The sequence below is a fragment of the Pedobacter sp. PF22-3 genome (assembly GCF_026239555.1).
In the GTDB taxonomy this organism is placed as follows: domain Bacteria; phylum Bacteroidota; class Bacteroidia; order Sphingobacteriales; family Sphingobacteriaceae; genus Pedobacter.
Window position 1 is genome coordinate 346,030 of record NZ_JAPIVP010000001.1, and the last position, 115,343, is coordinate 461,372.

The 115,343-nt window shown below is 39.2% G+C and carries 81 protein-coding genes, 1 pseudogene and 1 riboswitch (2 of these 83 only partly in view); of the genes and pseudogenes, 30 read left to right on the forward strand and 52 right to left on the reverse strand.

All coding sequences use genetic code 11. The features are described from left to right. The 3 genes from OQX63_RS01505 to OQX63_RS01515 form a co-directional block, all read left to right on the forward strand. Window positions 1-535, forward strand: the 3' end of a protein-coding gene (locus OQX63_RS01505; protein ID WP_265849126.1) for a nitrate reductase. 3,014 nt of this gene lie to the left of the window's left edge; the window shows 535 of its 3,549 coding nt (coding positions 3,015-3,549); its start codon lies off the left edge, out of view; its stop codon occupies window positions 533-535. Between the two features lie 196 nt (window positions 536-731). Further along, window positions 732-1,238, forward strand: coding sequence for a nitrate reductase associated protein (locus tag OQX63_RS01510; protein WP_265849127.1), 507 nt, complete (start codon window positions 732-734; stop codon window positions 1,236-1,238). A 3-nt stretch (window positions 1,239-1,241) separates the two neighbouring features. Then, window positions 1,242-2,723 carry a rubredoxin gene (locus OQX63_RS01515; protein ID WP_265849128.1) on the forward strand — a complete coding sequence of 494 codons (1,482 nt, stop codon included), beginning with the start codon at window positions 1,242-1,244 and terminating at the stop codon, window positions 2,721-2,723. Window positions 2,724-2,883: 160 nt separating this feature from the next. On the opposite strand, the gene mobA is transcribed toward OQX63_RS01515, so the two are convergent. Together mobA and OQX63_RS01525 are read right to left on the reverse strand one after the other, a co-directional pair. Next, on the reverse strand, window positions 2,884-3,477 hold the full coding sequence (mobA, locus tag OQX63_RS01520) for a molybdenum cofactor guanylyltransferase (RefSeq protein ID WP_265849129.1): 594 nt from the start codon (window positions 3,475-3,477) through the stop codon (window positions 2,884-2,886). Window positions 3,478-3,604: 127 nt separating this feature from the next. Beyond that, window positions 3,605-4,249 (reverse strand): Crp/Fnr family transcriptional regulator, encoded by a 645-nt coding sequence (locus OQX63_RS01525; protein ID WP_265849130.1) that lies wholly within the window; start codon window positions 4,247-4,249, stop codon window positions 3,605-3,607. Between the two features lie 236 nt (window positions 4,250-4,485). On the opposite strand from OQX63_RS01525, the gene OQX63_RS01530 reads away from it, so the two are divergent. Together OQX63_RS01530 and OQX63_RS01535 are read left to right on the forward strand one after the other, a co-directional pair. Beyond that, window positions 4,486-4,686, forward strand: a complete 201-nt coding sequence (locus OQX63_RS01530; RefSeq protein WP_265849131.1) for a hypothetical protein — start codon at window positions 4,486-4,488, stop codon at window positions 4,684-4,686. 368 nt (window positions 4,687-5,054) lie between these two features. Beyond that, a complete protein-coding gene (locus tag OQX63_RS01535; RefSeq protein ID WP_265849132.1) occupies window positions 5,055-5,636 on the forward strand; it encodes a DUF4142 domain-containing protein in 582 nt (193 codons plus the stop codon). Window positions 5,637-5,865: 229 nt separating this feature from the next. Here OQX63_RS01535 and OQX63_RS01540 read toward each other — a convergent pair whose 3' ends face one another. Next, window positions 5,866-6,543 (reverse strand): competence protein, encoded by a 678-nt coding sequence (locus OQX63_RS01540; RefSeq protein ID WP_265849133.1) that lies wholly within the window; start codon window positions 6,541-6,543, stop codon window positions 5,866-5,868. 239 nt (window positions 6,544-6,782) lie between these two features. Here OQX63_RS01540 and OQX63_RS01545 point away from each other — a divergent pair, with 239 nt between their 5' ends. From OQX63_RS01545 to OQX63_RS01555, 3 genes are all read left to right on the forward strand, one after another. Then, complete coding sequence (locus tag OQX63_RS01545; RefSeq protein WP_265849134.1) at window positions 6,783-7,001, forward strand: DUF6965 family protein; 219 nt, start codon at window positions 6,783-6,785, stop codon at window positions 6,999-7,001. 340 nt (window positions 7,002-7,341) lie between these two features. Next, a complete protein-coding gene (gene pta / locus OQX63_RS01550; RefSeq protein WP_265849135.1) occupies window positions 7,342-9,429 on the forward strand; it encodes a phosphate acetyltransferase in 2,088 nt (695 codons plus the stop codon). A 2-nt stretch (window positions 9,430-9,431) separates the two neighbouring features. Continuing rightward, window positions 9,432-10,628: an acetate/propionate family kinase gene (locus OQX63_RS01555; RefSeq protein WP_265849136.1), complete on the forward strand. Its 1,197-nt coding sequence runs from the start codon at window positions 9,432-9,434 to the stop codon at window positions 10,626-10,628. Window positions 10,629-10,691: 63 nt separating this feature from the next. Here OQX63_RS01555 and OQX63_RS01560 read toward each other — a convergent pair whose 3' ends face one another. After that, window positions 10,692-11,075, reverse strand: coding sequence for a VOC family protein (locus OQX63_RS01560; RefSeq protein WP_265849137.1), 384 nt, complete (start codon window positions 11,073-11,075; stop codon window positions 10,692-10,694). Window positions 11,076-11,182: 107 nt separating this feature from the next. Next, window positions 11,183-11,662: a DinB family protein gene (locus tag OQX63_RS01565; protein WP_265849138.1), complete on the reverse strand. Its 480-nt coding sequence runs from the start codon at window positions 11,660-11,662 to the stop codon at window positions 11,183-11,185. Window positions 11,663-11,771: 109 nt separating this feature from the next. Between OQX63_RS01565 and OQX63_RS01570 the strand changes: the two genes are divergently transcribed. After that, on the forward strand, window positions 11,772-12,845 hold the full coding sequence (locus OQX63_RS01570; protein WP_265849139.1) for an aminotransferase class V-fold PLP-dependent enzyme: 1,074 nt from the start codon (window positions 11,772-11,774) through the stop codon (window positions 12,843-12,845). Here OQX63_RS01570 and OQX63_RS01575 read toward each other — a convergent pair. The 5 genes from OQX63_RS01575 to OQX63_RS01595 are packed head-to-tail and all read right to left on the reverse strand — an operon-like array spanning window position 12,842 to window position 18,882. Beyond that, entirely contained in the window at window positions 12,842-13,816 is a 975-nt protein-coding gene (locus OQX63_RS01575) for an L-histidine N(alpha)-methyltransferase (protein WP_265849140.1), read from the reverse strand. The genes OQX63_RS01570 and OQX63_RS01575 overlap by 4 nt on opposite strands. A gap of 7 nt (window positions 13,817-13,823) precedes the next feature. Further along, complete coding sequence (egtB, locus tag OQX63_RS01580; protein WP_265849141.1) at window positions 13,824-14,975, reverse strand: ergothioneine biosynthesis protein EgtB; 1,152 nt, start codon at window positions 14,973-14,975, stop codon at window positions 13,824-13,826. Continuing rightward, window positions 14,975-16,546 (reverse strand): ABC transporter permease/substrate-binding protein, encoded by a 1,572-nt coding sequence (locus tag OQX63_RS01585; protein WP_265849142.1) that lies wholly within the window; start codon window positions 16,544-16,546, stop codon window positions 14,975-14,977. The genes egtB and OQX63_RS01585 overlap by 1 nt, the downstream gene beginning before the upstream one ends. Beyond that, window positions 16,539-17,498 carry an ABC transporter ATP-binding protein gene (locus OQX63_RS01590; protein WP_265849143.1) on the reverse strand — a complete coding sequence of 320 codons (960 nt, stop codon included), beginning with the start codon at window positions 17,496-17,498 and terminating at the stop codon, window positions 16,539-16,541. The genes OQX63_RS01585 and OQX63_RS01590 overlap by 8 nt, the downstream gene beginning before the upstream one ends. Before the next feature lies 1 nt (window position 17,499). Continuing rightward, on the reverse strand, window positions 17,500-18,882 hold the full coding sequence (locus OQX63_RS01595; RefSeq protein WP_265849144.1) for a mercuric reductase: 1,383 nt from the start codon (window positions 18,880-18,882) through the stop codon (window positions 17,500-17,502). A gap of 179 nt (window positions 18,883-19,061) precedes the next feature. Here OQX63_RS01595 and OQX63_RS01600 point away from each other — a divergent pair, with 179 nt between their 5' ends. Next, window positions 19,062-19,196 (forward strand): hypothetical protein, encoded by a 135-nt coding sequence (locus OQX63_RS01600; RefSeq protein ID WP_265849145.1) that lies wholly within the window; start codon window positions 19,062-19,064, stop codon window positions 19,194-19,196. Window positions 19,197-19,479: 283 nt separating this feature from the next. Here the strand turns inward: OQX63_RS01600 and OQX63_RS01605 are convergent, their stop codons facing one another. The 10 genes and pseudogenes from OQX63_RS01605 to OQX63_RS01650 form a co-directional block, all read right to left on the reverse strand. Then, window positions 19,480-22,038 (reverse strand): M1 family aminopeptidase, encoded by a 2,559-nt coding sequence (locus tag OQX63_RS01605; protein WP_265849146.1) that lies wholly within the window; start codon window positions 22,036-22,038, stop codon window positions 19,480-19,482. A 9-nt stretch (window positions 22,039-22,047) separates the two neighbouring features. Continuing rightward, window positions 22,048-23,232, reverse strand: a complete 1,185-nt coding sequence (locus tag OQX63_RS01610) for an NRAMP family divalent metal transporter (protein WP_265849147.1) — start codon at window positions 23,230-23,232, stop codon at window positions 22,048-22,050. Then, a complete protein-coding gene (locus OQX63_RS01615) occupies window positions 23,229-23,984 on the reverse strand; it encodes a 5-oxoprolinase subunit PxpA (RefSeq protein ID WP_322974201.1) in 756 nt (251 codons plus the stop codon). Before OQX63_RS01615 ends, OQX63_RS01610 begins: the two co-directional genes overlap by 4 nt. Window positions 23,985-23,992: 8 nt before the next feature. Beyond that, window positions 23,993-24,985 (reverse strand): biotin-dependent carboxyltransferase family protein, encoded by a 993-nt coding sequence (locus OQX63_RS01620; protein ID WP_265849149.1) that lies wholly within the window; start codon window positions 24,983-24,985, stop codon window positions 23,993-23,995. Beyond that, window positions 24,982-25,722, reverse strand: coding sequence for a 5-oxoprolinase subunit PxpB (gene pxpB, locus OQX63_RS01625; RefSeq protein WP_265849150.1), 741 nt, complete (start codon window positions 25,720-25,722; stop codon window positions 24,982-24,984). Before pxpB ends, OQX63_RS01620 begins: the two co-directional genes overlap by 4 nt. 176 nt (window positions 25,723-25,898) lie before the next feature. After that, window positions 25,899-27,200 (reverse strand): ATP-binding protein, encoded by a 1,302-nt coding sequence (locus tag OQX63_RS01630; RefSeq protein WP_265849151.1) that lies wholly within the window; start codon window positions 27,198-27,200, stop codon window positions 25,899-25,901. A gap of 71 nt (window positions 27,201-27,271) precedes the next feature. Beyond that, window positions 27,272-28,939: pseudogene (locus OQX63_RS01635) on the reverse strand (Na+/H+ antiporter). Window positions 28,940-29,149: 210 nt separating this feature from the next. Then, window positions 29,150-30,022: a cysteine synthase CysM gene (gene cysM / locus OQX63_RS01640; protein WP_265849152.1), complete on the reverse strand. Its 873-nt coding sequence runs from the start codon at window positions 30,020-30,022 to the stop codon at window positions 29,150-29,152. Between the two features lie 11 nt (window positions 30,023-30,033). Further along, window positions 30,034-30,846 (reverse strand): serine O-acetyltransferase EpsC, encoded by an 813-nt coding sequence (epsC, locus tag OQX63_RS01645; RefSeq protein ID WP_265849153.1) that lies wholly within the window; start codon window positions 30,844-30,846, stop codon window positions 30,034-30,036. A gap of 357 nt (window positions 30,847-31,203) precedes the next feature. Then, complete coding sequence (locus tag OQX63_RS01650) at window positions 31,204-33,810, reverse strand: c-type cytochrome (protein ID WP_265849154.1); 2,607 nt, start codon at window positions 33,808-33,810, stop codon at window positions 31,204-31,206. 355 nt (window positions 33,811-34,165) lie between these two features. Here OQX63_RS01650 and OQX63_RS01655 point away from each other — a divergent pair, with 355 nt between their 5' ends. After that, window positions 34,166-34,336 (forward strand): hypothetical protein, encoded by a 171-nt coding sequence (locus OQX63_RS01655; protein WP_167354656.1) that lies wholly within the window; start codon window positions 34,166-34,168, stop codon window positions 34,334-34,336. Window positions 34,337-34,591: 255 nt separating this feature from the next. Beyond that, on the forward strand, window positions 34,592-35,677 hold the full coding sequence (locus OQX63_RS01660) for a fatty acid desaturase family protein (protein ID WP_265849155.1): 1,086 nt from the start codon (window positions 34,592-34,594) through the stop codon (window positions 35,675-35,677). 33 nt (window positions 35,678-35,710) lie between these two features. On the opposite strand, the gene OQX63_RS01665 is transcribed toward OQX63_RS01660, so the two are convergent. Then, window positions 35,711-35,998 carry a hypothetical protein gene (locus tag OQX63_RS01665; RefSeq protein WP_265849156.1) on the reverse strand — a complete coding sequence of 96 codons (288 nt, stop codon included), beginning with the start codon at window positions 35,996-35,998 and terminating at the stop codon, window positions 35,711-35,713. A 1-nt stretch (window position 35,999) separates the two neighbouring features. On the opposite strand from OQX63_RS01665, the gene OQX63_RS01670 reads away from it, so the two are divergent. From OQX63_RS01670 to OQX63_RS01680, 3 genes are all read left to right on the forward strand, one after another. Next, complete coding sequence (locus OQX63_RS01670; RefSeq protein WP_265849157.1) at window positions 36,000-36,587, forward strand: GDSL-type esterase/lipase family protein; 588 nt, start codon at window positions 36,000-36,002, stop codon at window positions 36,585-36,587. A gap of 65 nt (window positions 36,588-36,652) precedes the next feature. Continuing rightward, window positions 36,653-37,381 carry an esterase family protein gene (locus OQX63_RS01675; protein ID WP_265849158.1) on the forward strand — a complete coding sequence of 243 codons (729 nt, stop codon included), beginning with the start codon at window positions 36,653-36,655 and terminating at the stop codon, window positions 37,379-37,381. A gap of 302 nt (window positions 37,382-37,683) precedes the next feature. Then, on the forward strand, window positions 37,684-38,466 hold the full coding sequence (locus tag OQX63_RS01680; protein WP_265849159.1) for an HAD-IIA family hydrolase: 783 nt from the start codon (window positions 37,684-37,686) through the stop codon (window positions 38,464-38,466). A 229-nt stretch (window positions 38,467-38,695) separates the two neighbouring features. Here OQX63_RS01680 and OQX63_RS01685 read toward each other — a convergent pair whose 3' ends face one another. The 3 genes from OQX63_RS01685 to OQX63_RS01695 all read right to left on the reverse strand — a co-directional run bounded on the left by OQX63_RS01685 (window position 38,696) and on the right by OQX63_RS01695 (window position 44,038). Then, complete coding sequence (locus OQX63_RS01685; RefSeq protein WP_265849160.1) at window positions 38,696-39,052, reverse strand: hypothetical protein; 357 nt, start codon at window positions 39,050-39,052, stop codon at window positions 38,696-38,698. Between the two features lie 679 nt (window positions 39,053-39,731). Next, a complete protein-coding gene (locus tag OQX63_RS01690; protein WP_265849161.1) occupies window positions 39,732-41,942 on the reverse strand; it encodes an alpha-galactosidase in 2,211 nt (736 codons plus the stop codon). Between the two features lie 53 nt (window positions 41,943-41,995). Continuing rightward, on the reverse strand, window positions 41,996-44,038 hold the full coding sequence (locus OQX63_RS01695) for an alpha-galactosidase (protein ID WP_265849162.1): 2,043 nt from the start codon (window positions 44,036-44,038) through the stop codon (window positions 41,996-41,998). Between the two features lie 560 nt (window positions 44,039-44,598). Between OQX63_RS01695 and OQX63_RS01700 the strand changes: the two genes are divergently transcribed. Further along, on the forward strand, window positions 44,599-44,826 hold the full coding sequence (locus OQX63_RS01700) for a YtxH domain-containing protein (RefSeq protein WP_265849163.1): 228 nt from the start codon (window positions 44,599-44,601) through the stop codon (window positions 44,824-44,826). A 182-nt stretch (window positions 44,827-45,008) separates the two neighbouring features. Here the strand turns inward: OQX63_RS01700 and OQX63_RS01705 are convergent, their stop codons facing one another. Then, window positions 45,009-46,439, reverse strand: coding sequence for a SusD/RagB family nutrient-binding outer membrane lipoprotein (locus OQX63_RS01705; RefSeq protein WP_265849164.1), 1,431 nt, complete (start codon window positions 46,437-46,439; stop codon window positions 45,009-45,011). Between the two features lie 11 nt (window positions 46,440-46,450). After that, window positions 46,451-49,618: a SusC/RagA family TonB-linked outer membrane protein gene (locus tag OQX63_RS01710; RefSeq protein ID WP_265849165.1), complete on the reverse strand. Its 3,168-nt coding sequence runs from the start codon at window positions 49,616-49,618 to the stop codon at window positions 46,451-46,453. 319 nt (window positions 49,619-49,937) lie between these two features. After that, window positions 49,938-50,044, reverse strand: a riboswitch (SAM riboswitch). Between the two features lie 137 nt (window positions 50,045-50,181). Between OQX63_RS01710 and OQX63_RS01715 the strand changes: the two genes are divergently transcribed. Next, on the forward strand, window positions 50,182-51,444 hold the full coding sequence (locus OQX63_RS01715) for a TlpA disulfide reductase family protein (RefSeq protein WP_265849166.1): 1,263 nt from the start codon (window positions 50,182-50,184) through the stop codon (window positions 51,442-51,444). Between the two features lie 1,065 nt (window positions 51,445-52,509). Here OQX63_RS01715 and OQX63_RS01720 read toward each other — a convergent pair. From OQX63_RS01720 to OQX63_RS01755, 8 genes are all read right to left on the reverse strand, one after another. Next, a complete protein-coding gene (locus tag OQX63_RS01720; protein WP_265849167.1) occupies window positions 52,510-54,186 on the reverse strand; it encodes a S1C family serine protease in 1,677 nt (558 codons plus the stop codon). A 146-nt stretch (window positions 54,187-54,332) separates the two neighbouring features. Further along, window positions 54,333-55,466, reverse strand: a complete 1,134-nt coding sequence (locus OQX63_RS01725; protein WP_265849168.1) for a TlpA disulfide reductase family protein — start codon at window positions 55,464-55,466, stop codon at window positions 54,333-54,335. Between the two features lie 141 nt (window positions 55,467-55,607). Next, window positions 55,608-57,026 carry a PKD-like family lipoprotein gene (locus tag OQX63_RS01730; protein WP_265849169.1) on the reverse strand — a complete coding sequence of 473 codons (1,419 nt, stop codon included), beginning with the start codon at window positions 57,024-57,026 and terminating at the stop codon, window positions 55,608-55,610. 10 nt (window positions 57,027-57,036) lie between these two features. Further along, entirely contained in the window at window positions 57,037-57,846 is an 810-nt protein-coding gene (locus tag OQX63_RS01735) for a DUF4843 domain-containing protein (protein ID WP_265849170.1), read from the reverse strand. 30 nt (window positions 57,847-57,876) lie between these two features. Next, on the reverse strand, window positions 57,877-59,367 hold the full coding sequence (locus OQX63_RS01740) for a RagB/SusD family nutrient uptake outer membrane protein (RefSeq protein WP_265849171.1): 1,491 nt from the start codon (window positions 59,365-59,367) through the stop codon (window positions 57,877-57,879). A gap of 33 nt (window positions 59,368-59,400) precedes the next feature. After that, the gene (locus tag OQX63_RS01745; RefSeq protein ID WP_265849172.1) at window positions 59,401-62,733 is read right to left on the reverse strand and encodes a SusC/RagA family TonB-linked outer membrane protein; all 3,333 of its coding nucleotides are present in this window, start codon (window positions 62,731-62,733) and stop codon (window positions 59,401-59,403) included. Between the two features lie 274 nt (window positions 62,734-63,007). Further along, a complete protein-coding gene (locus OQX63_RS01750) occupies window positions 63,008-64,126 on the reverse strand; it encodes a FecR family protein (RefSeq protein WP_265849173.1) in 1,119 nt (372 codons plus the stop codon). 144 nt (window positions 64,127-64,270) lie between these two features. Continuing rightward, the gene (locus OQX63_RS01755; protein WP_265849174.1) at window positions 64,271-64,894 is read right to left on the reverse strand and encodes an RNA polymerase sigma factor; all 624 of its coding nucleotides are present in this window, start codon (window positions 64,892-64,894) and stop codon (window positions 64,271-64,273) included. Window positions 64,895-65,232: 338 nt separating this feature from the next. Between OQX63_RS01755 and OQX63_RS01760 the strand changes: the two genes are divergently transcribed. Both OQX63_RS01760 and OQX63_RS01765 read left to right on the forward strand, forming a co-directional pair. Then, window positions 65,233-66,504, forward strand: a complete 1,272-nt coding sequence (locus tag OQX63_RS01760) for a carcinine hydrolase/isopenicillin-N N-acyltransferase family protein (RefSeq protein WP_265849175.1) — start codon at window positions 65,233-65,235, stop codon at window positions 66,502-66,504. Window positions 66,505-67,239: 735 nt separating this feature from the next. Beyond that, the gene (locus OQX63_RS01765; protein ID WP_265849176.1) at window positions 67,240-67,965 is read left to right on the forward strand and encodes a LytR/AlgR family response regulator transcription factor; all 726 of its coding nucleotides are present in this window, start codon (window positions 67,240-67,242) and stop codon (window positions 67,963-67,965) included. Window positions 67,966-68,060: 95 nt separating this feature from the next. Here the strand turns inward: OQX63_RS01765 and OQX63_RS01770 are convergent, their stop codons facing one another. Continuing rightward, window positions 68,061-68,240 carry a histone H1 gene (locus OQX63_RS01770; RefSeq protein ID WP_057933955.1) on the reverse strand — a complete coding sequence of 60 codons (180 nt, stop codon included), beginning with the start codon at window positions 68,238-68,240 and terminating at the stop codon, window positions 68,061-68,063. A gap of 352 nt (window positions 68,241-68,592) precedes the next feature. Here OQX63_RS01770 and OQX63_RS01775 point away from each other — a divergent pair, with 352 nt between their 5' ends. The 3 genes from OQX63_RS01775 (at window position 68,593) to map (ending at window position 71,449) form a co-directional block, all read left to right on the forward strand. Further along, window positions 68,593-69,747: a helix-turn-helix domain-containing protein gene (locus OQX63_RS01775; protein ID WP_265849177.1), complete on the forward strand. Its 1,155-nt coding sequence runs from the start codon at window positions 68,593-68,595 to the stop codon at window positions 69,745-69,747. A gap of 174 nt (window positions 69,748-69,921) precedes the next feature. Further along, window positions 69,922-70,533: a Crp/Fnr family transcriptional regulator gene (locus OQX63_RS01780; protein WP_265849178.1), complete on the forward strand. Its 612-nt coding sequence runs from the start codon at window positions 69,922-69,924 to the stop codon at window positions 70,531-70,533. 115 nt (window positions 70,534-70,648) lie between these two features. Then, complete coding sequence (gene map, locus OQX63_RS01785) at window positions 70,649-71,449, forward strand: type I methionyl aminopeptidase (protein WP_265849179.1); 801 nt, start codon at window positions 70,649-70,651, stop codon at window positions 71,447-71,449. A gap of 84 nt (window positions 71,450-71,533) precedes the next feature. Here the strand turns inward: map and OQX63_RS01790 are convergent, their stop codons facing one another. After that, window positions 71,534-72,658, reverse strand: a complete 1,125-nt coding sequence (locus tag OQX63_RS01790; protein WP_265849180.1) for an AI-2E family transporter — start codon at window positions 72,656-72,658, stop codon at window positions 71,534-71,536. 196 nt (window positions 72,659-72,854) lie between these two features. Between OQX63_RS01790 and mnmE the strand changes: the two genes are divergently transcribed. Continuing rightward, entirely contained in the window at window positions 72,855-74,213 is a 1,359-nt protein-coding gene (gene mnmE, locus OQX63_RS01795; RefSeq protein ID WP_265849181.1) for a tRNA uridine-5-carboxymethylaminomethyl(34) synthesis GTPase MnmE, read from the forward strand. A gap of 384 nt (window positions 74,214-74,597) precedes the next feature. Next, window positions 74,598-74,837 (forward strand): hypothetical protein, encoded by a 240-nt coding sequence (locus OQX63_RS01800; RefSeq protein ID WP_265849182.1) that lies wholly within the window; start codon window positions 74,598-74,600, stop codon window positions 74,835-74,837. Between the two features lie 195 nt (window positions 74,838-75,032). Here the strand turns inward: OQX63_RS01800 and OQX63_RS01805 are convergent, their stop codons facing one another. Genes OQX63_RS01805 through OQX63_RS01820 form a run of 4 tightly spaced genes read right to left on the reverse strand, consistent with a single transcriptional unit; the run spans window position 75,033 to window position 83,018 of the window. Then, window positions 75,033-77,480, reverse strand: a complete 2,448-nt coding sequence (locus tag OQX63_RS01805; protein WP_265849183.1) for a glycoside hydrolase family 3 N-terminal domain-containing protein — start codon at window positions 77,478-77,480, stop codon at window positions 75,033-75,035. Between the two features lie 12 nt (window positions 77,481-77,492). After that, the gene (locus tag OQX63_RS01810) at window positions 77,493-78,380 is read right to left on the reverse strand and encodes an alpha/beta hydrolase (RefSeq protein ID WP_265849184.1); all 888 of its coding nucleotides are present in this window, start codon (window positions 78,378-78,380) and stop codon (window positions 77,493-77,495) included. A 45-nt stretch (window positions 78,381-78,425) separates the two neighbouring features. Further along, window positions 78,426-80,747 carry a glycoside hydrolase family 3 protein gene (locus OQX63_RS01815; RefSeq protein WP_265849185.1) on the reverse strand — a complete coding sequence of 774 codons (2,322 nt, stop codon included), beginning with the start codon at window positions 80,745-80,747 and terminating at the stop codon, window positions 78,426-78,428. Between the two features lie 33 nt (window positions 80,748-80,780). Further along, entirely contained in the window at window positions 80,781-83,018 is a 2,238-nt protein-coding gene (locus OQX63_RS01820) for a hypothetical protein (protein WP_265849186.1), read from the reverse strand. Window positions 83,019-83,210: 192 nt separating this feature from the next. Here OQX63_RS01820 and OQX63_RS01825 point away from each other — a divergent pair, with 192 nt between their 5' ends. Beyond that, window positions 83,211-83,945 (forward strand): NUDIX hydrolase, encoded by a 735-nt coding sequence (locus tag OQX63_RS01825; protein ID WP_265849187.1) that lies wholly within the window; start codon window positions 83,211-83,213, stop codon window positions 83,943-83,945. 177 nt (window positions 83,946-84,122) lie between these two features. On the opposite strand, the gene OQX63_RS01830 is transcribed toward OQX63_RS01825, so the two are convergent. From OQX63_RS01830 to OQX63_RS01845, 4 genes are read right to left on the reverse strand one after another with little or no spacing between them, the layout of a single operon-like run. Then, window positions 84,123-85,346, reverse strand: coding sequence for a DUF4998 domain-containing protein (locus tag OQX63_RS01830; RefSeq protein ID WP_265849188.1), 1,224 nt, complete (start codon window positions 85,344-85,346; stop codon window positions 84,123-84,125). A gap of 31 nt (window positions 85,347-85,377) precedes the next feature. Continuing rightward, window positions 85,378-86,580 carry a DUF4959 domain-containing protein gene (locus OQX63_RS01835; RefSeq protein WP_265849189.1) on the reverse strand — a complete coding sequence of 401 codons (1,203 nt, stop codon included), beginning with the start codon at window positions 86,578-86,580 and terminating at the stop codon, window positions 85,378-85,380. Between the two features lie 23 nt (window positions 86,581-86,603). Continuing rightward, window positions 86,604-88,550: a RagB/SusD family nutrient uptake outer membrane protein gene (locus OQX63_RS01840; protein ID WP_265849190.1), complete on the reverse strand. Its 1,947-nt coding sequence runs from the start codon at window positions 88,548-88,550 to the stop codon at window positions 86,604-86,606. Window positions 88,551-88,567: 17 nt separating this feature from the next. After that, on the reverse strand, window positions 88,568-91,807 hold the full coding sequence (locus OQX63_RS01845; RefSeq protein WP_265849191.1) for a SusC/RagA family TonB-linked outer membrane protein: 3,240 nt from the start codon (window positions 91,805-91,807) through the stop codon (window positions 88,568-88,570). Between the two features lie 965 nt (window positions 91,808-92,772). Here OQX63_RS01845 and OQX63_RS01850 point away from each other — a divergent pair. Beyond that, window positions 92,773-93,990 carry a thioredoxin fold domain-containing protein gene (locus OQX63_RS01850; protein ID WP_265849192.1) on the forward strand — a complete coding sequence of 406 codons (1,218 nt, stop codon included), beginning with the start codon at window positions 92,773-92,775 and terminating at the stop codon, window positions 93,988-93,990. A gap of 613 nt (window positions 93,991-94,603) precedes the next feature. Here OQX63_RS01850 and OQX63_RS01855 read toward each other — a convergent pair. From OQX63_RS01855 to OQX63_RS01890, 8 genes are all read right to left on the reverse strand, one after another. Continuing rightward, entirely contained in the window at window positions 94,604-95,779 is a 1,176-nt protein-coding gene (locus tag OQX63_RS01855; RefSeq protein ID WP_265849193.1) for a TlpA disulfide reductase family protein, read from the reverse strand. A 32-nt stretch (window positions 95,780-95,811) separates the two neighbouring features. Continuing rightward, complete coding sequence (locus OQX63_RS01860; protein WP_265849194.1) at window positions 95,812-97,260, reverse strand: PKD-like family lipoprotein; 1,449 nt, start codon at window positions 97,258-97,260, stop codon at window positions 95,812-95,814. Window positions 97,261-97,271: 11 nt separating this feature from the next. After that, window positions 97,272-98,006, reverse strand: a complete 735-nt coding sequence (locus OQX63_RS01865; RefSeq protein WP_265849195.1) for a DUF4843 domain-containing protein — start codon at window positions 98,004-98,006, stop codon at window positions 97,272-97,274. Window positions 98,007-98,019: 13 nt separating this feature from the next. Further along, entirely contained in the window at window positions 98,020-99,450 is a 1,431-nt protein-coding gene (locus OQX63_RS01870) for a RagB/SusD family nutrient uptake outer membrane protein (RefSeq protein WP_265849196.1), read from the reverse strand. 25 nt (window positions 99,451-99,475) lie between these two features. Then, a complete protein-coding gene (locus OQX63_RS01875; RefSeq protein WP_265849197.1) occupies window positions 99,476-102,697 on the reverse strand; it encodes a SusC/RagA family TonB-linked outer membrane protein in 3,222 nt (1,073 codons plus the stop codon). Between the two features lie 309 nt (window positions 102,698-103,006). Continuing rightward, entirely contained in the window at window positions 103,007-104,200 is a 1,194-nt protein-coding gene (locus OQX63_RS01880; protein WP_265849198.1) for a FecR family protein, read from the reverse strand. A 94-nt stretch (window positions 104,201-104,294) separates the two neighbouring features. Next, entirely contained in the window at window positions 104,295-104,894 is a 600-nt protein-coding gene (locus OQX63_RS01885) for an RNA polymerase sigma factor (protein ID WP_265849199.1), read from the reverse strand. A gap of 300 nt (window positions 104,895-105,194) precedes the next feature. Continuing rightward, on the reverse strand, window positions 105,195-107,993 hold the full coding sequence (locus tag OQX63_RS01890) for a substrate-binding domain-containing protein (protein WP_265849200.1): 2,799 nt from the start codon (window positions 107,991-107,993) through the stop codon (window positions 105,195-105,197). A gap of 253 nt (window positions 107,994-108,246) precedes the next feature. On the opposite strand from OQX63_RS01890, the gene OQX63_RS01895 reads away from it, so the two are divergent. From OQX63_RS01895 to OQX63_RS01910, 4 genes are all read left to right on the forward strand, one after another. Continuing rightward, complete coding sequence (locus OQX63_RS01895) at window positions 108,247-109,581, forward strand: sugar porter family MFS transporter (RefSeq protein WP_265849201.1); 1,335 nt, start codon at window positions 108,247-108,249, stop codon at window positions 109,579-109,581. Between the two features lie 16 nt (window positions 109,582-109,597). After that, a complete protein-coding gene (locus OQX63_RS01900) occupies window positions 109,598-110,548 on the forward strand; it encodes a carbohydrate kinase family protein (RefSeq protein WP_265849202.1) in 951 nt (316 codons plus the stop codon). Window positions 110,549-110,623: 75 nt separating this feature from the next. Then, window positions 110,624-113,695, forward strand: a complete 3,072-nt coding sequence (locus tag OQX63_RS01905) for a SusC/RagA family TonB-linked outer membrane protein (protein WP_265849203.1) — start codon at window positions 110,624-110,626, stop codon at window positions 113,693-113,695. A gap of 18 nt (window positions 113,696-113,713) precedes the next feature. Continuing rightward, a protein-coding gene (locus OQX63_RS01910; protein WP_265849204.1) for a RagB/SusD family nutrient uptake outer membrane protein crosses the window boundary here: on the forward strand, window positions 113,714-115,343 show its 5' portion. The gene runs 68 nt beyond the window's last position; 1,630 of the gene's 1,698 nt are visible here — the first part of the coding sequence; the start codon lies at window positions 113,714-113,716; its stop codon lies beyond the right edge, outside the window.

The window sequence follows — 115,343 nt, forward strand, 5'->3', positions numbered from 1 at the left end:
AGTAGCGCGGTTTCTCTGTGGAGATATTGCGAAATTCTATCAAGGGAGTCTGCTCATGAATATCCTAAAAATGCACAGTTTAGAACTCTGCTCTTTAGGCTTGGCCGAAATCCCGAACAACGACCCTACTTACGAGGAAATTGTTTTTATTGATAAAGCCAAACGTTACTATAAAAAGTGCATTGTACACAATGATAAACTGGTTGGGGCCATATTAATTGGCGATAAAAGTGAGTTTTTGGAATTTAGAAACCTGATTGAAAATAAAATAGAGCTGAGCGAAAAGCGGCTTCAACTGTTGAGGAGCGGTAAAACAACGGAACCTATTATCGGCAAAACCGTATGCAGCTGCAACAATGTTGGGGAAGGCAACCTTATCAACAAAATTAAAGATGGTTGTAAAGATCATTTGCAGCTCTGCCAGTTAACAGGTGCCGGAATGGGTTGTGGGAGTTGCAGGCCAGAAGTAAAAGCGATTTTAGATTCGTTTGTAAATGTGCTTAAGACAGAACCAAAACCTGCTTTAATAGAATAATCATAAACTGTGTTGGTTCTTCATCCTGAGAATAAGTTTTGGAAAAAATCAGGGTCGAGGTGGTCGGGCGCGGGGTATCGTCATTCCCAACTTGATTGGGAATCGTAATGCCACGGCAGGTTTGTAGGTTGCATTAAGATTCCCGCCTGCGCGGGAATGACAATAGATTGTTAAAGAATATTTAAACTAAAATAACATGACGAAAATAAAACTCACTCCTTCAGAATTTAAAAATTTAAAAGGGATTGAATATTTTAAGTTCGAAGAAGATTTTATTGAAGAAAATGTGCGTTGCATCCCCATGATCGTGCGTTTTAAAATGGATAACGCAGGAATAAAATTAAAATTGGCCGAATGGAGTAAATTTCTTCCATCCGAAAGAATCCTACTGGCACTACTTCCAGTTTCAACCAAGAAACAAACAGATAAATATCATCAGTTTCTGATTGGACTGATTACCAAATACACAGGCAACCAGGCTACAACCTTGGCTATAGAACCCTTACCCGACTGGGGAAATCTGCATCAAATCCCTGCAATGCTTAAAGAAAAACTGGCTGAACTGCAGTTCCACCTTTCTATAAACCAATGGATAAAACTCACTAATATTCAAAGATTTGCGCTTTTAAAATTATGCAGGCCAGGGCATGAAAACAAAAATTTCCCAAAAGCAATGGCAGAATTTGGTCTTCTAAACAGTTAAGCTATGTATCAAACCATTGTCATTAACTTTCCGGGTGGAATCATATCACCGGGCAATCTGTACAACATCCTGGTTGCGGCAACTAAAGCGAGGATTCAGTATGTTCGTTTCGGCCTTCGCCAGCAGCTATTGCTTGATACAACGAGCTACAATATTGACATCTTTACGGGTGAAATGGATAAACTTGGAATTGACTATGGAGTAGACAGCAATAATTTCCCGAACATCATCAGCTCATACCCGGCCGAAGAGATTTTTATCCGAAAAACCTGGCTTACCGAAGGTGTGTATAAAGATATTTTGGATGATATTGATTTTAAGCCTTCAATAAAAGTGAACATCTGCGATAGTGATCAGAGTTTTACGCCCATGTTAACGGGAAATATTAACTGGATTGCCTCTTCACAATCAGAACATTATTGGCATTTGATCATCCGCTTTCCTAAAACCAATGTAACCTACGAGTGGAATCAACTCTGCTACACTAACCATATCGCACAGGTAACTAGAGCATTAGAAACCATTATTACAAACAACCCAAGGTGCTTTGTTGATAATGTTTTAGCTAATGGCGAAGATCTTTTTGCACGATTAGATCCGGAAAGGTTCATTCTTAAACCAGCAGAAAATACCGTATCGCTATCTTCATTTAACCTGCCCTACTATGAAGGTTTAAACCGATACAACAATAAATATTGGCTGGGTATTTACAGGCGCGATGAACTCTTCAACATTGCGTTTTTAAAAAAACTCTGTCAGCTTTGTTTAGAAACCAAACTTGGTCAGTTGTGCTGTACCTCCTGGAAAACCATTATTATAAAAGGAATTGATGAAAAAGACAAAAACCTTTGGAACAGTTTGCTCGAAGAATTTGAGATCAATATGCGGCATGCGGCCAACGAACTTAACTTTCAGGTAGAAGACAATTGTAACGAAGGCTTAGCATTAAAAAATTTCCTTGTTAAACATTTAAGCATTGATGATACCCGTACATTCGGGATTTGCTTTGGCATTAAAACGCGTAAAAAAAGTGAGGTTTTCAGTAGTATCCTGATCCAAAAACGTCATCTTATTAATTTACTGGGTATAAAACTATTTCCTGTTTATGATATTTTGTGTGCGAAAGATTTTAGCCCTAACGAGCGTACTGGTGAAATTTTTAGTAGAAGTAATCCTAGTTTTTTATTACCAGAACAAGTAAGGCGTTCGATATTTAAGTTTTACAAATACCGTTTAAATGCCATTAAAACAGGTAAACAAAAACAAAATTTCCAAATAGAAGAAACTGCAATAAAAGATGGCATTTTTTTATATCAATGTAATAACTGTTTAACTGTATACAACGAGCAGATCGGGGAAATTGAAAATGACATTACTCCGGGTACAGCATTTAAAGATTTACCAGATGATTATTGCTGTACGCTTTGCGATGGGGAGAAAGATAATTTCACTAAAATTGATCAATCAGTATTACAGCTTTTGTAAATCTGAAGCAATAATTTATTTTTTTCTAAACGCTCATCAACTCGATCGTCATGCTGAACTTGTTTCAGCATCTTTCTTGAAAATAGACCCGGAAATGAATTACCTGCGGTGAGTTCGCTTAAGGCTCGGTTTACTTTGTAGCTTTCCGCTGCGCTACAGGTCAGGGTGACGATAGCCGTTTTATTTCCTCTTTTGAATTAAAATTACCGAAATAACGATAATCATGGTCCTCAACAGCGATTTCGCTGACCCGTAAATTGCCTAATACATATTTCATACTATGCTTAACCAGCGCATTATGTTGAAGCATAAAGATAATTTTTTTTAACCCTTCTGATTTATAAATCCCACATAAGGGCTCTTGTTGCCCGTCTTTGGTAAAAATATAGACATCGAAAGCATCATCAGCTTTGGCGGAATGGATAAGTTTTTCCAATAACCTGGGTTCCATCAACAAGATGTCGCAAGCCAATAAAAACAAATCTTCTTCAGGATTTGATAAATGAGCAGAAAGTACGCCCAATAAAGGGCCTCTGACATCAAGGGAAGGATCATCCACTATCAATCGCTCATTGCCGAAATAACCTGCATAAGTGGATTGCTGCAATGGGTTAACTGAAAACTTTACGGGGAGGTTTAGCGATATCAGTTTATCAGCTACCACTTGAGCCCAAAGCTTATTCTGATGATTGAGTAAACCTTTATCGGTGCCCATGCGTAAACTTTGTCCACCACATAAAACTATTCCCAACATATAATATCAATAATTTAAAAACTTGGTATTAATTAAGCCTGGCGAAACAAATGTCTTGAAAAGACACTTCGACTACGCTCAGTGTGACAACATCGAATTTTAAAAAATTAAAAAGTATAAACCTTAATTATTTACTACTCAAATCAATTAGTCCTGCCTCGTTTAAAATGCCGATCTGTTTTCCATTAACTACAACTAATTTTTCAGCGAGTAGCTCATTCATTGTTCTAAAAACGGTTTCGTAAGTTGCACCGGTAAAGGCAGCCAGATCCTGACGGCTTAAAGCCAGATTTAAAAAACCTTCTTCATCTAAGCCAAATTGATCTCTTAACCCTAAAATAGCTACTGCAAGTCTTCCTTTTACCGACATTAAAGCCAAATTACGCATTTTCTTTTCCGAAGCATGCAGTTCATCGGCATAAAACATCAGTAAACCATAAGCAAATTCCTGGTTTACTTTTATGGTAGTTTTAAAAAAATCGATATCAACAAAACAAAGTTTAGTGGTTTCTAATGCAGTTGCGGAAATCGGGTAAGTAGAAATGCTACTGCTGATTCCCCGATGTCCAATTATGGCACCATCATTTGCGAAACGCAAAATCAGTTCTTTATCCCCCCATTGCTTATGTACTTTCACGTTACCTGATGTTACAAAATAAACACCGCTAACAGGATCGCCTTCTTTGATAATCACCTCCCCTTTTTTTGCGATAAAATTCCGTTTATGACCTTCAATAGCAGGATGCCACTCTTTTAACGTGAGTTGGCACATAAAACAGGTTTTAAGATCGCAGCTATTGTTTTTCTTCATATTTATCAGGGATGTTGGGTAAAAATAACAAATGATTGCACAATTTTATGCTATGTCACACAAATTCCGCGGTTCTTCACTATTGTTGAAAATTTTATAAGAATAAAACTCGCTGAAATAGAACACTTAGCGTTTTTTATATACACGCTTTCAACAAAGAAGTTTAAAGATATGCCTTCAAATCATAATTTTGTGTTATGGCAAATATTAACGTTAGGAAATCAATCCAGAATAAGATCGAATCATTAGGTAAGGAAATCGAAACCTTACAGGCAGAATTAAAAAGATGGGAAAAAATTGCAGCCGATTATGAAACCAATTCTGAAAGCATTGATTTGATTTTATCGATACAATTACCTGAAAAACCAGAGCCAAAAGCGAAAAGGGTAAAATTGTAAAAATTTAAACAAGAGAGAGCCTGTATCATAAATTGTATTCAATCGAATTTGTCACGTTGAGCCTGTCGAAACGCCTTTTAATGCATTTGAAACAGGTTCTTCAACAAACTCATGATGAAAATTCTATATTTATGATACAGATTCTTTCTTTTATCATCACCCCACTTTTAATGAAATAGCGCGCTAAGAAGTAAACCGAGCTCGCTGAAAGTAATTCATTTCAGGGCTTTTAGCAGAATATCAACTTCTCCCTGTTAACTTATTTAGTTTTTTGAGCAACTGATTGTTATCCAAACTCACAAGTATTCAAAAAGCTTAAAACCCTTTTGCGCTAAAACATGTTATCCATATACAACAAAACAATGTATATGAAAAAGTTAATGTATGTAATGGCCATTTCTGCCCTAGCCTTTCAGGCTTGTAATGGTGGAAATAAAGATGCCAAAGAAAATGCCGATAGTTTAAACAGGACAAAAGACACCACTTCGAACGTTGCAGCCACTGGCGGAATTGCAGTTGAAGAAGCTGATGCCAAATTTACTACACAGGCGGCTGTTGGCGGTATGGCTGAAGTAGAATTGGGAAAAATGGCCCTCGAAAAAAGCAGTAATCCGCAGGTTAAAGAATTTGCAACCATGATGGTTAAAGACCATGGTATGGCAAATACCGAATTAACGGCAATAGCAAAACAAAAAAACATTACGCTTCCCAGTACAGTAGATGATGAGCACAAGAAAAAAATGGACGACCTAAGCAAAAAAACAGGTGCAGATTTTGATAAAGCTTATGTAAATGCCATGGTTGACGGACATAAATCTACCTTAAAATTAATGGAAGATGAATCAAGAGATGGAAAAGACGCAGATCTTAAATCTTTCGCAACTAAAACTGCACCAATTGTTCAAAGCCATTTAGGGATGATCAATAAAATAAACGATAGCATGAAATAACATGTTTGTTAATGTTATCATTGAGAGAGGTGCAAGAACATATGAACCATCTCTCAATGATTTTTTTTAAAATCCATCAATTCGCCTTTAATTTGCCATTTTTAGCCCTTCGAAATACAATTAAAGGATTTGAGGCGGTCATTCAGCAAGTTCATTATGACAATTTACACCTATAATACACCTCTTTTATATTAAGTTGAACGATAATATTTCAGCTGTTTACGGTTCTTTAAAGTTCTGGTGGGGTATGCCAATCAATAAATGTTTTTCTGCTCAGCATTTTAAGATAGGGATAATTCCCATTCAGTTGTTTTCGCTGCTTTAGTTCATATAAAAAATGGCCGCCTAAATCAACAATAATCTTAGCAGTGGCAGCATACCATACGCTATGGGGCTGTTTCCAGCAAAAAGAATATAAATTGGAGGTAAGTTTAACTCCTTTCAGTTCAGGATGATAGAAGTTAAGTATTTTTGGATTGGGTATTCCCTGAATCACCTCCGCTTTCCTGACCATTGAAAGGTGATCAGAATGACAGAACTCATATTCATCTAACTTCGGATCATCTACATCAGGCAGATGTTTCAATATCTTAAAACCCTTAAATTTTTTACCATTTAATACCCATATCAGATTTGGGTAAAAGGCCTCCCTGCTATTTAGTTCTGCAAGTGTAATTGGAGAATTTTGAAATTCGATGGTATAACCAGATGGGGTAAATATATCTGCCCGGTGAAGATCGGAATGGGTAGCATCATAAAAGGCAACTTCTCTAAACGATGGTGGAAAAGCCAACTTCCAATCGCGATGCCACACAGTTTCTTTTCGGTAATATTCCTTTTTTACTGATGAAATACCAGTAAGCATTTCCTCGCCAGGAACATCTCTTCTTAGTTCACCATTATCCATTCTCTGTTCGCACAATAAAAAAACAATCTATTAGGGAAGCACAAAATTAAACTAATTTTTTTAGTACAACAAGGGCTTAGTTTAGACATTTAAATTCGGAACTTTATTAAACCACAGCATACACAAAGTAAGGCACCGGATATACTAAGCTGGTCGGCCATTTCTTTTAATTCTGTCTTCGGACCTCCGATACCGGACTTCTGACTTTTATACTCCAAACTATTCACTAACTTTGCAACATGACCATCCAAGAAATACAGCAGTTAGAAGATTTTTTTGCCCAGGCCGGTAAGCAGCAGGTTCCAATTTATCTAAATGAGGCAACAGTAATTACTGATTATGATCATTTTTTGGAAAGCCATCTGATGCCGCTAAAACTTAACCCTGATGCAAAAGTTAACCTACCGATTACCCACAGGCTTAAAATGCTGAAATTATTAATTGAATCAAATGCGTAAAACATCAGTAGTTACCTTAACTTTAGCGTAGCAACATGGGAAACGGCTAAAGACCCTACTGAAGATTTCTCCTTTGCGGACAAAATAAACAAAAGGTATGGGTCCTTCCCCCCTTTAATTCTTCCTGATTATTTATATTGCTTAATAAATAATGATGAACCTATTGTTGATATATGTCACAAATCATTATAAATCAGCATTTCACCTGGCCGTACGTCACCATACCACTAGGCTTTAGCATATTAAGACGTAAATAACTTAACGCACTTTAGTTTTTAAAATAAATATTTCCAACTATATTGGGCATAATTCGTTATTGATATGCATTTGCACCTTTATTATGACTAAAAATATATTCATTGCTTCAGCCGAGCCTTATACCGGTAAATCAGTAATTGCTTTCGGAATGATTAATATGTTGCTGGCAAAAACTCAGAAAGTGGGATATTTTAAACCCATTATTGCACAAGACGATCAGAATAAAAAGGACGAGCATGTAGAAGCCATGTTGGATTATTTTTCGCTACCTGTTAACTATGAGGATGCTTTTGCTTTTACCAGACAGGAAATGCTTCATCAATCGGAAGACAGTGGAGGGATTATTAATACTATCATCAGTAAATATAAAAAACTCGAAGACAACTACGATTTTACTGTAATTGAGGGAAGCGATTTTTTAGGTGAAGGTACAGCATTTGAGTTCGAATCGAATGCTTTGATGGCCAAAAACTTAGGTGCCCCTGTTTTAATAGTCGTATCGGGAAAAAACAAAACGGCAAGTCAGCTTTTTAAATCAGCCATTAATATCTACCGTAATTTTTTGTTGCGCGATGTACAGGTATTAGGTGTGGTGGCGAATATGGTAAATCCAGAAGAGGCAGACCGTATTAAGCAAGCTTTAAGTAATCAATTACCAGCTGAATTATTGATCGCCGTAATTCCGACTGAAACAGGCCTACAAAGCCCAACCATGAAAGAAATTACTTTGGCACTTGGTGGCGAGGTACTTTTTGGCACAGAACTGCTGGACAATCAGGTTGATAATTTTGTAACCGGTGCCATGATGTTACCCAATTTTTTAAGGCACATTAAAGATAACCTGCTTATTGTTACCCCAGGCGATCGTGGTGATATTATTATTGGCGCACTTCAGGCCAATTTATCAGCCAATTATCCAAAGATTGCAGGCATTGTTTTAACTGCAGGCAGTTTACCCGATGAGCCCATTATTAAATTGATTGAAGGTTTACAGACCATTATCCCTATTATAGCGGTACCAAAAGGAACTTTCGAAACCACTACTACTATTGGCGGGATCCACTCAAAAATCACCATTGAAAACAAGAAAAAAATTGCTTTGGCCATAGAGCTTTTCGAAAAATATGTAGATATAAAAGCGCTTGATGATAAAATCATCACCTTTAGCTATCAGGGCATTACACCACATATGTTTCAATATCAACTGGTTAAATGGGCCAAACGCGATAAAAAACACATTGTTTTACCAGAAGGTAATGATGAGCGTATTTTAAAGGCGGTAGAAAAACTCATTACACAAGATATTGTAGACATTACGCTTTTAGGCGATCCTACTGAAATTACCAATAGTATTAAAAGGCTTGGATTAAATTTAGATATCAACAGTTTAAAAATCCATAATCCTGCCCATTCAGCCCATTATGGCGATTATGTGAATACCTTACACGAATTGCGTAAAAACAAAAATGTGAACATGGAAATGGCCAGAGATATGATGACCGATGTTTCTTATTTTGGAACCATGATGGTTTACAAAGGTGATGCTGATGGGATGGTTTCGGGTGCCGTTCATACTACTCAGCATACCATCAGACCTGCTTTACAATTTGTTAAAACAAAGCCAGGCGTATCAGTAGTTTCTTCCATTTTCTTTATGTGCCTGCCAGAACGGGTGGCCATATTTGGCGATTGTGCGGTTAACCCCAATCCTACTGCCCAGCAATTGGCAGAAATAGCCATTTCCTCGGCAGAAAGCAGTGCAAAATTCGGTATTGAGCCACGTATAGCCATGTTATCTTATTCTTCCGGTACATCAGGCGAAGGTGAAGATGTAGAACGTGTAAGAGAAGCCACGGCCATAGTTAAAGCAAGGCATCCGGAATTAAAAATTGAAGGACCAATACAATATGATGCTGCTGTAGACCCGCTGGTGGGTAAACAAAAACTCCCGGGATCTGAAGTAGCGGGCAGGGCAAGTGTATTGATCTTCCCTGATTTAAATACCGGTAATAATACTTATAAAGCAGTACAACGGGAAACCGGTGCATTGGCCATTGGACCAATGTTACAGGGATTAAACAAACCCATAAACGATTTGAGTCGCGGTTGTACCGTAGATGATATTTTTAATACCGTTGTTATTACAGCAATCCAATGTCAAGACATTTAAATATGAACATTTTAGTCATCAATTCCGGAAGTAGTTCCTTAAAATATCAGCTTTTTAAAATGCCAGAAAAAGCACCTGTATGCAGTGGGTTGGTAGAACGCATCGGCATTGAGGGGTCTTTTATAAAACATACGGTTTATCGCAATGACGAAAAGTTTAGTATTGAAGAATCTGGTTTTATAGCAAACCATGGCGAAGCATTAAAACAGGTTTTGGACTTATTAACCAACGGAGATCATGCAGTAATTGCAAGTCCAGATGATATTGCGGCTGTTGGTCACCGCGTAGTACATGGTGGTGAACATTTTTCAGGGCCGACAATTATTACAGACGATGTAAAACATCAGATCAAAAAGCTGTTTTCGCTTGCGCCGTTACATAATCCTGTCAATTATAATTGCATTGAAGTAGCCGAACAGACTTTTATTAATGCCAAACAAATTGCAGTATTCGACACGGCTTTTCATCAAACTATACCTGAACAGGCTTATCGTTATGCCATTCCAGAATCGTATTATAAAGAAAATGGCATTAGGGTGTATGGATTTCATGGTACCAGCCATAAATATGTAAGTGAACAAGCGGTGAATTGGTTAGACCAAAAAGACAGCAAAATCATCAGCATCCACTTAGGCAACGGTTGCAGCATAACGGCTATCAAAAATGGTCTATCAATAGATACCAGCATGGGCTTTGGACCTTTAAGCGGACTAATGATGGGCACACGTTCCGGAGATATCGATCCATCGGTTATTTTTCATTTAATGGAACATTCCGGATATACTTTAGCACAATTGAGTACTTTGGTTAACAAACAATCTGGCCTTTTGGGTGTGGGCGGCTCGAGTGATATGCGCGATATTAGAAAAATGATAAACGAAGGCGATGCAGCGGCTACCCTGGCTATTAAATTATATGCTTACCGGATCAAGAAATTTATCGGTGCTTATGCAGCAGTTTTAAATGGCATTGATGCCATTATATTTACCGCAGGTGTGGGTGAAAATGACAGCAACATGCGCGAAGCAGTGTGCTCAGAACTTGAATATTTGGGTGTTGAATTGGATCCGGTACTGAACACAGCTTATAAGGGTGAATTAAAAGAAATTAACACAGCAGCTGCAAAAGTTAAAATATTGGTTATTCCAACTAATGAAGAATACGAAATTGCACATCAGTGTTTTGGGCTTATAGGCTAACCGCAAGACTTCCGAAGTTTGCGCTATGGCCCTCGCTTTGACAACTCCGGAGTCTAGTTAAGCCTAGGTGGTTTCCAAAATAGACAAGATATTACCTGCCGGATCTCTAAACCAGGCCATATTCGGCCCACCGTTTCCACGCGAAATACCTTTTTGATCGGTTTTGATGGATTCCTGGTTGTAAATTTCAAACTTCACGCCTTTGGCTATCAATGCATCGGCAGCCTGATCTATATCTTCAACCGGAAAGTTAAGCACAGTAAAAGTTGCGGGAACATGGTTAGGTTTTGGGTAAAGGAGTATATTTGATGATCCTGAAACCACCACTTCAATCACTCCCATTGGGTTATCTTTAACTTCGAGGCCCAATATCTCCTTGTAAAATTCTTTTGCTTTCTGTACATCATCTACAGAAAATGAACTGAATGCTTTTGAGTTTTGTAACATAACTTAGTGTTTTTAATTCTTTTTAGGAAGAACAGATAATTAATTTGGCTGATTGGCCTGGCAATAATTACTATTTTGGCGGCAAAATACCGGCCTCAAGATTAATGTTAACTAGATTTCCATGCACCTAACAAACGCCTGATGACAATAATTTCGGCAATATGATAAGCATTGTGATCTGCAATCTGTAAAGCCTCAGTCAAAATACGTTGTCCATCGCCATGTGGTATTGTATTGTATATATTTGATGATTCCAATAGTGCTATAAACGCTTGCAAATCGTCGTCGATTTGCTTTAATGTGTTATGCCAGGTTTCTTCGTCATTTGGAGCCACTTCTTTTGGCCAATATTCATCGGGCCATTTTGGCGATTGATGGTCTCCCTTTTTGCTAAATTCCAGCATATCCCATTGGGCGATTTTAATATGCGCTACCAATTGCCAGATGCTATAGGGTAAGTTATAAGGCTTTTCGCCCAGGAGATTGAATGGTAAATTGGCAACTGCATCTTTAAACCCTACATGTGCTCCGCCCCCGTTTAAAAGCTTTTTTAATTCAATAACCAATATTTCGGTTTGACTTTCCATAATGCATGTATATTTATAAAACAACAATCCTGATTCTCATAGGTTTGTATAAAAATCAATTTTGGTAGGCAGCATTTATTTTTAATGTACAATTCTTTTAAATTTGGGCATGAACCTATCTTTCCCTATCCTCAAAGAATATACTTACCTCAACACGGCTAATTCGGGCATTTTATCGACTAATCTAGCTGAATGGCGGACCCAACATGATGAAGCATTTATGGCTGGTGGAAGCCTTTTCAAAATGGAAAGTATGCCCCTTATTACTGAACTTAGAAATAACATCGCAAAACATTTTGGATCAAAGCCTGAAAACACTTATCTCGTTCAGAATTTTTCGATAGGCTTCAATATTTTATTGAATGGATTAGATAGAAATCATCGTTTTTTACTGTTAGAAGAAGAATATCCCTCGGTGAGTTACCCCATAATGAGTATGGGTTTTGATTATGATAGCGTGCCGATTGATAAAAAGCTAGAAGAAAACATCATTAACGCCATTGAAGAATTTAAACCTACCATACTTGCATTTAGCATGGTACAGTACATTAGTGGTTTCAGAATGGATGATGATTTTATCCAGAAGCTAAAAACAACCTATCCTAACCTGTTATTGGTTGGTGATGGCACCCAGTTTTTGGGCACCGCTACCTTTAATTTTGAAAAATCGGGCTTAGATGCATTAATTGGCAGTGGATATAAATGGCTTTTAGCCGGATATGGAAATGGTTATGTAATGCTATCCGATCAGATGAAAGATGCGATTTATGCAAAAAACAAATTGGCCAATTTACCTACGGCGCCATTCTTAAAAGAGAAGGATCATTTATCAATGTGTTTCGAACCTGGACACCTGGATACTTTAAACTTTGGCACCTTAAACGAAAGTTTAAAGTATCTGAGTGCAATGGGTTTTGATGAAATTGAAAAAACTACGCAAACGCTCAGTAATCAGGCCAGGTTAGCATTAAATGCGAGAGGATTAGTCCCAGATTGGATGCTTGACAGAAAATATCAATCTACAATTATGAGTATGCCATTGGATCAAAAAACAGTAGATAAACTGGCTGCTGCTAAAATTCTCGCCTCACCCAGGGGTGCCGGCACCAGGATTTCATTTCATTTTTATAATACGGAAGAAGATTTAATTCAGCTGCTCGAAGTGTTAGACGGGAAGAATTAATCTACCCGCCAAATGGCATCCACAAAATATCGGTTTTTGTCAAAAAAGCGCTGAACTGGTGTAAAACCTGCTTTTGCTGCCAATTGATCAATATCTCCCAAAGAATATTTTTGGGAGATTTCCATAAAAATATACTCATTCTCTGCAAAATGAATAACTTGGTGCCTAATATTTACAATCTGTTTTTTTAAACTGATGAGATAACTTTTACACGCACCTGTTGCCGGATCATAACTGGCATAATGTTCAAATTGATCAACATTAAAATCACCATTAAGCTCATTATTAATACGTTGAAGCAAATTGAGATTAAAAGACCTGGTAATTCCACCCTTATCGTTGTAGGCGGCCAGAATCTGTTGCGGGTTTTTCTTAAGGTCGAAACCGATAATGAGCAGATCGTTTGGAGAGAGTAATTTCTTCAGCGAAAAACAGAAACTTTCTGCATCAGCAACTGTCATGTTACCAATGTTTGCACCCATAAATAGCACTACTTTTCTACGGTCAGACAATTCAGTGGCCTTTTTCAGCATGTCGAAATAATCACCATTTAGGCCTGTAATATCCAATGCAGGAAGTTTTTTAGGCAGATTTTCTTCCAGATCGGCAATAACATGTTCAGAAATATCAATTGGAAAATAGCTAAACTCCATTTCAGCATCCAACAAAGATTTTAATAAATGGATAGACTTGGTGGCATCACCCGCACCCAATTCGATCAGATCAAAGGCTGTTCCATCTGCAGATATGGCTTCTGAAAGCTGTGCAGACTGATTTTGGAGAATTTCCATTTCGGCATTGGTTAAATAATATTCTTCCATGTCCATAATCTGCTGAAATATACGGTCTCCGGTAGCATCATAAAAGTACTTGGAAAGCATAAATTTCGGCTCAGATTTTAGCCCTATTAGAGTTTCCTGAAGAAACTGCATTTTGTTGTCGGTTGGTATTTCAATGGTAGTGATGCTCATAATAATTTTATTTTACCAGGCGTATGCCTGTATATTGCCATCTTAAATGCGGATGAAAGAAATTTCGATAAGTAATTCGTGAATGATTTTGCGGTGTAGCGATGGAAGCCCCTCTAAGTACTTTTTGATTGACCATAAACTTGCCATTGTACTCGCCGATGGCTCCTGCTGCTTTACTAAAACCAGGATAAGGCAGATAAGCACTTTCTGTCCACTCCCACCTTTCGCCCCAACTAAAGTTTTTTGCAGCCACTTCCCACTCAAATTCGGTAGGCAAACGCATGCCTTTCCAACTTGCATAGGCATAAGCTTCATAATAACTCACATGGCTTACCGGTGCATTTGGATCTATTGGTAAAAGTCCCCCAAAAGTGTAGTTAAACCATTCTCCATCAACTAAATGCCAGTACATGGGTGATGTAATGTGGTTGCTTTTTACCCAATCCCAGCCTTCAGCGTGCCAATAGTTAAAATTTTCATATCCACCTGCATGGATAAATTCCAAAAATTCGGCATTACTTACCAATGTTTTACTAATGGAGAAATCGTGCAGATAAACCTGATGCCTGTTCAGTTCATTGTCGAAGCTAAAACCCGTTCCTTCGTAACCAATTTCGTAAACACCTTCGGAAATATTAATAAAGCCGGGTTCTGGGTTGTTTATGGCTAAAACTTCTTTTCTATCTTTCGAATAGACGGGAAAAAGCGGATTGTTACCCAAAATGTATTTAATATCAGTAAGTAACAGTTCCTGGTGTTGCTGCTCGTGATTAAAGCCTAAAACCAATAATTCCTTAACTTCATCCTTTAAAGGTGTGTTTAAAAAATTTGTCATGGCTTCATCTATATAAGCCCGGTATTGGTAAATCTCATTCACGCTTGGTCGGCTTAAATTGCCCCGATCAGTACGGATTACCCGATTGCCAACGGTTTCGTAATAACTATTGAATACGAAATTATAATCATGGTTATATACCTGATAGTTAACGGAAAATGGCTTAAGTATAAAGGTTTCGAAGAACCAGGTGGTATGGCCTAAATGCCATTTGGGCGGACTTACATCTACAACAGGCTGTACCACATAATCTTCAGTTTGTAAAGGTTCACAAACCTGTTCGGAATATTTCCTAATCTGCAAGTATTCTTCTACGAGTGTCATTAATTTTTGTCCAGATATTTTTTAAGGTCTGTGATGCTATTAACATTCAGTTCTTTTGATTGTTTTTGTCGCATCATTAAAGCATATGAATTGTTAAAACCAATAGGTTTTAGCCATTTGATTTTGAATTTTCTTTGAAATTCGGCACTTACATAGTCGTAAGTTTTTTCTTTATCGTGTGCCATTTCCTTTGCGATTGTTGGATTTGGCTGCAACAACACCAAGAGGCCTGTTCCGGTATATTCGGGATAAAAGTCGATCTGATCGTTCATTAGCGCATCAAAACAAATTTTGGTTCCGCCCAACCCGGTTTTGGTCGATACAGCATAATCTGTATTGCCTTTAATCAGCATGCTGTATATTTCAGCAAGAATATATTGTTCACCAAAAATCTTTGAACCAATCCGAACGGTACCTTTTTGTCCGTTTTTAGCTGCTTTATACAAGCCCGTGCTGATCAGAAAATCCTTAGCTACCCGTTCCGGTTGCTGATGGAGGTAGTCTGTCCTGTAGTTCAGATCCGTCATGATCGAATCTGTAATTTTACCGGAGAGCAGGTTCAAAGTTTTTTCCAATTCGGGAAATTGCTTTAAAGCTTCATCCCGAACTATCGGTGCAGCGTAATAAGGTGGAAAAATATTCTTGTCATCCTTTAAAATTTTAAGGTCGAAAGCTTTTAAACGTCCGTCTGTAGAGTAACCGCTGATGACATCCAGTTCTTTTGCATAAGCAGCTTTATACATCACCGCATCGCTGATCACAATGGTATGGATCTTTAAGCCATAAGTGGATTTCAATCCCAGGTCTCCATCCTGCCTGCCCATAAATTCAGGTGTAAATCCAGCTGTTAAGGTAGAGCCATAAGCTGAAGGTAAGGCATAAAACCCACCTAAAACCAAAATCACGACAGGAAAAATGTATAAGGCTTTCCTCAACTTTTTGACATCCATTTTTTGAACAAGCGAAAGTAAAGCATCAAGTAGAATCGCCAGTAAGGCTGCTGGAATGGCACCAGCCAAAATCATGTTCGTATTATTAAGCGAAATACCGCCAAAAATAAATTCACCCAAGCCACCTGCAGCAATAAATGAGGCCAGCGTAGCCACTCCAACATTAATTACAGTAGCGGTACGGATGCCAGCCAAAATAACGGGCATGGCAAGAGGCAATTCTACTTTTAGTAAAATCTGGCCTTTACTCATTCCCATCGCCCTTGCCGCTTCTTTAACATGCTGATCAATGCCAATAATGCCCGTATAAGTATTTCGAATAATCGGCAGCAAGGCATAAATGAGCAGTGCTACAATTGCAGGTTTTGCACCAATCCCTAAAACCGGAATCATAAATCCCAATAAGGCAATGCTTGGTATGGTTTGCAACACCCCTGCAATGCCCAAAACTGTTCCTGAAAGTTTTCTCTTTCTCGCAATCAATATACCTAAGGGTAAACCGATGGCGATAGCGAGGATTAAAGAAATAAAGGTTAAACCTACATGCTGTAAAGTCTGACTGAGCAGTTTATCAGACTGCCCTGACATAAATTGCCATAAGGTTTGCTGTTGCTCATTCATGCAGCTGTGCGTTTTGGTATTGGTTAAATCCTTTGGTTAACTGCTCGAAATTGATGGATTTGATGGTTTTGTTAGCTCCTGAAATGAAAAGCTCAAAGCGATCCTTGTTTCGCAATAATTCCATGGCTTCCCATATACTTAACTCAGCAGTTTCACTTTCTCCATGATGAATGATTTCTTCAGGTAAATAACTCCAAATATCCTGTATATTAATTACTTTAAACGCTAATGCCAGCCTTTGTCCCGCGAGAAAATTCCTTGCAAAATCGTTTATTGGCTGATATAATAATTCTTTAGGTGTACCAATCTGAACCACCTCTCCTTTATCCATTAAACAAATCCGGTCTGCCAGCTCAAAAGCTTCCAAAACATCATGTGTTACCATCACAATGGTTTTCCTTTTCAACTCCTCTAAAGCTTTAAATTCCTTTTGAATGCTGGTGCGGGTAACATTATCTAAGGCTCCAAATGGCTCATCCATTAATAATACGGACGGATCGGTAATCAACGCACGGGCCAGACCTACACGTTGCTGCTGTCCGCCACTTAATTCATGCGGATACATGCTCAAGGTATTTTCCGTCAGGTGTAGCTTTTCAATCAGTTCGTGTGTACGGTTTATAATTTTTGCCTTATCCCATTTCAACAGCTTTGGAACGAGTGCAATATTCTCGGCAATGGTATAATGTGGAAAAAGGCCAATATTCTGCATCACGTAACCTATTCCCTTGCGCAAAACATTGGGATCTTCATCGGTGATATTTTTATCATTGATAAAAATCTGTCCTGCATCGGGTTCAATTAAACGGTTGATCATTTTCAAGGTGGTAGTTTTTCCACAGCCACTGGTACCCAACAATACCAATGTTTCCTCCCTCGCAACCCTAAAAAAGACTTGCTTTACCGCTTGGGTATCTCCAAATTTCTTGCTTATCTCTTTTAATTCGATCATATTATTTATCAAGTTTCATAAATAGGTTATTCAGCGATTCTGTATAGGTAGGATGTGCAAAAACGCAATACCTGATTCTATCATAAGTAATATCGCCTTCCATGGCCATTTGCAAAACAGACATGATTTCCCCGCCTTCTGAAGCTAAAATAGCTGCACCTAAAATCTTTTTCGTATCAGGGTCAACAATTGCTTTCATCAAGCCCAAAGTTTCGTTGGTTTCAATTCCTCGTGCCACCTGCGACATTGGAATCATGGCTACTTTATAATTTAATTTCTTTTCTTTTGCTTCTTTTTCCGAAATACCGATCCTACCCAGTTGAGGGTCGGTAAACATACAATATGGCACAGGCCGATCTTGAATGGAATACTTGGTGCCTTCAATCAGATTGCGGTAAACAATGGTATAATCGTTATAGGCAATGTGCGTAAAGGCTGGCCCTCCTTTTACATCACCCAATGCATAAATGCCTTTAATGTTGGTTTCCAGTTTTTCATTCACCATTACATGGCCGTGATCATCCATTTTAACACCACAGTTTTCGAGGCCCAAATCAGCAGTTTGCGGTATGCGCCCGACTGCCAGGAGTACATGACTTGCCGTAATGTTCTTTTTAGTTTTACCGGATTGGAGTGACACACGAAGCTGTTTTTTATCCTGACTGATTTTATCAACCTTTACATCCTTAAGGATTTCGATCTTTTCATCGGTCAAAATTTCGGTCAGGGTTGATGAAATATCCTCGTCTTCTTTTGCCAATATACTTGACGATTTCTCTAAAATGGTGACTTTACTGCCAAAGCGATTAAACATTTGTCCAAACTCCAGACCGATATAATTACCACCGATAACCACCAAATGTTCCGGAACAGTTTCTATATCTAAAATTGTTGTTGAAGTGAGATAGTCAATTTGATCCAATCCCGCTATATCTGGTATAGCAGTTTTTGCTCCGGTATTAATAAAAATCCAATCTGCTGTTACTTTTTCTTCTCCGCCTTCATTAAGCGCAATAGTTAATTCTTTTTCGGCGCTGAATTTTGCCGTTCCGAAGATGAGCCTAAGCCCTGTCGTTTCGTCAATTCCTTTTTCTGATGATGCCCTGAACTGCGCTACAATATCATCTTTGCGCTGTTTTATCTTCTTAAAATTAATTTTAACTGTTCCGATTTCAATACCTAATGCTGAAGCTTTTTTAGCCTGATATATGGCTTTTGCAGAAGCAATCATCGCTTTTGTTGGTGTACAGCCATCATTGATACAGGTGCCACCAACCAATCTTTTTTCAATTATAGCTGTTTTCTTACCAGCTTCAGCGAGTTTTTTAGCCAATGGTGTGCCTGCCTGCCCCGCTCCAATAATTATCGCGTCGTAATGTTTCATTAAAAGGATTTGTTTTGCTCCAATAATAACCTGAATATGTAGGTCAATGTTTTGATACAAATGATTTATTCTTTAACTGGAATATTATTAAAGTTTAAATAAAAAAGTTACAAACTATATTCAAAAATCTGCGTTAAAGATTTGTAGATATTAAATTGACAAACGTAAATCCCTTACTCATGCAAACTCAAACAGCAGAAACTACGAACCTTACCGTTTTTATTCAGGATGATACTTCTATTGAGGATAAAAGAGAAATGGTTTTAACCAGTTTATTGGACGATTTGAACAGTCAAACAGAATCTTTCAATTAATAACCATTATTTCTCGCTTTTTAGACTAAATCCCGACCATTAAGAAATTAAGGTTATTTTTAATTTTGGTTTTTGTAAGGTGATGTAAAATTTGAACCTTATCAACGAATTTTTTAATGCCCTTAAACTCTTAATGGAGGAGAAAGTATTTGGCATTAATTACGAATAACTCATAAGAAAAGGGCAAACAAAAAATGTTTACCCTTTTCAAATTTAAATTAACCCTCTGGCAAGAAACGCATAAATTCCTCTGATAACTTTTTAGCAGTCCAAAGCTTAATCATTATTCCACTATCTGCTGTGCCCTTCGAAGGTTATCGGTAGTCTGCAAAATTTTATCCCTTAATTTTGGATTGTAAGCAGGATGTGATTTTAAGAAATCTTGCACTATGGCATTTGCTTCTTTGTTATTGTAACCCGAGAAGGTAGCCGCTAACCACGATTGCGGAAAAAATATATCTCCTGTTTGCTGTATTTCTGCCAGTAAATCCAAGCTTTCTTTCAGATAACGGATAGATGTTTTTTGCCTGATGGGATGATGCAAATAAGCCAAAGCAGTGGTTACCCAAGCTTCTTTCTGACGGTTTTTACGTTCTTTTAAGGCATTGAAAAAATTATCCCGTTCCTTCACATCCAACGATAGCGCAGGCATTAAATAAACGAGCCGGTTTTTACGGTCATCATTTTTTGTCCGCGATAACTGTTCTTTCAGGATGGTATTAACCGTATCAGTTTTAAGCGCTAAGGTTAAAGCCAGCGAATTGTAATCATCTTCCTGAAGTTTCACGCCCTCTGGTGCTGATTGTTTAAACCAGATATCATATAAACGTTTTCCTGCTTCAGGGCTTTTATAAATGTTCTGGTAAGCATTAAAAAGTATTTTCTTATTATTTGCAAGAGGCTCTTCTGTTAAGGCATTCCAAATGGTTTTCTCCATTAAAACATGAATTGATTCCCGCTTATCTGCATTCAGGAATGTCCAGTAAATACTGGTCATATAACCGGTGAGCAAACGCAGATTCATTTCGTTTTTCTCTACAGTAATTCCTTTAAGTAATATCATCAGGAGTTCATCAGGCTTAAAACCTTTACCCGAAAGCATATTTTCATAAGTATTGATGTAAGCTGAGGCCCGTTCCAATGGATCTGCAATATTATAAACATCAGCCATCATCTGTTTATCCACCGGAAAAAGACCATAACCTGCGCCGTTGGCATTAAACAAGATGTATTGAGGTTTTGGAAGTCCTTTTGCCTCCAACACAATCGTTTTTGCTTCCATCGCATTAACGGTCAAAACCTTGCTATAAGCAGGATAAACCAGCTTAACTGAAAAAGATTGTGGCCATATCCTTTGTCTGCCCACTTCACTGGTTTGGCTGAGGCTTAAATCGCTAATTTTATCTCCGTCGTATTTAATTTCAGAAGTAAAAACCGGTCTGCCAGGCTCATTTACCCAAACCTTATTCCAACTGTATAAATCACTTTTGGTGTATTTGCTTAAAATAGCAATCAGATCGTTCCAGGTAGCATTGCCATAACTGTATTTTTTAAGGTATTCCCTGATTCCTTTTTGAAAGTTCTCTTTGCCCATTAACAATTCCAACTGACGCATCATAATTGGCGCTTTATGGTAAATAATATTTCCATACATTGAGCCAGCTTCCTGCAGGTTATCCAATTGCTGCCGGATGGGATTAGCACCTAACGTCCTGTCTACGCCATAAGCCGCCGGATAATGATCCTGGAGAAACTTAAGATCGAAAGTGCTTTTGCCCATTAATTTTTCGGTAACCTTATCGGCCATAAAATTGGCAAAAACCTCTTTCATCCAAACATCATTGAACCATTTCATGGTTACCAGATCGCCAAACCACATGTGAGCTGTTTCGTGCGAAATGAGATTAGATCGCGAAATAAACTGATCTTTAGTTGCACCTTGATCTAAAAACAATGACGAAGCCTTATACTGTACTTCACCAGGGTGCTCCATTCCGCCAAACTGAAAATCGGGGATACTCACGAAACCAATTTTCTGAAAGGGATATTTAATCGATGTCCAGTCTTCCAAAAAATCGATCGCATCACGGTGTGCTGCAAAAACAGAATCAACGCTAAATTTAATTTTCGCAGAATCGGTTTCACGGTGCAAAAATTCCATGTTGTTATTTTTCATTACCCGGTTGATCAGCGTATATTTCCCCGCGGTAAAAGAGAATAAATAAGTTGGCAATTTATCCGAACGGTTAAAATGATAAGTAATCGAATTATCCATTACTATCGAATCCTTTTTAGCAGCGTTAGCCATTACCTTCCAATGAGTTGGAACGGTTAATGAAAGTAAAAAATTAGCCTTTAAATCAGGTTGATCAAAACAAGGAAATACCGTTCTGGCATGATCAGGAACAAAAAGGGCATACAAAAAATCTTTATTCCTGTTTAATGACTCGTTTCCGGCAATAAATTCCGTTTCGATATGGTTATTACCGATCTTTAAATACTCCTGCTTAATTAAGAGATGTTCTGCTCTAAAATCGATGGGTATGGTTTTTCCATTCACAATTATCCGCTTAAGATGATCTATATTCTGCTTAAAGTCAATCTGCAGATAAATTAACTTATTTAATTTAAAATCAATACTTTCAGTTGATATAATTTGAGCTGTTTGTTCAGCTGGTATATTAAAGTGAAGTTTATATTCAATATTACTTATTGCAGCGCTTCTGGCGTTTGCCAATGCCAGAGAAACCCCAGGTGCCACAGCTACCGTTTTTGGTTGCTGCGCATAAGAGGTTGAAATCAATAATGCTAAAAAGCAAAAACATTTGATCATTGTATTCATTTTATAAATTTATTCTCCGTTTATCATTTGTATAATGGTACCATAACTCATCCAAACCATGGTTATTACCACAGCTAAACCTGTTAAGGTTAACCATAAAGGTTGTTTATAATTTTCAATGATTTTGGTTTTATAAGCTGCAATAAGCATAATACCCAATGCAACAGGCAAAATAAAACCATTTATGGCTCCTACGGTAAGTAGTATTTTAACTGGTTTACCAATAAGAAGAAAAATAACACAAGAAATTGATATAAAAGCAATTATAATCTCTCTGTTAAACTTTAATATCAATGGATGAAAACTCTTTATAAAAGAGATGGAGGTATATGCAGAACCTACTACAGAAGAAATTCCCGCAGCCCAGATCACCACACCGAAAATTTTATATCCTATTTCGCCACTGGCCAATTTAAAAACCGAAGCGGCTGGATTAGCAGGGTCTAAAGTTAAGCCTTTACTTACCACGCCCAAAGCCGCTATAAATAATAATAAACGCATGATAGATGCGAGTCCGATGGCACTTAATGCACCTTTATTTACGGCACCTAAATTTTGTATCCCTGTTTGTCTGGCATCCAGTAAACGATGAGCCCCCGAAAAAGTAATATAACCGCCAACGGTTCCGCCAACTATAGTTAATACTGCGGTAAAACTAAACTGTGTAGGATTTACTGCCCTTAATGCCGCTTCTGCCAATGGTGGTGAACTGGTATAAGCTATAATTAGCGCGAGCACAATTTTAATCAGCCCCATAGTTTTGGCAAAAACATCCATGGCTCTGCCAGCCTCCTTATAAATAAAGATTCCTATAGCCATAATCGCACTAATTACCGCACCTTGCCCAACACTAACACCAAACAACACATTTAATCCCAAGCCAGCCCCAGCTATATTACCAATATTAAAGGCCAAGCCACCTAAAAAAACTAAAAAAGAAATAAAATAGCCCAGCCCTGGAAATACCTTGTTGGCGATATCTTGCGCAGGTTTATCTGCTACGGCAATAATCCGCCAGATGTTTAACTGTGCAATAGCATCTAATATGATGGATAGCAAGATGACGAATGCAAAACTTGCGCCCAGTTGCTGGGTAAAAACAGCTGTTTGTGTTAAAAAACCCGGACCAATGGCTGATGAGGCCATTAAAAAAGCAGCACCTAAAAGTACGCTCCAATTGTATTTTGGCTTCATATTGTTGGAGCTTTAATGATGATTCCTTCTTTTTTTAGCCTGTCGGCTATTAGTTTAGCGAACTCAACAGCATGCTCACCATCGCCATGCAAACAAACCGTTTCTGCCTTAACTGCAATACGATTTCCATTTACACTTTTCACCTCCTGTTTTAAAGCAAATCCCAGCACCTGATAAACAGCATCATCTTCATTCGTAATCAAAGCATGATCTGCTGAGCGCGGGGTAAGTAAACCATCATCCTGATAGCTCCGATCGGCAAAAACTTCTGACGCGGTTGCAATGCCATATTTTTCAGCCTCAGCGATCATTTTGCTTCCTGCTAAGGCATATAAAATTAAGCCCGGATCGAAATCGAAAACGGCCTGTACGATCGCTTTTGCCAAAGTAGTATCCTTTGCAGCCATATTATATAATGCACCGTGCGCCTTAACATGATGCAATTTACTACCGGCAGCTTTTACAAAACCACTTAGTGCACCAATTTGATATAAAGTAAGCTGATAGGCTTCATTTGGGCTTATCTTTATTTCTCTTCGACCAAAACCTTGTAAATCAGGCAAACCAGGATGCGCACCTATGGATACCCCCTTTTTTATTGCTAAGGTTACGGTTTGCTGCATGATGGCAGGATCGCCTGCATGAAAACCGCAGGCAATATTTGCCGATGAAATATAATCCATCAGTTTTTCATCATTTGGCATGGTATAACTTCCAAATGCTTCTCCCATATCACAATTAAGATCGATCATTTTCATGTTTAAATATATTTTAGGCTTATTGCCATGGTAATCAATGATAAATCATGTTCACGCTCAAGATAAAGCTCTTCTGCCTCATCTCTTGAGATTTCAGAAAACTGAATCATATCGCCAGGTTTAAGCTGCGCACATAAGGGCAAATCAACTGCTGCCACGTGGGCCACACGGGGGTAACCACCTGTTGTCTGGCAGTCGGCCATGAGCATAACCAAATCGCCACTCCCCGTTACCTGTATAGTCCCCGGTGTTACCGCCGTACTGAGCAATTCTTTTTTAACTTTCTTTACCAATGGCTTCCCAGCCAGATGATAGCCCATACGGTTACTCCTTAAATCAATGATATAATTACTGGTTAAAAACGAAAGAATGGATGTTGCATCAAACCAACAGATTTCATTGGCCAGAACAACCCTAATCTTTTGCCTTTTCTCCGGCAGTAAACACTCGCGCGAAATGCGCCAATTTGGATAGGTTAACGATCGTTCGATCAATTGATTCAAAATTTTATCGGATACTTCATTAAGGATGGTGCGGCTCACCAGTACGTCTGCTTTTTGCAATTTCCTCCCTTTAAAGCCCCCAAAGCCAGCTGTTAGGTAAGTACTTTTGCTTTCCATTACATCAGGCACATCCCATCCACCGGCTACAGCCAGATAGGTATGCACCCCAACTGGGTTATTGATCAACCTGATCACAGAACCTGCCGCAAAAAACAATGGCTTTTCTGCAGGCATTAATTCGTCATCATAAACTAAAAAAGCACCGTCGCCAGAATAGGATATCAGAATTGGTGTTTCAGCTTTAAATGAAGCGTTAGCATAGGCAAACTCAATGGTTGCGTCATTATCGTTGTTGCCAACAGCCTTATTGGCTATACGATGAGCCAATTCATCCATCGCACCCGAAACAGGCACAGCTTGCGATAGATACCGGTACCTTCCCATATCTTGAACGGTACTTAATAAGCCAGGCTTAATGATGCTGATTTTCATACTCCCATATAAGTATTAAACTCATCCTGAGCAATGGCTTTAAAGCTAACCCTGTCTCCTCCCTTTAAAAGGGATGCTTGCGCACGGTTAACATCAAACATCTCTAATGGTGTTCTGCCGATAATCTGCCATCCGCCAGGTGTTTCGAGGGGATAAATACCAGTTTGATTACCTGCAATACCCACAGATCCGGCAGGAATTTTAGCAGCAGGAACCTCTTTTCTAGGTGTGGATAATCTGTTGTCCATACCACCCATATAAGCAAAGCCTGGTACAAATCCGATCATGAAAACCGTATAATACCCGGCCGTATGCATATCGATTACCTCGCTTTCGCAAAGGTTATTGTGACGGGCTACCGTTAAAAGATCATGACCAAAATCGCCTCCATAACACACCGGAATAACCAAATGATCATCCATAACCTCTGATTCTTTTCTGTTTATCTCTGCAATTTTATTTAAGTGGGCAGATACCTTTTCTAAACAGACCTCACCAGGAAGATCTGATAATATCACATTTAGTGGATTATAAAAAACAGTTAAGGTAGTATAAGCCGGGACTGTAGTAATCAAACCAGGAAAGGGATTTTGCAGCAGCAACTGATTAAAATCTGTAATCAGGTCCAACAAATCATTATCGATTTCCGTTCCAAATGTTATGGTAACCGATTTTTCGCTCAACCCGTAAATTTTTAATGGAATGTTTGTCCCTAAATATCTCTTCTGCTTATTCATACAAAACAGCAAGATTTATCTTTAAATACCTTCATATATGGACATAATAAGTAAACTGCCGCTATAAAAATGGCTATATATTATTAAAATCACAAAAATTTTGGGAATAGGATCGCTAAAATTGACTTATTGGCTAAAAATTGATCATCACGGCTTAATATTTAACTATTTTTCAGTCACTTCAGGTCGTTTATCAATTGGAATAGTTCATGCTCCTCTTCAGCATCTAATTCGATCATGCCTTTAAACATTTCAAAAATTTTATCATGGAGATTGGCGCACATTAAGAGATCGATCAGGCGTACGAAGGCTTTCTTCTGATCGGTATTTAAGCTGCCAAATAATTTTGGTTCTATCTCATACAATGCCTTAATTAAATTAACCAATGGAGGCTTCCTTAATTCTTTTTCTCTTTCACTGGCATAAACCGGAAATATCCCGTCCTGCTCGTAACTTTGAATCAAGTTGTTGGCATATTCTTTTAAAAATGGTTTGCGTTTACTTTTAAGGTATTCGGCTAGTGCTTTAATCAAAAACCTGTATTCGGCCGAAGATTTAGCCGCACCAAAAATGGCCACCTGCCCTTCATTTTCGAAACTTTTAAAATCGAAGTCACGAAAAAAATCACTGTCGATATAAACACTATGGAAATAATCGTCGCTTTTTTTATTTAAGGTGGTGTAATCTTTATAAATTTCTTCGCCACTGGCCAAAAAATAGTATTTGGACAATTCTTTGTGCAGGTTTTCTTTCCAGTGCACATATTTGATTTTAAAAGTAACAGCAGTATCAGGATAAACAAGCTTAAATTCTTCTATACTTTTAATATTGCTGCTAAAATCCAATGCTTCGCCATTTACAATAATGGCGTAATTCTTATGTTTATTCAATTCTATAAACCAACAGAATTCGTTGATCAAAAACGGAAGCACTATTGTTTCTATATCTTGCTGGCTGATCTTCAAATTGGTAAACGAAACAGTTGTACCTGTTGTACCGGTATGGCTCGGAACAGTGGAAAAATCGGAGCTATAATTATTTAAACCACCCGTATTAATTCGGATTTCGCCGTTATGAAAACCTTGTTCTGATTGATAAGTGGTATGCCAAACGGCATCGTGTGCGAAGGTAAAAAAGGTAAGCCTACCCACCCCATTACGGCCATGCATTTTGGAGGTATGTTTTGGCGCTACAATCTGAATGGATTTTTCAGATTCGAAAAATGGCTCAAATTTTTGTGTTAAGCGGTCGAAATTGATTCCGTAACCATTATCAGCAATCTTTAATTCGGTTAAAAGCCCCAATGGATTGGATACGTAATCTACATGAATGGTATTTGCATTGGCATCAAAACCATTCCAAATGTATTCGGCAATCGCCTGTCTTTCATTATAGTTTTTAAGTACTTTTTGTATTCCTTTTGAAGTGATATTAACCTTTACCGACATATTTACTAAAATAATTAGCAAATATACCATAAAATTTGATCTTTTAAGCTTTAAAATAACGAATTCCTTACACTACCCAATTATTTCTAAAACAGGGCCCGTTATATTTCCCGCTGACTAAAATGCCTACGAAGTTTTTCTTCTTCTATATCGAGCAGCTCTAATTGCTCTCTGATCAGCTCATCGTTAATCTGCTCTTTTTTATTTAACCCTTTCAGTAAAGTGCGCTGCTGCGCCATAATATCTTCCAATACAATACGGTAATCGTGATAAAAGTCTTCAGATCTGGAAATGTTCTCTTCTTTTTCCCAATCCCTCAGTAATTCCATCTCTGCTTCAATCCGAATTTTGATTGATCTGATCATATCATTATTTGAGAAGGCTTCATGGTATTTTTCATCCAAAATTTTAAGCGATAACATGGATAATTTTTTTCTTACCATTTGTTTTTGCTGTTCAAAAGGAATCGTATAATCGGGATCTGGCATATTTAGCCATTTTATCAATAATGGCAATGTTAAGCCTTGTAAAATCAAAGTAACCAATATTACATTGAATGTGATAAACAAGATTAAGTTACGTTGCGGAAAAACTGCACCAGATTTTAAAGCCACCGGGATAGAGAGCGCAGCGGCAAGCGATACCACTCCCCTCATGCCTGCCCAGCCGAAAAGCAAAGATGCTTTCCAGCTTGGATTTGGATCTGCCGTTGTAATAAAACGACTAATAAAACGCGTAAAATACAAGGCACCATAAGTGCTTGCTAATCTTGTAACAATTAAAACCAGACAAATAATTGTACTGTAACGGATAGCGGGCCAAAGACCATCGCTCCCTAAACCATTGATAATTACAGGAAATTCTAAGCCGATTAATAAAAAAACAAATCCATTCAGTACAAAAGCTACGGCCTCCCAAACGTTTATGCTCTGCAACCGGCTTCTATGGGTAAGGATTTCATCCCGCCGGGCTGAAAGAAACAAACCACCACTTACTACAGCCAATACCCCTGAAAATTCAAATTTCTCTGCAGTAATGTACATCACATAGGGGGTTAAAAATGTAAGGATAATATCAATATTGGTGGTGGTGGGCAGCCATCTGTGCAAAGCATAAAAAATCAGGGCTACTGCAATCCCTATTAAAACGCCCATTACAATAACCAGTACAAAATTACCCGCAGCCTTACTCAGCATAAAACTACCCGTCATTACCGCAGCTAATGCAAAGCGAAATACCACTAAACTGGATGCATCATTTAGTAAGCTTTCGCCTTCTAAAATAGTGGTAAGCCTTTTGGGCACCTTAACATTTTTAAGTATGGCCGATGCTGATACCGCATCTGGTGGAGAAATAATACCACCTAATAAAAAACCCAATGCCCAGGTAAAACCCGGAATCAGACTTTTAGAAATTAGCGCAACAATACTGGAAGTAAAAATAACAATTGGAAAAGCAAAACTGCTGATCACCCTGCGCCATTTTCAAAAATCTTTCCATGAGGTGTTCCACGCAGCTTCGTATAATAATGGGGGTAAAAAGATTACAAAAATGAGTTCCGGCTCTATTTCAATATGACGAAGTGTAGGTAAAAAGCTTAAGATTAAGCCGGCAATGACCAATACAATTGGATATGCAACCCTTATTTTTTGTGCCAGCATCACCGCAAACAGAATAACTGCTAGCAAAAAAGCATATTGTATGATGAGTTCGTGCATATAATTTGAGGCTTGGTCTAAAATACAAATTTGAACCGAATGCCTAAGCATTAAGGTTATATTTTGATGGGAATAACAAATTGGAGGATCGAAAATTATTGGAACATGATGCTCATCTCAATGCGTAAATGTTTTTTTGATAATCGCGCTTATTAAAAACGAATGAAGATGATCAAATAAAAAAACCCTTTGAGATAGAAAATATTACTCAAAGGGTTTAAATGTGTTATTAAAAAGCCAAATAAGATTAATGATCTATGCTCAGCCAAAAAGATCGCTACTCAGGTAACGATCTCCCCGATCGCAGGCAATAAACACAATTGTTCCCTGCTCCAGTTCACCGGCAAGCTTTAAAGCGGCTGCGCAGGCACCACCAGAACTCATACCCGCAAATAAACCTTCTTCTTTAGCCATTCTCCTCGCCATTAAGGTTGCTTCGTCCTGTGCAATGTCCATCACCCGATCTACCCTTTGTGGATCAAATATTTTGGGCAAATATTCTTCAGGCCAGCGCCTGATCCCTGGAATGGAAGAACCCTCCGTAGGTTGACAGCCTACAATCTGAATAGCAGCATTTTTTTCCTTAAAAAATCTCGAACAACCCATAATCGTTCCAGTTGTTCCCATAGAACTCACAAAATGTGTAATCTGCCCTTCAGTATCTCTCCATATTTCTGGTCCCGTAGTTTTATAATGCGCCATATAATTATCTTGATTGGCAAATTGATTCAACAGGTAATATCCTTTTGAAATCCCTTTTTCTTCTGCATAATCCCTGCAGGCTTCTATACTTTCCAATAAGGTTACTTTTGCGCCAAAGGCTTCCATGGTTACCTTTCGTTCGCGCGTAGAATTGGCCGGCATCACCAATTCAATATCTAAATGATATAAACTTGCAATCATGGCCAATGCAATTCCGGTATTGCCACTTGTGGCTTCTACCAATTTAGTTTCAGGTGTTACCTCACCACGTTCAATTGCACTTCTGATCATATTGAGCGACGCGCGGTCTTTAACACTCCCACCTGGATTATTTCCTTCCAATTTAGCAAATACGCGCACACCTGGATTAACATTCAATTTTTGAAGTTCGGCCATTGGCGTGTTTCCGATCAGATCGATTATTCCTGCCATATTTTAATATGTTAATGGGTTTCTTTGTGATTTCTAATGGTAATAATTGGCGAATGATAAGCGGTAGAAAATGCCGGGATACTTTCGGTAAGCCATACGTTCCCTCCTATGATACTATCATGACCGATGATGGTTTCACCACCCAGTATGGTTGCCCCAGAATAGATCACTACCCTATCTTCTACAGTTGGATGGCGCTTACTGCCTGCCAATGTTTTTTTAACACTCAAGGCACCAAGTGTTACCCCTTGATATAATTTAACGTATCGGCCAATGGTACTGGTTTCTCCGATGACAATTCCTGTTCCGTGGTCAATATAGAAATGTTCGCCAATACTGGCTGCCGGATGGATATCGATCCCTGTTTTAGAATGCGCATATTCGGTGAGTATTCTCGGAACAAGCGGGATCCCAAAATTGTAAAGCATGTGGGCAATTCTGTAGAAACAGATGGCATAAAAACCCGGATAGCTACGAATGACCTCAAACCTACTCTGTGCCGCCGGATCGCCCTCGTAAATAGCCACAATATCGGTGTTTAAGATCCGATAGAGTTCCGGTAAGTTTTCGAAAAACTGACCTGCTGCATTTTTGCATTCGCTATTTTTAAGCTTGCAACTCACCGATATAATATCATAAAGCTCAAGTTCCAAATTGGCAACATATTCCTTTATTTCTGTAACGGTCGAAAATATCTTGGTAGAATTTTCTGGAAAAAGTACCTGAATAAGCTTTTCTGCCCAAAGGGATATTACTTTATTGGGTGGAATATTTTGTTGTTCAAGAGGGTACTTGAGAATTTGTTCAAAAAAATGGTCTTCCATAACTGCTGGCCGATCTGCTCATCGACTAAATATATAGATTTAATCGCTAAATGTAAGTTTTGTTTTTTTAAACCGGAACTATTGCCCAATTTTTTTGGATAAAAATGGCAAGGAAATAACAGATTAGTCTTGAGTCCGAAGTCTGTAGTCTGTAGTCTTTAATCGGAAGATTGAAGTTTGGCTGATCAGTCTTTTGGCTGGATAGAAAGATATTACCGGAGAAATTTAATAAAAGACCCTGAAACAAGTTCAGGGTGACGACCCCTTTAAATACATGTTATTTTAAAGAAAAATAGCGGAGTTTTCCATTAAACTAGAAAACTCCGCTATGGCCTAAATGACAGTAATTTGGGATTGTTATTGCTTCTGTTGAGCTAAGAAAGAAACTAAAGAAGCCAGTTCTTCATATGATAGTGAATTGGCCAAACCTTCTGGCATCATCGAAGTTTCCATTTCTTTTCTCGACAGGATATCACCTGCTTTAATCGTGAAAACTTCCCCAGCAATATTACGTATAACTACTTTAGCAGCAGTTTCTTCTGTAATAAAACCCATATAGGTACGGTCGCCTTTAGCCGTAATCATTACCGAAGCAAATCCCTGAGAGATTGATGCATTGGGTTTTAATATCGATTCTGCAATCTGCTCGCGGTTCATGATAGAACCGATCTGCCCCATGAAAGGACCTTTCATTTTTTCGCTTTTGCTTAAGCTATGGCAGGCCACACACCCCTGGCTATTGAAAATATTTTTTCCTTTTAGCGGATCGCCCTGTAATTTATTGATCGCCAACAATACATCCTCAATAGATGATTTACCCACCTGACCTTTTTTGTTTTTGATTTTATCCAGATCAATTTTTGGTTCTTCCACTGCGGCTACTTTTTCTTCTATCGTAAATTCAGGGATATCCATCCTTTGGCGTTCATTTAAATCAACATAAAATTGCCTGCCCTTCGCTCCTGCTTTTGCAGCCTCCTCTTTTAAAAATTTCTCGATAATTGGAGAACCTTCCCATGAAACCGCTTTAAAGTACGGACCGTGTGAATCGGGACGTGTACCCCACCACCAGGTAGCATCATAGGCAATTTCTTTTTTATACAAACGGCCTAAAGTAACCAGAATCTGCTGTTTTAACTTTTCATCTGTTGCTTGTTTATAGTTTTCAATTAACCCATTAACCACTTTTTCGGTGTGTATATAACGTAAAGCCCAAAGTGCAAGGGTAGAATTTTCAGTTTTAACTGCAGCAAGCAAAGCATCTACCGCCTGAAGATCAACCAAAGCCCTAACCGCCAGATGTGGTAAAATAATGGCTGAGTTTGGGGTTGCATGAGGACCTTCGGTACCTTTTGCAGGTGCTGTAAATGAGGTGGGTACTTTCGTTTGTAAAAGCACATCAGCCACTTCAGCCCTACCTAAACGGTTTAAGCCAATGATTGAAGCCGCCTGAACGCGAAGATCAGCGTCTGTTAAGCCTTCTAAAAATGGCTCAACCGGTACTTTCTCTATATAAGTTTTACGATCAGCAAGTGCTTTTAAGGCAAATTCCTTCATTGCTTTATCTTTCGTAAATTCAACCAAAGTTGCAATGCCGTTTTCTTTGGTCAGCTGTGCATAGGTATACATACCCGCTAAACGCACATCAAGCGCCAAGCCCTGATCGGAGGCAACTTTTAAAGCTGTTGAAATAGCTTGTTTAGTATTACGCGAAATCAATTCTTGTGAAGCTGCCAACCGGCCTACAGCACTATTCGATTTAAGTAGATCGGTGAGTTTTTTAATGGAAGCTTTTTTAACGTCTGGAAAAGCTTTGTATGTCCAGTTATTGGGCACTACGCGAACAACGTAGCCTTTATTCGGACTGCCAGAATAACCTGCGCCATCCCAGGCCGAAAGGTATAACCTTCCAGAGCCATCTACGTCAAGATCGGTAATTTGCGGTAGTTTAATAAATTCTTCGTCTCTCTGCGTAAAGGTTGGTCCATCGGCAGTAACTCTATGAATATAAAGCATACTTCTGCCCCAATCAGCCATCATCGGAACATGATTGTATTGTTCAGGCCAGTTGGGTTCATCCATAAATAATGCCCCGGTACCCGATCCTCCACCTAAATCGGCAAGTGCCGGAATAATTTCGTCGGTAAAGTTCTGAAATAAAACCGGGTAACCATATTCGCCAGATTGTATGTGGTGCGAGAAACGTACATTCCATCCTCCGCCATCATTGGTATTTTCTCTGGTAAAAACATTCATGTAAGGATCAATAGCTACATCATAAACATTACGTGTGCCGTGTGTATATACTTCCATTTCTGTTCCGTCCGGACGAACGCGCATAATACCACCACCTAACATGGTCAACTTTTTACCTGAACGGTCTACCGCATCATGGAATCCAAAGTCTCCAACAGAGATGTAAATCCATCCATCAATGCCCATCCTGATGCCATTTGTGGCATGATCGGTACCGCGCTCACGAATATATTTGGCGTTACTGATATGTTCAATAAGCGGTTTTTCTGGCCCATCAGCCTTTCCATCGCCATCTTTATCTTCAAAAACAACCAAATTCATGCCTGTAGCCTGTTTTGTTTCTTTTGAGAAAGTAGTGTGCAATACATATACCTGGCTGCCTTGTACAATAATTCCGCGGGGATTATCTACTTCGGCAAAGTCTACATGTTTGTCCATTTTGCCGTCATTATCCTTATCAATCAATTTAAGAATATGGCCTTTACCAGGATCTTTACCTAAAGATCCGATCATATCAACACCCACATATACTTCGCCTGTTGGTGCTACGGCTAAACAGGCCGGGCTTGGTGTAACATCGGGTCCGGCGAAATTTGTAATTGTTAATTCGGGGGGCGATACGTGCTGGATTTGTGGTTCGCTAAAAAAGTTTTTTAATCCAAAAAAAACTAATGTAAAAGAAATTAAGCTTAAGGAAAATTTAATCATTTGTGTGTTATTGTTCTTGGTTAGTTTGTGCGAGGTAAATTTACATAAAATATAAATTCCTTATTGCCACAATTTTGTGTTGTTTCACAGGCTTTATTTATCAATCTGGTTAAAATCCATGCAGTTTATGATATAGAAAATTGAATCAGCTGTTTTAACTAAGAAAATTTCACAAAAGCACTTAAACCGCGACATAAAATCGGTAAAAAACCGCTATTCAAGCAAACAAAAGCAAATCTTAAAGGAAATAAGTTATCCTTCATCATAATCAGGTAAATTATTTCTAAACAAACTTGAATTAAAACATAAATTTTATTATATTTACTCAATTCAACATTCATAAAATCAGTACGTTATGAAAAATATCTTTTATTTCTTCCTGACTGCCCTGATCTCCTCCATTGCATTGTTAACCACAAGGGATTCGTTTGAACCCGAATTGGTTTACAGTACAGTGGTTTTAATATGGATTCTGTACATCTGGTACCATATTTACGCTGCTGATAAGAGGAATTACAGTGAGTAGTCTGTATTTTTATTGATTTTTATCTCCAAACAATTATTGTGAGGCTAAATCTGCATGCCTTTTTTAATTTAAACCTCGATTTTTTTTAATTTGACCTCATCGGGTGTATCTACAGTTAATTTATTACCTTCGTCTAAAACTAAATACAATATTTTACGTTTTTAACTAAGCGTGGCCAATTGGCCAGGTTATACATTAAGCTTAATGAACTTGGAGCATCGACCTCGTACATGGGGTAGATAAGGGTGCAAGATCATGAAATCAAAAGCAAAATTTCTCTGTTTAGCAGGGAATACATTTTATACGGAGGTTCGCCGTAGAGTAAATAACGACTTTAAAGAAAACAATAGAAGTATAAATGCCAATTTTTTGATGTGGTTTAAAGCCAGCCTTTTCCTCATCTTATTTTTGGCTCTTTATTTAATCCTATTACTTTCTTCTTTTCCTATCGCCATTTTATTCGGTTTAACTATTGTGCTTGGTGCGGTATGTGCTTTTATCGGTTTCAATATCTGTCATGATGCCATTCATGGTTCGTTTTCAAGTTCTAAACGCATTAACTCATTTTTTAGTTTTCTTTTTAATATGGTTGGGGCTAATCCGTATGTATGGAACATTACGCACAATGTGGTCCATCATACTTATACCAATATCCCAGGTCATGATGAAGATATTGAAGTGGCACCGGGCTTAATAAGAATTTGTACAGAAGATGAATTAAGACCCTATCAGCGTTTTCAGCAATGGTATGCCTTTCCTTTATATAGTTTGGCCTCGCTTTCCTGGGTGTTTCGTAAAGATTATAAAAAGTTCTTTCAAAAAAGTGTGGGTGCCTGCCAGAACAAACATCCGAAAATCGAATACTTTAACCTCTTTTTCTATAAATTTCTTTACTATTTTATTTTTATTGGTTTACCGATACTGATTATGCCGCTTGCCTGGTGGCAGATTGCAATTGGCTTCGTGGTGTTACACATGGCTCAGGGCTTAACCATGGGACTTGTTTTTCAACTGGCTCATGTGGTGGAAGGAACAACTTTTCCAATAACCAATGCAGCAGGCAATATGGAAGAGGCCTGGGCAGAACATCAAATGCGTACTACAGCTAATTTTGCAACCCAATCGCCAATCTCAGCATTTTTTCTTGGCGGGTTAAACCGACAGATAGAACACCACCTTTTCCCTAAAATATGCCATGTACATTATGGAAGAATATCGGGCATTGTAAGACAAACGGCACATGAATTCGGGCTACCCTATCATGAAAATGCGACTTTTTTATCGGCACTTCGCTCCCACTACCGCATCTTAAAAAAAATGGGGCAAGCCGAAACAATTTAGTGACTATTAATTTAAGGGAGACAGCTTAAGTTCTTATTCCTTTAATGGTAAAAAACCTTTAAACCTTTTTATTTGACCATTGAAGAAGTTTAGGGCATTAAGCTCATGCAAATTTAACTTTAACATTATTACGCCCTTAATGGTAAAAATCTTTAAGCTATTATTTTCTTGATCATTAAGAACTTTGCGCTTAATATTTGTTTTTTTAAATGCTGTATCACTAATGACAAATGAACCATTGACAATAAAAGAAATAGCTAATAACACAAACTTAACATATCCTACATTCTTATAAAAGGCAGATCTTTCTATCTTTAGCAATATGTATTGGTACGAAGACGAAGTGAAACAATTGGAAAGAGCGCATCGATTAGACCGGGAGCACGCGGGGGTTATTTTTTATGGCAGCTCATCTATACGGTTGTGGAATAGTCTTGAAGATGATTTTGATTACCTGAAAGTAACTAATCTCGGCTTTGGTGGCTCTACCTTAGCTGCATGCGTTTGGTTTTTTGAGCGGATTATGACAGATTATAATCCGAAGGCACTTGTTATATATGCAGGTGATAATGATCTTGGCGATGGCAGGAACCCTGAAGAAATTTTTATCTTTTTCCAACAGTTGATGGTTAAAGTGAACCAACGGTTTGGCATGTTGCCCTGTTATTTTATTTCTTTAAAACCCAGTATTACCCGCTGGCAAATGGCCGATCAGTTCAGATATACCAATAACCTTATTGAAAGCGAAATTATTAAACTCAACAGCCATTGGAAATTTATTGATGTTTTTAAGAAAATGCTCAATAAAGATGGCCAGCCAAATCCTGCACTTTACGATCATGACGGGCTTCACCTGAGTGAAGAAGGTTATCGATTATGGGCCAGTACAGTTAAAGAGAAATTAGGTTAATTATTACGCTTAATTAATACGCTGATAACATTGATGCCTTAATTTTCCGGAAAAGAATTAACGCTATGAACAGGGAATATCATAAATGGTTCAGCCAGAATCTTCAGCGAGACATGGAGCTTCTTGTTTTCGGCCATGCAGGCAGAGCAGTTATCTTCTTCCCTACCCGGATGGCCAGATTTTACGATTACGAAAACTGGGGAATTATAGCTTCATTAAGTGCGCAGATTGAAAACGGCGAACTTCAGATTTTCTGTGTGGACAGCATAGATGGAGAGAGTTTTTATAATGGTGAAGTATTTCCATCGGTACGCATAGAAAGGCATTTACAATATGAAAGATACCTCCTTGAAGAAGTATTATCCCTTATTTATCAGAAAAACAATGGCGATTATATTGAAACTGCCGGCTGCAGCATGGGTGCTTATCATGCCATAAACCTGGCCCTGAAATACCCCTGGTTATTTAAAAAAGCTGTTGGCATTAGTGGCCGATATGACCTAACCTATAACATTGGCGATTTTAGAGACCTGATGGATGGATTTCATAACGACAGAGTTTATTTTAATATGCCCGCTCAGTATATAGCAAACTTAAACGATGATCAATTATTATCGGCAGTTAGAAATATGGAAATTATCCTTGCGGTTGGCGAAACGGATCCTTTTTTAAGCGAAAACCAACACCTGAGCAATTTACTATGGGAAAAAGGTATTCCCAACCAATTTTATACCTGGGAAAGTAACGCACACAGGCCCCATTATTGGCGAAAAATGGCGCCTATGTACATTTAATTATTTTATTAAGTAACCCGTTTTATTTAACTGCTAAGTTTAGATATTGATAAAAGCCCTTCTAAAACGCCTGTTATTATCAAAATCCATTGGTATGATCATCATTCCCGCACATGCGGAAACCACGAAGTATTCAGCGAAGTTAATCTTAATGAACCCGCATTACGAGATTCTGATCAGTAATTGACATTGCATAGCAAGCCCGATTTAGATTAAAACTGACTCTTCAAAAACTTTACCTTTATACTGATTGAATAAGAAAATATTAAGTTTGCAGATAACCAGAATAAAATTTTAAAAACATGAAGCAAGGATTATTAATTGATATGGATGGGGTGATTTATAGTGGAGAGGCACTCATCACCGGAGCCGATAAGTTCATTAAAAAATTGATCGACGAAGACATTCCTTTCGCCTTTATGACGAACAACAGCCAGAGAACGCCATTGGAAGTGGTACGTAAATTAAAGGGATTGGGAATAAAGGTTGAAGAAAGCCACGTATACACCAGTGCGATGGCTACGGGAAAATTCCTTTCAGATCAAAGTCCGAATGGTACTGCCTATGTATTGGGAGAAGGAGGCTTGTTAAGCAGTTTACACGATCATGGTATTACTTTAGTCAATACCGATCCAGAATTTGTGGTATTGGGCGAAGGCAGAAACTTTACACTCGAAATGGTTCAACGTGCGGTTGATATGATTCTGGCGGGCGCTAAATTTATTACCACCAACAGAGATCCATCACCCAAAAAACCTGGATGGAATAACCTGGGGATTGCGGCCACTACAGCCATGATTGAAGAAGCAACTGGCAGAAAAGCCTTTGTTACGGGCAAACCAAGTCCGGTGATGATGCGTTCAGCACGTAAATTCTTAGGATTGGAAACCAGTGAAACCACGGTTATTGGCGATACGATGGAAACTGATATACAAGGAGGTGTACAGATGGGTTATAAAACCATTTTGGTGCTCTCGGGCATATCAAGCAAGGATACTTTAGGGCATTATGCCTTTAAACCTGATATGATCGCAAGCTCTGTTGATGAAATAAAGTTTCCGCTAACCTGGTGGGAGAATAAATAGTTTGGAGTTTTTAGTCTAAAGTCGTTAGTCTGCAGTCTTAAGCTAGGGTAGCTATATCATGAACAGATTGGGTAGATTTATTGATTTTGGTTCACTCTTAATGAAACTTTGCTGTAATAAACAATTATTGAGATAGCTCCTCAAGTTATATTAATTTATTGCCATTAGAACAACAAGCAACGTATCAGATAGAAATATCTGATACCACAGAAATTTTCAAACCTGATGTTTATTTATTAATGGTGAAAAATGGGCTGGAATCAGGATTTAAAGGCTTAAAATAACTTAAGCGATAATCAGTTGTAGATATAGTAGGTGCATGCTCATAATGAATAAACCCACCAGCCTGATTAAACCAGGTAAATGTAGTGGAATCATTTGTAACCCGCTCATGTACTGGCATATCAGGATTTTTTTTATCAGTAAATTTATCCGCCCTGGTTAAAAGGCCTATTGCTGGTATCACCAACAGTAGCGCCACGCAAGAAATCAGTCTCATATCATTGTGCTTAAATCGTCTTATTATTTGGTTCGCCTCTCTAAACAAATATGAAACGATGTTATTAGCAAGATGATTAGCTATCATTATGAAATTGTTAAAGTTGCGGTGCAGTTTTAAATCAATATTAAGTGTAGCGACTTGAAGATCAAACTATTTAGGTAGATATTACTCCAGATTGCTTTGGTTGAGATAATGCAATTGGTAAGGAAACATAAACCATGGAGAAAATTATGTGAGCGCTGTGGTTTAATAAAACCCTTCCTAGCGCAAGTCTTAGCGCCAATGGGCCAAAGTAAAGGCCTGACTTGTGCTCTCCGTTGAAGTTTGAAAAAATAAAATTCACAAAACCAAAATGCCCCCTCTTACAAGTGGTTCGTGAAAACACGAACCACGGCGCCAGAATTTATCAATACCGCCCGCCAACTCCTTTTGCTCAGTGACTTTTTCTGTGAACTTGGTGGTAATAACACGTTTTTACGCGATGATTGGCCAACAAAACAATCGTTTAAAATCGTAAGTGGTTCGTGGCGACACGAACCAAGGCGAAAGATATCCACTCCCCATGCTTTGGTTGAGATAATGCAATTGTATGGGCAAACGAACCACGGATAAAATTATTGATTGCCCCTTCTTAGCGCCAATGGGCCAAAGTAAAGGCCTGACTTGTGCTCTCCGTTGAAGTTCGAAAAAATAAAATTCACAAAACCAAAATGACCCTCTCACAAGTGGTTCGTGAAAACACGAACCACGGCAAGGGACTTTATTATTTTACCTCCTCAAACTTCAGCACTACACTCGTTCTATCAGTAGTTAAAACCGGGTTAAACCCAATATTCATCAAAAAATCTCCTGTATAGGTTTTAACTCCATCAATCGGAGATTTTGTCTCAGGGAACAAGTTGATTTCCTTGATCTGATATTTCTTAGCTGCATCTAATCCATTTAATTTAACCGGATATTTGCTACCTTCGCCATAACGGTTATTGACCAGATAATTAAAAATTACGCCTTCCGTTTTCTGCTCGTTTACGTATAACATTGAAGCTACACTACCATTACGCGGATCGGCTAAACGATATTGTTCACCCTGCCAGATAATCCCTTTCAGTTCATTATAGTTTTTAATTGCATCCTGACAGAACTGAAGTTCTTTCCCGGGCAGTTTGCTGACCACAATATCAAAACCCAGTTTCCCCATCATGGCTACATCAGTACGGAATTTTATCGGTTGTTTGCCCCAATCTGTTACGTGGTTGGATGTGCTGATGGCTGGGTAAAAATAAGAGTATTCCCATTGCATAAATATCCTTTCCAGTGGGTCGGTATTGTCACTGGGCCAAAACTCTGTAAAATACTGGAGCGCGGCATAATCTACCCTGCCACCACCGCCAGAACATAACATCATCGGTACAGTTGGATATTTGGCACGGATGCGCTGTAATACATTATATAATCCCTTAACATAATCGATGTAAAAATGTGATTGATTTTTCTGGTGTGCTGAGTAAGCATTATAAATTACCGCGTTGCAATCCCATTTAATGTAGGCCAGTTTTGGATTTTTGGTAAATAACCCATCAACCACCCCGAACACAAAATCCTGTACCTTTGGGTTCGAAAGATCAAGTTCCAGCTGGTTCCTGAAATAATATTCAGGACGGTTTGGCTGTTTCACCACCCAATCAGGATGTTTTTCATACAGTTCACTTTTGGGACTCACCATTTCTGGCTCAATCCAGATCCCGAACCGGGTACCAACATTATCCGCTTCTTTTACCAATGAGGCAATACCGTTAGGGAGTTTCTTTTTGTTTTCCTGCCAGTCGCCAAGCGCAGCATTATCGCTGTTACGCGGATATTTATTGCCAAACCAACCATCATCCAGTAAAAAGAAATCGACACCCAGTTTTTTGGTATCTTTTAACAATTCGGCCAGTTTTTGTTCGTTAAAGTCAAAATAAGTGGCTTCCCAATTATTCAAAAGCGTTAAACGACTGCCTTTACCATCCAATATTTTATAGTTGCGTGCCCAGCTCTGCAATTTTCTGCTCGCATCGCCCTTACCTTTGTCAGAAAAAGTATATAAAAATGCTGGTGTTGAAAAAACTTCGCCAGGTTTTAAGCCGTAAGGTGAAGCATAATTATTCATTCCTGCAATAATGCGCAGGTTATTCTGATAATCGAGTTCCAGATCGATCTTAAAATTACCACTCCATTCCAAAGCACCGTATAAAACATTACCTGCATTCTCCTCCGCTGGTTTATCCATCGAAATCATGAAAACCGACGGCTGAAAAAGATTAGCCCTTGTGCCTAGTTTGCTATCCAGAGTTTTAATGCCATGGGTAATTTCACTCTGCTCGGGCTGCATTTCCTTTGCCCAATCGCCATGGTATTGGTTAAGCCAGAAATGTGGCGATTTTAAGTGCAGGTTTGCCGAAGCATATTTATTTAATATCACCGTTCCTTTTTCGTTATGCTTAATTTCGGTCCATTGCTCTATTACATCCTGTTTATAAAATGATTTATAAAATAGTGTTACTTCGAAATTGTAAACCGGATCTTTTAACCTGATTTTTAACAGGCTTACATTATCATCCACTTTGACGACCTTATGATCAACATATTTCAGATCTAGCGAATTATTGCCATCGGCATGGGTAACGCTAATGGCCGGTTCAACCAGGTTCCTTGAACCTGATGGCGTATATGCGGAATTTAATTGTCCGGTATAATCTTCTGTTTGTTTGTATTGGCTACTAACTTGCGTATATTCCTGTTTATCAGTAAGCTTTTTTCCAAAAAATATGGTGTTTACATCTTTTTTAGCATTGGCTTCTAACACTAGTGCATTGTGTGCGGTTTCGATGGGTATTATTGTTTGGGCATTAAGCTTGGTAAGGGCAAAAATGGAAAAGGCAATAGCCAACGCGCCATGCCTAATGTAACCTGTAAATTGATTTGGTTTGTTCATTTGTGTCTTCAATAGTAATTGCTAATTTTTATAGATAAAGGGTTGATTATTGGTTATGGTTTGAGCGTAATTTTAAAGATCGCAGCATCCTTACCTGCTAAACTGAGCATTTGGTTATTTTTAAGATCTGCTGTTTTTTGGTTAATCAGGTTTTCGGCTTTATAAATATCGTTTGTTTTCAAACCCATTCTCGAAAAGTCGATATTAAAAGCTTTTATCTGATCGCTATAATTAAAAATAGCCAGGTATTTTATGTTGCCAGTTTGTTTTATGAATAATGGTGATGCCGATTTGCCCCTGTTGCCTTCAACCGGAACAAATGCTTTTCCATCTTCCAAAACCTTTAACACTTCGGTATTGTTCAATAACCGTTTTGCGGTACCGGTCCATTTGCCCTGAAGGGAAAAATCATCGCCAATGATGCAGGTCCCCGTAACGATGGCAGATAAAAACCTTGCGGTATTTTCACCGTCTGACTGATCAGAAAAAACCACATGGTCTGCATCGATATAATCATATAGGTAAGTTTGCCACCAGCCATTACTTACACTATTTAAAGTATACTCGGTATCTTTTATGGATTTAAAAGCATCGCATGCAATACGGCGCACATGTACATACCGACCAGAAGCCAGATTCGGAGAGATGGCCGCATAAACCATCATTTTATCATCGAGCTGCTTTAATAAAAATTCCATTCCGGCTTTATAGGCCTGCATCCCAGTGGTGATTTTGGGATCGTAAAAATGATCAGACTCGATGGCCGCATGACCTAAAAAATCGATCTTAATCATTTCGAAACCACATTCTTTAAATTTCTTAATCACGGCTGCAATACGCTGCCGCGTACCCGGATGTGTGGGATCTAACGCTCTTGCGCCATCTATATCATGGTAACCATTAGCAACTTTTGTCCACATTTCGCCAAAGCTGTAGCCGGTTCCTTCGGCTTTGCGGTTGCCACCGCCTGCAAAACCCCAATCAACAAAAGGTGCCCAGTAGATGCCCGGTTTTAAGCCTTTAGATTTGACGTAATCGGCAAAGGCTTTCAATTTGGAGTAATCGCCCATTAAACCACCTTTTAACAGTTTATCCCAATACGAATCGAGGTCGATGTAAGCTGTGCCACCACTCCTGAAACTTTTTAAACTATCTGCAAAAAAACCGACTACCTGATTGGCTTTTTCGGGTGTAATTTTCTCCTGCATTGCCCCCCAGCTATTCCAGCCTACCGGTGTAGCGTTCTTCCACTTCAAGAGAATGGGAGGTTCCGAAATCCTGTTCAATTTGGCATAAGTTTCCATGCCCAAACGCCAATCATCAAAAGCACCAAAAAATACTTTTGCCGAACCCACCGAATTACCCTTTAAATAACCATGTGGAATTTTATCGCGGGTAATACTTTCTTCGGTAAAACCGCAGATGGCCTGCACGCTGATTTTTTTAGTATTATCCATTGCGGTAATAACACCTGTTTTCCAGTTGCCATGCTCAATAGAACCGATTACAAAACCTTTCCGCGACCGATTATGATATAATGATGTAACCTCTGCACTCGAATTGGCGATATTAGCGGTTAAAGGGATACTATTATAAGAAATGAAAGTATCATTATCAAAAGGTACAAATAGACTGGTAGGCACATCGGCGTATTCCTGATCGATCAGGTTGCCGTTTAAAGGAATAATTCGGTTAATGGATAAATCAGCTCCACTTAATACCAAGCTGATCATAAAATAATTTTTACCATTATAAGTATAAAACACTTGTTGCATGGTTGGTAAACCAGCCTGTTTTAGCAGAAAAACGTGTTTAAAGCCCCTGCCAAATCCGTCATGAATAGTTTTTTTACTATAGGTAATTACTTTATAATCCTTTGAGCTGAACAGCTTTTTCTGGTATTCGGCTTGCGAAAAACCTTTTAACAATAGCTGTTTCGCACTTTCTGACACATTGAAGGTGCCAGTTTTAAGATTATAATCAATTTTACCACTTTTACCATAAGGTATAATAATTGTTGAAGCCCGTGTGGTAAAAAGGAATAACATACTGAAAATGGGGAGCACCAGATACCTGAATAAAAATCTACAAATCATGTCTTTCTAAAGTTTAACCGAAGTGATGGTGCTCAATTTTCCATTTATTTTAACTTTTACCTTTTGTGGCATTGTTGAAGCTATTTTGTAATGAGTAATTTTAATTTAGGATGCTCAATTCTTTTATATTGAATAGCTTTTTCTTATTCATGTAGGATATCTGGTTAATCGATTTATTGGCAGTTAATTCTCCGAAATATATAAATTTAATAGGGATAATTGGCAAAAATCTAAGAATGATGGCCTTTCACTCACGAGTTTATCGGTTGGTGCCACACAAATACAGCTATTAATCGAACACCAGAATTAGGCGATCTTTCGGAATAGTAATAGCTGACAGCACAAACACATAATTTGCCACAGAAACACGGATTAGCACGGAAAATCCATGGAGTGATTTTTTACTCGTTTTGTCATCCTCAGCGGAGTCGACGAATCTCCCCGACTAAAATTATTAATCCAACACTAGAATCACCGATCTGCCAGATGGTAACATCCGGCAGCACATCATTTGTAACAAAGGTTATTTAGCATTGTCTAAAACTTTTAACGACCTCAAAATGTTAATTTTAAAAACAGAAAAGAACATGGGAATTTTAAGAACAGCCATTATTGGCGCAGCAGTATATGCAGGTGTAAAATATATCACGAAGAAAGATCCAATTACAGGACAATCAATCGTTGATGAATTATTGGATCGTGCACCAGAATGGGCCGATAAAGCAAAAGGTTATACAGAAGACCTGAAAAGCAGGGTGAGCAACGCAGCTGAAGATTTGGCGAGATGAATACCTGGAGGAAATAAAGAACCTGAAGAGGCCAAATATTTATTTCTTTAAACAACAAAAAGCGTCCCGATTTAAAATCGGGACGTTTTTGCTTTAGTGTCAGATGGTAACATCCGACACCACAGATAAGATAGGCCCTGAAATAAATCTAATAACTATCGGATCAGGGTGACTGTTCGACATTAAAAAGCATCAAACCAGAGTTTGGTGGTTAATAAATCTGCGCCCTGACCGCTTACTGCATTTTTATAATTCTGCCCGTTTAATGATTGCTCGGTTCCGGGATAAATAAATCGTACAGGAATTTTACCGTTCAATACCGTATTTACCGAAGCCGTTAACTGCGGATAATCTAACCTTCTCTGCTCTGCCCAGGCTTCTAAGCCCTGCCCAAATAAGGCGATCCATTTTTGCTCACCAATTGATTTTTTATAATTGGCGGCATTATAAATTACTCCAGATTGTTTGATATAATCTTCAACAACAGTCCCACTAATATTATATTGTAAAAAAGATGCCCTGATGGCCTGCTTATACAAATCTTCAGCATCTTCGGCAGTAAAACCTCTCGCTGCTGCCTCTGCCCTATCAAAAAGTAACTCTGCATAGCTAAAAATTACAGCCGGTGCCTTGGCATCTAAAAAGTAAGCGCCTGGTTTAGAAGAATTTGCCAAACCTATCGCGCTGGCTTCAGAGTTTGTTGAACCATTGGGTATACCTACATAACCTTGTGGCTGGTTTTCGGTTTTACTGGCATACACAGGCAACCGCGGATCACTTAAAGATGTAAGTTTATCAACAATGGTTTTACTGATCCGATAATCATTTCTGGTTTCAAATGATGCCGCTACCGGGTTTTGCTGAGGGGATACATCATATTTTAGAACAGCATTTTCTGAATTACTGCTGATATAAGCACCACCTTCTGCCTGTATTTCATCAATTATCTGTTTAGCCTTGGCCGGATCTTTATCTGCAATGCGTAGGGCAATCCGAAGACGTAGCGCATTGGCGAACTTTTTCCATGAGGCAATATTATTGCTATAAATTACGTCGCCAGCAATAGCTTTTCCTGCAGGATCTAAAGCGGCCTGTGCTACTCTCAAATCGCTTAAAATACCGTAGTAAACATCCTTTTGCTTATCGTAAACCGGGGTAACAAACTGTTTTATCTTCCCTGCCTGCGAATACGGAATATCGCCATAAGCATCTGTAAGCAGTAAAAATGTCCATGATCTTAGTACGAGTGCAACACCTTTATAGTTTGCATTGCCCTGTGCATCGCCCAGTTCGATGATTTTATTAAAACCAGCAATACTCTGTGCATAGCCTGTTGACCATAATGCCGTAAAACTGCTGTTCGAATAAATAAACCGGTCTTCTTCTGTGTATTGCACTTTTGCCCATTGCTGCACAAATAGCAAGCTTGAGTTCATGTTATTGGTTACGCCCCAATAAGTATCTGCTGTAGCCTTGGTTGTTCCGGTAAGTAAATAATCGGCCTGTGCAATTTCTGGTGCGTTGGGGTTGATATTCACCTCATCCAACTCTTTTTTGCATGATGAAAATGCAATTGCTAAAATAGCCAGTATATATAGTTTTTTATTTTTCATGATGGAAATATTTAAAATTTAACATTCAGGTTGATACCATAACTGCGGGTGCTGGGATTAGATAAACTTTCTAAACCTTGACCATTACCGGTATTAAAAGCCACTTCTGGATCGATATCAACCGTGTTGCGGTGAATAATCCACAGGTTACGGCCAACAAGTGATACCGAAACACCTTGTAAACTTAACGGACGAAGCCATTTGGCAGGTAAATTATAGCTTAATTTCACCTCACGGAGTTTCACATAAGAAGCATCGAAGATATTTGCTTCATCAATATTTCTAAAGGTTTTGTAATACTGCTGAGCAGGCAATATCTTCTCGTTACGTTTTCCATCAGCCGTTACGCCATCAAAAATAATCCCATCATCATACACGGTAACGCCCGTAGGAGCAGTTCCATTTACACGAACTGTTCCATTGGCTTTATCATTACCCGGATAATAATAAGAAATACCCCCATATTCAGCTGCCCTTCCCGGAAGTGTGGAAGCTAAAACGCCGGTATAAGTTCCTGTGGCGTAAGTTCCATTGTAAATAGAACCACCAAAACTGGCATCAACCAATACACCTAAACTGATGCCTTTATAGCTAAAAGTATTGTAAACTCCGCCAATCCAATCTGGTGTATATTTTCCCAACACCTGTTTGGTAGGATTTGTAGCCGGGGCGTCTGTAGCGTTAACAATGATGTTGCCGTTACCGTCCCTTAAAAAAGCTGTCCCAAACAATGATCCGTAAGGCTGACCTACCGTTGCAATCACCTGTGCCGAGTTGGTGGCCACCACGTAATTGGTCAGCAATTTTTCAGCATCCAGTTCAATTACACGACTCCTGTTTGCTGCAAAATTGAAGTCTACGTCCCAGGTGAAGGCTTTTTTAACCGGAGTGATGCCCAATTGTGCTTCAATCCCTTTGTTGTTTATTTTTCCGGCATTCAGTAATTTCGAACTAAAACCTGTACTCTGACTCACATCGGCTGCTAAAATCTGGTTGTAACTGTTGGTATTATAAGCGCTTAAATCGAACCGTAATCTTTTATTAAAGAAAACCGCTTCAAGCCCAAGTTCTGTAGAAGTAGTTGTTTCCGGCTTTAAATTCGGATTCAGATCGATAGAACCTGTTGTAAGCTGAGGGTTACCATAAAACGGCGCGCTAAACACATAAGTATTGATTAAGCGGTAAGGATCTGCATCTTTACCCACTTTAGACCAACCACCACGTATTTTTAAATAGTTAAGGGCTTCGCTTTTAATATCAAAAGCTTCTGTGGCTACAAAACTTCCGTTAAATGACGGATAAAAGTAAGACCTGTTCTGCGCTGGCAAAGTAGACGACCAATCGTTACGTGCCGTAATGTTGGCAAAAAGGTAATTTCTGAAACCGATCTGACCAGATGCATAAAGACTATATGATTTTAAACGCGATAAATTATTGGATGAAACCAGGGGATCGCGAGAGTTTTTAAGGTTGTAAAGTCCTGCTATGGCCAGTTTAGGTGCGCTTTGGTCGTTTTGTTCGATATATTGCCTGCGGATATTACCGCCACCCAATAACTCTAAAGTAAAATCTTCATTTAACTGTTTGTTAAAGTTTAAGGTTGCATCGGTATTATTTTCATTTACGGTGAAGGCACTTTCGGTGTATGAACCAAAAGGCGTTCCGTTGGTACCGTAAGCGATTCTGACTTTACGCCTATCGTTGTAATAATCCGTTCCTGATCTGAAATTGAAATCAAGTCCGTCAATAATTTTATAATTAAGCGCTAAACTTCCAATAATCCGGCTACGGTTTTGCGACACGGTATTTTCGTAAGCTACCCAATATGGATTGCTATAATAGCTATTGTTCCAGTTAAACGTTTTTCCATTTTCATCCAAATAGTTTTTCAGTTGGTTAATATCCACCTGACGGCCAAACCAGGTAAATTGTAACATCGTACTGGTTGATCTTGAACCACCTGTACCAGGCAAATTATCAGAACTGAGTTTGCTATAATTCGCATTAGCCGTTAAAGTCAGTTTTGGTGTTATTTTTAGAGAAGTATTTAATACAAAGGAGTTTTTTCCCTGTCCGGAGTTAGGCACAATGCCTACTTGTTTTAAGTTATTGTAAGAGATGCGGTAATCGTATTTTTCGCCTGCATCGGCTACAGAAATACCATTATTTAATGAATATCCTGTTTGAAAGAAATCGCGTACATTATCCGGATGGGCTACAAATGGAACTGCAATTCCTTTAGAAAAAAACTGAGGAATTAATCTGCCGTCCAGTTTTGGTCCCCAGCTTTCATCTACCCCATCATTAAGGCCTTTACCTGCACCGTCTACATAACTGAATTTACCTTCTGATCCCTGACCAAACGCATTTTGATAAACTGGCAGGGTAAGCAAAGTTTCCAAGACTGCATTGGAGTTAACCTCAATGCCCAATCCTTTTTTCGATTTACCTGTTTTAGTTTTAATGAGGATGACTCCTGCTGCAGCCCTCGAGCCGTATAAAGCCGCTGCGTTTGGTCCTTTTAATACACTAATTGATTCTATATCCTCTGGATTGATATCTGAAATAGCATTTGCATAATCTCTCGCCCCTGCAGAATTTAACTGCGAGTTATCTACCGGAATCCCATCAACTACAAATAAAGGCTGGTTATTTCCGGCGATAGACGTTTCTCCTCTAATCACCACACGGGATGAACCCATGCTACCCTGACTATTGGTTACCCTAACTCCAGCTATTTTTCCAGCCAGCGCATTTACGAGGTTAGATTCTTTCGCTTCAGCCAAATCCTGCCCCTTTATTTCCTGAACCGCATAACCAAGCGATTTTTTCTGCCTCGAAATTCCCAGGGCCGTTACCACTACCTCATCCAGCGCATTATCGCTCGATTGAAGAATGACCGAAATCGGGCCAGCGTTTTTATTTATCGGTATTTCCTGACTTTTGAAGCCAATGTATGAAAACACTAATGTGCTTTTTTCGGGGGTATTTATTGAAAAAGCACCCTTAGCGTCAGAAATGGTGGTTTGTTTGGTTTCTTTTATAAATATAGAAACACCTGGTAATGTTTCTCCATCTGCTGATTTTACCGTTCCGGTAATGGTTACATTTTGAGCAAATCCCTCCTGCACAATAAAGAGCAGTATGATGAGTGCTATTGATTTAAAAAGTTTGATCATGTGTATGTTTTAATAATGAGTTAAAAGATAAAATTTGGGCAAAACGATTCCTAACGGTTAAAAACCGTGTTTTATTAAAAAACAAAATGGAATGGTTAGATCAAAAACGCCTGTTAAAATAAAACAATCCTAACAGGACTGGCGCATTCGGAAGGATGTGCAAAGGTTTAGATAAAGTGATTTTAGCTCGTCTGTTTTCTTCATTTGAATGATTTTTTTTAATGCATAATTTAATTTCAAGAAAGCAGCCAGGGCAAAAAAAAACACCCCTTAAAATCAGAAGTGCTCCATATATTTTAGATAAGGATAACAAACAACTGACTTAACTACCCCAGATTCATCTGGGATGGAATTAGCACCATTTCTAAAAATTAGTTGGTTGCTAAGGCTTCACAGGGCCATTCCCTCCGCCTTTCTTGATAAGTATTTTAAAATAACTGGGGCAAAGGTATAACTAATTCCATTTATCCTATAGTTTTTATAGATTTTTATTGAAATATTTTTTCTTTGGTCATTCTGTCCGTATATTTGTCGACTAAATTAGTAGATTAAAACACACCCCAATGAAATTAAATTCCCTTTTAACTGCCTTATTGGCCATATCAACATCTTTAAGTTATGCACAAAACAGCACCATAGCTAATCAATTGGTAGCACATAAGCCTCTAAAAGCAAAGGCTTTTGTTGCGTTGGGCAACTGGCGTGGTGTGGCTAAAGTAAGAGAGGGACTCGAAATTCCTTTCAATTTCGAAATCAATGAAAAAAGCGGTCAACAGAAATTGTATTTCCGTAATGCCGAAGAAAGTTTCGAAGGCGGTATAGTCAAACAAACGGCTGATTCACTTTTTGTTAAACTGGATCAGTTTGATAATGAATTTGCATTTGCTATAAACGGCGATCAATTAACAGGAACTTTAAGAAAGCAGGACAAAACCGGCAAACCTTTTATAATTGTTGCCGCGCATGAAAACTATCGTTTTAAAACAAACAAACCTGCCTCCGCAGACTATTCTGGAAGTTATGATGTGATTTTTACATCGCCGAACGGCAAACAAGAAAAAACAGTAGGTTTATTTAAACAAACCGGAAACAAACTTACAGGAACTTTTCTGCGTGTAACCGGCGATTCTCGCTATCTGGAAGGTGTTGTAGAGGGGAATGAATTTCAGCTTTCGAGTTTTATCGGCTCCTCTCCTGCTTATTATAAAGGAACTTTCCAATCAGATGGCACTTTAAAAGGTGAAGTTTTAAGCGCGAGAGGAAGTCAGCCTTTTACCGGAAACAAAAATAAAGATGCGGCCCTGCCTGATCCTTATCAACTCACCTACTTGAAAAAAGGATATAAAACACTTGATTTCAGTTTCCCTGATATAAATGGCAAAAAGCTTTCCTTAAAAGATGAAAAGTATAAGAATAAGGTAGTGATTTTAACTATTACCGGAAGCTGGTGCCCTAATTGTGTTGACGAAGCTACTTTTATAGCGCCATGGTATAAAAAGAACAAAAACCGCGGTGTAGAAATTATTGCTTTACATTACGAACGTTCAACTGAGCCCGAATATGCGAAAAAAGTAATGACCCGTTTCCGTGATCGTTTTGGTATAACATACGATCAGGTGTTGGCAGGTACAGCAGACAAACAGGCGGTATCTGAATCATTGCCTGCACTTGATTCTTTTTTATCATTTCCTACCACGATAATAATCGATAAACAGGGAAATGTTGCCCAGATTCATACCGGTTTTAACGGCCCTGCCACTGGTAAATTTTACGATGAATTTGTAAAAGAATTTAATACAGAGATTGATTCGCTATTGAAGAAATAAGCATGGTAAACCATCCCTTAGCTGTCATTCTGAACGCAGTAAAGAATCTTTTTATACAAAACGTAAACATTGGTTGGTGAGCTACCGACCAATAGAAAAAATAGTGGTTTTCATTTTGTACTTAGCACTAACCTTATGTTTAGCCCCGGGCGAAGCGGCATCCCTGAAGCGCAGCGTAAAGATATAGCGGAGAACGGAACCTCCTTTAATCATTGCTGATGACACTGCGCTCCAAAAAAAGTAAAATTTTTCTTTTTTGGAAAGGTGGTGCAATGCGCTTCGGTTCCGGAAGCCCTTCTTTCCGCTATTATCTTTTTGCGAGTTTTGGCAGGCACATTTTGGTTTGTGCGCCAAAAAGGATAGCCGCTGCAATAAGGTTTATTTGATGAAGGTCTGTACAAGCAACAAAATAACGTTTTGCACTTTGCTCTTGGCAGTAACAGTGCATTTAGCCCCGGGCGAAGCAGCATCCCTGAAGCGCAGCGTAAGGATATAGCGGAGAACGGGAACCTCCTTTAATCATTGCTGATGACACTGCGCTCCAAAAAAGTAAAATTTTTCTTTTTTGGAAAGGTAGTGCAGTACGCTTCGGTTCCGGCAGCCCTTCTTTCCGCTATTATCTTTTTGTGAAGGCTCAGTGGGAACATTTTGTTTCTGCGGCAAAAAGGATAGCCGCTGCAATAAGGTTTATTTGAGGAAGGCCTGTTCAAGGAAAAAATAGCGTTTTGCACTTTGCTCTTGGCAGTAACAGTGCATTTAGCCCCGGGCGAAGCGGCATCCCTGAAGCGCAGCGTAAGGATATAGCGGAGAACGGTAACCTCCTTTAATCATTGCTGATGACACTGCGCTCCAAAAAAAAGTATCATTATTTCATTTCATTTAAACATTGGTTGGTGAGAGGCCAACCAATAGATATCCATCCCCTAACTGTCATTCTGAACGCAGTGAAGAATCTTTAACGTAAAACAATAAATATTGATCGGTGAGGCACCGACCAATAAAAAAATTTAAATAAAGATCCTTCGACAGGCTCAGGATGACAGCTTTCGGTTAACTCAATATTGGCTATTTCACATGCTTTGAAACAAAATCAATAATCGTTTTCTTTGGAACCACAACGGTAGTAGTCCGGCTGAATCTAGCGATATTAATCCCGTAAAAACGACCTTCCCAATCAAAAACAGGCGATCCGCAATCGTTAGCTTTAATGGCGGCATCATGTGTAAAAACAGCATTTAAACCATCCCTTCGCTCAGATTTTCCACCCTGAAATTTATCAGCCGGATGATTAGAGACCGATTGTCCCCTACTATCCAACTTCAAAGTTTTGTTCATCTTACCAGATGCATTTATCCATTCAAAAGTAACCTCGTCATCTGCCCAATATTTCAATATTTCGGGCGCAAATTCACTTGCTTTTTTGATGGCTTTCCCATTGATGCTGATCAACTCATCGCCAACTTTTATCCCTGCTTTTTCTGCCGGGCTGCCTTCTTTAATTAACGAAAATTGAACTGGATTAGAATTGTATACCACCATGGCTCCTAAAAAAGGTTGACTATTTATTTTTGGTAAATTAAATAGTGAGCTGCCTAAAACACTGCTTATCACTTTGCCAGCAGGGTTTATGCTATGCAGCAGTTTACCCACCTCTATTTTAACGGTGTCGGTTTCAGCAGAATTTAAATCAATCCCGCCGGTTATATACTTTTCAAGCGAAAATAAAACCAGGTCGTTCTCCTGATCGCTTCTAATGAACTTGATCGGTACTGTAACTCCATTAATATCACATTGTACCCTTTCGCCAACCATGGTATTTTTGCTTAGTAAAAACTGTCTTTTAACACCACTAGATGTTTTAACGTTTAATAAACAGGCACCAATTTTTTGCTGTTGTCCTTTTATTATACTTTTAATAGTGAAAGAACTATTTTTGACTATTGGAACGCCAAAATCAGGATGTAAGGCCTTTTGTCTGCTTTCTTTCTGCAAGAGCAACGACAAGGGATCGGCTTTCACACTATCTGTTTTTTCGGGGAAAGCCGTGTAAAGTCTTTCACTGTTCAAGGCTGTCCAATAGCGGCGATAAAGATCAACAGGAATTTCAAAATTCATCTCATCTGAAACATCAATAGCGCTGTGTAATCCAATCACACGGCCCCGATAGTCAAATAAAGGTCCACCAGAGTCACCAGGTTCCATTTTACAGGTTGAACGGATAAATCCGTATTCATTTTTCACTTCAGCAATACTGCCTAACCTTAAAGTTGGGAGGGTTTGGTTCAGGCTTTCGGGATAAGAAATACTGATGCAAGGTTCATCTTTTAGCAAACTGGCAGAATAGCCCATCTCTGCAAATGGATAGCTGCCCTTATCGGTAATTTTCATCATACCAACATCGGGAATACCCGGGGTTTCTTTATTTTCTATTTTCCCTAGCGCCACAGCAATACATTCGCGTCCGTCTGGAAAAAAAACCTTATAATTTTTTCCAGGTAAAATGGTATGTGCAGCCGTTAAAATATAACCATCAGCACTTACTACCACACCGCTAAACTGCGCACTTGTTCTCTGTTTCTGCTGTACATCGAAACCCCACATCCGTACACTGGCAGGGTAAGCTTTTATAACCGCCTGGCTAATGGTATATTGAAATTTTGCAATCTGCCTTTTCTGCGCAGTAGCATTTAGGCCAAACAGCAACACAAGGGTTGCTGTTATAGCCTTTATATAGTTATTCATTATTTTTATGATTTTTTGGGCGGAAGCATAACTGGCGTCGCCCTCCAGAGTTTCATCAAGCTTTTCTATAACATTTTACTTGAGCGAAATCGACACCAGACAAGCAATTAGCATCTTTTTATCATCCCAATCAATTTAGCCAATAATTAGTTAAAAATTTCAGCAAGCTTTTTGTTTAATGGTTCGCCGCGAAGGCCATTTCCAACAATTTTGCCCTGCGCATCTACCAGAAAACTGGCAGGCACGGCACGAACGCCGTATAAACGGCCCACTTCGTTGTTCCATCCTTTTAAATCAGATACGTGAATCCAATCTAAACCGTCTTTTTCTATCGCTTCTAACCAACGTTCTTTCACATGATCCAATGAGACTGAAATAATTTCGAAACCTTTATCTTTATAAGTTTGATATTGTTTTACGAGATTCGGGTTCTCTGCCCTGCACGGGCTGCACCAGCTTGCCCAAAACTCAACCAGTACAACTTTTCCTTTAAAACTGGCTAATGAAACCGGCTTGCCTACCACATTGTTCTGGGTAAAAAGGGGCGCTGCATTTCCAACAGCGGTAATGCCGCTTGCAGCAATACGTTGTGCCAGTTCTTTGCCCATATCGGTCTCCCGGTATTCTTTATTTAATGCACTAAAAATCGGCTGAACTTTAGCCACATCAACCTTGCTGCCCGCCGCCTCTGAGAGTGCTACCAAAGCGAAATAGGAATTTGGGTGTTCTTTAGCAAATTGAAACTGTTTGTCTGTTCTGTTCTGGATGTTTTTTCTGAAGCGCAGATCTACGGCTTTCATATAAGTGGTATCTTTCTGTTGCTCGGGTGTTCCTTTGTTAAAATCTATATTTACCGCTTTGGTAAGGGCCATAATGGTACCACCGATGGCTTTGTTATAGGCATCGTAATCCTGATATACCTTTGAGCCCGTGAAAACAGCATTATCCAAAGAATCTTTTGAACTAATGGTCACCTGCTCTTTACCAAAATAAAAGTAAATGACATCACCTGTATAAACAGCCTTGTTTTTACCTGCACCTGTATGATCGAGCGCCATACGGGCATAGGCATTACCGGAAATATGACCGGTAAATTTGAAACTTCCGTTAACCAATGCCACGGAATCTTCGTGACTTACACCATTATCCATGTAATCGATATAAGCTTTTGCCGGAGCACCCAGCGTGCCTATTTTACCCGATAAACTAAAGTTTGGCGTTTGTGCCCAGCTTAAAGCTGGGACTAAAAGGGCTAATAAAACTAATTTTATATTTTTCATTTGTATTTTTTTATGGTTAAGTTATATGGTTTTGTTATACTGATCTTATTGAAGAACCTCGTTAACACTTTCGTAATGTTTCAACAGGCTCAACATGACAAAATCAGCGAGAAATTTTCTTAATAATAAAGTCTCATCAGTTTATTTTCTAATTGCGATATCTACAATTGCACCTGGAATACCCTCAATCTTTTTAATAAATGCGCCATTTATTCCTGTTGCTATATTCAAAAAAGTAACGGTTTCTTCTGTTCCTACCATTAGGGTTTCCTCATCTTCGCTAAGTTTCAACATGGAAATTGTTTTTCCGGTAAAACTCGTCGCCAGTTCCCTCAGCTCTTCATTTACTGGGTTGTAACGGTAAAGCTTACTGCCATTGGCCATGTAGATTACCCCATTTTTAGCACCGCTCCATTTCGTATTTTCATTAATCAATTCCTGGCGTACAAATAAGCGTTTGTGTTGTGGGGTAAATGTGAATGGTCCGTTAAACTGAACGTTAAACTTGAGCTCATAAATTTTACCGTCGGTCCCTTTGCAATAAGCAAAACAATCTGCGTTGTTAAGTTGCTCCATGTGAACAAGATCCATCCCAACATTTAGCGGATCGAAAACATTGGCCGTAACCGAATATTGGGTACCAAAATAAACAGGGGCGCCATACAGGTTAATGCGTACAAATTGTTTCCTGTTCCGGTCAAATCCGATAAAATAGGTAGCCGATTGCGTAAAACTCATTACAAAAGACGGGGCCAGTTCATAATCACCATCAGCCGGTAAACCAAACATGCCGTAAGTAGCTGCCTGATCCCAGGTACTGGTTGTGCCACCATAAAATTTACCATTAACAACCCCCATCATTACCCCTTGTGGATGCGAAATCAGTGAACTCACTTCCAGATTATCTGGCGATGTAAAAAAATTATCTTTCAGCGTATTTGGATATTTAGGATCTTCCTGCATGGTATTCGGTTCCAACCTGATTCCACCATTTTTGGTAATGATCCAATAGCCCAACAAGGTGCCCCCGGTAAATGTATTACTTAACAGGAACAAGTTGGTAGGGTTTGCGGGTAAATCTTTCCCTTGCATGGCGCGGTACAAACGGGCCTGCACACTGCCATCTGGCTTTATAAACGAAAACTGAGTGATTCCATTTTCAATGCTTAATACTGTTGTGCCTTTTGCAAATTCGGTCGCCCCCTCAATGTAAAACTTATGGAAATACTTCATTCCATTCGCCTTATTAAATACAGTAAGGCGTGCAGAATATCTTTTGGCCTGCAAACCAAATATAATCCTTAAAGCTGGTCCGGTATACAGAACATCATTCCCTTCCATTACACTAATTTTCCATTGAAGTTCGATATTAGCAGCATCTGCTCCTTCTATTTTTGGTTTGATGATCAAACTATCTCCTACACTGGCAGTGTAAACAGAATCAAGGTTAGCCACTTTTGGCTCCAGAGGCATATCGATATCGTAATTACCCAGGTCTTTATGACATGCGGCTAAAGAAATCACGCCAATTATTAATATGATTAATTTTTTAATATTCATGTTCTTCGGATTAAATAACCTCATTGCCATTTTCATCTATAAAATAATATTTACCATTCTGCATGTTCTTTCTCAAAAGCGTTTTTTTGGCTGGGTTGCTCTTGTTATAGAAATAATAGCTATTGGTATTGCCTGCAGTTACTTCTTCGATGACATAACCTTTTGCTACATTTTTGGCTACCCAATTAAATGGATTATTTAACATCGTGGTTAATAAGCCTATATAGTACAGGTTTTTCGGTGCATCAAGTCCGTCGGTAGTGAGGGAGGTTTGCCCGGTTACCAGAATAAACAACTCATGTTTGGTTCTCGAATAAGGAGGAAGCGGCCAGCTATCCCACCAGTTTGGCTTTTCCAATTTGGAGGAGAATACAACTTTTGCCCTGATCAGGTAAGGATTTTCGATGCCCAGGTCTGAAGTGCCCGTTAATTTAATCAATATCGAAACCGATCTGTTTTCAAGTTCCTGATCCTTGTTATAAATCACCACCGGGATATAACCTATTCCCCTATTCGGAAGAATGGAATATTGCGGTTTCAAAGCTTCATAATGTAGACCGGGCGTAGCTGTAGAAGAATCAGCATCAACACGAGCACTGAATTTCCGGTCTGCATCGGTTCTGATTCCGGATAAACGTACCGGCAGCCATACCGTATCCTGAGCCAGTGTGGGATTATAAGCAAAGGTTTTTACAATACTATCTTTATCTCCATTATAAATGTCGAAATAAACATTTGCGCTGTGATCAAAACGCATCTCCTCTGCTTTCTTGCAAGAAACAAGGCAAACGATTGCGAATATTAATATGTATATTTTCATAATTTGCGATTAATTTAATTTCAAATTGATTTATCTCCCGCCATAAACAATCTCATCGTTAGGAAGGGGGAGCACGAAAATGTTATCGGATGCTGGGATGATTGCTCCGGTTTGCCCCACAATTCCCCTGTTTAACCTTTTATACATGTAGAACAGCTGGCCTTCTGCCAACCATTCCTTTCGTGCGTCTTTAAGCAGTTCTTTCAACAGGTCTTCTTCACTATTGATGGATAAAGGATCGCCTATTTGTCTCGCCTCGCGAACTTGTGTAAGGTAATTTACAGCTGTTGTGGGATTACTTGCATATGAACATTCTGCAGCGATATAATATAGCTCACTAAGTCTGATGGCAGGAGCCATTAAATAATGTAAGTTGGCACTTGCTTCAGCGCTTAAAGGGTTCCGGCGGTATTTAACAATATCGTAAGATCTTGATGATTGGCTAGAAGTAGCAGACAACCAATATTTATAACGCGAATCACTTGCACCGGCCGTAGCTTTTTCATAAATATAATCTGCAGCATCCTCGATTAAATAAAAGCCCCTTGTGCCACTTTGAAACCAATTGTCTTTGATCTCTTTTGCCGCGCCTGGTATATACCATCCAAAAACAAGCTCCTTATAAAGAATCCGATCTTTTTTTGAATCTTCAAAAGCTTCAAAATCGCTTTTTGCGGTCCATGGGAATTTTTTAGAGTCGATTACTTCTTTTGCATTCTGTAAAGCTTTAGCCTTATCATTTTTATACAGATACACGCGGGCAAGCGTACCACATACGGCATAATAATTTAAACGATGCCTTCTGTTTTGTAAAAACAGACTTGGGTTTCGCTCTTCTGTATTTTTGAGTGTATCGGTAACCAAGGGATAGTTTATGATATAACCGGTGCTGCGAATGGGATCAACCATTAACAATTGTTTCGATTGCTCCAGATCTTTAATAATGAGATCAATCGTTTCTGATACGCTGGAAACCGGCGTAATGTCTTTGGTGTATTTATTTGCATACGGAATTCCTTTTGCAGTGGCATTTCTCAGATAAGAAGGTGCAAAAAGACGCAATAAATCGAAATGCAAATATGCTCTTAAGGCAAGCGCCTCTCCCTTCACAATAGCGTAATTGCTTCCGCTAAAGATGTTCTTTTTTGCATCTACATTTTCCAGGATCAGGTTACAGTTTACAATTGCATTGTATAAACCAGCCCAAATTTTATCCTTCCGTTTAATAAATTCGCCATGTTTATAATTGTACAAAGAGGTTTCCCTATAATTCTGACCGTCATCACGCATCGAAAAATTTTGCGCCAATACTTCTGTTGTACCAAAAGTAAGCTCTTTACCATACAAATCTGATTCGCTACTGCGGTTATACACGCCGTTTATAGCTTCCATAAAACCATTTTCGGTACTAAATAAAATTGGTGCCGCAATTTCTGATTCCGGCTCCACTTCCAGCCATTTTTTGCAGGAACTAAATACTCCTGTTATTACGATGAGGCAGATTAACAATCTAATCTTCATATTTTTATATTTTAAATCTGTTATTAATATAGCTTAGAAAGCTGCTCTGATGGAGAATGTTAAACTTCTGGTAAACGGATAATTTATTCCCCTTTCTTCTTTTACTGATGACCAACGCACCACATCATTTGCCGTAACCTGAAACATAAGACTCGACATCGATAATTTTGACGCGATTTTTTTGTTCATATCATAAGAAAAGTTAACTGATTGCAGGTTGATCAGGTTATCAGGCTGTATAAATCGCGAGCTAACATCTGTCTCACCGTTATCTGCTATGTTTTTATAAAAAGACAGGTCGCCAGGTTGCTTCCATTTTTCCTCAAACACACGTTTATCAACGTTGTATCTTGGGTCGGCATTTTCAACACGTTCTACCAGGGTGAGATTATATTTATCGCCACCAAAATAGGTTTGGAACTGCACATACAGGCTAAACCTTTTGTAGTTCACGGTTCCACCAAAATAGCCACTTACTTTAGGGTTAGGATCGCCAATTACCACATAATCTCTCTTATCGTAATCGTACGTTAGTGTACCATCTTTTTTAAGGTATAACTCCCGTCCATTTTCCGGATCTATACCTAAAGAGCGTACACCATAAATGGCATTAAATGGTTGCCCTTCACTAAACCTAAGTAATGGAATACCCCTGTAACCTCCATCGCCGGGCTTTAAAGATTGTAGTTCATCTGCCCGATCGTTGTATTTCTTTAAAGCGTTTGAGATTCTTACCACTTTGTTTTTATTGGTAACCAAATTGGCATTCAGATTTACCGACCAGTCTTTGTTTCTTACGGCCTCAACGTTTATTCCTAACTCCGCACCCTTGTTTTCCATATCTCCTAGATTTTCTTTATAAGATAAAAACCCTGTTGATGGAGGTAAGGTGATATCGGCCAAAATATCTTTGGTAAACTTTTTATATATTCTTGGCGTAATCATTACACGATCTTTAAAAAGTCCAATGTCTACACCGATATCGGTCATCCTTGTTTTTTGCCAGCCTAAATTTTCATTGCCGTAACTGTTAACACCTGCACCTATGCCCGATGAATACCAGTTTCCGGTATTATACTTATAAATGGTTTTTGATAAGTAAGGATCAAACTCTACCGAGCCGGTAAGACCTGTGGAAGCTTTTATTCTCAGCTGGCTAATGACAGGGTTACCCTTTAAAAATTCCTCCTGGTGTACATTCCAACCTAGTCCGAACGACCAAAACGGGGCCAGTTTATTGTTTACACCAAATTTTGAAGAACCATCAACACGAACAGTTCCATCCATCAGATACCGGTTTTTGTACGAATAGTTTACCGAAAAAAACGAACCGAATAAACGGGCCTTTTCGAGCCTGCTTTGCGGTTTTCCATCTTCTGCATAACCTTTGGCAAAGCCAATGCTGGTAAAACGATCATTAGCAAAGCCAATGGCCGTAAACTCTTTCTGATCGCGCAATTCTGTACGGGCATTTACCCCTACCAAAGCGTTAAAATAATTACCACCGATCTGCTTTAACCAGGTTAACCTGATGTTACTGTCCCAGTAGGTTTCTTTCATTTCCCTGTTGGTATATTCACCTTTTTCATCTATTTTATCGGTGGTATACAGGTAATATTTATTTGCCAGTGGCGAGGTAAAAACATCATCAGAATTAGATCGTGTGGTTACACTCATCTGGGCCCTTAATCTGAGGTCTTTTGCCACTTCTAAATCGGCAGAAAGGTTATCGATAATTTCGGTGTACTTAGATTTATTGAAACTGCTTAAATTTGCATCAAATAATGGATTAAATACATATTCTTTTGATCGATCTTGCTTTTCATATACATCCGAAATCCGCATCGCCATGCCATTGGCATCTTTTAAGGGATAGTAAGGGTTCATCCTTACATAATTAGAAAAATCGCCGTATGGAGATTCGGTAGCGCCTACCTGCGTGATGGACAATTCATTTCTGAACTGAAGTTTCTTCACATTATACTGAAAACTCATTCCACCTGAATATTGATCCCTTTCAGAGCCTTTCATTGCTCCCGGCCTGGTTTGGTAACGAAGATTTACATTGTAGCGGAATGCCTGCGAACCACCATCAAGATTTACAGCATGTTTATGCCCTATGGTATTACGCAAGGGTTGCGATAGCCAATAACTGTTCACACCACCAACTACATTGGCTTTTTTATGGTAATAGATCTCATCGAGCTGATCCTGAGACACCTGCTGTTTCGAGGAATTGTATAAGCCTGCCAACACTTCATAATCTAGTTTTTCAGCTGCATTTAAAACCTGATAATCAGTAAGATCTGCAGCGGTAAGATTTAATTCGTAATTGTATTCTATCCTTAATTTCCCCTCTACAGGAGTTTTAGTGGTAATCACAATTACACCATTGGCCGCGCGCGAACCATAAATTGCCGTTGCAGCCGCATCTTTTAATGAGGTAACCGATGCAATGCGGTTTACGTCCAAATCAAATACTTTCTGCACGCTTACTTCATACCCGTCTAGCATAAAAACAGGCATGTTCACGCTACCTTGAATATCATCTCTTCTCAATACCTGCCCATCGCCACTTGGCAGCGCAGAAGCTCCCCTAACATTGATAGAAGGAATCCTGTTAGGATTGGAGCCTGCCAGGTTATTATCGATCAGTTTAAATGAAGGATCGAACGTTCCGATACTTTGCAGCAAATTCTGTGGATTTACCCTTCTCAGCTGATCTCCGGATATCGTAACCGCGTTACCGGTATAGTTATCTTTTTTAATCGTTTGATAACCCGTTACCACCACATCGTTCATTTGGGTCATCTTAGCCGTAAGCTTTACGTTTAACGTTTTAGTACCTGTAACCTTGGTTTCAAACAACTCGTAGCCCACATAACTGAAAACCAAAATGCTTCCATCATCAACATTGACCTTGAATTCGCCTTTTTCATTAGTAATGCCTACGCTTGCACCATTTTTAACGGAAACGTTAACCCCCGGAAGGGTTTCACCTGTAGCTTTATCAGCAACAACACCTTTTACTTCAATTTTTACCGCTAAATTTGCTGCAACAACAGGTAAATTCTCCTTGCGGCTGATCACGATGGTTTTGTTAACAATGTTATAGCTCAGGTTTTGATCTTTTAAAGAAGTAGTCAAAGCATCTACCAAGGATGCATTATTGAACTCGACCACTACGTCTGGTTTATCCTGTAACAATTGACCTTTGTAAAAGAAAAAATAGCCGGTCTGCTTTTTAATCTCCTTAAAAACCTGTTTAAGCGAGGTTTTTCTTCGAGAGAGCGTTACGGTTTGTGAGAAGGTGGCTGCCGAAACATGTAAGGCGCCAACCAGTAGTAAAATCGTAGTCAATTTCATGACCAATAAAAATTTAATCTTTACCCTCCGCCTATCGCACACGGGGTTGTAAAGGGTAGTTAATTTCATACCTTTGTTATGAATGAGGTTAAAAAATAGCAGCTGGGTTTCGAAGCAAGCTGCTTGTCCAAATTTCTACCGGAAGCGTTGTCGCGCTTTCGGTTTTTTTTAAAGGTAGGATGCTAAATTTCTGGTAGTTTTTTCATCATAAAGTTTAGTTAGTTTGTAAATTGGTTGGTTGATTTTTCCGGCTGTTTAAAGAAGCCATTCTTGTTTAATTTCTTGTTACGGTAAGCACTTTGCCTTTTATATCAATATGAACGTGGTTAAGTTCTAATATTTCAAATACCTCTGCCAGGTTGCTACTTCTTGGAATTTCGCCTATATATTTTTCTGTTGAAATTTTGCCCTGATAAACTACATCTACATCATACCAACGCGAAATCTGCCGCATAATACTTTGCAGATCATCATCATCAAAAGAGAAAATATTATTCTTCCAGGCCATTTCTTTATCAATATCAACCTGCTGATTGAGCGTTAATTTAGCTGTGTTTATATTTAGCTTGGATTGTTCGCCCGGGAGCAGGTTTATAGTACCAGAGGCATTGCTCACTTTTACTGCACCTTCTAAAAGCGTGGTTTTAACGAAAGCTTCATCCCTGTAGGCATTAATATTGAAGTGTGTACCTAAAACTTCAACCGTTTGCGCATGGGTTTTTACCCTAAAAGGACGGGTACGATCTTTAGAAACTTCAAAATAGGCTTCTCCATTTAATTCTACCATTCTTTCATTTTTTGCAAAAGCATAAGGATATTTTAAGGTGGTAGCTGCATTAAGCCAAACCTTTGTTCCATCTGGCAGGCTTACCTGGTATTGTCCGCCACGGGGCGTGCTTATGGTGTTAGAGCCTGTAACCGGGGCATTCGGAATTTCTTTGATGATGTATTCGAGTTGCCCGTTTTTAGCCTTCTGGATAATAATACCATTCTGGCTCGCAATCTGACCGTTTTTAGCATCATCCAGATTTACCACCGTTCCATCGGCTAGTGTTAACATCGCTTTATTTCCGCCAGGAAGAATATTTTTTAATTCGGTTTTGGCAGTTAAAGGAGTAGCGTAATGCTGCATTACAAAATAGAGCCCAACGCTAAGGCATAAAATCAGACTTGCTGCAACGGCAAACCGTTTAACAGTAACCATTTTTACAGATTTACCGCGAGGACTTAACTGGCTCCAAACTTCTTGTTTGCTGGATTCTATTCGGGAATGATGAGGCGCTTCGTTTTCAAAAGGTAATTGCAGATACCAATCTTCTACAACAGCCATCTCTTCGGGCGAACACTTACCAGCAATGTACTTGTCTAAAAGCTTTTTCGCATTTTTCTCCATTAAAAAGAAGTTTGTTTGGGTTGATTAATGTATATACGGCTAAGGTATATGCCTGGGGGTATCAGAATATTATTTTTTTTGAAAAATAATTCAGATACAGCCCATTTGAAGACAAAATGCTTTATTTACACGATCAAAAGCACCCTATTGATAGGTTTTAAAGAGGAAAGCTATATAAATAGCTACACCCAACCTTGATTTAAGAATTCGTAGTGCTTTTTTAACCTGGGTTTTAACAGTTAGTTCCGAAAGACCTAATTCTAATGCAATTTCTTTATGTGTTTTATTCGCTTTGCGACTTAAAATAAATATTTCGCGCATTTTGGGTGGCAAAGCATCAATTTCTTGCTCAATCAATAATGCCATTTGTTTTTCACGCACCAAATAATCGGTAAGCACATGATCTTGATCCATATAATCCTGCAAAGAATCGACGTATTTGCTTTCTACTTTTTGATGTGCAAAAACATCCAGCACACGGTTGCGTACAGCTGTATATAAATAGGCGGATAAGTTACCGTCAGGCGCAACCTGTAAACGTTTTACCCAAAGTGATTCGAACAAGTGATGTAGTACATCTTTCGCTTCCTCTTCATCATTTAAACGTTTACTGGCGTGGATGAAAAGTAGGCCATAAAAACGATTGTAAATTTCGGTAAAAGCCTGCTCGTCACCTTGAGTTAACAAGTACGCCAATTCGCTATCAGAATATGAACCGTAAATACGCATAGAGATCACACAAAGATAATACAATACAACCGGTTTCATTGCAACACATAGGCTGTTATCTTACTAGTACCCTTATGTTTTCATTTTTTTTACAAAACATCGGCACATTTTAGATAAATGCAGATTTGTTCTGTATTCATCCCTTTTTATCGCTGTCCAATTATTCTACTTGAGACTAATACCATTAAATAAATCCGATACTATCTAAACTAGGTAACAACAACAAGAATTATTATATTTACATTGTCAGGTAACGATCGCATATTGTACGGTAATGAACATATTCTGATCTCAATTTCTGTAAAAGGATGCACTGTGGCGCTAACACATGTTTAAGCTTATTGGCACAAACTTGGCACCATTGAAAAAATTTAAACATGAAAAAAATAACGACACTTGCGGTTATCGCTATATTTATTTTCTTTAAACCCAGCCAAGCTTGTACTGTAATTTCCTGTGCACTAAAAGGTGAAGTATTTGCTGCAGCCAACGAAGATGATTACATGGGTTTTGCAAGGATGTGGTTTAACCCTAAAACTGCAGAAAGATATGGTTCGGTTTGTTTCGGACTGCCTGATCTACAAGCACAAGCTGCCATGAATGAACATGGCCTGTTTTACGATTTTACCGCACAAAACATCGATCCTGCTAAATATCACCCTAAAAATGTATACCAGGGAGATCTTTTATTTGAAATTCTTGGCAAATGTAAAACTGTAAAGGAAGCTTTGGTTTATCTTGAAAAATACGATTACGCGATCAGTTCGCAGGTACTAATTGCAGATGCACTTGGAAATTCAATAGTTATTAATGCCGGAACTAAATTACCCAAATCAGGACATTATCAGATCAATACAAATTTTGATATCAGCAAAGTACAAAACAAAACCTATTCTTGCCGAAGATATGATATCTCAGAAGAGATGTTAAAAGAAGTAAAAGCGATAAACGTTCCTTTTTTTCGCGATATATTAAATCGTACCCGACAAGAGGGGAAGTTATCTACTATTTACAGTAATATATATGATCTTAAACGTGGAATAATAACCATATATCATTTTCACGACTTTGAGCATCCTTATGTAATTGACGTAAAGAAAGCGTTAACGAAAGGTTACCGGTTAGAAAAAATAAGTGATCATTTTCCTACAAGCTTTGCTTACGAACAGTTTTTAATGAGCGATAAGCCTATGTACCGGAAAGAGATGATATTGAATGAGATCAATCAAAAAGGATTACAGCCAACTATAGACCGCTATTTCGAATTGGGTAAAAGTACGGATAAAATAGACAGTACAATCAATAACATTTTATTAGAAGTAGGTATTCAACTGGTTAAAGACGCATATAATAAGCATGCCAATGGTGGGATTTGGGAGTACTGGTTTGCAATGCCTGGCGGTTTTAAAATAGAAAGCTTTAATGATAAACGTTTAAATGCAGCTGCAGAAATATTCGATTATTTAGTCGCTGAAAAAGAAACAGACACCAAATTAAAGAATTTTATTTATGAGTTAAACGCTTATGTCAGGCTTATTCAGGGTAACCAGGATAAGGCAAAAGCATATTATACTATAGCTGCAGCGAGCAGTACCAATACCTGGCCGATATCGTTTAACAGATCAAAAAAAATGCTAGCTATTTTATAAATGGCCTTTTGCTGTCACATGATCGGAGTAAAAGGGCTGTCTTAATGCTTTGAAATGGCCTTATACTACGCTCAGGCTGACTTAGGAAAGAATTTATTTAATTTTTAAATACTCTTCATACATAATCATGCAGCCGGGTATTTTGACGAAATACGGAATATCCAGAATTAATTAAAGCATGACCTGATTAAAAATCCTATCTAAAAAAGGGCGCTAATTTAGATAGGAAAGAGAGATAATTTAGATACTATGCTTTTATAGGTAGATGTTAATTTATTTATCAATGTAACATGATCTGCTTTAATATGCCATGCACTTTTTAGATTATGTACTAATATCGCATTCTATTCTCATTTTCAGCGTTTCCTTACATAGATCGGCTTGTTTCCGTTACAGATCGGTGGATATGTTAACCAGATTCTTAAATCAATCAATAAAACATTAGTAACCTTTTCCTAATCATCCATGCTATGAAGTAAATATTGGGCTCTTACGCATAAAATTACCAACAATTCTTTTCATGTTGGACACAAATCATCACCTTTCTACTTTCCAGATTAATGAATCACAAAATTTTATTGAATTACATACATTAATTGCCCTTACATAAACAATAAAGCTGTTTTTATCATTTGAAATAAACCTATGGAGAGGAAAATTAAGGCAAAACATGATAATTATTCTATTTTCACTGCGAAAAGGTGTAAATTCGTTATATAAAAAGAAGATCAACAAATGATTAGGTGTATAGCCATTGACGACCAGCAAAACTCGATCTCGGGTCTTGAAAAATACATAGCGGATACCCCGAATATGGAACTCTTAGCTAGTTACACCGATCCGATGGCAGCTTTAAACGAATTGAAGGATATTGATCTGGTAGATGTGATATTTATGGATATTCAAATGCCACAACTTTCGGGCATTGAACTTTCTAAAGCAATCCGCTCTAAAACCCGGAAGCTGATATTTACCACTTCACATGAGGAATATGCTTTTGAAGCTTTCGAAGCAGATGCAGATGCTTATTTACTTAAACCTTACGGTTATGCTAAATTTGCCTTCACGCTAAACCGGGTTTTTGGACAAGAAACAGAAGATACCGCACAGGAGGATTACTTCTTTGTGAAAAATAAATCTGAAGCACACAAAGCTGTTTTAGTACGATACGCAGACATCATAGCTTTTGAAAGCTTTCACAACTACATCAAAATCCATACTAAAGAGAAAGTAATTATTGCCTATTTAAGCCTGAAAGATGTTAAAGAACAGCTGAACATAGAAAAAGGATTTATCCAACTGCACAGAGGTTATATTATTTCCATTGATCATATTTTACATGTTGAAGGTACAAGGGTAACACTTTCTAACCACACCAGCTTTACAGTGGGCGATCTTTATTATAATGATTTTCGTGACTTTTTTACCGATAAATTGGTTACCAGTAAACGCAGCAAGTAAAGGTAAAGATAGCTTAGCGCACAACACTAGAATATGCATATAAACAGAAAGCCCATCTAGGTGTAGATGGGCTTTCTGTTTAAAGCGAAAACAAATTATTTTGCACTATTTTTTTTATCAGTTACTTCAGCTCTAATTTCCTGGGCTAAAACTTTTAAGTCTTGCATAGCTTTACGTACACGTGTACCTGCTGCAGCATTACCACCATCATAAAATTTAGTTACGTCTGCTTCAACAGAAGAGATTAGATCTTGCACTTTTTTAAATTTGTCCATAATTTTTCTTTTATAGGGATGGTAAACATCCGTTAATTAAATAATATTACTTTTCCGCTAACAATAAACGGGCCGCAAAACTATTGCTTTTTATAAATTAAACAAACGTTTATGCCAAATCATTATTGCAAATAATATAAAAAACCGATAAAAAGATAGGAGCCGATTGGTAATCAGTCCATATTTCGCTCAAACCTCCTCATTTTTAGCATGTAAAGCTTGGGGCATTTCATTATAAAAAAATTTTAAATCAAGGAAATTAATATTGCAATTATGTCTTACCTTGGTTGGAAATATGCAGTCGTTAAATCTTCTCATTAGTACTACTTGTTTATTTTTACTTTTATTCTCCATGCATCTTTTTTTCGCGAAAAGAGGGAATAAACTGTTAAACATATTACTTTCTGTTATATTTTTTGCACGATTTGGACAGGTCCTGACTTCCCTGCTCTTTAAAGCAGGCCAGCCTCATGCTTTAGCATTTTTTCATCAAACTTTTACGCCGTTTTATTTTGCGGCTCCAGCCTGCTTTTACCTATACATTACAGGTTTTCTTCAGGATCGTAAACATTTACAAAAAATAGAATGGCTCCACTTTATTCCTGCTTTGCTGGCCATTATTCATGTAATCCCCTTGCATTTTTCTGTTACCACCGATTGGAATTTAGTGGGTACTCAATTAGCCCAAAACGGTTACTTCTCTTTAAAAGCAAAAACTGGTCTTTTTCCGCCATATTTCCATTACATATTTAGGCCTATGCTGGTAATAGGCTATTTATGCGCCACCTGGATTGAGGTACTACGCCTTAAGAAAAAACCACAACAACCACTCGAAAGCGAAGGCAGAACATGGATTATCTTTTTTCTTCGTGCTGCAACTTTTTTTCAGTTGCTTGGTCTGTTACCTATTATTTTAAGAAGCTTACATATCCCTTACATCAATACTTATTTTATCATACTGAACTGCCTGGCCCTGCTGATTATTTTATTATATACGCTTCACAAGCCCTATATTTTTTATGGCTATTTGCTGGTAGCAGTAAACTGGACTAAAAAACCAGCAACCCAGCAAATAGATATGGATGACCTATTGGTCCCCGCAATTGCAGAAGACACCATGCAACATCCTGTAACCGTAAAAAAGATTAATCTTTTAGCTACACAGCTGGCCGATTATGCCTTTGCTATGAAAGAAATAATGGAAGGGGAACAGCTTTATCTTGTTCACGATTTTCAGATTATCGATCTTGCTGCAAAACTTAACCTCCCCATCCACCACTGTTCTTTCGTGATCAACAAACACATCGGCAAAAATTTCCGCGATTGGATAAATGGCTACCGGGTTAATTATTTTTTGAAACAGTATCCCTTAAAATCAGATAAAATAACCATTGAAGCCATTGCTTCAGAGGCTGGCTTTAAGAGCCAGGCCACATTTTATAATGCATTTAAAAAAGAAACAGGTTTAATGCCAACAGCCTATTTCGCGCAGGACTCAGGCCTTTAGACTGCCGTAAAACCATTTTTTAGTCTAACTATCGTATCGTTAGAGATAACAAATACCTTATTCTTCATTGCCAAACAAAAAGCCAGATACCTTTGGTTTCAGATCATCATTTATATGGCGTCTCAAATGAGTATGCCACGGATCTTTTTACAGAAATCACATCAGGTCTCAGTTATGCACTACAAAACATCATTTTTACGCCCGCTTTTCGATTATCTTGAGCAGTTCTATCCATTATCTGCAGCCTTTAAGGTTGAACTTGAAAAATCCTGTAAGCTTATTCATATCAAAAAAAGCAAATACATTCTTTCTCCAATAGATACGAATGTTTATCTATATTTTTTGGTAAGCGGACTGGTACGTGGTTTTATACGTGATGGTAAAAATGATATCAGCACCTGGTTTAGCACAGGCAAAGAAATTATTGGCGCTATACGTCACCCCCATCAGCAACCCAGCCACTCTTTTGAGTATCTTCAGGCCCTCGAAGAATGCCAGCTGATCTGCATTCCATACACCTTAATCGATTTATTGTACACTAACTATCCGGAGTCTAACCTAATCGTTAGAAAACTGTTGGCACTTCAGCATTATGCGGCATCAGAACGTGCTATTCTTGCACGTATACCAAAAGCCATGGGCAGATACCGTAAACTTTTGGAAAGCGGTTTGGATATCAGCAGAATACCGCTGCGCTATCTGGCCAGTTACCTTGGTATGCGCTTAGAAACCCTGAGCAGAATAAGAAATAAGGTTTTAACCCATGATTATCGGTTATGTTGTTAATGGAAAGCAAATTGAGTATCCAACTACTATCCTATTTTGATTAGGTAAATCAATTATTTTATCACATTTCTTTCCTCTTTTCTCGGTTTGCGCTTCTTTTGTTAAATTTGCAGCAATGATTTTATATAAAACCAACGAAGAAGTAGAACTGATGCAGATTAGTGCGCTACTGGTGAGCGATACCCTTGCAGAAGTAGCTAAAATACTAAAGCCAGGCATCACCACACTGGAGATTGATAAATTAGCAAACGAATTTATACTGGATAATGGTGCTGTACCTTCCTTTTACAATTATAATGGCTTTCCTTTTCATATTATTACCTCGGTAAACGATGTGGTTGTACATGGTTTTCCAACCAAAGATGAATTGAAAGACGGAGATATTATCTCAGTGGATGTAGGTACGATTAAAAATGGTTTCCATGGCGACCATGCTTATACCTTTATCATAGGTGAAGTGTCTCCGGCGATATTAAACCTGGTCAAAACAACTAAAGAATCACTTTTTCTTGGAATTAAAGAAGCTGTTGTGGGCAAACGCATTGGCGATATTGGTGCAGCCATCCAAAATCATAACGAAAAGCAGGGTTACGGAGTAGTAAGAGACCTTGTAGGCCATGGTTTGGGTAAAGAGATGCACGAAGATCCGCAAGTACCTAATTACGGAAGAAAAGGCACTGGTTTACTTTTAAGAGAAAATCTGGTCATGGCCATTGAACCAATGATTAATATGGGTAAAAAAGATGTTTTTCTGGATGAAGACGGCTGGACCATTAGAACGGCTGATGGCAGTCCATCTGTGCATTTTGAGCACGATGTATGTGTTAAAAAAGGTGAAGCACTTATTCTTTCTAACTATGCTCCTATTGAGGCTGCAGAGAAGCAGAACAGTAACCTCAATACTTCATATTATTAATATAACACAAAACGCAAGGAGATCTTGTAAAAATTAGATTCCTTGCGCTTTAAGTTTCTGTATAAATCGGATGATTAGAAACAACTACCCTTTTTCAATTCCCGATTTGGTAGCCACCGGTTTTTTCTTCCTAAAAATAGGGAAAGTCATGGGACTTTTGGCCGGGCGTTCATCGCCAAGTAATACCCCCCATTGTTTAAACGATTCTGTACGATCAAAAATAACTTTGAGAACCGCTACGATGGGCAACGCCAGGAACATCCCCGAAATCCCAGCAATGCTACCTCCGATAAATACACCGAGGATAGCAAATAAAGCATTTATTTTCACTTTAGAGCCCACAATACGCGGCATCAAAATGTTATTATCTAAAAACTGAACAAAAGCAATTACCCCTAAAACGGTCAGCACTGGCCATAACTCCTGTGAAGAGGTAAGTGTTAGCAACACCCCTATCACGTTACCGATTAATGCGCCCACATAAGGGATCAGATTTAATATGGCAAAGATTACCCCTATTAATAAGGCATGTTTGATACCAATCAACATCAATATTCCACCCAGTAAAATGGTCATGTAGGTGATCTGAATCAACAATCCGATCAAATAGCTTTTAATAATCGATTCGGTTTCATAAATGGCTTCCTTTACTTTAGGATGGTCGTCTGCTTTAAACCACATAAAGATAAAACGCAGGATGATGTCTTTATAGAAAAGCATCAGGTAAATATAAATAGGTAACAAACCGATAAACACAAAAATTCCGCTTAAAGTAAGAGCAGCGCCACCAGCCATTGATGTACCCATATTCATTAAATCATCACTTTTGGCCTGGATAAAGGCTTTTTGCTGTTTATCGTTATAGTGGGTGATGCGACTGATCCAATCGCTTAACGAATTGATATGTTGCGTTACGTTAGCCTTGATCTGCGGAAAATCTTTAACTAAAATCCCAATCTGGTTCGAAAAAAACCAGATTATCAAAGCCACAAAAAGGGCCACCAATAAAATGGGTAAAATAATGGCCAGTGATTCGGGTACTTTCTTTCTTTTTAAAAAGCGATACACGGGCAGCAGCATAATGCTGATGAAAAATGCCATCAATATCGGCATGATAATATCTCGTCCGATAACCATCACTGCTGCGATGGCCATCAGCCCCAATAATTCTATCGATCGTTTTACAGTTAGGGGTAAATTGTTCGTCATAAAAAGCTTATTCTGATTTGAGATTTAAACACCATCGGTATTAAAATGTTTTAAATAAGTTTGGAGTTGAGCGCATGGCGTTTAGCGGCGATTAACCGCATCTAACAACTAACCGATTAACCCTGATCAAAAAAATTACTTCTCTTACACCATATACCCATAGATTAGCCTTATTTTTGCAGCTTTAATACCACACATGAATAATCAAGACACCATTATTGCTTTATCTACACCCTCAGGTTCTGGCGCCATTGGCGTAATCCGTTTATCTGGTCCAGAGGCTATTTCACTTACCAATGCCGTATTTGCAGGAAAAGATTTAGAAAAGCAGGCCACACACACTTTACATTTTGGATTGGTTAAAGATGGCGATCATATTGTGGATGAAGTGGTAGCAGGTTTATTTGTTGCCCCAAAATCGTATACCAAAGAGCATGTGGTCGAAATTTCCTGCCATGGTTCCAATTATATTATTCAACAGATTATTAACCTGTTAATTAGCAAAGGTGCCCGGGCGGCCAAACCCGGTGAATTTACATTACGTGCCTTTTTAAACGGTGCTTTCGATCTAAGTCAGGCAGAAGCCGTTGCCGATTTAATTGCCTCCAATTCCAAAGCATCGCATGATGTAGCCATGCAACAGATGCGTGGTGGCTTTGCCAACGAATTAAAGGGGTTACGCGAACAGTTGATCCATTTTGCTTCGATGATTGAACTTGAGCTTGATTTTGCCGAAGAAGATGTAGAGTTTGCCAACCGCGAACAGCTAAAAAACCTGGTTAACAAAATCAATTACGTTTTACAACGCCTCATCTCCTCTTTCGAAATGGGAAATGTGATTAAAAATGGCGTGCCCATTGTAATTGCAGGTAAACCAAATGTGGGTAAATCTACCTTATTAAATGCCCTGCTAAATGAAGAGCGAGCCATCGTTTCGGATATTGCCGGCACCACACGCGATACCATTGAGGACGAACTGACCATTGGCGGTATCGTTTTCCGTTTTATCGATACGGCCGGAATCCGCGATACCGCCGATATTATTGAAGCTTTGGGTGTAGAACGTACCTTAGAGAAAATGAAACAGGCCAAACTGATCATTTACATGGCCGATGCCGCTCAAAGCACGGCAGAAATTGAAGAGCAAATCCGCGGTTTGGCGCAATTGGCTATCCCCTATTTAATTTTGGTTAATAAAGCCGAACTTCTTAATGATGTACAACGCAAAGCTTTCGAAGCTTTAAACGTAGTTTTTATTTCAGCTAAAGAAAAGCAAGGCATCGAAGAATTAAAAACTACCTTACTGGAACAGGTTAACCTGCATCATATCAATACCAGCGAAACTTTGGTCACTAATATTCGCCATGTAGAGGCTTTAAAACAAACCGAACATGCATTGCAAAGGGTTTTAGCTAATGTAGATAACCCGGTAACTTCCGATTTCTTGGCTATGGACATTAAACAGGCCCTGCATTATCTTGGTGAAATTACCGGTACCGTAACTACCGATGATTTGTTGGAAAATATTTTTACGAAATTTTGTATTGGCAAATAACCCCTAAAAACAACCACGAGACATGATAACTTACTACAAACAATTTACTGATTGTTAACGACTTAAATCAAAAACTATTTTTCAAAAAAAATAATTTTAAAACTTTTGCTATAATCCACAAAGGAATACGCAGGATTGAAACCAGAAAGAGGCTGCTGTGGAAAGTATCCGGCTCACGGCATCGCACTTATTAAAGACCTTCAGCGTTCTGGTGATATGCATCACTACACCGGGGCATTCGCTAACCAAGCGATGTAAAACGGCTTGCTTTGATAGAAAATGTAATCCAAAAGATTAAGTAATTTTGAATCTACTCCAAACCAATCAGCAGAAAATTTGTCTTATGATAGCATCTGCACCGAATGCAGACCTACAATTACTAATATGGAAAACTTAACATTATCCGAAAATGCCAAAAGGTTTATGGACTACGCCATAGACACGATTAATGCCATGAACGGTGCTCCCGAGCATAGTTCAGCCCAAAAAGATGAAGTGATCATTCGCATTAGTACGCTTAAAACCTTACTAGGCGAACTTGAACAGTCTTATCTTGATAATGCGCCGAGTGATATGACATCACCTGTGGATCCTGAATATATTGCCGCTGCCGGACACAGTTAAACAATAAAATCATATCTTAAGCTGTAAACAAAGCTAGAAATATTGGAGATTAATCTCTGTTTTGTTAATATCAGCGTATAATACCACCTTGTTGACTAGAGGGAAAAAATCTAATATTACTTAATAATGAAAAGCGGTTTGATTTAAATACAATATTAAAAACACAAGCTGCCCTTAATTCAGGCAGCCTGTAGATTATTTACTTTTCAGTTCGCTAATTGGAGCAGTTAATGTAAATGCTTTATGCACTTTTTCCACTTCCAGTTCCTGCGGCAATGAGCATTCAGCAGTTTGTTTTATATTTAAAGATGATGAGCCAATAGCCACTTTATAGACTCCGGTTTCAGCAATCCAGGCACTTTTACTTTCCATAAACGAGGCTAAATCTTTCGGAGACAGGGTTAACTGTAAAGTTTCTGACTGGCCAGGTTTAAGTAGCGTGGTTTTAGCAAAAGCTTTAAGTTCTTCAACGGGTTTATCAATATTTTGATGTGGTGCTGAAAGATACAATTGTACAATTTCTTTACCGGCAACCTTACCAGTATTTTTTACCGTAATGAATGCGGTTAACTTTCCATTAAAAGTTTTGCTACTCAATTTAAGGTCGGCATATTCAAAATTTGTATAAGACAGACCATAACCAAATTCAAACGATGGTTTTACCTTAAATGTATTGAAATAGCGATAACCTACATAAATCCCCTCTTCATAAGTTACATTTTCCGGATTCGGGATAGGTGTGCCCGGCCAGTTTTTAGCCGATGGCGTATCTTCATATTTTATAGGGAAAGTCATCGTTAATTTACCCGATGGATTTACTTTTCCCGAGAGAATATCCGCAACAGAATTTCCTCCCTCCTGTCCTGGCTGCCACGATAATAAAATCGCATCAACTTTATCTTTCCAGCTAGCAGTTTCAATTACCCCACCAATATTTAAAATTACCACCACTTTTTTCCCTTTTGCATGGAAAGCCCCGGTTACATTATTAATTAGGGTTACTTCATCAGCAGCAAGGTTAAAATCGTTATCAACCGTTCTATCTCCTCCTTCACCCGAGTTTCTGCCAATCGTAATAATGGCCAGTTCTGTAGTTTCTGCTTTTTTAGCAATGAGTTCTTTGCTTAATTCAAGTTCAGGCAATCTTTGTGGCAAAGCCAAAATACCACGTTCTTTACGGCTCTCCAGTTCTGCAGCTTTTTCTTTTGCGACAAATGGAGTGTACAATGTTTTCAGTTCGGCATCTAATTGATAACCGCCTTTTTCTAAACCTTCTATCAATGAAACAGTGTATGCCTCGTTTACATCGCCACTTCCGGTACCACCGGCAATAAAATCATAAGAAGTTACACCAAAGGCCGAAATTGCTTTTGCCTTGGCGGTGTAGGGCAATAAGTTATTGTTGTTTTTAAGCAAAACCATTCCTTCAGCAGCAGCATTTCTGGCTATTTCTGCATTGGCTTTAAGGTTTGGCTTGTTGCTATATTTGTATTTGGCTGTGGTTGGCGATTTAAAAACCAATTCTAAAATCCTCCTGAGATTGGCATCAACTACAGACTTAGCAAGTTTTCCGTTTTTCATGTTTTCTAAAATGGCTGCTTTTTGCGCAGGAAGCCCTGGCATAAGCAGGTCGTTACCAGCCTCTTGTTGTGCTACCACATTGCTTGTTCCTGCTTTTAAAGCACTGAAACCAGCATAACCACCAAACCAGTCGGTCATTACAATACCTTTAAATCCCCATTCATCGCGGAGGATATCGGTTAAAAGATCTTTTCTTGCAGAGGTGTAGGTTCCATTGATCAGATTATAAGATGACATCACCGTCCAGGGATTTGATTCTTTAACGGTAATCTCAAAACCTTTCAGATAAAGCTCCCGCATGGTCCTTTCGGTGATGTGCTCATTGATGGATAGGCGATTGGTTTCCTGGTTGTTTGCCGCAAAGTGTTTGATCGAAGTACCAACCCCGTTTGATTGGATGCCGTTAACCATCGCTGCTGCGATTTTACCTGCAATTAAGGGATCTTCGGAATAATACTCAAAGTTACGTCCATTTAACGGATTGCGGTGGATGTTTAAAGCAGGTGCCAAAAGCACATCAACACCATATTCTTTCACTTCATTACCCATGGCTTTACCAACACGCTGAATCAATTCTGGGTTCCAGGTCGAGGCCAATGCAGTACCCACGGGAAAAGCGGTACAGTAATAGGTATTTTTATCGTTATCACGGATGGGTTTAATACGCAGTCCGGCTGGGCCATCGGCCACAATAATTTCGGGGATGCCCAACCGCTTAATTTTGTAAGTACCACCCGCAGCACCCGGCACCCGGCCTTCAACGGCGCCAACAACTGGTGTAAGTCCGTTGAAACCAGGCATTCCCGTACCCATCAGCATCGATGCTTTTTCTTCATCGGTCATTTTGCTGATCAGATCATCAATCCGTTCGCTTATCGGAAGCCTGTAATCTTCATACTTATCCAGTTTACCGTTCCTGTTCATATCTTCAAAGGTAAAACCGTTTATGGTTAAGGTTGGGTTTTTTCCATTTGTGGAAGCATTTTTCCAAGAGATATTGGCAAATACCAATACCCCCATCAGCGAAAGCTTAAGCACCCCGTTAACATGGTTCTTTTTCATAATCTATATTTATTAATTCATTAACTTTTGATATTTCAACCAATCTTCAAACCGATCGGCCCAGCTATCTACAGGTAGGTTTTGTTTGCCCATACCAAAGCCATGGCCACCTTTTTCGTACATATGGAGTTCTACAGGATAGCCACCATCAAGCCATTTATTGTATAACTGGATGCTTCTTGGTGCAAGCTTTAACTGATCATCGCTGGCTGCACAAACAAACATTGGGGTAACCTTTTTTGGCATTGGTTTTTGCAGCAAATCAGCCGCCGGACCACCATAAATAGAGGCTACAAAATTTGGAATGTAAACTGTATTATTGTTTAACACCGTTTGCATGGCAACCGTACTGCCAGCAGAAAAACCAATAATCCCGATCTGGCTGCCTTTTACACCAAATTTCGATGCATTTTCATAAACATATTCGAGTGCCTTTTTACCATCCTCTGCGGCCAATTCAATTACGGGTGCAGTCTGTTTCTCAAAAGTGGCGCGATCTTTCAACTTATCCATCATTTCTTTTGCAGGGTCGTTAGTGATGGTTTCTACCAAACGGTATTTGAGCACAAAAGCAGTAATTCCTTTTTCGCTTAACCTTTTGGCAAGGTCTATTCCCTCTCTGTTGATGGATAAACTCTGAAAACCTCCTCCAGGCGCAATTACAATGGCTGTACCCGTATTCTGCACACCTTGCGGTACTTTGTAAACCAATAAAGCTGGCGAGGTAACGTTGTAAACCACTTCTGTTTTAAACAGTTCGGAATAGGTTTGGGCCTCCTTTTGTTTCCAGTTTTCTGATCCCGGGGCAACGCCATTGTATAATTTAACAGTTTCTTGTGCTTTTACCGACATGGAGAAACTTAAAGCGACTAGCAGTATTAAGATAATTTTATTTTTCATGATGTTATATTTTAGTGAATTGAATTAAAACGAACTTTAAATTTTTCATGGTTTCACAGCTTTATACTGCGCTGTTCTGGCATCTTTAATTACACCTTTCCAGTTTAAGCCGTAGCCAAAATCGTAACGGTTGCCTTCGGTATCCTGATGCGGAACCAGATCGAACGGCACATCTTCTTTTTGCTCTTCAACGGTTTTCATATCCGCTGGCATCTGTACCGGAAGCAGGCCTGATGGTTCTATGTTACCAGAAATAATATCCAGAACGGCTTGTGTTGATACACCAAAATTTAGTACAATACCATTTACCGACTTTTCGAATTCATTAAAGATCATTGGTTTTGACGCCGTAACCGAAACAATTACCGGTTTACCTTTCATCATTTCTTTAGTATCCAAAATGGTCCTTAAATCCATCGTATTGGCAGCGGTAACCGTTTTGCCTTTGTAATTGCGATCTTTAATGGTAGGGTCGATTACCTGATCGCCAGCGGCAATACTTTTTGCCCTCGTATATGCTGCAGTGTAAGTGCCATATTGTAATGAAATTGGCACATAACCATTGCTGCCGTTATTCCTGTCGTTAATGTCGTAACCGCCTTCGGCACTCTGCGGACTGGTTACAAAAACCAAGGCAAAATCAGCCTGATCGGGATTATCGGTTACGTTATAATATTTTTTAACCAACTCTAAATTTACAGGATAATCTAACCTGGCAGGTGTATAAACTCCCCACCAATCTTTTGTGGGAGCCGAATAAATTTTAGGGATATAAACAGTTTTCTTTTCTTTGAGCGGCAAAATGTTGGCCTTGTTTTTTAAGAGTATTACTGATTTAAGCTGCGCATCATATCCAGCTTTCATAAACCCGGCATTACCCACAGTAGCTTTAGTTTCGGCTACATTTAAATAAGGATTTTCGAAAAGCCCTACACGGAAAATGTTTTTCAGTAAACGTACTGCCGATCGCTCAAAACGTGCCCTCATAAATTTCTCACCATATTCTTTAATGCCCATTTGATAGGCTTCCAGAACCGGTTTTTTATCGTTGTTACCACCAAACTGGTCAACACCTGCCATTAACACCTTGTAATGTCTTTCTGCAATACTTAATGCCTCAGCTCCCCAGGGCTTTCCTGCAAATAGGTTTGGCGTTTTACCCTCATCTCCGGTAACCAGCCAATCGGTGCACACCACACCATCATAACCATATTTATCGCGCAGCAGATCGGTTATGATATATTTGCTGTAACCATTGGCTACGTTTTCGTTGTACTTTTTATCCTGATCGAAAGTGATGGTATAATAGGGCATTACGGCAGAAGCCTTACCTGTTTTTCCATTTAATTTAAATCCACCATTTACAAAAGGATCAATATGCTGCTGCAGGTTATTACCTGGATAAACGGCGAATTTCCCATAAGCCCAATGTCCGTCTCTACCACCTTCTTCTGCCCCACCACTCGGCCAATGTTTAACCATCGCATTTACACTTTTGTAGCCCCAGCCATCTTTAATTTCATGCTTACCATAAGAAGTTTGAAAACCATCAATGTAAGCCCTGGCCATATCGGTAGTTAATAAAGGGCTTTCGCCAAAGGTCATGGCAATGCGGTACCAACGGGGTTCACTGCCTAAATCTATCTGAGGAGATAATGCCGTAGCAATGCCCAGGGCGCGGTATTCTTTTGCAGCAATCTGGCCAAACTGTTGCACAATTTTTGGATCGAAGGTAGCTGCCATGCCCAAACCATCGGGCCATAAAGAAATTTTCCCTCCGGCACCTGCATTAAATTCGCTGGTAACTAAAGCAGTATTTCGTGGATCGGTACTGTTGTTCGCGGGGATACCCAGGCCGATTCCTTCTACAAAGGCCTGTGCATTGTTGTTCCAAATGGCGGCCACTTCCGGCGTTTGCACACTGGTGATTAAAACATGACGAAGGTTATCGTCCTTGAAAAACTGTTTCTGTTGATCGGTTAGATCAGAGGCGCTGGCCTTACTTTCCGGAAAAATCTTGCCATCATAAGTGCCTGCATTATAACCCGAAATCCCTGCCGGCATGGCCTGATGACGGCTGTATAACATTAGACCTGCAATCTGCTCAACCGACATTTTTGAGGCCAGGTCCTTAGCCCGCTCATCGGCAGATAAACGCCAGTCTTCATACCTGTCCAGCTTACCGTTTTTATTTAAATCCTTAAATTTTTTACCCCCAATAGTTAAAATTTTAAGGCCTGAGGCTGATGAATAACCGAGTGTTGCACCATTGTTATTTTCTACCAGCGTAAAACCATCATTTTGCTGTGCATTTACCGCAAAACAGGCTAAAACACCTAGGGTTAATGTTGTTGTAATTTTTTTCATCTGTTTATTATTTACATGTGGCGCTTTCTGATGTTAAAACCTAAAATTAAGTGAGGCCTCAAGCGTAAATGGACGGATATACGAGCCTACTAAAAGTTGGTTATAATAAGCTGAGTCATCGGTAATCAGCTCTGCTCCATTGATTGTGCCCTTAGCACCGGTCTGGTTTAAGAAGTTTACCGCAGTTACGCCAAAATCAAAGTGTTTGTTAATTTTATAGTTTACACCTCCAAAGGTTTCCCACCTTGCGGCGAAATAAAGCGCATTGGTGAGGTTGGCAAACTGCTTACTGAAATAGCGGAAACTTGCCCAGACCTTTACGTTTTTATAGGTGTAACTCGGATCGATCTCCATTAAGATTTTAGAAATCTCCAGTACGTTTTTATTATCGTAAGAGTAACTTTTGCCAAATGCATTAAAATTATAGTTTTTATAAATTGGGTTCTGGAAAGTTACCAGATAGTGCAGGTTAAACCCTTTAAATGGATTGGTTACAATGTCGGTAGTCCAGCCTACCGTCTGGATATCGTAATTTACGGTAGCCACCTGAGAATCGCTTCCATTGCTAGGATTAACCAGATTTAGCCGTGCCTGATAATTGTTTCTGGTAAGATAGGTAGCCTGGGAAACTACACTAAATTTATCATGGTTAAAATAAAGCCCGAATGCACCTAACGGACTTTTTGTTTTATCCACATTGGGTACAACAGCTCCAGAATAACTTTCTAACCTACCATTGTTTTCTGCATAGGTAAAATCAGCCAAGAGCCCTAGCTTATCGGTAATTTTATAAACTGCATTAACAGATCCGCCAAGGTGGAACCAATTATTATCGATGTAGGTTTTCTGACGCTGATCAAACACAAAACCACTGGTTCTTGGGGTTAAGTAGTAATCGCCCTTAACTTTTTGGTAGCGTAAATTCAGGCCATAGTTAAGGGATAGTTTATTTGAAATTTGCCATTTATCAGAAAAATAGGCCGATAATTTATTTTCGTATCCATTATGGTATTCTCCGCCAACATTATAGTTGTAAAAACCATCCGAATCGGTATTTGAACTACCGCCAGCAGTATTTCTAACCAATTTCCGGGGATTGGCCTCTACGGTTTGGTAGTAGAAAGAACGGCTCGAGGTAAATTTATCTACATCATAAAAATATTCGGTTAAACCGATCCTTAAATCATGGTTATTTACTTTTTTTGTAATTTCAAACCTGGACATTGCCGTTTTCGTAGGCACCTTTGGCGAGCTCAAAGCCAACATCGAATTTACATTTCCGGCATAGTCCTCCCCTGTTGATTGATAAGAAAATCCACCACCTGATGCAGTTTGAAAAATACTTAGCGGAATAGTTGTAAGTGTTGTTGCTTCTGCATACCTGAAACGGGTAGAAAAATTAAACTTCCATCCGTTACCCAGTTTATAATTTCCCAGCACATCAAAAGACTGGGAAGTTGAGGCAGCATCGTTATTACCTAAATTTTTATAACTGAATTCTCCGGTTAAAATATCTTTCACTTTTACCGTTCCATCATTGATAATATAAGAATCCCTACCGATTCTGAAATTATCCAATTCCTGCACCTGCCCGTTTTCCTTATACTGGAAAACTGCATAATTGGTTAAAGAGATAGATTTGGCATATTTATAAAGGAAACTGATCTCACCTTTATCCTTTTTAAAGCGTTTGGTTAAACCGGCACGATAAATCTGGGTTTTATCAGAATAGTTAGAAAACCGAACATCAAACGAATTTGGATCATAGTTCTGATAAATACCGGCTACATAAGACCAGCCATTGGATAATGGACCGGAAACATTTACATCGCCTTTAAGCCAACCATAATGACTGGCCGACAAATTACCTACCATTTCGAACTTTGGCGTTCCCAGTTTGGTATAAGAGTTTACCGCGAAACCCAGATCGCCAGTGGTAATAACCGATTCCCCTATTTTTAGCAGACCCGTTTTGGCCAGGCTTACACTCTGGCGCCATGTTCTGTTAGGCAGTTCGGGCCAGAAAAAATACACCACAGGCAAATCGTTTTCCTGGATGGTAATACCTCCAACAGTTGAAGGAAGACCAATATTTACATCTCTTGGCCCGGTATTGTTTGCTGCATTGAGCATTACATTTCGGTTATCTTCTTCTTTTTTCTCTACAATTTTCTTTTGTGGGATGGAGTCTCTCTTTACAGGATCTTGGGCAAATATAGGAATGGAAAATGCCGACATTAAAAACAGTAAAATGCTTTTAGGGGTGCTCATAACTAACGAATAATTAAACTATCTGATATTTTATTGATTGTTTTTTGAAGCATAAAAATTTTTGAGGCGAGATAAATTGGTTAGAAAAAATCAAGCGACTTTTCATTGCTTCATTATGAAGCAATATTAAGATGTTTAATTAAGAAAAACAAATTATTAATTTCGACGTCTAAAAAACATTACTTTACAGCAATGATTATTCAAGAAATACAAGATGCGAGTGCCGAAATGTGGCGTAAATCCCTACCCCATATTTCAATTGACAGTGTAGTGTTTGGCTTTCGCGATAACAGCTTAAAAGTGCTGTTGCTAAAACTGAAAAACGAAGACAACTGGATCCTGCCGGGAGGTTATGTAAACAAAGATGAATCTATTGATGATGCAGCAAAGCGGATCTTATTTGAGCGCAGCGGAGTGGATAAAATTTTTCTGAATAATTTTGGTGTTTTTGGCGATCTTAACCGCTCGGAAGGCTATTTTGAAAGCTATCCGGATGATTTATGGCACAAGCAACGTTTTATCACCATCGGCTATTACGCCCTGGTTGATTATACACAGGTAATTCCTGTTGCAGATAATTTTTCTGACAAATGTGAGTGGATCCCGGTTGATAAGCTACCTAATATGGTGATGGATCATGCAGTAATCTTACAAAAAGCATTAAGTACGTTAAGGGAACACATCAGCTACAAACCTATCGGCTATAACCTGCTTCCCAACACCTTTACCATGCCAGAGCTACAATCATTATATGAAACCATACTGGGACAAAAGCTGAACCGGGGAAACTTCTACAGAAAAATGATGCGTTACAATATTTTGATCAAACTTGACGAACCCAGAAAAGGTGGAGCACATAAGGCTCCGAACCTCTATAGGTTTGATGAGCAAAATTATGAGAAAGCAATAAACGAATTTAGGTTTTAGTCTGACAATCAAGTTGAATTAAAGCAACCACTAATTAGTTATTTTTTGCAACGATTTTGAAATTTACAGCTGATGGGTCCAGACAGCGTTAACAAAAAGCTTTTTCCGGAATCGGCAACTCAGAACAATGAGGTTATAAAAAAAGCGCCAGAATGTTCTGGCGCTCAGGAAACCTTTCTAATTAGTTTTGGGCAAATATTTCAGGCGAACCTGACTAATTCTCCAGAAAGTGCCATCTCCGGCTCCTTTATTTTGAACATTGCCAACGAAACCAAGCGACACTTTCTTTTCGGTAGTTAATGTAAAAGTAATCTTACGTGTACCTGGTGCATTAGTCTTGGCGTAGGCCAATGAAGATGCAATGTTGCCTGTATTGGGTATGCCGTCTCCTTCGGCCGCTACAGTATAGAAGTCTCCCCCTGCGGTACAATCGGGGATATCCATTTCGAAGGTGTACAATCCAGCTGGTAAAACAGGGCTTTGATAAATTTTACCATCAGTAATGGTAACCATATTATCTGCTGACCATCCTGCTTCCATGGCCAGTTGAGGGCCGCCAAACCAGGCATCTACCCCACCGTAAAATACACCTGCTGCCTGCCTGAAATTTCGCACGGCATCATTGGTTGTCCAGCCAGTTGGTATTCCCCATCTGTCTCCCTTCACACTGGTAGTAAAGGGGATCCTGGTGTTTGATAGATACTGAGCAGTAACATCCTTTAAAACACCAACCTGAACAAATTCCGTATAAAAAGTATCTATACTTGTTTTAGTGGGCAGGTACAAGGTCCTGGTGCTAATGGTAGATGCCGTACTGGCAAGGTCATTCAATACGGTACGTTCGCTTGCTATAGGTACCCTGACAGTTTTTAATCCGGTTGTAGAATTGTACCTGATTTCAGTAGCGAAAGGTCCTGCCGAAGGATCAATGGTTAGCCAATCAATTGCAGTTTCGCCATTGGCCTGGGTTGCGCTGCCAATTACACGATTGGTTAATGAAGCAGCATAACGTGGGCCATAAACCCGCCCTACGGCATTAACAGCAATAGAACGGTTCCCTGCAGCATCAAAAGTGTACACTAAAAAGCTGCGTACCCCTTCTTCAACATTAAAAATCTGACTGAATTTTCGGGAATCTGTATTCATATTTACCGAATACTCGATCGAATCTTTCCGATCATTCCAAAAGATTTTAATCTTGTTGATTTTCGGATCGGCTTTTAATAGACCGGTCAGCTGTACGCGATTGTTACCTGGGTTAATTTTAACTGAATCCAGTTTACCCGAGTAAAGGATATCTCCTTCATCCAGGTATTTTTTATAATCATCCGGCTTAGAGCAACCAAACAGCGCTACTGCTGCAAGGGAAACAAGGACGGTTTTCTTTATTTTGTATTTCATCTCCTTAGTTCTAAATAATGAATCAAATTGTTTACTGTGCCGAGCCATAAACCTCTATTTCATTGATACTTTGCGCGGTTCCACCTGCCCAATTTTCGAGGCATCTGATCCTCAGATAGCGCACTTTAGGTGCAGCGAGATCAATGTCCCAACTAAAACCAGCTGCCGCAGTGGCCTGATCTTCTGCATTATCATTCCCATAAGGCAATCCAGAAGGTTTTTTAACCTCGTAACTACCCAGCAGAATCCAGCTTGAGTCTAAAGCTCCATTTAGATTTGGGCTACTGGAACCATAGATTTCGAACCTTTTCATCGTAGAGAGATAATAATATCTTATTCCTTCTGGGAAAGGGCGAATCCAAACCCGGCTTAATTTCGCCGAAACGCCAGTATCAAAACTGACCATATGCGGCCCATTACCACCATTGATCTGATGCGTAAAACTTGTATAGGGCCAGCCGAGCCTGCCATCCCAGGCATAATTCAGCGCAGCGCCGTTGGTAACCTGAGGAGCGTCGCCAGGTAATACCAAAGCCCTGAAAAGTGATGGATTGAGCTTGGCTTCAAATATTGGATTTATTGTTTTGTAAAGCGTGTCGGAACTGTTTCCCCATTTGTCTTTAACAAAAATTGCCAATTCCTGCTTTGAGGTATCCAGTCCCCTGATTTTCGATAGAATTGCATCAGTACGGGTAAATATGCTCCTGAAATTATCCACTTCAAATTGCTTAAAAACATTCCTCTTCATTACCATTATGGAAATATTATCTCTTGTTGGATTTGTAGCCGCAAGATTATATCCACCAAAGGCATCGATAACCTGGATGCTTTTAAATACTTTACGGAATGGGGCTTCCAGGGGTTTTACTTTTACCATAGTTGGTTGTGAAAGTACTTCGCTCCTGCTTACAGAATACAGTGATACCTGATGCTCCAGCGTATCGGCAAATCCTTCAACTACAACAGTATCTTTATAAAAGGAGGATTTGGCTTCAAAATTAGTACCATTAGCCAGTTTAAATACTGCTTTGACATACAATAAATTCTTATCGTTTGGTAGCTTATAGGTAATTCTGGCTTTACCGTTCAAATTCTCAACACGGATATTACTTACCATTTGCGGCACAGTTCCGTCATGCTCTTTTGGACCACCAAGTTCTTCCTCTTTACAGGAAAACAAGGCTGATACCAATGTAAACAGTAGTAAGTAATTTATTATTTTCTTTGATTTCATGATTTTTATCTTTAAAATAAATGCTACCATCCAGGGTTCTCTACAAGTTTTGGGTTCTTTCTGATTTCATTGTCTCCAACCGGCCAAAAATAATCCCTGGGTGCTATAAATGTTTGGCTGAAAATAGTTCGTTCGATATTATAACTCTCAGTTGTTTTACCCAAAATACTTAGTCCCGTGATATCCTTGTTGAGCTCCTCGCCAGATAGTTTCCATCTGCGGAGATCCCAGAATCGTTGACCTTCGAATGCCAGTTCGATCAGGCGTTCTCTACGGATAATTTCCCGAAGGCCAGCCTGGCTGGTATACTTAGATGGACTCTTGGAATAATTTGTCCATGATTCTACGACACCTTTTAATCCTGCCCTGGTTCTTACGCGGTCTACATAGCCGATTGCAGTAACAGAACCGGGTTCCACTTCGTTTAAAGCTTCAGCGTACATCAGATAGAGATCAGCCAGTCTTATTTCCGGCCAGGGATAGCTCTTCCAGCTTGGGGCATTGTTGGTATTCGTGGTTGACTCCCAATGAACAAGTTTTTTAATAAAATAACCCGTCTCATTCCAATTGGTAAAATGACCAAATCCAGATCGCTCTGCATTTTTTGACTGGACATATACTGAGTTTACGTCACTACCTGTGCTGGTCGCATCTTTCATATACCATTTACTTCCATCGAAGCCCAGATCAGCATAAAACCTTGGCTCACGGTCATAATTAAGTCTTGCTGTTGCAAATCCAGGTTCAATTGTAAAACGTTCTGAGGCAGTTGCTACCCTGGTTTGCATATAATTACCAAAATCCAGTGTTTTATCTTCATCAATGGGTACACCGTTTTTGCTGTAGAACATTTTCGCAATTTTCAACGGAGCTCCCCAAACACCTTGTAACTGGAACCTATCCACGTTTGCGATGCCTGCCATTGGTGGCATACAAAGGGCCTCATTCACAAAATAACTGTTTGAAAGTGCCCAAACGTGTTCATTACTCCATCTGGTGGTTACCGAATTGCGGATGTTCAATTGAGTTTTTGTTTCTGCACTTAAGCCATATGAATCATTGGTATAAGTGTAAAGGGCACTGCCATTTATCTCCGCAGATTCGATTGCTGCTTTGGCTGCATCCCTTGCCTTTTCCCATTTTTTAAGATCGAACACCGGATTGAAAAATGTTGTATTTTCTTTATCCCTAAAGCCTGCATAGTCAGAATTCCCATTAAATAGCGGACTTGCCGCCATCAAAAGGAGTTTTGCCTTAACAGCAAGCGCAATTGGTTTGGTTATTCTACCCAGCTCTTTATTCTCGTCAGAAATCCGTTGTGGTAGCTTTTCAGTCGCTGCATCCAACAGTGACGAGAGATAATTTACAGTCTCATCTATTGGGGCGCGTTTATAATAAAGCCCTTCCGGATCTGAGGATTCGGGTGCATTTACATCAATGAGCGGTATAGGGCCATACATCCTCATCAGGTAATAGTGGTAATAGGCTTTCAAAAACTCTACTTCTCCGATCCATCTTTCCCGTTCAGCTATTCCCAGATCTGGCGCTTTTGTTGGGTCTTTGATATTTTGAAGAAAGATGTTGCAATGGCGTATGGCCCTGAACATCATGAGGTAGTTAAATCTTCCGTCGCCTCCTTTTAAGTCACCACCCCATTCATTAAATAAGGGCCTGCTTCTATTCTGTTCCCCCTGGGCAATCTGAAAGGCTGGATGCCAATGCGCCTTATCTGTTTGGGGCAACCAGATTTCATCACCCGACATCATTCCGGCATTGTACCAGCCATCCCCATTTTTGGGTAAGTAAGAATAACAGGTAAAGAGGTATTTTTCGGCTTCAATACGAAGTTTGAATGCATTTTCGATCACGGCAACGTTGTCAGGAACTATGTCCAGATACTTTTTGCAGGATGTTATGCTACAAAAGACTGTGAAAACGACAGCTAATGCAATTAATTTTTTCTTATTCATTTCCGTTAGATATTATATTATAAACTCACCTGTAAGCCTAGGTTGTAAAGCGATTGGAGTGGATAGTTCATTCCATTGCCACGCATTTCTGCATCCCACAATTTGAACTTACTCAACATGAAAAGATTGGTTGCCGATAAATAAAAGCGGATATTTCTCACATTCAGTTTTTTAATCTCTGAGGTGTATCCAAATTCCACATTCTTTAACCTAAGGAAATTGCCATTCCTCATCCACCAGGTTGATGTTACATTATTGCTCGGCACCCTCCAGGTGCTTAATCTTGGCCAAAAGGCATAAAGATTAGGATTTGTCTCTGTCCAATAATTGTCGGCAACTGCCTTCAGCAAACCTGTCTGATAACCACCACTTTGATAAAATGGCTGAACTTGTTCCGAGTTTATGAAAAAAGAAAAGCGGGCAGATCCCTGGAAATAAAAACTAAAATCAAATTTCTTATACCTAAAGCTTGATCCGAAACCATAAGTAATTTCTGGTTCTGTAGGATAACCAAGCGCAACCTGATCATCTGTGTTGATAACCCCATCGTTATTTATATCCCTATATTTAATATCACCTGCCCTGAGACCACGATCGCCAAACTGAACGGGTGAATTGGCAACTTCTTCATCATCTACAAACAACCGTTCAGCAATATACCCATAGGCTTGATTAAATGCTGCTCCTTTTCTAGATAGATATGATAGTGATGCGGGGTAAGGAAGTTCATCAATCTTACCTATCTTAGTTGTAGCATAAGTAAAAGTACCCCTGGCATTGATCGAAAAATCACGCGAAATATTTGCCCGATAGCTTCCAGACATATCTACACCTTTGGATGTACCTTCTCCGAAATTAGAAAAAGTTGTTGCCATTAGGCCTGCTGCATTATCGATATTTGCTGCAGGTTGCAAAATGTTAGTTCTTTTTTGTTTGTAAACATCCACAACTACATCAACTCCTTTTCCTACTGTCAGATCCATCCCGATATTTAACTGTGTTGACCTCTCCCATGAAATATCAGCATTTGCATATCTGGATATGGAAACCCCAGGACGGCTATATAATGAAGCTCCGTCATTTCTGCCAAAAGAGGCGCCATAACTATTGTCGTTTAAACTTACCCGCGACATGTAAAAGAAACGGTCATTTACGTTTCCAATGGCATCATTGCCTGCAACACCATAGGTAGCCCTGAATTTAAGACTGGAGATTACACCTCTCAGTGGTTCGAAAAACTTTTCATTCGAAATTCTGTAGCCAACACCTACAGAGGGAAAGAAGCCCCATCGGTTACGCGTATCAAAACGCTCAGAGCCATTGTAACCGAAGTTAAATTCTGCAAGATATCTATCATCATACCCATAAGAGAACCTTCCTGAAATACCTGCATTTCTCGAAGGTAAAGACTGGATCAGCTCATCAACATTGGCGTTTTCATAATTTGAAAGATAAGAAACAAGCATCCCTCCAACCGCATGTTTATTCTTGAAAGTCCTGTTATAATTAACCGAACCTTCCAGCCACATCCTGGAGTCAATATCTTTTGCATCCCTGCTAAAATTTAGTACTTCTGTTCCAACGGTACCTATCGAATTTTGTCCACCATCGTTTAATGCGGTTAAATTATAGGATTGATCCTGGGCATTAATCACTGCAGAATAAAAAAATGGATTGTAATTTCTATTTATCCTGTAAAAGGCGGTCCTCCGCAAATATCCCATTGCCCGTGCACTTAAGCCCGTTGTTAAAGCAGCCAGGTCCTGTTTTAATTCCAGCTGGGGCTGTAGGTTCGAGGTCTTATAAACCTGATACCCTTTTACCATCTCTGCATAAGGATTGGTGTACAAGGTAGAACTTAAACTCAAGTCGGTATTGCGTGTCTGGGCAGAACCAAAAAGCGGATGCTCAATGAAGGGCAATTTACCTGATGGATACACAGCAGGGAACATAACCGGATTTGCGTTTAACGCATTTCTAAAAGTTTGCTCACCGCCAGAGATACGCCTTGAACCATCAAATCCGCCGATCGGCCCCTGATAGTCATCAAACTGGCCATACATACGGATAACTAATACGGTTGATTTGGTGAGGTCAAAATCTATATTAGTCCTGATTGAATAGTTGTTCAGGCGAATATTATTATTAAAATTATTAATCGGGTTCACTCTTAAATTACCGTTATCCTGGTTTAAGGTACCTGCAATGTAGTACCTGGCACGGTTAGATCCCCCTCCTATATTCAGGTTGTAACCCTGGTTAACGGTTTGCTTTTTGATGAGCTGTTCTAACCAATTATTATTAGGGTACAGGTATGGATCTTCACCAGCTGCAGTACTGTTGATTTTATTTTGGGAATAGGGTTCAATTCCATTTGGAGTGCGTGTTATGGAAGCTTCATTCGCCATTCTCATGTAGGTGATATTGTCTGCAAACTCATAATCCCTGGTATTCCTTGATGTTCTATTCTCTACCCTGAAATTAAACTGGGGCTTTCCGTTCATTCCCATTTTGGTATTAATCAGGACCACCCCATTTGCGCCCCTTGCACCGTAAACTGAAGAGGCCGCAGCGTCTTTCAGTACAGAAAAATCAGAGATATCATCTGGTTGCAGGCGCGCCATATCGGTTGCCGAAGATTCCACTCCATCAATTAAGATGAGCGGATCTCTTTTACCTGAGCCAAACGTAGATAAACCCCTGATATAGAAGGTAGAGTTATCGGTGCCCATTCCTGGCTCGCCACTATTTTGGAAAGCAATCACTCCCGCAATACGCCCGGCAAGAGCATTAGTCAGGTTTGATGAAGGGGTTTTTAAATCCTTCACGTTTACCGTTGTGATCGAACTAACCATACTCGCTTTTTTCTGGGTATTACCAAATCCCGTTACTGCAACTTCCTGTAACTCTGTGGTAGCACTTTCAAGTTTAATATCCAAAGTGATCACATTGCCTGCATCGACCGACTTTGAAGCAAGTGAAATTTGCCTTGGCTTGTATCCTACACACGTTATGGAGAGCAGTGCCGACTTTGAAGCCCTGATTTCGAATCGGCCAAAATTGTCTGTAGCGACTCCTTGACTGGTAGCCCCTACAATTTTGATCACGGCGCCGGGGAGTCCGCTTGTCGTGTCCCTAACAATACCCTTTACCGTGATTGAATTCTGGGCCATGGCATTAACACTCAAAAAGGTGAGAAAAAGCATGACATATTTTGCCAATCTCACACTGTTAACACCGGATTTAATTTTCTTCATTTTTTGCTGTCTGTTCATCACGGGTGATATCATTATTTTGAAAGACCCGGTCAATAAATCAGGCAGATTACGAATTTTTGGGCTTAACCCTTGTTTGTTACTCATAAATTATTTGGTTATTAGTTTTTAAATGGTTTTAAATAGGCATAACATACCCCATTCCTTTTCAAGATTAATTTTAAACGTCAAAACAACGTTTATTATAATAAGCAAAGAAATATGGCATAAGACGAAGTCTTAACCCATTTCTGTTTAAACATATCCCTTATCTGAAAATGATAGTGCTGACTTTTAAATAGGTGCTTGCCTATAGAGGATTCGACTTTTGTTCATTTAGTTATATTTGGTTATTGGTTATTTATACTTTTTATCACTTAAAAAGATAATACGCATTTAATAAACGTCTAAAAAACGTTTATTAAATGTAAACACTATCGCGATACAATATTGCCCGTATTTTAACACAAAATTACCATATTTTAACACATACCTACTATCTTTTAGCTAATTTATTTGATAATCACTTTAGGATGCTTAGGACTTCTACAGGTTATGGCATTTTAAATCTGTGACGGCATTGGGCAAAGAGGAGCGCTGACCGTATATAACCAGAAGCTGGCTGCTAATACAGTATGATGGATCGACAGATCAAATGGAAAGATAGATTGAAAAAATGAAGAGAAGAAATCTGGGTTCAGTCTTTACGATTCCATCAAAACGGTTTAACTTACCCTTTGTCATTTCCAATCATATTCTCCCGGCTCATTTTCCAGGATTTTTTTAGTGACTGATACCTGGGATTGAAATATTTAAAGAAGCTATTCATGATGATCCATTTGAACGGTACTAGACCGATATTATGAGATTCGGATAAACTAACCAATTCCTGTAAAAATTTGTTTTTTATAACACATCACTTTTAGTTAAAATCACGATCTTTATTAACTCAAATAAAACAAACAGATATGAAAAAATTATTTTTAATATTCCTGCTACTGCCTTTTATTGGTAGCGCACAGGTTAAAGGTACCCATTTTGAACATGGACTTTCCTGGCGACAGGTGAAAGAAAAAGCAAAAAAAGAGAACAAATTCCTTTTGGTCGACTGCTTTACCACCTGGTGCGGTCCTTGCAAATATATGGCCAGTACCATTTTCCCGCAGGAGAAGGTGGGTGAATTCTTTAACAAAAACTTTGTAAATGTTAAGGTACAGTTCGACCAAACCAAAAATGACAGTGAAGAAGTTAAAAGCTGGTATGCCGATGCCAAGGCTATGAGCAAAGAGTTTAAGATAAATGCCTATCCTACCTTTCTGATCTTCTCTCCACAGGGAGCGCTTGTACACCGTATTGTGGGCGGCGGTGAGGCAGATGAATTTATCGCCAGAGCGCAGATGGCCCTCAACCCGGAAACCCAGTATTATACGCTGCTGAAAAAAAGCGAGTCAGGAAATCCTACTCCTCAAACCCTGAAACAATTGGCCGTTAGTGCCGAAGCCGCATATGATGAGGAAAACTCCGAAAAATTTGCCAACGCTTATCTTGATACACAAAAAGATCTCTATACCAAAGAAAACCTGGAGTTTATCAGCAGATACACCAGAAGCACTAAAAGCAAGGGATTTGAACTGATGCTAAAAGATCCTGAAAAAATAGATGCGATATTAGGAAAGGGAAAATCGAATAAAATCTTAAGCAATATTATTCTGGAGGAAAACATCTATCCCGCGCTTAGAAAACCCAATGTAAATATAGATTCACTGGTTGCTGCCGTACAGGCGAAATACCCGAAAGTGGACATTAACGAACCCACAGACCTGATCAAGATCCAGGTTTTTCAGAGCGAAAAAAAATGGGACAAATTTCAGCCTGCAGTATTAAGCTATATGAAAAAATATGGCACCGAAGTACGTGCTGATATGCTGAATTCTTTTGCATGGACTGTTTTTGAAAATTGCAAAGACACCAACTGCATCACCGAGGCGCTAAGCTGGAGTAAACGCAGTGTGGATGAGACCCAAAGCAAGGAACCCTCCTATTTGGACACTTATGCCAATCTATTGTATAAACTGGGTAAGAAGGACCAGGCGATCGCCATGCAGCAAAAAGCAGTGGATCTGGTTGCAGCTGAAAATAAAGCGCAGTACCAGGTTACGCTTGATAAAATGAAAAAAGGGGAATAACCTTTAAGATTAAGAAAAAGGGGATGCAGCTTTTGGAGCCGCATCCCCTTTTTTTGAGAATGCCCTGATATAAAACATCATCAGAGAGGTTGTCCTGTAAGCTAATCGCCTATGTCAATCGCAAAAAGATATCACGTTGAGGGATAATTTATTGTATAAAAATCAATATATGTTTGAAAGATGTTCTGCCGATATTTTTAACTCAAAGTCGTCACCCTGAATTTATTTCAGGGTCTTAATAGCAGGAAAGATGCTGACCACGAAGTAGCTATTAGGCCTTTAAAACAATAAAAACTGCTAATAAAATAAATTCAGCATGACGATCGCGGTTAGAAAAAGGAGGTTAAAACTAATCAAAATGCATAAATACTAATCGAATTTAGGTTATTAGAAATCTATCAATGCTCACGTGCGTAGTAAAGGGCATTTATTTACGATTTATTAATCTTAGGAAAGGCCCAAAAATCAAATAAGCGCCATGTTTTCAACTCAACTATTTTCATAGCCTACTATTATGGCTCCCGGTGACTTTTCAAAGCAAACCCTCATATGCATTTCGGCATATAAGGGTTTACTTTAATAATTATTTATCCATTCCTGGGATAATTACATTTTATCTGGACATCTCTATCATGGTTGAAAGTTGCCTCACAGCCACCTCATTTGGCCAAAGCAAGCCCAGTTCCTTAAAGCGTATTTTACCATTGCCATCAATAATAAACTTTGCAGGAATTCCGGAAACACCAAATGAGGTTACTGCAGGATTCTTTTTTGTAACGGGATCTTTAGTATCCATATACAAAGGCAAATCCAGGTTATGGGTTAACAAATAGTTTACAGCATCAGTTTTGGGGTCCGGAACGGTTTCCCAGGTGTGTATAAACAAAAACTTTACTGTCGGGTCATTTTTATATTTATTAACCATCATTTGCATCGCCGGAAGCGACTTCTTACAAGGTCCGCACCAGGTTGCCCAAAAATCAAGAATAATGGTCTTTCCTTTAAAGTCTGACAAGGATACTTCCTTGCCATTTATATCTTTTACCTTAAACTCTGGTGCCTGCTCCGACATCATTTTGGCTGCTATTTCCGCTTTATATTTGTCATCAAACTGCTTGGTTAAGGCATGGAGGTAAGCATTTGCATCTTTCCCTGGATGCACCCTTACATAAGCATTTTTTAGTTCTGTCTTGACATCATCATTGGCCAGGCCTGATAAAACTGCTTTCTCCAATTCAGGAAGCGCTTCCTGATACCTGCCGCTTTTGCTCATCAAATAATAATACTGTGCAGTTAATCCTGCACTTTTTTTGCTAGCCTGCTCATAGCATTCTTTTATAGCAGCGAAAGCCTTTTCATGTTCGCCCAGCTTATCTGCTACCTGACTATATAATTGCAATAAATACAACCGCTCTTCCTTTGCGTTGGTTGAGTTGTTTAATTCTTGCTTAACCAAGGTTTCAGCGGCTTTCAAATCATAAGCCATTAAACCGGTAGTAACATTTTCAACATACATAATTCTTGCAGTTTCCTGGATCTGGTTGAAATAATATAAAGCCTTCGTAGAATTTTTTGCTATTACAAAATTATCTACCAATATAGCTCTGTATTTGTCAAAACTCTCATTTGGATGCGCTTTAACCAAACGGTTCAGAATGGCTTCTTTTTTTGAAAGATCAATGAAAATCTTCAAGGAATCAAGACTAGCTTTATAAGCGGGTTCCGCCTGCTGACTATATACCGATAAACCGGTAAACAGGAGCGCAATAAACATTGTTATTTTTCTCATTTTTGATTAGATATTACAAATCTTTTTCCAAGTTACATCGACAGATTTTGTCTGGCAGCGGCAATTTGCATAATTTCCCCAAAGCCGGTAAATTTCTTAGTGTACGTACCGTTGTTAAATTCTCCCTGGGCATTGATGTCGAAATAATAAACCTCGCCCGCTGAACCATTATTCACACCAATCACCAGTTGTTTGCTGGTACTTCGTTTCATTTCGATATCTTTAATTACATACCCAGTCGGGAAAGTGTAGATAAGCCTTGCCGATTTAGCAAGTATGTCGTATAAATACACGTTATTGCCGGCGGTATAATAAAGTTGTTTTAAGATGGAAGAGGTTGCAAAGTTAGTGGCACTACCAATTTCCGGACTACTATCCATTTTTTGATTAATCCCAGGATGGGTACTGTTCCCATCCCCTGTTAAAGATAGTAAGTAGCGTCCATCGTTACCTTCCATAATATAATACCATTCAATTCCCTCTTGTGATAAGGTTGTTACGCCCCGGTCATAAGCGATCATTTTTTTACCTACGTTTGCCATATCAAACGAGTTTGTTGTTAAAGGTGTTGCAGGTGCACGATCCAGAATCCTAGATAAATACGGCATCTGCATAAAACTCATTGTGTTGTTGTCGTAGAAATAAGTCATACTATAATCGGCGGGGAATATGCCGGGGAATAAATTATAGTTACCGGGAATGCGCTGAGTAAAGGGTTTTACATTGTCTGAATTTGCTCCGGAAAGCCCAACATATAAATTGCCGTCTGCCACTATATACTGTTCAAATTGTAAATTATTTATCATGAATACTGGGGCAGTTTTGAACGGAAGTGGTGTAGCCAAACCCGGGAGTATTGAACTTTTGTCACCAAGATCCAGCCAGTCGTTCATGTTAAAACGATAAACATTTTGATCACTGAAGTAATAGAAGAAACCACCCTTCCCAAAATTATATAAGGCCAGTGCTTTACCTGGATAGGTTTTATTGTTTGCCACTTCCATAGGATTGTCAAAAATGACATCATCTGTCCGGATCAATGAAACTTTGCCTTTTCCATCTTTGTTATTGACAATATACCAACCATCAGGATAGATCCCAGTAACGACAACGGTATAACGCTTTAGCGTATAAATGCCATTTTTCTTGCTCGTCACTTTGTATACTACCTGATAAGTGCTGGGGCTTAATGTTACTTTGATACGTAGATTTTTTGTTTTAGCAATTGTTGTTGTATCTGTTGGTGTATCAAGTTTCCAGCTATAGGTAAATGAATCACTTTCGGGCATTGTTTGAGTCAATGTTGGTGTGATGATCAGCGAATCACGTTGAGCTACCGTAAAACTGGTTGTTGCATCTGTAATCTTAATGTCGTTGATTTGATCATATTTAAACGATTGGTTGTCTTTTTTGCAGGCCGAAAATGCCAGCATGATTAGAATAAAAACCGGGCTGAGCTTTAAAAAGTATTTTAAATGCATAATATTTTAAATTAAGGGAACGATATCTCTTGACCGTTCTCATCTAACAATGGACCATTTGCAGCCTCGTAAGCGGCCAGTGCATTCCTCAGGGTAACCGGATAGTTCAATAAACCGTCAGAACCAATATTCTCGTAAGAGAAATCTGTTATACCCAATATCTTCACCATGAACTTGTACTTTTCGGCGCTAAATTCCCCGAAATCTGCATCTAAAAGATCCCAATAAGCAGGCCTGATATACATACCGGATACATCGATCTTCAGATATCTAAAGTTTTCCTCTGTCTGAACAGTATTCGTCGCGGGCGTTTGGCCGAGCGTACCTAAAGTAAAATCCTTGGTTTCTGCCGGCTCTAAAACGATTCTATAAACATGGCTTGCCATTCCAACAGAGTTGATCAGTACAAGTGGATAGTTAAATATGTAGACACCAGGCGGAATGGTCACTTCTTTTAGCTCAAAATCAACGCCCGCAGTTGCAGTTGTTCCCTCAGCTGTTTTTAGCAATACGGTACGTGGCTGATCAGACAGCTTTCCGGTAAGCCTCAAAGGTATATACATGGTATCCCTTGTTTTTACGGTGCTTTGAAAGGCAAAAGAGTAACTTCTCGTTGCTGTTGTATGTAATTGTTGATAAGTGTAAGCAAAGAAGCTTACGCCATCTTTTCCCTGATAGGTTTCTACAGCTTCTTTTTTACAAGAAAAAAGCGTAAAGACCATCGTCACATATAATATATATTTCATAATACAAGTGTGATTAATTAGCATAGTTTGGATTAAATTGAAGTTCAGAAGGCGGAATTGGGAGTACGTACTGCTGAGGTGCCATGGCAGGACCAAATTGCATTCTAGAGGCTTTAATGCGCTTATAGTAAAAGAACAATTGTCCTTCTGCATAAAATTCCTTCTGATATTCTTTCGTAATCTCCGATTTAAGCGTCACTGCGGTGAGCGTATTAGGCAAAACTTTAATTCCCCTGTTCAGGCGCACCGTGTTTAAATATCCGACACCAATCTCAGGCGTAGATGCCGTTTCCGCCAGGATATAATACATTTCAGAAAGGCGTATACCTGGTACATACTGGTCGAGTAAATTATCGGTAATTGGGGTGGTAGAACTGGATGCCTGCCAGAATTTAGATGGGAACGGGACTCCTCCCTCCTGCTCAAGGCGAAACGCAAATCTGAAATCTGAACCGCCCCCATTGCTGGTTTCGTAAAGTGTATTAAAATTAGCGGCGCTACGTGTAAGCGTTTGGCTTGCAGCACCCCTAAACCGAAAATATTTTTGTACCGTGGGCAATATATCCCTAACCCTGATCATAAATACCTGCTCATTAAAATACAAGCGGTCACGTACTGTCAATCCCTGTGAAACAACGCCAGCTTGTGCCTGAGTTACAAAAGTATATTTTGCTGAGTTGACCACCACAGTTGCAGCAGCAGCAGCACCTGCATTATCGCCGCTATATAACATGATCCTTGCTTCCAGTGCTTTTACACTATAATAATTCAGCTTATTCCGCCTGGTCCGTAAATCGCTGGTCACAATTGGATCAACAGGTAACAGTAGACTTTCCGCTTCTTTGAGGTCGGCCAGGGCAAATTTTACCACATCTGCAGTTGTTGCTGGGGGATTTGCATTTTGGTTAACGTCTTTTTTATATGGGATGGCTTTTAGATTGGCACCCGCAGTATATTCAGGCCCAAACATCCGCAATAAATCAAAATGCAAAAATGCTCTTAAGGCTAACGACTCACCACGCAACAATGCATACGAATTATTAGATAGCACAGATCGGTTTGCTTCTGTATTTGCAATTATTTTATTAGCTGCGGCAATTGCACTATAACTGGCAGACCAGATGGAATCGGTATAGCTTACGACTTCCGTTGAAGCGTAGTTCAGGAGTTGTGTCTGTTGCAACTGAACTGACGATGCAGGATCAATTGTCGCATAATTTTGAGCAAGCGCGGAAACGAAGCCCATGGAAAGGTTATCCCCATAGAGTTTGCTATCGGCAAGCTGGCCATATACGCCTGATAAAGCCTGTTGAAAACCAACTTCTGAAGTAAACAGCTGTTCTTCAGATAGACTCGTTTTGGGTGTTACATCCAAAAATTTCTTACAACCGGAAAACATCGCAACTATTGCCAGGATTCCTATAATTAATGTTGTTCTTTTCATTGGGATATGAATATGTTTTTTGAATTTAAAATCTTGCACTTAAACCAAATGTATACTCTCTGGCAAAAGGATTATCTGTACCGCGTTCTATTTCAATGGAGCTAAAGGTAGCCAGGTTGTTCGTTGTGGCACTAACACTTAGGTTCTGCAAGCCTAACTTTTTTACAAATTCGGCTTTGAACTGATAACTCAAATTAATTGAGCTGAGCTGAATGTTATTATCGCGCTGAACAAAACGTGAAGTAAGCTTTGTGGGTGTCGGCGAGCCGGTAATTCTTCTGTACGGACTCACACTGCCAGGCCCGGTCCAACCCAGGTCATACGCTCTTCGGTCTACGTTGTTACGCGCATCAACGGACTCCACACGGTTTAATAACGTACTATTATACAAATCAGCACCATAATTATAATTGAAACTGAAATTTAAGGCAAAACCTGCGTACAGGAAGTTTGAATTAATGGCACCTGTCCACCTGGGGCGTGTATCGCCGACATAGGTTTTATCATTAACATCCCACACAAAGGTTGGGGTACCATCTGCTTTAAGGTAAACTTCCTGGCCGGTAACCGGATCAATGCCCAATGACCTTACTGCATAAATGGCCGTGGTCGACTGACCTTCAATAAACTGCACATTTTCGGTTGTCTGAGCAGAATTATTCGCATTCAATGCGGCGTTGAAGGCTTTAAGTTTATCAGAAACTTCTTTTAACACCGATTTATTAGTGGCTGCGTTCACAGAAACATTCCATTTTAAGCCTTTACGAGGGTTAGATAGGATGGTATAACCGAGGTCGAGTTGCAATCCCCTGTTCTGAATTTTACCCAAATTTTCTGTATACGAAGGGAAACCGGTACTAGATGCAAGCGAAACCGTAGTCAGCGCATTTTGAGTGACCTCATTATAAAATTCTGCATTAAAAGTCAAGCGGTTATCCAGAAATGCTGAAGCAATACCAATGTTTGACTTCAGTACCTGCTGCCAGCTTAAATTCGGGTTTCCAAGTGCACCAGGAAAAGCACCTACCTCACCAAAATAGCCAGTAGATGTACCCAGGTTGTACCTGAATTGTGCGGCGTAAGGATCTTGTACAGATGTACCGGTAGAACCGTAACTACCGCGAATCCTCAATAGATTAACTGTTCTGCTGTCCTTGAGGAATTGTTCATTATTGATGTTCCATCCTAAACCTGCAGACCAAAAATTACCAAATTTATTATTTTCACCATAAGCAGAAGAGCCATCTCTGGTATAGGTAAAATCGGTAAAATACCGGTTATCATAAGAGTAATTCGCACTTCCTGTATAAGAAAGATTGTTAATGGTACTTTCCGTTCCGGTAGGCCTGCTGTTTAAATACTGTGCAGCAAACAGGATATTGTCCAGACGATCGAAAGGGAAACCCTGCGTAGATACATTATATGAATTTAAGCTTGTACTGGCAAGCCTGAATCCCGCATATACGGTAACGCCATGCTTTCCAAAATTCTTGTTGTAGTTCACAGCACCTGTTCCGTCCATGGTAAAGGCATCACTATTGTCTTTCGAATAGGAACCTCGTGCACTTAAATCGGCAATACCATTGAAACGGCTATCTAAAGCGGAATAGAAATTATCTATCGTTCCATTCACTTTGGTGATGCCCAGTGCACCGGTGAACCACAGAGACTTACTATAGTCGTAACGAATAGTGGTGTTGTTTCTTAAATTAAAGTTCTTATTTCTGTTGTTGATAGTATTGTACTTAATATCCATTAATGGGTTTAAGACAACTGAACCTGCTACACCGAAGCCCAAATTGATGTTCTCCAGGTACTGGTTTATATTACCATTTTCATCGTAAGGTTTCCAGTATGGATTCAAAGCCAGGTACTGACTAAATTCTCCATAGGGCGAGTCATTAGAAATAACCTGAGTTGCAATCGTGTTGTTTTGGAAGGTTAAATTATTTGTTTTATAACTCAGCTGAAAACTTCCTGAATAATTTTTCCTATCCTGTTCTTTCATTACACCCTGTAGCAGATTTCCGCTGAAAGTAAGGTTGAAAGTCAAAGACTGGTCGCCCCCACGTAACGATAAGTTGGTTCTGTTATTGATTCCTGTTTGAACGGGAATAGATTTCCAATCTGTATTCACACCGCTCACCATTGCTTTATACCGTTCGGCATTAATGGCTTGCCCTCTATAACTGTTTAGAAAACCTACACGACGTTCGAAATCTAATTTTTCTTCCGAATTCAGCATATGATAAACAGAAAGATCAGGGGATGATAAAGTTAAGTTATTGGTTATGGAAACTTCTACTTTTCCTCTTGGCGGAAGGATTGTTGTAACAACCATTACGCCATTACCACCACGGGAACCATACATTGCAGTAGCAGAGGCATCTTTTAACAACGTTATAGATGCAATTTGATTCATATCCAAATCTACGATTGCCTGTAATGAAACCTGGAATCCATCAAGAATAAATAATGGTGTATTGGGATTACCAACAAGTTCTGATCCCAGGGTTGGGTAAGAAGTTTGTCCACGCATGGTAATTTCAGGTAACGCATTGATGTTACCTCCAATCTTGTTATTTGGAATAACTCTGAAAGATGGATCGAGGGCGGCAATGCCGGCAAATACATTTACCGGACTCACGGCCTTAAGTTCAGCTCCGGTTATGGTTTTGGCTGCTCCGGTATAGGTATTAACCTTCCGGTCGACCATTCCAGTAATCACCGTTTCATTTAGCGTCAACTGATCTTCCTGCATATAGATGTTATAATTCGAATTGGGCGAGATGGGTACATTAACGGTCTTGTAACCAATAAATCTGAACTCCAGAGATGTTGCACCTGCCGGGATGCTGATGGTAAATTTTCCATTTTTATCTGTCTGCACTGCAGACTTTGTTCCCTTGATGGACACTGTAACCCCCGGAATTGGCTTATGTTCTCTGGCATCGCCAACAAAACCAGTAATGACTTCCTGGCTAGCCTTTACACCTGCTTTAATAACCACTGTCTGGTTGCGTATGGTAAAATCCAGATTTTGCGCTGCAAAAATCTGGTTAAGCACAGCGGGCAATTCAGCATCTTTTACATTGATGGTTACGGGTACTGAATTTTCCAATATGTTGTCTGCATAGAAAAAGTTATAACCAGTCTGTTGGTTAAGTTCTTTGAAAATGGATCGAAGTGAAGCGTTTGACTTGGTTAAAGTCACTTTTTGAGCGAGGCTTGATGCACTTACCTGCATAAGGCATGCTATTATTATTACAATAGTTAGGCGCATGGTTAACAATAATTTGAGGTACAGCCGATTAGGTATACCAAATTTCCTTGATTTTTGATACATTAGTAGTTGGTTTGGTTAAACAGTCTCTGATGCGTTGGTCCGTAGCGAGACTGTGGTTGTAAATTGATTTTCAATCGAATATTCCAGACTATGATCAGGTCCCGGCAGTTAAACGGGGCCTGTTTTTTTTGGGATACCTTTTAGTTATCGTATTTCTTTTATCATGTAGTTTGTTTAAAGGTTAAAATTCAGTTTATTGTTAGTTATTTATTATTTTGATACATATACGGTTCTTCCTTTTAAATCGAAACGAGCTTCCCCTGTTGATTCCACGATTTCAAGCACCTTTGACAATTTATCAAACCTCGACACTTTACCACTGAAACGCTGGTTGGTTTTTTCACCAATGTAAACAACATCCAAATTATACCAGCGACTGATCATTTTCATGATTGTTTCGATGTTTTCACTTTCGATTACAAATTCATTATTTTTCCAGGCAACAGCCAGATCGGTATCCGTTTCACTAATTGTTATCTTGCCAGCGGATAGCTTTGCCTGTTGCCCTGGTCTTAGCAATTTGTAGTTACCGGATGCTGAGAGCTTCACGCTTCCTTCCAGCAAGGTGGTTTTTTCCACTTCATCATCGGCATAACTGCTGATGTTAAAATGAGTTCCTAATACTTCTACCTCCTGCCGGCCTGTCTTTACAATAAATGGATGCTGCTTATCCTTCGCTACTTCAAAATATCCTTCACCACTAAGGGTAACTACCCGCTTTCCGTTTTGAATGAGTGAGGTGGTATAGGTGAGGCTGGAAGCGGCATTTAAATATACAAGCGATCCGTCAGGCAACCGTACCTGATAGGTTTCGCCACGGGAGGTAGACAGGGTGTTGGAAGCATTTGGATCAGAGATCTTTTCACTAACCTGGTACACCAGTTTGCCATCGCCTGATTTGGTGATGACTATTCCGGATTCTCTTCCTATTTCACCTTTAGATGCATTTGCTAAGCTAACCTTCCTGCCATTTGCCAGGGTAAGTGTAGCACCATAGCCCCCTGACTTGATATCATATAAAGTAACTTTGGGAACAGTGGCAACCTTTTCTGGTTGGTTATTGAAAAAATAAACACCTATGTACGCTAAAGCTAAAACTGCAGCAACGGCAGCGATTTGTAACCAAAGTCTAAATCTTTTCTTTTTGCCTTCAGGTACGGCTTGTGCTGATTCGTGAATCTGGACAAACAAATCCTGGTCAACCTGTCCCACTACCTTCATAATCGCCAAATCATTTTTGTAGTGCTCGTCCTCTATCTCTAAGGTACCGATGATGAGATCTTTCAATACTTCCCGGTCTTCATCAAGTTGAAAATAATTCATCAGCTGCTGAGTTTCTTCGTGACTACAGCTATTATCCAGGTGTTTTTTGAAGAGTATGCGAATTTGTTCAGGTGTTTTCAAGGTCAATTTTTACAGCTAATACGGAGCTATGCAAAAATATCCTTAGTCTATTAACAAAAAATTAACAATTAATTTCCAAAAATAACGATCAGGATCAAAAACCTTTAAATAAAACACCCAAAACTATCGAAATGGTAATTGTGGGAGAATCTCTAAAATACGTTTTGAGAAATCTATTGGCCTGCAACATGTGGCTACTAATGGTTTTGGCATTAATTCCCATAATCTGCTCTACTTCCTTATAAGATTTACCCTCTAATTTGCACAAGGTAAATACCATTTTACGCTGAGGGGGCATCATGTTTATAGCCTCCTGTAATTTTTGAGCATCTTCTTTACTCAGCAAATCTTCTTCAACGTGAAGATACAGCTCTGAACTTGAAGCAACTATTTTAGATAGTAAACGTTTGTCTTTGGCTATTTTCCGAAAATAATCATACACCAGGTTCTCTGCTATGCGAAAGAGATAAGATTTAAAAGATTTTTCGGGATCAATCTGTGTCCGCACCTCCCATATTTTAAAAAATAGCTCTTGCAGCACTTCTTTTACCAGGTCGTCAGATTTGAGCAGTTTAAATAAATTTCCAGCGATCCGAAATTTATAATTATTGTACAGGATTTCAAAAGCCCGCTCGTCACCATTTTTTAATTGAAGCAATAAAGACTTTTCATCGGTGTGATTAGGTTTGGTCATGCTCATTACAATGTGCCTTAACTTTGGGGAATAGTACAAAAATATCGGTCAATCTAATATAAGGCATTTCCCATAAATCAGATAAAATCAAAAATTGAAGGTCAATATATAGATATCATTATTTCAATATTATGCTACTGCGGAAAGTAGCTAAGTAAAATTATTCCAATTATAGTAAAAATGAACCATTATCAACGGGACAATGCTAACAAATTGTTAAAGTAAACTAAAAAAGAGGCAACGCCGCGCTATAATATGTTCACTTACGCTGTAATGAGCACGTGCCAAAGTTTTAAAACGTCACCAATTATTCTGTTTTTTCTTAAACTCACTCGGGCTCATCCCATATTTCCCTTTAAATAAGGTCGAAAAATAGGTTGGTGAGGAAATACCAATTTTGAAAGCGATTTCGGAAATAGAATAATCTTCATTCATCAGTAAGTAACTTGCCTTTTTCAGTCTACGATTTAAAATGTAGTCTGTAATGCTACAGTCAAGTAATGCCTTTACTTTTCTGTAAAGCTGAATACGGGAAATACCGATCATCTTTGCCAGGTCCTCCACATTCAGTGTTTCATCACCCAGGCGGTGTTCTACAATGCCTGCAAAATCATTCAAGAATTTCTTGTCAAGAACACTTAACGTTGATTTTTTTTCTCCACCAGAACTGATATCGCTGATGTAATGCTCCTTCAACAACATACGATTGGCAAGTAGGTTTCGTACATTGGCCTGAAGGAAGTCGAAATGAAAAGGTTTGGTCATATAAAGATCAGCCATACTGTTTATGCCCTCTATTTGCTGTTCAGGACTGGCTTGTGCAGTAAGCAGGATAAGCGGAATATGAGAGGTTCTAAGATCTGTTTTAATTTTCCTGGCAATTTCTTTGCCCGACATTCCTGGGATAACCACGTCGGAAATGATGATGTCTGGAATTTTTTCAAATGCTTCATGAAGCCCCAAACTACCGGTGGTGGCGGTGAACACCTCATAATTGACTGAAAATTTCTCCTGAAGATAGCTTAACAGATCAAGATTATCCTCGATAATCAGTACAGAATATTCTTTGATGTATTCACCAATCGGATCCAACTGTCTATCCTCCGCAGGTAATTCTTCGGTGATGTAAACTTTTACTTCTTCTGTTAATGAAACGGTTCTGTCATCTGCGCTTACCGGGGAAAGCTTTGAATCTATCAACTCACCATAGGGTATTGTAACAGTGAAAGTACTTCCTTGCCATTTTCTGCTCTGCACCTCAATAGTGCCACCATGCAAATGCACCAGTTCACGAGTGAGGGAAAGGCCAAGACCAGATCCCCGTGATTCGTTTGTGTTGGACTGATAAAATTGATCCCAAACCTGCTGCAATTCTTCTTCATTCATCCCGCTACCATTGTCAGCAACGGAAACAATAAAGTTATTATCGTCAGTGGTTAATTCTACGTGTATTCTGCCATGTGTTGGGGTAAATTTTAGCGCATTGCTCAACAGGTTAAGAATTACTTTTTCAAGAATATTCACGTCAAAACCGGCTATGATATCTGGTTGTGGAAAGGAGAACTTCAAGGCGATATCTTTTTTCAGGGCACCGTATCTAAGGCTTTCTATGATTTCATTCAGAAAAGACCGCACATTGTTCCTGGTTGGCTGCACCTTAAATTTCTGATGTTCTATCTTTCTGTAATCAATAAGTTCATTGATCAGCTTCAGTAACCGGTAGGCATTCTTTTGAATCATCGTTAGTTCCCGCTTTTCTCCGCTTTGAATTTTATCGCTGTTGAGGAGATCCTCTAACGGAGATAAAATCAAGGTTAGCGGGGTTCTGAATTCATGGGATATATTGGTAAAAAAATTGAGCTTGGCTTCAGTTGCTTCCTCAATTTTGGCTGAGGCATCAATTAACTTATTTCGCTGATCCAGTATCTGGACATTTTTCTGCTCAAGACTTTTATTAATTTTCCGGTTCTCCAGTAAGGAAAAAAATGCCAGCCCTCCAAAAATTACGGCCAATACGAGTGTGATCACAATAAAATTAAGCACCAGCTTTTGATTATCATAGATCCGAAGCTGATCAGACAACATGGTTTGCTGGCGTTCGATATCTCTTTGCTGACCTGATACCTTTGCCCATTGAAGTTTCATGAGTTGAACAGATGAACTGTCTATTACCAGGCTCTGCAGGATATTTTCTTTTGAAAAAGGTTCTTTATTCAGAACTTTGAAAGCAATGCTAATGGCTTCTTTGCCGCCCGTGGGATATAACACACTTGCCGATATTTTACCTTCACTGATGAGCTGTAGCCCACCGCCCGAACCAGGAAGTGCATCTACACCGATTACCCTGATGTGTTCTGAAGCTTTGTTCCGGCGAAGAAAATCTTTTGCACTTGCCGCCATAACATCATTGTGTGCAAAAATAGCATCAGCGTGTAGTATCGTTTCTCTGTTCTTTCCCAACTCCGTAAACGTACTTTCGGCAAGCCAATTACCATAAACCTGAGCAGCCAATTTTATTCCGGGCGACATTCTTAATTCATCAGAAAACCCTTTATCGCGTTCCATAGCAGGAGAAGATCCAGGCAGTCCCAGTATTTCCACTACTTTGCCATTTCCTTTCAAAAGCTTAGTAATGTACAGGCCAGCCATTTTGCCAACCTGATAGTTCTCAGCACCTACATATGCGGTATATTGGGAGGAGGAAGTTTTCCGGTCAAGAACAATTACCGGAATTCCCTTATTATAAACTTTTTCTACGATATCTGTCAACGGAGATGCTTCATTCGGAGATATAATGAGCAGATCAATGTGATCATCAACCAATTCCTCCACCTGCTCAATCTGTTTATTGCTGCTGTTGTTGGCATCCTTATAAATGAAGTTGGTTCCAGAACGAAGCGATAGTTCCATTTTCATTTCTTCAAGCATCGTTTTCCTCCACAAATCAGAACCCACACATTGCGAAAAACCAATAGTAAATTTCTTCTCTTCTTTCTTTTCAGAACAGGAACTCAGGAAAAGCAGCAACGCAAACAGCCTCAAAAGCCAAACTTTGAAATCCCGAATAGCACCTATTTTTAAGAATATTTGATTATTCATTTACTAAAGCTATAGATTACTTTTCAATATCGGAAATAGGTAACAAATCATGATCTAAGGTGATGTAACCAGATTTAACATATCATGTTACAATATTGAAGATTAACCTGAACAGACAGAAAATAAAAAACATAAGCAGCTCATATAAAACACTTTATATAAAAAAAAATTTTTAATGTTTTTGAAAGAATTTTAATAGTGCTGCGAAATCATTTGACCTAATTTGCGATCATTAACCAATAATAAACTTTTTATGAAAAAACACTCTGTCCTGGCGTGGTCCATGGTTGTGGCCCTAGGCGGCTTTTTGTTTGGCTTTGATACTGCCGTTATATCGGGAGCTGAAAAATCCATTCAACAATTCTGGAACCTTTCTGCATTTTCGCATGGGCTTACCATATCCATTGCACTTATCGGCACGGTGATCGGATCACTTGTAGGTTCCCGTCCATCAGATTATTTCGGAAGAAAAAACACACTTTATTTTGTAGCTGCTGCATACTTACTTTCCTCATTGGGTACTGCTCTGGCAGATAATTGGTATATCTTTCTGGCATTCCGCTTTCTGGGCGGTCTGGGCGTTGGGATATCATCTGTAACTGCACCGATTTATATTTCAGAGGTATCGCCGGCACATAGAAGGGGTCGTCTTGTAGGGCTTTTCCAGTTCAATGTTGTACTGGGTATACTAATATCTTATCTTTCAAACTATTTGCTAAGCCAGGGAGGCGAGGCATCCTGGAGATGGATGCTCGGAGTTCAGGCATTTCCTTCCATCATATTCCTGGTATTAATATACTTTATCCCAGAAAGCCCTAGATGGCTTATACTTAAACGTGGTGCCTACGATAAGGCATTGGAAATACTGCGCATCATCAATCCGCTAAACTGCAATGAAGAGCTTGCCGCTATTCAGAAGTCAGGTCAGGATATGCTGCAAAACAAATCCTCGGACGGGCTTTTTTCAGGAAAATACAAAACACCAGTAATCCTGGCCGTTTTGTTTGCTTTCTTCAACCAGGTATCCGGAATAAATGCCATCATTTATTACGCACCGAGAATTTTTGAAATGGCAGGGCTTGGTGCACATTCTTCACTTTTATCTACTGTAGGCATTGGAATGGTTAATTTTATATTTACACTACTGGCTATCAATATCATCGATAAAGTTGGTCGGAAAACCTTGATGTTTATCGGTTCCATAGGCCTTATTGTATCCCTTGGACTTGTTGCATTTGCTTTTCTGGGCGGCTCATCCCACGGTTTTGAAATTCCGATTTATGTGATGCTGTTCATCGCTTTCTTTGCTTTTTCTCAGGGCGCGGTGATCTGGGTATTCATTTCCGAGATCTTCCCGAATCAGGTTCGGGCAAAGGGACAAACACTTGGCAGTTCTACCCATTGGGTAATGGCAGCACTGATTGCATTCTGCTTTCCCTATCTGGCAGAATCATTTGGAGGTGCAAATATATTTTTCTTTTTCTCTGCGATGATGGTCCTGCAGTTGGTATTCGTTTGGAAAATGATGCCTGAAACAAAGGGTAAGTCTCTGGAGCAGATAGGTGAAAATGTTGTTTTGATGCATTAAATGATATATTAATAATATGATAAATAACCCAAACTATAGTTCTACTCCAGCCACATGTTATGGAGAAATTCTGTGGGATGTACTGCCAGACGGACCACAGCCCGGAGGAGCACCATTAAATGTTGCTTATCACCTCAATAAGCTGGGCATGGGCTCAAGCCTGATCACCCGGATTGGGAACGATGAAAATGGCCAGAAACTCGTTGAATTGATGGAAAACTGGGGAATAAATACAGGGCTACTACAAGTTGATGAGCAATATGAAACCAGCCAGGTTCTGGCCAAAATGAACAATGGCAATGAAGTAAGTTATGAAATCGTGTTTCCAGTGGCCTGGGATTTTATTGATCAGGGTCAACAACTCCTCCAGCACATAAAACCATCAACTTACTTTATTTTCGGAAGTTTAGCGTCCAGAAATGAAACCTCAAGGAATACCCTTTATAATCTTTTGGATAATGATGCGATTAAAGTGTTCGATATCAATCTTCGTGCGCCCTTTATCAATCAGGCTCAATTAGGTCATTTATTATCAAAGGCAGATATTGTCAAGTTTAATGAGGCGGAGCTGGGTATTGTACAAATCATGTTCGGTGGTTCTTTAAAAGGAGAAGCTGATCAAGTACGGTTCATACAAGACCGGTTTAAAATCCCCGAGGTTATTGTGACCAAAGGTGAGTTTGGCGCCTCATACTATAATTTAGATAAAACCTATAATGTTTGGGGAAATGAGGTAAAGGTAAAAGATACGATTGGCAGTGGTGATTCCTTTTTGGCTGCCTTTATTGCGGCCCATAATCGCCGGGATCAACCCTTGCAGATCCTTAAAAAAGCGATTGCGATGGGTGCATTTATCGCTACCAAGAAGGGCGGATGCCCTGAATACAAATTTGATGAATACCAGGCTTTCTATAACGAATTATTTACGACAAAACCTGAAAGTAACAGTGCACATACTGCTGCTTAGGGGATAAACAAATAAACTACATAACCGGCAAATGCTGATTATATAGAAAAAACTAACCATTATAAACCATATTTTATGAGAAAAGTAATACTTTGCTGTGTTCTCGTGTTTTGCTTTATGGCAAGTACATATGCACAAATCCGAAACATTACCGGAACGGTTACCGATAAATCCTCAAAACCTGTTCCGGGAGCTTCCGTCTATAATGTAGAGACGGGTAAATCCACACAAACAGACGACAAGGGGAAGTTTTCAATCCAGGCTGCCACAGGGCAAACTCTTCGGTTTATTTACATGGGTGCGCAGACGGTTAGTTCCAAGGTTGGCAGTACCGCCGTGGTAGACGCACAACTCGAAGTTTCTGCCACTAACCTGAACGATGTAGTGGTAACAGGATACCAAACGGAAAGGAAAAAAGATCTGACCGGCGATGTGGCCATCGTGGATGTAGATGAACTTAAAAAGCAATCTGTAGCCAACCCGATGAAAGCATTGCAGGGCCAGGTAGCGGGCGTATACATCACCGGGAACGGCGCGCCAAGTGCTCCTGCTACCATCCGAATCAGGGGTATCGGAACTTTAAATAACAACGACCCTTTGTACATTATAGATGGCGTACCTACCAAGTCGGGTATGCATGAACTCAATCAGGCTGATATTGAATCCATGCAGATTCTTAAAGATGCATCGTCTGCCAGTATTTATGGTGCCAGGGCAGGAAACGGCGTAATCGTTATCACCACTAAAAAGGGTAAAACAGGCAAGACACAGTTGAGCGGAAATGCGTATTCATCGCTTTCAACTTATGTAAATAAATTAGAGATGCTGGATGCAGAAGGTTATGGTAAAATTTTGTGGCAGGCCTATGTTAACAAAAACCTCGATCCCAATTCGAATGGATTGCGTTATCAATTCGACTGGAAAGTTGATGCCAACACCAATCAGCCTGTATTAAATAAGGTGCTTTTACCAGAGTTTTTAAACGCTACGCAAACCCTTCGCACCTCAAATACAGATTGGTTTAAAGAAATATCCCAGCTTGGTATTATTCAGAATTATGATGCACAGGTTTCGAGCGGTACTGAAAACGGACACTATTTACTTTCACTTGGCTATTTTGATAACAAAGGCATTGTAAGAACCACCGGATTTAACCGTATTTCTGCCAGGATTAATTCTGATTACAAATTATTTAACGGGGGCGTTACAATCGGTCAAAACCTGAGTTTGACCAAGACAAAAGAGGTTGCGGCAGACATCATCAATTCCGCGCTGCAGGCATTACCAATTATACCGGTTCATACGGTCGATGGCATAGGCTGGGGCGGTCCCGTTGACGGGATGAATGATCGCCAGAACCCTGTTCGGGTGCTGGAAGATAATCAACAAAATGGTTACGATTACATGAGGTTATTTGGTAATTTCTTTGCCGATGTTAAAATCGCTAAGGGTTTGGTATTCAAATCCAATTTCGGCATTGATTACGGTGACTATACAAGCCGGAACTGGCAAAAAAAATACCAGAGCGGTTACCTGGTTAATGATGTGAACAAAGTAATCAACACCCAGACACACAATGTAAAAACTACCTGGACCAATACCCTGAATTACAGCCTGGAGTCAGGCAATCATCGCCTTAACGCCTTTGCAGGAACAGAACACTTTGTTGAAAATAACAATACTTTTATGGCATCACGGGAAGGATTTGTTTTAGAAGATCCTGACTACCTTTATTTAGATGCCGGTACGGGAATAAAAGACAACAGCGGCAGTGGTGCAAAAAACGTACTTATGTCATATATAGGCAGGGCAAATTATTCTTATATGGATCGTTACCTCCTATCTGCAACCATCAGAAGAGACGGTTCTTCCAGGTTTGGAGCAAATAACAAATACGGCTGGTTCCCTGCCTTTTCAGGTGCCTGGAGAATTAGCGAAGAATCTTTCGTAAAGAATAATACCTCAATTGTTGACGATTTGAAACTTCATGCAGGATGGGGAAAAACCGGTAATCAGGAGATTAATAATAACGCGATTTATAATATTTACCTGTCCAATTACAATATCACTTCTTATGATATAAATGGAAACAAAAGCGGTGTGCTTCCTTCCGGGTTTTATCTGTCCCAGAATGCCAATCCAAACCTGCGTTGGGAAGCAACAGAAATGAGCAATGTCGCACTCGACTTTTCGCTCTGGAAACAAAAACTTTATGGTAGCGTTGGTTATTACATTAAGAAAACTACTGGAATCTTATTGCTTCCTCCATACATCGGCGTACTTGGCGAAGGCGGTAATACCTATGTAAATGGGGCATCTATGGAAAACCGTGGATTTGAACTATCCCTGGGGCACAAAAGCCGCTTAACTGATGATTTAAGTATTGATGTGAACGGGAATTTCGATATGGTTAGAAATAAGGTTACCTATTTGCCTCCGGCAGTAGTAAATGCCTACGGCGGTGATGGCAAGGGACAGAATATTCTGGGGAGAACCATTGGATCTTTCTACGGTTATGTTGCCGATGGTCTTTTCAGAACTCAGGCTGAAGTAGATAATCATGCTGCACAACCCAACAAGGGACTTGGAAGAATCCGTTACGTGGATTTAAACCATGACGGTGTTATCGATGTAAATGACCGTACCTGGATTGGAAATCCTTTGCCAAAATATACTTATGGGTTTAATGCAAATATCAACTACAAAAATTTTGATTTCTCTTTTCTTCTGCAAGGGATAGGTGATGTAGCCGTACAAAATGAGGCCAAATCATATACAGATTTCTGGAGTGCCGTTGAATCTTCCTCAAATAAAGGAGCGAGGTTATTAAACGCATGGTCACCTTCCAATCCGAACTCCGATATTCCGGCAGTTGCGCTTACAGATGATAATAACGAAGCCCGTCTTTCGACCTATTTTATAGAAAATGGATCTTATCTAAAACTTAGAAATGCTCAGATCGGCTACACATTTAACAAACAGCTGATCAGCAAGTTAAAAATGCAGAATCTTCGTGTTTACATCGGAGGAGACAATTTAGCCATTTTAATGAAGTCAAAATCCTTCACTGGTCTGGATCCGGAGACCCCAGGATTTGGCTATCCTAATCCATTGGTTGTTACAGCCGGAATTAACGTAAGATTTTAAATAATTGAAGATTTTATTATGAAAAAATATATAATCACCCTTGCTGTCTCGCTGATATTAGCCACAGGCTGCAAAAAAGCACTTGAAGTTGGACCTAAAGGTTCGCTTAACGAAAGCCAGGTTGCAACTCCGGCACAGGCCGAGGGTTTTGTAACCGCTGCTTATTCACAATTGGGAAATGATGAAATTAACAGGGCATTTAGCATGTACCAGTATGGAAATATCCGCGCTGATGATGCCTATAAAGGCGGTGGCGGTATCAATGATGGAGATGTTTTCCATAATATGGAGACTTTTATAGCCTCCAGACCTGACCAATGGAACTACGATGGCATCTGGTTTAATATCTATGTAGGCATCAGGCGGGCAAATGAGGGCATCAGGGTACTGAGCAAGTTTAGCGAAGCGGAATATCCTTTGGTTAAAACCCGTTTAGCCGAGCTTCGTTTCTTACGCGGATACTGGTACCTGATGGTAGAAAACCTGTTTAAGAACATCCCTTATATTGATGATACAGTACCTTCTGATGACTACAAAAATATAAAGAACAACGCACTAACGAGAGATCAGATCCTGGAGAAGATTGCTGGTGACTTCCAGGCTGCTGCCGAGGCATTACCGGCAACCCAACCACAGATAGGAAGAGCCAACAAATTTGCTGCTTATGCTTTTTTAGCGAAAACACGTTTGTTTCAGGCTTATACGCAGAATGCAACACATGCTGTGACAGGAATAGACCAGAACCGTTTACAACAGGTTATTGATGCATCCGATCAGGTGTTGGCCTCATCTTATAAGTTACAGGCAGATTTCGCAAATAATTTCACTTCAGGCAGCTTCGAGAATGGTGTTGAAGCGATTATGTCTGTTCAGTTTTCCAGTAATGATGGCGCAGGAAGAGGCAGGGTAAACTTTGGTGATATGCTTACGGTACCACAGGGTATCGGATGTTGCGATTTTCAAAAACCGTCGCAAACCCTGATGAACGCTTTCAGAACAACAACTACCGGGATACCGTTATTTGATACTTTTAACCAACAAAATGTCGATTTTGCTACAAACACAGTCGATCCAAGGGTAGATCACACCATATCCAGACCTGGAGCTCCATGGAAATATGATCCTTCAAGAGTGGTTACAGCAAGCTGGAGCAGGAATATTCCGCTATACGGAACTTATAATTCCATGAAAGAAAACGTATCACCTGATTGTGACTGTTTTATAAATGTTGCTCCTTTTTTCGGCAATACAAAAGCCAGAATTATGATCAGGTTGGCTGATGTGATGTTATTTAAAGCAGAGGCGCTGATTGAACTGGGCAGGCAGACTGAGGCTTTACCTATTATAAATGCAATAAGAGACCGGGCATCTAAAAGTACTGCAAAACTGGTGATGGCCAACGGACAGCCTACCTCTAAATACAACGTACAGCAATATGTTCCGGGAACAAATATTGTCTGGGACCAGGCAAACGCCAGAAAAGCTTTGCGATTTGAACGCCGTTTAGAAATGGCACTGGAAGGAGAAAGGTTTTTTGATCTAATCCGATGGGGCGTAGCCGATCAGGTAATCAACTCCTTTTTTGATTCGGAAAAAAGCACCAGAAGTATTTTTATCAGTGCGAGATTCACAAAAGGAAGGGATGAAT

What these genes read in the sequence shown, in the direction of transcription:
- OQX63_RS01900 (WP_265849202.1), top strand. Translation starts at nt 109,598, where the DNA reads ATGATAAATAACCCAAACTATAGTTCTACTCCAGCCACATGTTATGGA.
- OQX63_RS01610 (WP_265849147.1), bottom strand. Translation starts at nt 23,232, where the DNA reads ATGAAGCCAAAATACAATTGGAGCGTACTTTTAGGTGCTGCTTTTTTA.
- OQX63_RS01825 (WP_265849187.1), top strand. Translation starts at nt 83,211, where the DNA reads ATGATTATTCAAGAAATACAAGATGCGAGTGCCGAAATGTGGCGTAAA.
- OQX63_RS01860 (WP_265849194.1), bottom strand. Translation starts at nt 97,260, where the DNA reads ATGCATTTAAAATACTTTTTAAAGCTCAGCCCGGTTTTTATTCTAATC.
- OQX63_RS01800 (WP_265849182.1), top strand. Translation starts at nt 74,598, where the DNA reads ATGGAAAACTTAACATTATCCGAAAATGCCAAAAGGTTTATGGACTAC.
- OQX63_RS01905 (WP_265849203.1), top strand. Translation starts at nt 110,624, where the DNA reads ATGAGAAAAGTAATACTTTGCTGTGTTCTCGTGTTTTGCTTTATGGCA.
- OQX63_RS01865 (WP_265849195.1), bottom strand. Translation starts at nt 98,006, where the DNA reads ATGAAATATATATTATATGTGACGATGGTCTTTACGCTTTTTTCTTGT.
- OQX63_RS01835 (WP_265849189.1), bottom strand. Translation starts at nt 86,580, where the DNA reads ATGAAATCAAAGAAAATAATAAATTACTTACTACTGTTTACATTGGTA.
- mnmE (WP_265849181.1), top strand. Translation starts at nt 72,855, where the DNA reads ATGAATAATCAAGACACCATTATTGCTTTATCTACACCCTCAGGTTCT.
- mobA (WP_265849129.1), bottom strand. Translation starts at nt 3,477, where the DNA reads ATGTTGGGAATAGTTTTATGTGGTGGACAAAGTTTACGCATGGGCACC.
- OQX63_RS01655 (WP_167354656.1), top strand. Translation starts at nt 34,166, where the DNA reads ATGAAAAATATCTTTTATTTCTTCCTGACTGCCCTGATCTCCTCCATT.
- OQX63_RS01540 (WP_265849133.1), bottom strand. Translation starts at nt 6,543, where the DNA reads ATGGATAATGGTGAACTAAGAAGAGATGTTCCTGGCGAGGAAATGCTT.
- OQX63_RS01560 (WP_265849137.1), bottom strand. Translation starts at nt 11,075, where the DNA reads ATGTTACAAAACTCAAAAGCATTCAGTTCATTTTCTGTAGATGATGTA.
- OQX63_RS01755 (WP_265849174.1), bottom strand. Translation starts at nt 64,894, where the DNA reads ATGAAACCGGTTGTATTGTATTATCTTTGTGTGATCTCTATGCGTATT.
- OQX63_RS01545 (WP_265849134.1), top strand. Translation starts at nt 6,783, where the DNA reads ATGACCATCCAAGAAATACAGCAGTTAGAAGATTTTTTTGCCCAGGCC.
- OQX63_RS01575 (WP_265849140.1), bottom strand. Translation starts at nt 13,816, where the DNA reads ATGAGCATCACTACCATTGAAATACCAACCGACAACAAAATGCAGTTT.
- epsC (WP_265849153.1), bottom strand. Translation starts at nt 30,846, where the DNA reads ATGGAAGACCATTTTTTTGAACAAATTCTCAAGTACCCTCTTGAACAA.
- OQX63_RS01710 (WP_265849165.1), bottom strand. Translation starts at nt 49,618, where the DNA reads ATGATCAAACTTTTTAAATCAATAGCACTCATCATACTGCTCTTTATT.
- OQX63_RS01815 (WP_265849185.1), bottom strand. Translation starts at nt 80,747, where the DNA reads ATGAAAAAAATTACAACAACATTAACCCTAGGTGTTTTAGCCTGTTTT.
- OQX63_RS01525 (WP_265849130.1), bottom strand. Translation starts at nt 4,249, where the DNA reads ATGTGCCAACTCACGTTAAAAGAGTGGCATCCTGCTATTGAAGGTCAT.
- OQX63_RS01515 (WP_265849128.1), top strand. Translation starts at nt 1,242, where the DNA reads ATGTATCAAACCATTGTCATTAACTTTCCGGGTGGAATCATATCACCG.
- OQX63_RS01615 (WP_322974201.1), bottom strand. Translation starts at nt 23,984, where the DNA reads ATGATCGATCTTAATTGTGATATGGGAGAAGCATTTGGAAGTTATACC.
- OQX63_RS01685 (WP_265849160.1), bottom strand. Translation starts at nt 39,052, where the DNA reads ATGATAGCTAATCATCTTGCTAATAACATCGTTTCATATTTGTTTAGA.
- OQX63_RS01600 (WP_265849145.1), top strand. Translation starts at nt 19,062, where the DNA reads ATGCAAACTCAAACAGCAGAAACTACGAACCTTACCGTTTTTATTCAG.
- OQX63_RS01720 (WP_265849167.1), bottom strand. Translation starts at nt 54,186, where the DNA reads ATGAATAACTATATAAAGGCTATAACAGCAACCCTTGTGTTGCTGTTT.
- OQX63_RS01725 (WP_265849168.1), bottom strand. Translation starts at nt 55,466, where the DNA reads ATGAAAAATATAAAATTAGTTTTATTAGCCCTTTTAGTCCCAGCTTTA.
- OQX63_RS01690 (WP_265849161.1), bottom strand. Translation starts at nt 41,942, where the DNA reads ATGAACAAACCAAATCAATTTACAGGTTACATTAGGCATGGCGCGTTG.
- OQX63_RS01805 (WP_265849183.1), bottom strand. Translation starts at nt 77,480, where the DNA reads ATGAAAAAGAACCATGTTAACGGGGTGCTTAAGCTTTCGCTGATGGGG.
- OQX63_RS01890 (WP_265849200.1), bottom strand. Translation starts at nt 107,993, where the DNA reads ATGAATAATCAAATATTCTTAAAAATAGGTGCTATTCGGGATTTCAAA.
- OQX63_RS01775 (WP_265849177.1), top strand. Translation starts at nt 68,593, where the DNA reads ATGCATCTTTTTTTCGCGAAAAGAGGGAATAAACTGTTAAACATATTA.
- OQX63_RS01595 (WP_265849144.1), bottom strand. Translation starts at nt 18,882, where the DNA reads ATGAAACATTACGACGCGATAATTATTGGAGCGGGGCAGGCAGGCACA.
- OQX63_RS01820 (WP_265849186.1), bottom strand. Translation starts at nt 83,018, where the DNA reads ATGAGCACCCCTAAAAGCATTTTACTGTTTTTAATGTCGGCATTTTCC.
- OQX63_RS01735 (WP_265849170.1), bottom strand. Translation starts at nt 57,846, where the DNA reads ATGAAAATATACATATTAATATTCGCAATCGTTTGCCTTGTTTCTTGC.
- OQX63_RS01740 (WP_265849171.1), bottom strand. Translation starts at nt 59,367, where the DNA reads ATGAAGATTAGATTGTTAATCTGCCTCATCGTAATAACAGGAGTATTT.
- OQX63_RS01875 (WP_265849197.1), bottom strand. Translation starts at nt 102,697, where the DNA reads ATGCAGGTAAGTGCATCAAGCCTCGCTCAAAAAGTGACTTTAACCAAG.
- OQX63_RS01530 (WP_265849131.1), top strand. Translation starts at nt 4,486, where the DNA reads ATGGCAAATATTAACGTTAGGAAATCAATCCAGAATAAGATCGAATCA.
- OQX63_RS01870 (WP_265849196.1), bottom strand. Translation starts at nt 99,450, where the DNA reads ATGAAAAGAACAACATTAATTATAGGAATCCTGGCAATAGTTGCGATG.
- OQX63_RS01745 (WP_265849172.1), bottom strand. Translation starts at nt 62,733, where the DNA reads ATGAAATTGACTACGATTTTACTACTGGTTGGCGCCTTACATGTTTCG.
- OQX63_RS01585 (WP_265849142.1), bottom strand. Translation starts at nt 16,546, where the DNA reads ATGAATGAGCAACAGCAAACCTTATGGCAATTTATGTCAGGGCAGTCT.
- OQX63_RS01605 (WP_265849146.1), bottom strand. Translation starts at nt 22,038, where the DNA reads ATGAATACAATGATCAAATGTTTTTGCTTTTTAGCATTATTGATTTCA.
- OQX63_RS01885 (WP_265849199.1), bottom strand. Translation starts at nt 104,894, where the DNA reads ATGACCAAACCTAATCACACCGATGAAAAGTCTTTATTGCTTCAATTA.
- OQX63_RS01555 (WP_265849136.1), top strand. Translation starts at nt 9,432, where the DNA reads ATGAACATTTTAGTCATCAATTCCGGAAGTAGTTCCTTAAAATATCAG.
- OQX63_RS01845 (WP_265849191.1), bottom strand. Translation starts at nt 91,807, where the DNA reads ATGAAGAAAATTAAATCCGGTGTTAACAGTGTGAGATTGGCAAAATAT.
- OQX63_RS01850 (WP_265849192.1), top strand. Translation starts at nt 92,773, where the DNA reads ATGAAAAAATTATTTTTAATATTCCTGCTACTGCCTTTTATTGGTAGC.
- OQX63_RS01840 (WP_265849190.1), bottom strand. Translation starts at nt 88,550, where the DNA reads ATGAATAAGAAAAAATTAATTGCATTAGCTGTCGTTTTCACAGTCTTT.
- pta (WP_265849135.1), top strand. Translation starts at nt 7,342, where the DNA reads ATGACTAAAAATATATTCATTGCTTCAGCCGAGCCTTATACCGGTAAA.
- OQX63_RS01780 (WP_265849178.1), top strand. Translation starts at nt 69,922, where the DNA reads ATGCACTACAAAACATCATTTTTACGCCCGCTTTTCGATTATCTTGAG.
- OQX63_RS01770 (WP_057933955.1), bottom strand. Translation starts at nt 68,240, where the DNA reads ATGGACAAATTTAAAAAAGTGCAAGATCTAATCTCTTCTGTTGAAGCA.
- pxpB (WP_265849150.1), bottom strand. Translation starts at nt 25,722, where the DNA reads ATGAATAAGCAGAAGAGATATTTAGGGACAAACATTCCATTAAAAATT.
- OQX63_RS01630 (WP_265849151.1), bottom strand. Translation starts at nt 27,200, where the DNA reads ATGGTATATTTGCTAATTATTTTAGTAAATATGTCGGTAAAGGTTAAT.
- OQX63_RS01830 (WP_265849188.1), bottom strand. Translation starts at nt 85,346, where the DNA reads ATGAAATACAAAATAAAGAAAACCGTCCTTGTTTCCCTTGCAGCAGTA.
- cysM (WP_265849152.1), bottom strand. Translation starts at nt 30,022, where the DNA reads ATGGCAGGAATAATCGATCTGATCGGAAACACGCCAATGGCCGAACTT.
- OQX63_RS01730 (WP_265849169.1), bottom strand. Translation starts at nt 57,026, where the DNA reads ATGAATATTAAAAAATTAATCATATTAATAATTGGCGTGATTTCTTTA.
- OQX63_RS01765 (WP_265849176.1), top strand. Translation starts at nt 67,240, where the DNA reads ATGATTAGGTGTATAGCCATTGACGACCAGCAAAACTCGATCTCGGGT.
- OQX63_RS01715 (WP_265849166.1), top strand. Translation starts at nt 50,182, where the DNA reads ATGAAATTAAATTCCCTTTTAACTGCCTTATTGGCCATATCAACATCT.
- OQX63_RS01895 (WP_265849201.1), top strand. Translation starts at nt 108,247, where the DNA reads ATGAAAAAACACTCTGTCCTGGCGTGGTCCATGGTTGTGGCCCTAGGC.
- OQX63_RS01705 (WP_265849164.1), bottom strand. Translation starts at nt 46,439, where the DNA reads ATGAAAAATAAAAAACTATATATACTGGCTATTTTAGCAATTGCATTT.
- OQX63_RS01650 (WP_265849154.1), bottom strand. Translation starts at nt 33,810, where the DNA reads ATGATTAAATTTTCCTTAAGCTTAATTTCTTTTACATTAGTTTTTTTT.
- OQX63_RS01660 (WP_265849155.1), top strand. Translation starts at nt 34,592, where the DNA reads ATGAAATCAAAAGCAAAATTTCTCTGTTTAGCAGGGAATACATTTTAT.
- OQX63_RS01535 (WP_265849132.1), top strand. Translation starts at nt 5,055, where the DNA reads ATGAAAAAGTTAATGTATGTAATGGCCATTTCTGCCCTAGCCTTTCAG.
- map (WP_265849179.1), top strand. Translation starts at nt 70,649, where the DNA reads ATGATTTTATATAAAACCAACGAAGAAGTAGAACTGATGCAGATTAGT.
- OQX63_RS01760 (WP_265849175.1), top strand. Translation starts at nt 65,233, where the DNA reads ATGAAAAAAATAACGACACTTGCGGTTATCGCTATATTTATTTTCTTT.
- OQX63_RS01510 (WP_265849127.1), top strand. Translation starts at nt 732, where the DNA reads ATGACGAAAATAAAACTCACTCCTTCAGAATTTAAAAATTTAAAAGGG.
- OQX63_RS01855 (WP_265849193.1), bottom strand. Translation starts at nt 95,779, where the DNA reads ATGAGAAAAATAACAATGTTTATTGCGCTCCTGTTTACCGGTTTATCG.
- OQX63_RS01695 (WP_265849162.1), bottom strand. Translation starts at nt 44,038, where the DNA reads ATGATTTGTAGATTTTTATTCAGGTATCTGGTGCTCCCCATTTTCAGT.
- OQX63_RS01670 (WP_265849157.1), top strand. Translation starts at nt 36,000, where the DNA reads ATGTATTGGTACGAAGACGAAGTGAAACAATTGGAAAGAGCGCATCGA.
- OQX63_RS01810 (WP_265849184.1), bottom strand. Translation starts at nt 78,380, where the DNA reads ATGAAAAATAAAATTATCTTAATACTGCTAGTCGCTTTAAGTTTCTCC.
- OQX63_RS01680 (WP_265849159.1), top strand. Translation starts at nt 37,684, where the DNA reads ATGAAGCAAGGATTATTAATTGATATGGATGGGGTGATTTATAGTGGA.
- egtB (WP_265849141.1), bottom strand. Translation starts at nt 14,975, where the DNA reads ATGACACTCGTAGAAGAATACTTGCAGATTAGGAAATATTCCGAACAG.
- OQX63_RS01675 (WP_265849158.1), top strand. Translation starts at nt 36,653, where the DNA reads ATGAACAGGGAATATCATAAATGGTTCAGCCAGAATCTTCAGCGAGAC.
- OQX63_RS01570 (WP_265849139.1), top strand. Translation starts at nt 11,772, where the DNA reads ATGAACCTATCTTTCCCTATCCTCAAAGAATATACTTACCTCAACACG.
- OQX63_RS01700 (WP_265849163.1), top strand. Translation starts at nt 44,599, where the DNA reads ATGTTAATTTTAAAAACAGAAAAGAACATGGGAATTTTAAGAACAGCC.
- OQX63_RS01620 (WP_265849149.1), bottom strand. Translation starts at nt 24,985, where the DNA reads ATGAAAATCAGCATCATTAAGCCTGGCTTATTAAGTACCGTTCAAGAT.
- OQX63_RS01565 (WP_265849138.1), bottom strand. Translation starts at nt 11,662, where the DNA reads ATGGAAAGTCAAACCGAAATATTGGTTATTGAATTAAAAAAGCTTTTA.
- OQX63_RS01590 (WP_265849143.1), bottom strand. Translation starts at nt 17,498, where the DNA reads ATGATCGAATTAAAAGAGATAAGCAAGAAATTTGGAGATACCCAAGCG.
- OQX63_RS01750 (WP_265849173.1), bottom strand. Translation starts at nt 64,126, where the DNA reads ATGGAGAAAAATGCGAAAAAGCTTTTAGACAAGTACATTGCTGGTAAG.
- OQX63_RS01790 (WP_265849180.1), bottom strand. Translation starts at nt 72,658, where the DNA reads ATGACGAACAATTTACCCCTAACTGTAAAACGATCGATAGAATTATTG.